This is a genomic window from Bacillus atrophaeus (genome assembly GCF_001584335.1).
Classification (GTDB): Bacteria; Bacillota; Bacilli; order Bacillales; family Bacillaceae; genus Bacillus; species Bacillus atrophaeus.
In genome coordinates, this window is the sequence record NZ_LSBB01000018.1 from 568409 (window position 1) to 683751 (window position 115343).

Annotated in this window: 88 protein-coding genes, 1 other RNA gene, 8 pseudogenes and 1 riboswitch (2 of these 98 running past the window's edge); of the genes and pseudogenes, 69 read left to right on the plus strand and 28 right to left on the minus strand. The window is 42.2% G+C overall.

Translation table 11 applies throughout. From position 1 onward, the window contains the following. On the plus strand, nucleotides 1–138 hold the 3' portion of the coding sequence (locus AXI57_RS11805) for a YozE family protein (RefSeq protein ID WP_003325751.1). 87 nt of this gene lie to the left of the window's left edge; 138 of the gene's 225 nt are visible here — the last part of the coding sequence; its start codon lies off the left edge, out of view; it ends in the stop codon at nucleotides 136–138. 163 nt (nucleotides 139–301) lie between these two features. Beyond that, complete coding sequence (locus AXI57_RS11810) at nucleotides 302–982, plus strand: hypothetical protein (RefSeq protein ID WP_003325753.1); 681 nt, start codon at nucleotides 302–304, stop codon at nucleotides 980–982. Here AXI57_RS11810 and AXI57_RS21740 read toward each other — a convergent pair. Then, a complete protein-coding gene (locus AXI57_RS21740) occupies nucleotides 979–1122 on the minus strand; it encodes a hypothetical protein (protein ID WP_169800243.1) in 144 nt (47 codons plus the stop codon). The genes AXI57_RS11810 and AXI57_RS21740 overlap by 4 nt on opposite strands. A gap of 119 nt (nucleotides 1123–1241) precedes the next feature. On the opposite strand from AXI57_RS21740, the gene AXI57_RS20900 reads away from it, so the two are divergent. From AXI57_RS20900 to AXI57_RS11820, 3 genes are all read left to right on the plus strand, one after another. Beyond that, nucleotides 1242–1418 carry a YozD family protein gene (locus tag AXI57_RS20900; protein ID WP_003325755.1) on the plus strand — a complete coding sequence of 59 codons (177 nt, stop codon included), beginning with the start codon at nucleotides 1242–1244 and terminating at the stop codon, nucleotides 1416–1418. Nucleotides 1419–1484: 66 nt separating this feature from the next. Then, the gene (locus tag AXI57_RS11815; protein ID WP_061670159.1) at nucleotides 1485–2123 is read left to right on the plus strand and encodes a phosphatase PAP2 family protein; all 639 of its coding nucleotides are present in this window, start codon (nucleotides 1485–1487) and stop codon (nucleotides 2121–2123) included. A gap of 31 nt (nucleotides 2124–2154) precedes the next feature. Then, nucleotides 2155–2475 (plus strand): YodL domain-containing protein, encoded by a 321-nt coding sequence (locus AXI57_RS11820; RefSeq protein ID WP_003325757.1) that lies wholly within the window; start codon nucleotides 2155–2157, stop codon nucleotides 2473–2475. 38 nt (nucleotides 2476–2513) lie between these two features. Here AXI57_RS11820 and AXI57_RS21380 read toward each other — a convergent pair whose 3' ends face one another. Further along, nucleotides 2514–2639: a hypothetical protein gene (locus tag AXI57_RS21380; RefSeq protein ID WP_003325758.1), complete on the minus strand. Its 126-nt coding sequence runs from the start codon at nucleotides 2637–2639 to the stop codon at nucleotides 2514–2516. A gap of 190 nt (nucleotides 2640–2829) precedes the next feature. Here AXI57_RS21380 and deoD point away from each other — a divergent pair, with 190 nt between their 5' ends. Together deoD and AXI57_RS11830 are read left to right on the plus strand one after the other, a co-directional pair. Further along, nucleotides 2830–3528: a purine-nucleoside phosphorylase gene (gene deoD, locus AXI57_RS11825; RefSeq protein ID WP_003325759.1), complete on the plus strand. Its 699-nt coding sequence runs from the start codon at nucleotides 2830–2832 to the stop codon at nucleotides 3526–3528. Nucleotides 3529–3611: 83 nt separating this feature from the next. Next, nucleotides 3612–4436, plus strand: coding sequence for a M15 family metallopeptidase (locus tag AXI57_RS11830; RefSeq protein ID WP_061670160.1), 825 nt, complete (start codon nucleotides 3612–3614; stop codon nucleotides 4434–4436). A gap of 43 nt (nucleotides 4437–4479) precedes the next feature. On the opposite strand, the gene AXI57_RS11835 is transcribed toward AXI57_RS11830, so the two are convergent. Further along, nucleotides 4480–4746, minus strand: coding sequence for a hypothetical protein (locus AXI57_RS11835; RefSeq protein ID WP_061670161.1), 267 nt, complete (start codon nucleotides 4744–4746; stop codon nucleotides 4480–4482). 86 nt (nucleotides 4747–4832) lie between these two features. Continuing rightward, entirely contained in the window at nucleotides 4833–5534 is a 702-nt protein-coding gene (locus AXI57_RS11840) for a class I SAM-dependent methyltransferase (protein ID WP_061670162.1), read from the minus strand. 156 nt (nucleotides 5535–5690) lie between these two features. Here AXI57_RS11840 and ctpA point away from each other — a divergent pair, with 156 nt between their 5' ends. Next, nucleotides 5691–7091: a carboxy-terminal processing protease CtpA gene (gene ctpA, locus AXI57_RS11845; RefSeq protein ID WP_061670163.1), complete on the plus strand. Its 1401-nt coding sequence runs from the start codon at nucleotides 5691–5693 to the stop codon at nucleotides 7089–7091. Nucleotides 7092–7127: 36 nt separating this feature from the next. Here the strand turns inward: ctpA and AXI57_RS11850 are convergent, their stop codons facing one another. Together AXI57_RS11850 and AXI57_RS11855 are read right to left on the minus strand one after the other, a co-directional pair. Next, complete coding sequence (locus tag AXI57_RS11850; RefSeq protein ID WP_010788951.1) at nucleotides 7128–8618, minus strand: sodium:solute symporter family protein; 1491 nt, start codon at nucleotides 8616–8618, stop codon at nucleotides 7128–7130. Then, nucleotides 8618–8818, minus strand: a complete 201-nt coding sequence (locus tag AXI57_RS11855) for a DUF3311 domain-containing protein (RefSeq protein WP_061670164.1) — start codon at nucleotides 8816–8818, stop codon at nucleotides 8618–8620. Before AXI57_RS11855 ends, AXI57_RS11850 begins: the two co-directional genes overlap by 1 nt. 183 nt (nucleotides 8819–9001) lie before the next feature. On the opposite strand from AXI57_RS11855, the gene AXI57_RS11860 reads away from it, so the two are divergent. Both AXI57_RS11860 and AXI57_RS11865 read left to right on the plus strand, forming a co-directional pair. Beyond that, nucleotides 9002–9925, plus strand: a complete 924-nt coding sequence (locus tag AXI57_RS11860; protein ID WP_061670165.1) for a ring-cleaving dioxygenase — start codon at nucleotides 9002–9004, stop codon at nucleotides 9923–9925. Beyond that, nucleotides 9926–10528 (plus strand): alpha/beta hydrolase, encoded by a 603-nt coding sequence (locus tag AXI57_RS11865; RefSeq protein ID WP_061670166.1) that lies wholly within the window; start codon nucleotides 9926–9928, stop codon nucleotides 10526–10528. Between the two features lie 47 nt (nucleotides 10529–10575). Here the strand turns inward: AXI57_RS11865 and AXI57_RS11870 are convergent, their stop codons facing one another. Next, a complete protein-coding gene (locus tag AXI57_RS11870; RefSeq protein ID WP_003325768.1) occupies nucleotides 10576–11184 on the minus strand; it encodes a nitroreductase family protein in 609 nt (202 codons plus the stop codon). A 125-nt stretch (nucleotides 11185–11309) separates the two neighbouring features. Here AXI57_RS11870 and yodB point away from each other — a divergent pair, with 125 nt between their 5' ends. The 3 genes and pseudogenes from yodB (at nucleotide 11310) to AXI57_RS11885 (ending at nucleotide 12593) form a co-directional block, all read left to right on the plus strand. Beyond that, entirely contained in the window at nucleotides 11310–11645 is a 336-nt protein-coding gene (gene yodB, locus AXI57_RS11875; RefSeq protein ID WP_061670167.1) for a transcriptional regulator YodB, read from the plus strand. 310 nt (nucleotides 11646–11955) lie between these two features. Next, a pseudogene (locus tag AXI57_RS20905) lies at nucleotides 11956–12192 on the plus strand (GntT/GntP/DsdX family permease); the annotation flags it as partial. A gap of 155 nt (nucleotides 12193–12347) precedes the next feature. Beyond that, nucleotides 12348–12593 (plus strand): hypothetical protein, encoded by a 246-nt coding sequence (locus tag AXI57_RS11885; protein WP_061573081.1) that lies wholly within the window; start codon nucleotides 12348–12350, stop codon nucleotides 12591–12593. A 33-nt stretch (nucleotides 12594–12626) separates the two neighbouring features. Here the strand turns inward: AXI57_RS11885 and AXI57_RS11890 are convergent, their stop codons facing one another. Then, the gene (locus AXI57_RS11890; protein ID WP_061670169.1) at nucleotides 12627–13082 is read right to left on the minus strand and encodes an Hsp20/alpha crystallin family protein; all 456 of its coding nucleotides are present in this window, start codon (nucleotides 13080–13082) and stop codon (nucleotides 12627–12629) included. Between the two features lie 98 nt (nucleotides 13083–13180). Between AXI57_RS11890 and rarD the strand changes: the two genes are divergently transcribed. The 7 genes and pseudogenes from rarD to AXI57_RS20920 all read left to right on the plus strand — a co-directional run bounded on the left by rarD (nucleotide 13181) and on the right by AXI57_RS20920 (nucleotide 18394). Next, complete coding sequence (gene rarD / locus AXI57_RS11895) at nucleotides 13181–14077, plus strand: EamA family transporter RarD (RefSeq protein ID WP_061670170.1); 897 nt, start codon at nucleotides 13181–13183, stop codon at nucleotides 14075–14077. A 74-nt stretch (nucleotides 14078–14151) separates the two neighbouring features. Then, on the plus strand, nucleotides 14152–14430 hold the full coding sequence (locus AXI57_RS11900) for a hypothetical protein (RefSeq protein ID WP_061670171.1): 279 nt from the start codon (nucleotides 14152–14154) through the stop codon (nucleotides 14428–14430). Continuing rightward, nucleotides 14427–14777 carry a YojF family protein gene (locus AXI57_RS11905; protein WP_003325780.1) on the plus strand — a complete coding sequence of 117 codons (351 nt, stop codon included), beginning with the start codon at nucleotides 14427–14429 and terminating at the stop codon, nucleotides 14775–14777. The genes AXI57_RS11900 and AXI57_RS11905 overlap by 4 nt, the downstream gene beginning before the upstream one ends. 19 nt (nucleotides 14778–14796) lie before the next feature. Continuing rightward, entirely contained in the window at nucleotides 14797–15462 is a 666-nt protein-coding gene (gene bshB2 / locus AXI57_RS11910) for a bacillithiol biosynthesis deacetylase BshB2 (RefSeq protein WP_003325781.1), read from the plus strand. A 697-nt stretch (nucleotides 15463–16159) separates the two neighbouring features. Next, the gene (gene xynA / locus AXI57_RS11920; protein ID WP_061670172.1) at nucleotides 16160–16801 is read left to right on the plus strand and encodes an endo-1,4-beta-xylanase XynA; all 642 of its coding nucleotides are present in this window, start codon (nucleotides 16160–16162) and stop codon (nucleotides 16799–16801) included. Nucleotides 16802–17252: 451 nt separating this feature from the next. Continuing rightward, nucleotides 17253–17429, plus strand: a pseudogene (locus AXI57_RS20910) (DinB family protein); the annotation flags it as partial. 611 nt (nucleotides 17430–18040) lie between these two features. Further along, nucleotides 18041–18394, plus strand: coding sequence for a UPF0715 family protein (locus AXI57_RS20920; RefSeq protein WP_169800244.1), 354 nt, complete (start codon nucleotides 18041–18043; stop codon nucleotides 18392–18394). A gap of 12 nt (nucleotides 18395–18406) precedes the next feature. Here AXI57_RS20920 and AXI57_RS22055 read toward each other — a convergent pair. Next, nucleotides 18407–18637, minus strand: a pseudogene (locus AXI57_RS22055) (hypothetical protein). A gap of 572 nt (nucleotides 18638–19209) precedes the next feature. Between AXI57_RS22055 and AXI57_RS11925 the strand changes: the two are divergent. The 3 genes from AXI57_RS11925 (at nucleotide 19210) to xynB (ending at nucleotide 23134) form a co-directional block, all read left to right on the plus strand. Beyond that, entirely contained in the window at nucleotides 19210–19476 is a 267-nt protein-coding gene (locus AXI57_RS11925) for a hypothetical protein (protein WP_061670173.1), read from the plus strand. Between the two features lie 623 nt (nucleotides 19477–20099). After that, nucleotides 20100–21491, plus strand: coding sequence for an MFS transporter (locus AXI57_RS11930; RefSeq protein WP_061670174.1), 1392 nt, complete (start codon nucleotides 20100–20102; stop codon nucleotides 21489–21491). A 41-nt stretch (nucleotides 21492–21532) separates the two neighbouring features. Next, complete coding sequence (gene xynB / locus AXI57_RS11935; RefSeq protein WP_061670175.1) at nucleotides 21533–23134, plus strand: xylan 1,4-beta-xylosidase; 1602 nt, start codon at nucleotides 21533–21535, stop codon at nucleotides 23132–23134. A 176-nt stretch (nucleotides 23135–23310) separates the two neighbouring features. Here the strand turns inward: xynB and xylR are convergent, their stop codons facing one another. Beyond that, nucleotides 23311–24465 (minus strand): transcriptional repressor XylR, encoded by a 1155-nt coding sequence (xylR, locus tag AXI57_RS11940; protein ID WP_061670176.1) that lies wholly within the window; start codon nucleotides 24463–24465, stop codon nucleotides 23311–23313. A 271-nt stretch (nucleotides 24466–24736) separates the two neighbouring features. Between xylR and xylA the strand changes: the two genes are divergently transcribed. The 3 genes and pseudogenes from xylA to AXI57_RS11955 all read left to right on the plus strand — a co-directional run. After that, nucleotides 24737–26074 carry a xylose isomerase gene (gene xylA / locus AXI57_RS11945; protein WP_061670177.1) on the plus strand — a complete coding sequence of 446 codons (1338 nt, stop codon included), beginning with the start codon at nucleotides 24737–24739 and terminating at the stop codon, nucleotides 26072–26074. Nucleotides 26075–26232: 158 nt separating this feature from the next. Next, entirely contained in the window at nucleotides 26233–27732 is a 1500-nt protein-coding gene (gene xylB / locus AXI57_RS11950) for a xylulokinase (protein WP_061670178.1), read from the plus strand. 252 nt (nucleotides 27733–27984) lie between these two features. After that, nucleotides 27985–28599, plus strand: a pseudogene (locus tag AXI57_RS11955) (transposase); the annotation flags it as partial. Between the two features lie 63 nt (nucleotides 28600–28662). Here the strand turns inward: AXI57_RS11955 and AXI57_RS11960 are convergent. Both AXI57_RS11960 and AXI57_RS11965 read right to left on the minus strand, forming a co-directional pair. Further along, nucleotides 28663–29505, minus strand: a complete 843-nt coding sequence (locus AXI57_RS11960) for an STAS domain-containing protein (protein ID WP_061670179.1) — start codon at nucleotides 29503–29505, stop codon at nucleotides 28663–28665. A gap of 25 nt (nucleotides 29506–29530) precedes the next feature. After that, nucleotides 29531–30889 carry an MATE family efflux transporter gene (locus tag AXI57_RS11965; RefSeq protein ID WP_061670180.1) on the minus strand — a complete coding sequence of 453 codons (1359 nt, stop codon included), beginning with the start codon at nucleotides 30887–30889 and terminating at the stop codon, nucleotides 29531–29533. A 279-nt stretch (nucleotides 30890–31168) separates the two neighbouring features. Between AXI57_RS11965 and cdaS the strand changes: the two genes are divergently transcribed. The 8 genes from cdaS to odhB all read left to right on the plus strand — a co-directional run bounded on the left by cdaS (nucleotide 31169) and on the right by odhB (nucleotide 42833). After that, a complete protein-coding gene (cdaS, locus tag AXI57_RS11970; protein WP_003325787.1) occupies nucleotides 31169–31780 on the plus strand; it encodes a sporulation-specific diadenylate cyclase CdaS in 612 nt (203 codons plus the stop codon). Nucleotides 31781–32025: 245 nt separating this feature from the next. Then, nucleotides 32026–33243 (plus strand): macrolide family glycosyltransferase, encoded by a 1218-nt coding sequence (locus AXI57_RS11975; protein WP_061670181.1) that lies wholly within the window; start codon nucleotides 32026–32028, stop codon nucleotides 33241–33243. 427 nt (nucleotides 33244–33670) lie between these two features. Further along, nucleotides 33671–34927: a C40 family peptidase gene (locus tag AXI57_RS11980; RefSeq protein WP_061670182.1), complete on the plus strand. Its 1257-nt coding sequence runs from the start codon at nucleotides 33671–33673 to the stop codon at nucleotides 34925–34927. An 81-nt stretch (nucleotides 34928–35008) separates the two neighbouring features. Further along, nucleotides 35009–35599: a superoxide dismutase family protein gene (locus AXI57_RS11985; protein WP_003325790.1), complete on the plus strand. Its 591-nt coding sequence runs from the start codon at nucleotides 35009–35011 to the stop codon at nucleotides 35597–35599. 61 nt (nucleotides 35600–35660) lie between these two features. Next, nucleotides 35661–36575, plus strand: coding sequence for an AAA family ATPase (locus AXI57_RS11990; RefSeq protein WP_087941828.1), 915 nt, complete (start codon nucleotides 35661–35663; stop codon nucleotides 36573–36575). Nucleotides 36576–36585: 10 nt separating this feature from the next. Next, nucleotides 36586–38502, plus strand: a complete 1917-nt coding sequence (locus AXI57_RS11995; protein WP_061670183.1) for a vWA domain-containing protein — start codon at nucleotides 36586–36588, stop codon at nucleotides 38500–38502. 227 nt (nucleotides 38503–38729) lie between these two features. After that, nucleotides 38730–41564: a 2-oxoglutarate dehydrogenase E1 component gene (gene sucA, locus AXI57_RS12000; RefSeq protein WP_061670184.1), complete on the plus strand. Its 2835-nt coding sequence runs from the start codon at nucleotides 38730–38732 to the stop codon at nucleotides 41562–41564. 15 nt (nucleotides 41565–41579) lie between these two features. After that, complete coding sequence (gene odhB / locus AXI57_RS12005; RefSeq protein WP_003325794.1) at nucleotides 41580–42833, plus strand: 2-oxoglutarate dehydrogenase complex dihydrolipoyllysine-residue succinyltransferase; 1254 nt, start codon at nucleotides 41580–41582, stop codon at nucleotides 42831–42833. Between the two features lie 42 nt (nucleotides 42834–42875). Here the strand turns inward: odhB and AXI57_RS12010 are convergent, their stop codons facing one another. Next, nucleotides 42876–43841: a bile acid:sodium symporter family transporter gene (locus AXI57_RS12010; protein WP_061670185.1), complete on the minus strand. Its 966-nt coding sequence runs from the start codon at nucleotides 43839–43841 to the stop codon at nucleotides 42876–42878. A gap of 260 nt (nucleotides 43842–44101) precedes the next feature. Here AXI57_RS12010 and AXI57_RS12015 point away from each other — a divergent pair, with 260 nt between their 5' ends. Continuing rightward, complete coding sequence (locus AXI57_RS12015; RefSeq protein WP_061670186.1) at nucleotides 44102–45439, plus strand: sodium-dependent transporter; 1338 nt, start codon at nucleotides 44102–44104, stop codon at nucleotides 45437–45439. Between the two features lie 34 nt (nucleotides 45440–45473). Here the strand turns inward: AXI57_RS12015 and AXI57_RS12020 are convergent, their stop codons facing one another. The 3 genes from AXI57_RS12020 to AXI57_RS12030 all read right to left on the minus strand — a co-directional run bounded on the left by AXI57_RS12020 (nucleotide 45474) and on the right by AXI57_RS12030 (nucleotide 49802). After that, the gene (locus AXI57_RS12020) at nucleotides 45474–46319 is read right to left on the minus strand and encodes a superoxide dismutase (protein ID WP_061670187.1); all 846 of its coding nucleotides are present in this window, start codon (nucleotides 46317–46319) and stop codon (nucleotides 45474–45476) included. Next, nucleotides 46316–48205, minus strand: coding sequence for a terpene cyclase/mutase family protein (locus tag AXI57_RS12025; protein WP_061670188.1), 1890 nt, complete (start codon nucleotides 48203–48205; stop codon nucleotides 46316–46318). Before AXI57_RS12025 ends, AXI57_RS12020 begins: the two co-directional genes overlap by 4 nt. A 109-nt stretch (nucleotides 48206–48314) precedes the next feature. After that, the gene (locus AXI57_RS12030) at nucleotides 48315–49802 is read right to left on the minus strand and encodes an aldehyde dehydrogenase family protein (protein WP_003325800.1); all 1488 of its coding nucleotides are present in this window, start codon (nucleotides 49800–49802) and stop codon (nucleotides 48315–48317) included. A gap of 231 nt (nucleotides 49803–50033) precedes the next feature. On the opposite strand from AXI57_RS12030, the gene AXI57_RS12035 reads away from it, so the two are divergent. The 9 genes from AXI57_RS12035 (at nucleotide 50034) to AXI57_RS12070 (ending at nucleotide 57742) form a co-directional block, all read left to right on the plus strand. Continuing rightward, nucleotides 50034–50237, plus strand: coding sequence for a DUF6501 family protein (locus AXI57_RS12035; RefSeq protein WP_003325801.1), 204 nt, complete (start codon nucleotides 50034–50036; stop codon nucleotides 50235–50237). A 69-nt stretch (nucleotides 50238–50306) separates the two neighbouring features. Beyond that, on the plus strand, nucleotides 50307–50450 hold the full coding sequence (locus tag AXI57_RS21385; RefSeq protein WP_010788920.1) for a DUF4025 domain-containing protein: 144 nt from the start codon (nucleotides 50307–50309) through the stop codon (nucleotides 50448–50450). Between the two features lie 333 nt (nucleotides 50451–50783). After that, nucleotides 50784–51128 carry a PH domain-containing protein gene (locus tag AXI57_RS12040; protein ID WP_003325803.1) on the plus strand — a complete coding sequence of 115 codons (345 nt, stop codon included), beginning with the start codon at nucleotides 50784–50786 and terminating at the stop codon, nucleotides 51126–51128. Nucleotides 51129–51271: 143 nt separating this feature from the next. Then, nucleotides 51272–51763 carry a TraR/DksA family transcriptional regulator gene (locus tag AXI57_RS12045; protein ID WP_061670189.1) on the plus strand — a complete coding sequence of 164 codons (492 nt, stop codon included), beginning with the start codon at nucleotides 51272–51274 and terminating at the stop codon, nucleotides 51761–51763. Nucleotides 51764–51917: 154 nt separating this feature from the next. Next, entirely contained in the window at nucleotides 51918–52544 is a 627-nt protein-coding gene (locus AXI57_RS12050; RefSeq protein ID WP_061670190.1) for an FMN-dependent NADH-azoreductase, read from the plus strand. Between the two features lie 204 nt (nucleotides 52545–52748). Continuing rightward, a non-coding RNA gene (ssrS, locus tag AXI57_RS12055) (6S RNA) lies at nucleotides 52749–52935 on the plus strand. A 132-nt stretch (nucleotides 52936–53067) separates the two neighbouring features. Then, nucleotides 53068–54846: a DNA helicase RecQ gene (gene recQ, locus AXI57_RS12060; RefSeq protein ID WP_061670191.1), complete on the plus strand. Its 1779-nt coding sequence runs from the start codon at nucleotides 53068–53070 to the stop codon at nucleotides 54844–54846. A gap of 247 nt (nucleotides 54847–55093) precedes the next feature. After that, nucleotides 55094–55972, plus strand: a complete 879-nt coding sequence (locus AXI57_RS12065; protein WP_061670192.1) for a 3D domain-containing protein — start codon at nucleotides 55094–55096, stop codon at nucleotides 55970–55972. A gap of 180 nt (nucleotides 55973–56152) precedes the next feature. Continuing rightward, complete coding sequence (locus AXI57_RS12070) at nucleotides 56153–57742, plus strand: solute:sodium symporter family transporter (protein WP_061670193.1); 1590 nt, start codon at nucleotides 56153–56155, stop codon at nucleotides 57740–57742. Nucleotides 57743–58084: 342 nt separating this feature from the next. Here the strand turns inward: AXI57_RS12070 and desR are convergent, their stop codons facing one another. The 4 genes from desR to AXI57_RS12090 all read right to left on the minus strand — a co-directional run bounded on the left by desR (nucleotide 58085) and on the right by AXI57_RS12090 (nucleotide 61849). Further along, on the minus strand, nucleotides 58085–58684 hold the full coding sequence (gene desR / locus AXI57_RS12075) for a two-component system response regulator DesR (RefSeq protein ID WP_061670194.1): 600 nt from the start codon (nucleotides 58682–58684) through the stop codon (nucleotides 58085–58087). After that, nucleotides 58681–59817, minus strand: coding sequence for a sensor histidine kinase (locus tag AXI57_RS12080; RefSeq protein ID WP_061670195.1), 1137 nt, complete (start codon nucleotides 59815–59817; stop codon nucleotides 58681–58683). Before AXI57_RS12080 ends, desR begins: the two co-directional genes overlap by 4 nt. Before the next feature lie 126 nt (nucleotides 59818–59943). Continuing rightward, nucleotides 59944–61002, minus strand: coding sequence for a Delta(5) desaturase DesA (gene desA / locus AXI57_RS12085; RefSeq protein ID WP_061670196.1), 1059 nt, complete (start codon nucleotides 61000–61002; stop codon nucleotides 59944–59946). Nucleotides 61003–61348: 346 nt separating this feature from the next. Further along, on the minus strand, nucleotides 61349–61849 hold the full coding sequence (locus tag AXI57_RS12090) for a macro domain-containing protein (protein WP_003325814.1): 501 nt from the start codon (nucleotides 61847–61849) through the stop codon (nucleotides 61349–61351). 211 nt (nucleotides 61850–62060) lie between these two features. On the opposite strand from AXI57_RS12090, the gene AXI57_RS12095 reads away from it, so the two are divergent. Next, the gene (locus tag AXI57_RS12095; protein WP_061670197.1) at nucleotides 62061–62849 is read left to right on the plus strand and encodes a VLRF1 family aeRF1-type release factor; all 789 of its coding nucleotides are present in this window, start codon (nucleotides 62061–62063) and stop codon (nucleotides 62847–62849) included. A 135-nt stretch (nucleotides 62850–62984) separates the two neighbouring features. After that, nucleotides 62985–63521 carry a DUF420 domain-containing protein gene (locus AXI57_RS12100; protein ID WP_061670198.1) on the plus strand — a complete coding sequence of 179 codons (537 nt, stop codon included), beginning with the start codon at nucleotides 62985–62987 and terminating at the stop codon, nucleotides 63519–63521. Between the two features lie 66 nt (nucleotides 63522–63587). On the opposite strand, the gene AXI57_RS12105 is transcribed toward AXI57_RS12100, so the two are convergent. Continuing rightward, nucleotides 63588–64250 (minus strand): lysozyme family protein, encoded by a 663-nt coding sequence (locus AXI57_RS12105; RefSeq protein WP_003325818.1) that lies wholly within the window; start codon nucleotides 64248–64250, stop codon nucleotides 63588–63590. 192 nt (nucleotides 64251–64442) lie between these two features. On the opposite strand from AXI57_RS12105, the gene czrA reads away from it, so the two are divergent. Then, nucleotides 64443–64775, plus strand: a complete 333-nt coding sequence (czrA, locus tag AXI57_RS12110) for a Zn(II)-responsive metalloregulatory transcriptional repressor CzrA (RefSeq protein ID WP_061670199.1) — start codon at nucleotides 64443–64445, stop codon at nucleotides 64773–64775. Nucleotides 64776–64820: 45 nt separating this feature from the next. Here the strand turns inward: czrA and AXI57_RS12115 are convergent, their stop codons facing one another. After that, complete coding sequence (locus AXI57_RS12115; protein ID WP_003325820.1) at nucleotides 64821–65351, minus strand: CcdC protein domain-containing protein; 531 nt, start codon at nucleotides 65349–65351, stop codon at nucleotides 64821–64823. A 171-nt stretch (nucleotides 65352–65522) separates the two neighbouring features. On the opposite strand from AXI57_RS12115, the gene AXI57_RS12120 reads away from it, so the two are divergent. The 10 genes and pseudogenes from AXI57_RS12120 (at nucleotide 65523) to AXI57_RS12155 (ending at nucleotide 73079) form a co-directional block, all read left to right on the plus strand. Next, complete coding sequence (locus tag AXI57_RS12120; protein WP_061670200.1) at nucleotides 65523–66461, plus strand: helix-turn-helix transcriptional regulator; 939 nt, start codon at nucleotides 65523–65525, stop codon at nucleotides 66459–66461. Between the two features lie 62 nt (nucleotides 66462–66523). Next, nucleotides 66524–67009 carry a GyrI-like domain-containing protein gene (locus AXI57_RS12125; RefSeq protein ID WP_061670201.1) on the plus strand — a complete coding sequence of 162 codons (486 nt, stop codon included), beginning with the start codon at nucleotides 66524–66526 and terminating at the stop codon, nucleotides 67007–67009. 72 nt (nucleotides 67010–67081) lie between these two features. Continuing rightward, nucleotides 67082–67798 (plus strand): MBL fold metallo-hydrolase, encoded by a 717-nt coding sequence (locus tag AXI57_RS12130; RefSeq protein WP_061670202.1) that lies wholly within the window; start codon nucleotides 67082–67084, stop codon nucleotides 67796–67798. A 3-nt stretch (nucleotides 67799–67801) separates the two neighbouring features. Continuing rightward, nucleotides 67802–68362: a TetR/AcrR family transcriptional regulator gene (locus tag AXI57_RS12135; RefSeq protein ID WP_061670203.1), complete on the plus strand. Its 561-nt coding sequence runs from the start codon at nucleotides 67802–67804 to the stop codon at nucleotides 68360–68362. A 120-nt stretch (nucleotides 68363–68482) separates the two neighbouring features. Continuing rightward, the gene (locus AXI57_RS21745; RefSeq protein ID WP_169800242.1) at nucleotides 68483–68650 is read left to right on the plus strand and encodes a hypothetical protein; all 168 of its coding nucleotides are present in this window, start codon (nucleotides 68483–68485) and stop codon (nucleotides 68648–68650) included. Nucleotides 68651–68790: 140 nt separating this feature from the next. Beyond that, nucleotides 68791–69513: an AraC family transcriptional regulator gene (locus AXI57_RS12140; RefSeq protein WP_010788901.1), complete on the plus strand. Its 723-nt coding sequence runs from the start codon at nucleotides 68791–68793 to the stop codon at nucleotides 69511–69513. A 62-nt stretch (nucleotides 69514–69575) separates the two neighbouring features. Continuing rightward, nucleotides 69576–69908 carry a chaperone CsaA gene (csaA, locus tag AXI57_RS12145; protein ID WP_010788900.1) on the plus strand — a complete coding sequence of 111 codons (333 nt, stop codon included), beginning with the start codon at nucleotides 69576–69578 and terminating at the stop codon, nucleotides 69906–69908. 804 nt (nucleotides 69909–70712) lie between these two features. Next, nucleotides 70713–70816 (plus strand): annotated as a pseudogene (locus AXI57_RS22490) (RNA-guided endonuclease TnpB family protein); the annotation flags it as partial. Nucleotides 70817–70959: 143 nt separating this feature from the next. Then, nucleotides 70960–71889 (plus strand): ArsR/SmtB family transcription factor, encoded by a 930-nt coding sequence (locus AXI57_RS12150; RefSeq protein WP_061670204.1) that lies wholly within the window; start codon nucleotides 70960–70962, stop codon nucleotides 71887–71889. Next, nucleotides 71886–73079, plus strand: coding sequence for an MDR family MFS transporter (locus AXI57_RS12155; RefSeq protein ID WP_061670205.1), 1194 nt, complete (start codon nucleotides 71886–71888; stop codon nucleotides 73077–73079). Before AXI57_RS12150 ends, AXI57_RS12155 begins: the two co-directional genes overlap by 4 nt. A gap of 235 nt (nucleotides 73080–73314) precedes the next feature. Here AXI57_RS12155 and AXI57_RS21390 read toward each other — a convergent pair whose 3' ends face one another. Then, nucleotides 73315–73404 carry a putative holin-like toxin gene (locus tag AXI57_RS21390; protein WP_081250971.1) on the minus strand — a complete coding sequence of 30 codons (90 nt, stop codon included), beginning with the start codon at nucleotides 73402–73404 and terminating at the stop codon, nucleotides 73315–73317. A gap of 7 nt (nucleotides 73405–73411) precedes the next feature. Here AXI57_RS21390 and AXI57_RS20930 point away from each other — a divergent pair. Continuing rightward, nucleotides 73412–73827, plus strand: a pseudogene (locus AXI57_RS20930) (DinB/UmuC family translesion DNA polymerase); the annotation flags it as partial. 551 nt (nucleotides 73828–74378) lie between these two features. Here AXI57_RS20930 and AXI57_RS12165 read toward each other — a convergent pair. Together AXI57_RS12165 and AXI57_RS12170 are read right to left on the minus strand one after the other, a co-directional pair. Further along, complete coding sequence (locus tag AXI57_RS12165) at nucleotides 74379–74975, minus strand: TetR/AcrR family transcriptional regulator (protein ID WP_061670207.1); 597 nt, start codon at nucleotides 74973–74975, stop codon at nucleotides 74379–74381. A gap of 8 nt (nucleotides 74976–74983) precedes the next feature. Then, nucleotides 74984–75733 carry an alpha/beta fold hydrolase gene (locus AXI57_RS12170; protein ID WP_061670208.1) on the minus strand — a complete coding sequence of 250 codons (750 nt, stop codon included), beginning with the start codon at nucleotides 75731–75733 and terminating at the stop codon, nucleotides 74984–74986. A 558-nt stretch (nucleotides 75734–76291) separates the two neighbouring features. Here AXI57_RS12170 and AXI57_RS12175 point away from each other — a divergent pair. Together AXI57_RS12175 and AXI57_RS22560 are read left to right on the plus strand one after the other, a co-directional pair. Beyond that, nucleotides 76292–76495, plus strand: coding sequence for a bacteriocin-like WGxF protein (locus tag AXI57_RS12175; RefSeq protein WP_061670209.1), 204 nt, complete (start codon nucleotides 76292–76294; stop codon nucleotides 76493–76495). A gap of 13 nt (nucleotides 76496–76508) precedes the next feature. After that, nucleotides 76509–76643: pseudogene (locus AXI57_RS22560) on the plus strand (YolC/YozM family protein); the annotation flags it as partial. A 341-nt stretch (nucleotides 76644–76984) separates the two neighbouring features. Here AXI57_RS22560 and AXI57_RS12180 read toward each other — a convergent pair. Further along, nucleotides 76985–79042 carry a molybdopterin oxidoreductase family protein gene (locus AXI57_RS12180; protein ID WP_061670210.1) on the minus strand — a complete coding sequence of 686 codons (2058 nt, stop codon included), beginning with the start codon at nucleotides 79040–79042 and terminating at the stop codon, nucleotides 76985–76987. 149 nt (nucleotides 79043–79191) lie between these two features. Next, nucleotides 79192–79283, plus strand: a riboswitch (SAM riboswitch). A gap of 47 nt (nucleotides 79284–79330) precedes the next feature. Between AXI57_RS12180 and AXI57_RS12185 the strand changes: the two genes are divergently transcribed. From AXI57_RS12185 to AXI57_RS12195, 3 genes are all read left to right on the plus strand, one after another. After that, entirely contained in the window at nucleotides 79331–80407 is a 1077-nt protein-coding gene (locus tag AXI57_RS12185) for a 2-hydroxyacid dehydrogenase (RefSeq protein ID WP_174522091.1), read from the plus strand. Between the two features lie 16 nt (nucleotides 80408–80423). Further along, nucleotides 80424–81902, plus strand: a complete 1479-nt coding sequence (locus AXI57_RS12190) for an FGGY-family carbohydrate kinase (RefSeq protein WP_061670212.1) — start codon at nucleotides 80424–80426, stop codon at nucleotides 81900–81902. 101 nt (nucleotides 81903–82003) lie between these two features. Continuing rightward, entirely contained in the window at nucleotides 82004–83242 is a 1239-nt protein-coding gene (locus tag AXI57_RS12195) for an RbtT/DalT/CsbX family MFS transporter (protein WP_061670213.1), read from the plus strand. 290 nt (nucleotides 83243–83532) lie between these two features. On the opposite strand, the gene AXI57_RS12200 is transcribed toward AXI57_RS12195, so the two are convergent. After that, the gene (locus tag AXI57_RS12200; RefSeq protein WP_061670214.1) at nucleotides 83533–84039 is read right to left on the minus strand and encodes a DinB family protein; all 507 of its coding nucleotides are present in this window, start codon (nucleotides 84037–84039) and stop codon (nucleotides 83533–83535) included. 253 nt (nucleotides 84040–84292) lie between these two features. Further along, on the minus strand, nucleotides 84293–84598 hold the full coding sequence (locus AXI57_RS12205) for a DUF948 domain-containing protein (protein WP_003325839.1): 306 nt from the start codon (nucleotides 84596–84598) through the stop codon (nucleotides 84293–84295). 157 nt (nucleotides 84599–84755) lie between these two features. Between AXI57_RS12205 and AXI57_RS12210 the strand changes: the two genes are divergently transcribed. The 6 genes and pseudogenes from AXI57_RS12210 to AXI57_RS12230 all read left to right on the plus strand — a co-directional run. Then, nucleotides 84756–85472: a 3-ketoacyl-ACP reductase gene (locus tag AXI57_RS12210; RefSeq protein WP_061670252.1), complete on the plus strand. Its 717-nt coding sequence runs from the start codon at nucleotides 84756–84758 to the stop codon at nucleotides 85470–85472. A 243-nt stretch (nucleotides 85473–85715) separates the two neighbouring features. Next, a pseudogene (locus AXI57_RS20935) lies at nucleotides 85716–86269 on the plus strand (helix-turn-helix transcriptional regulator); the annotation flags it as partial. A 96-nt stretch (nucleotides 86270–86365) separates the two neighbouring features. Continuing rightward, complete coding sequence (locus AXI57_RS12215; protein WP_061670215.1) at nucleotides 86366–86998, plus strand: type 1 glutamine amidotransferase family protein; 633 nt, start codon at nucleotides 86366–86368, stop codon at nucleotides 86996–86998. 520 nt (nucleotides 86999–87518) lie between these two features. After that, entirely contained in the window at nucleotides 87519–88721 is a 1203-nt protein-coding gene (gene fabD / locus AXI57_RS12220; protein ID WP_061670216.1) for an ACP S-malonyltransferase, read from the plus strand. Nucleotides 88722–88741: 20 nt separating this feature from the next. Next, nucleotides 88742–100681, plus strand: coding sequence for a non-ribosomal peptide synthetase (locus tag AXI57_RS12225; RefSeq protein WP_061670217.1), 11940 nt, complete (start codon nucleotides 88742–88744; stop codon nucleotides 100679–100681). 45 nt (nucleotides 100682–100726) lie between these two features. Further along, nucleotides 100727–115343 carry the 5' portion of a non-ribosomal peptide synthase/polyketide synthase gene (locus tag AXI57_RS12230; RefSeq protein ID WP_061670218.1) on the plus strand. 1484 nt of this gene lie beyond the right edge of the window, so the window shows 14617 of its 16101 coding nt (coding positions 1–14617); the start codon lies at nucleotides 100727–100729; its stop codon lies off the right edge, out of view.

Here is a 115343-nt window from a genome sequence, read left to right on the forward strand (position 1 = left end):
GACCACAGCTTCCCAAAGATGTCCAGCGATTATCATGAGATCAGCTCTTATTTGGAACTGAATGCTGACTACTTGGAAACGATGGCCACTTTTGATGAAGCTTGGGAAAAATACGAGACTGAGGTGCCTCAAATATAAACATGTTTTAAAACCGCATCCCCATGCGGTTTTTTTTGTAAGCGGATTTGATGTCCAGCTTTTGAATATAATTGGATATTTCCTTTGGTTTTCATGCCCATGCGAATTTGTGTCAGCCGGCATACGATAGCGTATGAGAAAGTCGCGGCAAGGGGGAGACAGCATGAAGCAAAACAAACCGAAATTCCAAGTAGGAGATATCGTGGTTGTCGTGATGTACGGAACAGTCGGAACGATTACGAAGGTACATCAGATTGAAAAACATTTTCTTTATGAAGTCAACCATAATGAAGTATTATATTTCGAAACGTCCATTCAGCTTTATAAAGATTATGAAGGCGTCATTGTAGATATGGAGAAACTGGATATTGAATATGAATTTCTCATTGGTGATGTCGTCTATGTAAAGGACTATGGAAAGGAACTGTTTCGAATTATCGGCCATAGAACGGAGATATGGAGATACTTGGAAGACGGGTGGGAAGATATTATTTATGAGCTGACTCGCTTAAAGGATGGAGAGTGGCTTGAAACGGAGGAAGAGGATCTCACGCTGGTTCTGAGAAAATATGAAATGGACCAGTTTGTGCATCAGCTTTTGTTTGTCCATTATGTCGGAGAAACAGCTCATGAGATCGGCGAAGATGTCATATCGACCGCTCTTCTTCAGTTTGAAGGCGATGCTGAAGTCCAAGATAACCTTCACGTTCTAGCTGTATCTATTGTGGATGAGCTTTTAGACATTTATAACGACTATAAAATCCTGTATGAAATATTTCAGGATGAAGAATATAAAGATATGATGAATTTTGTGCTGGATAGTTTAAAGGAGCATTTCGGCTAGCTTGCTAAAAAACGGACGGCGACATATAAGAAGTAAGGAAAGCAGCCTATAAACATGATATAAGACATTGTTTTCAGCACCTTTTCCATCATCAGATCAAATCCATCTCCGTCCAGTGCAGCCATCATTTTTGTGATCATTACTCATGCCCCCATGCTTGTTTTTTTATTCATGTATATGAGAAAAAGAATTGTTTAGAACAACCCGGTATAATTTGGCCGTCCATTTCATAAAACATAAAAAAGGAGGCGGTACTGTCATGAAAGAAATAGATCTTGTGATTGATACAGAAGAAATCGCTGAATTTTTTTACAAAGAACTCGCAAAACGGGGCTACATACCATGTGAAGAGGAGATATTTGAAATAGCCGATATCACCTTTGATTATTTATTAGAAAAATGTATGATAGATGAAGAGCTGGATGATGAATGTTAAACGTCTAACCGGAGTGAGGCAGCTCCGGTTTTTTTATACGGCCTATGAAACAGGAGGGGAAGAAAATTGTACAAGCCGGTCAGTCTGTTTGTTTTGTTTATCTTTTTTACTGCAGTGATCCATATCAATGCTGTCCAATTCTTTGATGATACCGTGATGCAGGCAGCAACTCATATGAGGCAGCCCTGGCTGAACCATGTCATGTTATGGTGTACCCAGCTTGGTTCGTCAGCTTTTTTATTGCCTCTGATTATCATAGTCGGAGCAGTGCTGCTGGCGTACACCAAAACGTGGGACGGCATTTTGTTACTCGTCATGTTTCTTTGTGAACGTCTCTTGAACCGCGGTTTAAAAGATTGGATAGAAAGGGCGAGGCCCGCCTTTGAACCGCTCGTCCGCGAAACGTCCTATAGCTTTCCGAGCGGACACTCCATGAATGCGGCGTGCGTGTATCCCATTATCGCGTATCTGTTAGTGAAGCATATCCCTTTTTTGACTGCCCGCAAAAAGACGGTTTACACTCTTATTTGTGTTCTTGTCGCCCTTGTCGGCGCAAGCAGAATCTATCTTGGCGCGCATTTCTTTACAGATGTTCTCGGGGGCTTCAGCGTAGGATTGATGCTGTTTTTCCTCTTGAAACTTTTTGACGAAAAGTATAGGCCATTCGACAAAAATAGAGAGAGGAAAACCGGGGAAAAACGCTAATACTATAAAGAAATAAGAGGGAGGGATCTTGATGCCATTACCGTTGTCTGTATTTAAAAAGAAACCTTGTGCTTATGATGTGACAATTTTTCAAACACCCCGCTATGGTGAGAAAAAAGGTTATAAAGTCGTCTATCGGACGGAACTTGACGGCAGCAATCATCAAGAAGTGCTGAAAAGGGCATTTTCAACATTTAATGTTTTTGATACAGTCCCAAATGATTATCAGGCAAGGTTTATGGCGACAGGAGATGTGATCCTGATTGATGAAGGTAAAAGAGGCAAAACCTATTATAAACTGCTTTCCACAGGCTGGAGCAAGATTAACCGCCTGATCGTACAAGCCACATAACGAAAAAAACTGCGGACGCCCGCAGTTTTTCTTTATCTTTAAGGCTTTCGCTTAGCAGCGGAATGCTCTTTTCCATGCGCTTCTTCAGCCGCAATGACATCTTCAGCTGGCACATGGTTATTCTTTTTTTGTCCGGTTACGCGGTTTCGCTGTTTTTTGCCCATGTTCTACACCCCTCCTTTTGCTGTTAGGTTTTCATGTAACCGTTTGAATTATCCGTAACCGCCGACTTTTAAGCTTGAATCATTTTCTTTTTTTACCCATTCATTTATAATCAATGCTGAAGTTTGTCTCATCGTGCCATTCATTGTAAAATGAAAGGGATGACATAATGGGAGTGCAGGAGGAATAAACATGAGTGTACATATAGGTGCGGAAAAAGGGCAGATTGCCGATACAGTGCTGCTGCCGGGAGATCCGCTCAGAGCCAAATTTATCGCTGAAACGTATCTTGAAAATGTGGAATGCTACAATGAAGTAAGAGGCATGTACGGCTTTACGGGCACGTATAAAGGTAAAAAAATATCCGTTCAAGGAACGGGAATGGGTGTGCCGTCTATTTCAATTTATGTGAATGAATTGATTCAAAGCTATGATGTGCAGAATTTAATCAGAGTAGGGTCTTGCGGCGCCATCCGTGAAGATGTTAAAGTTCGCGACGTGATTTTGGCGATGACCTCCTCAACGGATTCACAAATGAACCGGGTCGCTTTCGGCAGCATTGATTTTGCTCCGTGCGCAGATTTTGATCTTCTCAATCATGCATATGAAGCGGCTAAACAAAACGGCGTCCCTGTAAGAGTGGGCAGCGTATTTACAGCCGATCAATTTTACAATGAAGATTCACAAATCGCAAAGCTTGCAAAATACGGCGTGCTCGGTGTAGAAATGGAAACGACAGCTTTGTACACATTAGCGGCAAAGCATAACAGAAAAGCACTTTCTATCCTGACTGTGAGCGATCATGTATTGACAGGTGAAGAGACAACGGCAGAAGAGCGCCAAACAACTTTTCATGATATGATAGAAGTGGCTTTACATTCTGTATCTTAATTGGATAAAAAGAGGCATGCTGGAAGCAGCGGCCTTTTCTTTATGGGTAAAGCATGATTTGAAAAAAGGAAGGTAATGGTGTAATGAAAAAATCCAGTAAATGGTTCTCGCTGGCCGCCGCGCTCAGTGTAACGGCAATTGTTGGGACGGGCTGCAGTATCTCAAACGGAGACGATAAAAAGGATACGCAATCTTCTGCCGAAACCAAACAGTCAGATGAGAATTCATCAAACAGCAAAACAGCAACAAACACAACGGACAAGGAGTTTTTGCTCGAAAGCAAATACTTTAATAATATCAAGGAAGTCAACGGACTGGAAACGATCCAAAATCCGGACAACATCCTGGCGCTTGTGAATAAGGAATACGCACTGCCGGGAACCTATGAACCTAGTGATCTCGTCATCCCGAATGTGAAATTTTCTTTTGATGAAAAAATCCAAAAAAGATATATCAGAAAAGAAGCGGCTAAAGCATTAGAAGAATTGTTTAAAGCGGGAAAAGAGAAAGGCTATGAGCTTGCTGCTGTATCAGGATACCGGGCTTATGACAGACAAGAAGTGATTTATAACAATGAAGTCAGTCAAAAAGGCGAAAAGAAAGCGAAGGAAGCGGTTGCCTATCCTGGGCAAAGCGAGCATCAGACAGGGCTTGCGATGGATATTTCCAGCAGAAGCAACGGTTTTGAACTCAATGAAGCGTTTGGAGGTACAGACGATGGCAAATGGGTACAGGATCACGCATATGAATACGGTTTTATCATCCGCTATCCTAAAGGTAAAGAAGATGTCACAAAATATGAATATGAACCATGGCATTTACGTTATGTAGGCAAAAAAGCAGCCAAAGTCATCCATGAACACGGTTTAACGCTGGAAGAATATTTTAATGAAGTGAAGAAAGTATAGGAGAAAGCCCGCTTGCAACAGTTCAAGCGGGCTTTTTTCTGCATTAAAAAAAGAACAATCCTGCCAGTGCCACACCGGCAATAAATCCGAGACCGATGCCGTACGCTCCGTATCCATACCCATAGCCGCCGTAATAGCCGCCATAAAATCCGAGTCCGAAGCCTCCTGGGCCGGATTGATGAACAGGTGTGATGAAGACTTTGCTGTTTGTGACACGGGTAATTCTGCCAACGTGAACCCTGCCGTTTTTTTCTGTAATTCTAGCAACTTTTCCTTGGTGCTGGCGGCAGAGATGATAATACTTTTCCAATATGATTCCCTCCTATCCTGCCTTTCTATCAGCTTATGATAGATTTTCTAAAAAGGTTGGACGAAAGCAGGAGGTTAAACGCCGATTTACTTATATGCGAAAAAGACACAGTGCCCCATATACTCGCTGTATGTCTGCATGAGCTCATAATGGGCTTGCAGCGTGTCATAGTAAATCGGCGGAATTGAAAGAGACAAATCCATTTCAGTTGTCGGTTCATGATCGGTATTCTCTTGATGAAGTTCAATTGTTTCTGTTTTGCGAAAGCCATGCTGCATCATCGTTTGCTTCCATTCAGCATCATCCAACAACTCGGTAAATCCATAGAAATCCGTCATTTTTTTCTTTTCTGCTCCGGACAGAGGCTTTTTCAGCGCTGCTTCTATTCCAATCAGCATTCCGCCGGGCTTCAGCACCCGGTAAATGTCCGGCAGCGAGGATGGAATATGAGAGAAGCTGAGAACGGATTCCGACAGAACGGCAGAAAAGGTTTCAGAGGAAAAGGGAAGCTCTTCAAGATTAGCGAGATAAGCGGGAATTGACAGTCCTTCACTTGCGAATCTTTTTTTGGCCTTTTCCAGCATGACGGGGTCTTTGTCGATTACAGTGACAGGGTACAATAAATGTCCCAAATATGCGGCGGTCTGCCCGGTTCCGCACCCGGCATCAAGGATCGGCAGGTTAGAGGGCAGAGCGGCCTTCCGTAATAAGGTTTTCGTGAAAGCAAGCCCGCCCGGATGTGCTCCCGCAACACCGAATAAGGAAAGCATTTCTAAATAGCGGCTCAAAGTTCGAATCCTCCCTTCTGCGTCAGCATATGTTGAGAGAAAAACATAGGTTTACCTATAAGGGAAAGAAAGGCGCGAATCTTCATTTTAGGGTTCGAGTTGACGAATAGAGGTTCGTCTATGATAATAATGTAAGAATAAAAAGGTGGTGTTTAATTGAAACGGCAACTTAAACTGTTTTTTGTCGTGCTGATCACAGCGGTCGTGGCTTCGGCGCTTACTTTGTTTATTACCGGCAATTCATCCATTCTCGGCGAGAAATCAGCCGGTACCGGAGATAGCAAATTCGATAAGCTGAATAAAGCATATGAGCAGATCAAAAGTGACTATTACAAAAAAACAGATGACGACAAATTAGTAGACGGAGCAATTAAAGGAATGATTGAATCCCTGGACGATCCATATTCAACCTATATGAATCAAGAGGAAGGAAAATCATTTGAAGAAAGCATTTCCTCTTCCTTTGAGGGCATTGGCGCTCAAGTAGAGGAAAAAGACGGTGAGATCTTAATCGTATCACCGATAAAAGGATCGCCTGCCGAAAAAGCGGGAGTAAAACCGAAGGATCAAATCGTAAAAGTGAACGGCAAAAGCGTCAAAGGCATGAATGTGAATGAGGCTGTCGCTTTAATCCGCGGCAAAAAAGGCTCAAAAGTCAAGCTTGTGCTGAACAGAGCCGGTGTGGGAGAAATTGATCTATCTATTAAAAGAGATACCATTCCGGTAGAAACGGTATACTCCGAGATGAAAGAAAACAACATCGGAGAAATTCAAATTACATCATTCTCAGAATCAACTTCAAAAGAACTGACAGAAGCGATCAACAGCTTGGAGAAAAAAGGCGCCAAAGGCTATATCTTGGACCTAAGAGGAAATCCGGGCGGCTTGATGGATGAGGCCCTTACAATGAGCAACCTGTTTATTGATAAGGGTAAAAATATCATGCAGGTTGAATATAAAGATGGAACAAAAGAAGTCATGAAAGCAAAAAAAGACCGTCAAGTCACAAAACCGACTGTTGTCCTCGTGAATGACGGCACAGCAAGCGCCGCAGAAATTATGGCAGCGGCCCTTCACGAATCGTCAGGGATTCCGCTGATCGGAGAGACAACTTTCGGAAAAGGAACCGTGCAAACGGCTAAAGAATATGACGACGGTTCAACAGTCAAACTGACGATGGCCAAATGGCTGACAGCGGACGGAGAATGGATTCACAAAAAAGGCATTACGCCTCAGGTGAAAGCGGCACTCCCTGATTATGCGAAGCTGCCGTATTTGGACGCTGATAAAACATATAAATCGGGTGATTCCGGCAATAACGTAAAAGTTGCCCAGCAAATGCTGAAGGCGCTTGGTTATAAAGTGAATGTCAACAGCACATATGACAAAGCGTTCGAAACGGTTGTGAAACAATTCCAAGCAAAAGAAAAGCTGAAAGAAACGGGCGTTCTTACTGGAGATACAACGACAAAATTAATGACGGAACTGCAAGGAAAACTGTCCGACAATGATACTCAAATGAAACAAGCAATCGAAACCTTGAAGAAAAAGATGTAAAGAAAAAACCATACGCAGAGACCCGCGTATGGTTTTTTATGCGCCTTTTTGATTTGGATTTGAAGGTCGCTGCTTATTAAATAAGCCTTCAATTACAGGGTTAGTCCCTGCTTTTTTCACAAATAACGGGTTGAGGATCACAACAGCGGCAACGTTTGCTGCCAAGCCCCAGAATCCCTCGTAAATACCGTGTGAAGACTGTGTGATATACACAGTAAAAGTAACAGCGAGTCCGGCTAATAAACCGATAATCGTCGCTTCTCTCGTTTGCTTTTTCCAAAACAGGCTCACGGCGATGGCCGGGAAAATCTGAACCATGCCGGAAACACCTAAAAGCTGCAGCGTCACTAGCGCAGTCGGGAAGAGCATTCCGAAAAGCAAAGCAAGCCCGATTACGACAAACACCATTGATCGGGTGATCATTGTCAATTTCTTTTGAGAAACATTCGGATGAAGCAAGTCGCGATATAAGTTGTTCGCGAATAAATTAGACGCCCCGATTGCCATAATGGAACACGGAATAAGTGAAGCAAGGGCAATGGTAGAGTAAGCAAACCCTTGTGCGACGCCGCCATACGACATTTGAATTAAATGAAGAAGCGCCAGTCTCGGATTTGTATCCTCAGGCAAAACAAGAAACGCAATAAAGCCAAGAAAAATGACAAGAATCAGCACGATATTATAAAGCGGCAAAAACATGCTGTTCTTCCTGACGGCATCAGCGCTTTTGGCCGTAAAAACGCCAGTGGCGGCATGGGCCCACATAAACAGGGCCAAAGCGGACACAATAGAGGCTGTGATAAACCACGGGATGCCTTTAGGGCCTTCTGTCGGAATCGTCAGCATTTGCGGCGCTTCTTTCACCAGCGTATCTATCATCGGCGTCCAGCCGTTAAAGTGAATGATCGGAAGAGACACAACCATAAACAGCATAATCACCCATACTAAAATATCTTTAATAATAGCAGTGTATGTAGGTCCTTTAATTCCGCTGAAAAATGTGTAAAGAGCTACAAGAATAAATGAAATAATCACAACGAACTTTACGTTAATATAACCTGTTCCTGCAACCTGAAGCGTGTCTTGTATTCCGCTTAGCTGAAGACAAATATACGGAATCAGCATGAACACGCCGACAATGGCGACAAGGCTTGCCAAAAGTTTGCTGTCGAAGCGTTCTCGCGCATAATCGGCAAGTGTCGTTAATTTGTGGATTTTTGCGACCTTCCAAAGCTTCGGCAAAAAGAAATAAGCGATAAAGTACGCTAAGACAGAGTAAGGGATGGCGAAAAAGGCGACACTGCCTCCTGTATAAGCGGTACTAGTAAGCCCTAAGAATGTATAGGCGGTGTATAGATCTGCCCCAACTAAAAACCAGACGAGAAGCCCGCCAAAGCGCCTGCCTCCGACAGACCACTCTTCAACAGATGTTCTGGAGGATTTGTCTCTTCCAGCGACAAAACCGATACAGACAACAGTTAAAACAATAACGGCTGTGATAAGAAGTGCGGTTAAATTACCTTGCATTATTCAATTCCTCCATCTTTTTTCTGCAACCTATAAATACACAATGAGCATAATGGTGTGATGACAATCCACAGCAGCAGCCAAAGGTGGAAAAAAGGAAGCCCGAACATAATCGGTTCAATCCGGTTAACCAGCGGAAGCAGCGCGAGCTGACCGAAGGGTAAGAGAATAAAAAGGATAATCAGTGCTTTTTTTACCATTTACTTTCCCCCTGAAACGTGATAATGCTCATTATCATAGCAGTTGTAAGATAAGATCACAAGATAATTATTAGAAAAAAGCGATTTTTTAAATTACTTTATTCAAACACATTGTTTGCATTCCGAAAAAAATAAAATTACAATATTAAATATCTCGAAATCAAGATAAATAGGAGTGGGAAAATGAAAACAGCAGGGTTGCATCATGTCACTGCATTTGCAAAAGATCCTCAAGAGAATCTGCGTTTTTATACAGAGGTGCTGGGGCTTCGCCTCGTTAAAAAAACAGTCAATTTTGATGATCCCGGAACATATCATTTTTATTTCGGCAACCAAAACGGTGAGCCTGGCACGATTATCACGTTCTTTCCTTTCCAAGGGAGCGGCCGGGGGACTGTAGGCAAAGGCCAGGCGGGAAGAATCTATTTTTCAGTGCCGAAAGGGTCGCTCTTTTTCTGGAAAACAAGACTTGAAAAAAATGGACTGCAAGTAACGGAACAGACATTGTTGTCTGAACAAATTCTTTTGTTTCATGATACGGAGGACCTCCCGCTCGCCATTATGGAAGATGCCCAAAGTAAAAAAAGCGAATGGACGGCGGAAGGTATAACAAAAAACGAGGCAATCCTAGGGATAAAAGGGGCTTTGCTTTATTCTTACGCCCCAGAAGCGACCATTCAATTTTTGATTGAAAAGTTTGGATACAACAAAATCCAGGAAGAGGATCAAATTGTAAGACTCAAATCCTCCGCGGATATAGGCGATATCATCGACGTCCATCTGCGTCCTGAAAAAAGAGGATCAGGCGGTTATGGCACCGTTCATCACGTGGCATTTCGAACAACAAGTGAGGAACAGGCGAAGTGGAAGGACGTGCTTCTGGCTGAACGCCTTTCATCCTCAGAAATCCTTGACAGAGAATATTTCACATCTATTTATTTTCGGGAACGAGGAGGCATTTTATTTGAAATGGCGACAGATGATCCGGGATTTATGACAGATGAGACATTTGAAGAACTTGGCACCTCGCTGAAGCTTCCGGAATGGCTGGAAAAGCACCGAAAACAAATTACTGACATACTGCCGGGCATTAAGGGGGATATATAAATGAAATATATTTATGAAAAAGGAACATCTGACAATGTACTGCTGCTGCTGCACGGAACCGGAGGAAATGAGCATGATCTTCTCTCGCTCGGACGTTTCATAGACCCGGACGCTCATCTGCTCGGTGTCAGGGGATCAGTGCTTGAACATGGTATGCCTCGCTTTTTCAAACGGCTGAGTGAAGGTGTGTTTGATGAGGAAGATTTGGTTGAACGGACAAAAGAATTAAAGGATTTTATCGACGAAGCGGCCGAGACGCTTGAATTCAATCGGAATAACGTCATTGCGGCTGGATATTCAAATGGTGCAAATATCGCCGCAAGCCTGCTCTTTCACTTTGGCGGAGCAGTAAAGGGAGCCATTCTTCACCATCCGATGGTTCCGATTCGCGGATTGGAACTTCCAGATATGAAAGGATTGCCTGTATTTATCGGAGCGGGTAAGCATGACCCTTTATGCACGAGAGCAGAAACAGAGGAACTTCAGCAATATTTGAATGAAGCAGGAGCCTCTACTGCCGTTTATTGGCAAGAAGGAGGACATCAGCTTACACAGCAGGAAGCGGAACAGGCGCGGATGTGGTACCAAGACGCTTTTCTATAAAAAAAACCTTAGTCCGGTATGACCGGACTAAGGTTTTTTTCAAATGCTTACAGCCACGTCGAAACCTCTGATACAGGCAGACGGTTGCTTTGATGAGCAGGCTTTACTGCTTTGCCGATTGAAATCAGCATGACCGGAACAAAGCGGTCGCTTACGTCAAATTGCTCTTGAAATTGCTCTTTGTTAAATCCGCCGATTGCGCAAGTATCATAACCTTTCGCTTTTGCGGCAATCATAAGCTGCATAGCAGCCAATGAAGCATTTAAGAAAGCAGAATCACGGGCGAATTGTTCATTTTGATAAGCGCCGTTAATCTGGCCGAGCAGCGTTTGTTTAATGTCATCTGTGATGAGGCCTTGCTTTGCCAATTCTCCGTATACGTCTTCACCATTTTCATTTGCTTTTAAATCGCCTAAAACAGCAACGACGGCAGATGATTCGATGATTTGCTTTTGGTTATAGGCTACCGGCAATAGGGCTGCTTTTGCTTCATCGCTGTGGAACACAGTGAAATGCCAATGCTGAAGGTTCCAAGCGGATGGCGCTTTCGTTGTAAGCTCCAATAGCTCAGTCATTTCTTCTTTCGAAATTGTTGCATTCTTATCGTATTCTTTTACTGATGCACGCTGTTGTAAAATATCCAGTGTATTCGTCATAGTATTTCCTCCTCCAATTAAACGTGGTATGATAGTAGAAAAGTTAGAAACTTACTAAATGTAACTCGAGAACTCATTTTAATTGATCATTTAATTCTTGTCAATAAATGAAAGGATGAAGACATGTGGGATTTACAATGTGCCCTAAAATGGAATCTGCTTTTTCTTTATTAGGAAAACGATGGAATGGCCTTATCATCCATGTATTAATGGACGGCCCAAAACGATTTAAAGAGATAACTGAAACAATTCCGATGATCAGCCAAAAAATGCTGGCTGAACGGCTGAAAGAGCTTGAACAAATGAAGATCGTTGAGCGGCAGGTGCTGCCGGAAACCCCTGTGAAAGTGATCTATAATCTAACCGAAAAGGGAACAGCTCTGCAAGCTGTTTTTCAAGAAATGCAAACATGGGCGGATAAGTTTTGTGAGCCGGAAGAGGCTGATCACCATGAGAAATAAAAATACAGCAGGAATAAACCGGGGGAGCTAAAAAGGGGATTACACGTTGTAACGTGCTGAACAGAGGGACACCGTTCTAATGAAAGAACGTAACCTGAAAGGCGAGTCGGCAAAGCGGTTTTTGAAACCTTCAGAATGACGGGCATTAGACAATCCAAAATTGATTCATGACGTTTCCATCGCTTTGTTGGAAACGTTTTTTATTTGCCCATAAACACGATGATTAAGAGGAGGCAAAGCATTTCTTCTTAATCATCGTGCGGGCGATTTTTAAAATTGACTTCTAGTCTTCAATAACTGGCCATGAATAATTACGACTGCCGGGATGGTAGCGCCATTGATGGCGGCGAATACAGTCAACCCGGGATTGATGGTGCTTGCAACCGGAGCTGGAAGTGTGATTGCCTGCGATGTAAACGATGCTGGCTTTTGGATGGTCAAAGAGTTTTTCGGCCTGACTGTGAAGGAAACATTTCAAACGTGGACTTTGCTGTCAACAATTCTTTCAGTAACCGGACTCGGCTGTGTTTTATTATTGGCGAGGGTTTCTTTAATATCTGTAGCGGGTCCGGGTTGTTTTGAACCATTGGCGAGTAAGCTCACAATCATAAACGAAAAAAATGATTTATCAAGATTCGCCCAATCGTTTTTTCTCCTGTATGAATACCTTTAATATAGGCAGACATAAAGGAGGAAAAGAAGATGTACCCTCATCATGCATATTATCGCGGGAATCCAGGACCTGCAGGTTATCCGGCGCGAAATCCTTTTTTGTTTGGCGCTCCTTTAGTCGGCGGTTTGTTAGGCGGTTTTCTCGGGAGTGCTCTGTTTAACTATCCAAGGCCATATCCTTATCCGCCTCCGTCTCCATACGGATACGGGGGCGTCCCCTACGGCCAGGGGCCAGGCGTGCCATACGGCGGCGGAGGCTATCCCTCTTATTATTAGTAAAAACGGTCTGCATAAGATGCAGACCGTTTTTCACCTCATGATTTCAACCTCGGACAGATTGTAATCATCGTACTTTAAAAACATGACTTCCAGCAGGCCGTCTTTATATACCGCTTTTGTGCCTTTGCGCTTCACCAAGCTTGGGAGGACCACCTTTTTTTGCTGATCCTTTTGGGGGAAATTCTCTAAGAACAGCGCCTGTGAAGTATGCTTGATTTTGATGTTATCAATCTGCTCTTTGGCGGCGGGGATTTTTACAAAAACATGATCCGCTGTTTCGAATATATCGATCTCTGGAGCGGCGTCCATTGATTTTTCTTTTTTGGGAAGCGGATCGCGAAATGGAAATTGAGCCGCATGATTAGAACCGAACACGCTTTCCATGACGCGATTTACATAGTCCTCTACATCTTTTGGATCTGCATTTTTTAAAGCTTCCTTTGAAAATTGATTTTGGAAAGGGAAATACTTGTTCCATTCAAACATCTCATCACAGCCTTTCTTAACGGACAAAATAGTATATGCCCACTCGATCTTTCACGTGATATAATATAAGCTGCTCTAAAGAAAGGCAGGGGGTTGATTTGTACAATTCTTCAACTAAAAAAGGGATCATTTATACAGCGGTTTCATTTGTGCTGTGGGGATTATTTCCGCTCTATTGGAAGCTGTTGGAGCATCTTCCCGCACTTGATATTTTGGCCCACCGCATCATATGGTCGTTTGTGTTTATGTGCATAGTGCTGGCTGTTTTGCGCCAGTGGAAAACGGGCTGGAAGGAACTTCTTTCTTTAAAAAAGAAAGGCGGTTTTTTGTCGCTTCTGCTTGCCTCTGTTTTAATTTCCATCAATTGGTTTGTGTACATATGGGCTGTGAATCACGGCTTTTTGCTTGAGGCAAGTCTGGGTTACTATATTAATCCGCTTGTATCTGTATTGCTTGGCATTTTATTTCTAAAAGAAAGACTGAACCGGCTGCAGATTGTGGCCGTGTCTATTGCAGCGGCGGCTGTCATTATTTCTGCGTTCCAATACGGTTCAATTCCTTATATTGCGCTTCTCTTAGCATTCAGTTTTGGCTTGTACGGACTATGTAAAAAAAGAACAAGTCTTCCGAGCGCAATCGGTTTGACTCTGGAAACATTACTGATCACCCCGGCGGCTCTTTGTTATTTGTTGCTGGGCGCCCATCAATCTGCATCGGCGGCGGTCAGCGGGGGAACCTGGCTTCTTCTCTTTTTTGCCGGCATATTTACCGCATTGCCGCTTCTGTTGTTCGCTGAAGGGGCGAAACGCCTGCCGCTTTATCAAGTGGGAATTCTGCAATATATAGCACCGACGATTACCTTGCTGCTTGGGGTGTTTGTTTACCATGAAGCATTTACGGGATCAAAAGCCTTTACGTTTGCCTGTATATGGGCTGCACTGCTTTTGTTTACTTTTTCACAAGTGAAATGGAAGCGGATATCAAAAAGCCATTAAGCCCTTTGGCTTTTCAGCGGCAGCTTAGATGAGTATAATCATTTCATGTATGTATGACATAAAGGAGCTGTACGATGGACAATGATAAAGAGATAGCGGCAGCTTACACCGCACTCTGGAACAACCGTTCACTCGCCGGTACCGGCATAGATGCGGTGCGGCAGGCCATTGATCTTGAGCTTTTGGATAAAATGACGCATCCGAGGCTTCGTAAACCTTTACTGGAAAAATATTTTTCCGCCATGCAGCGCATTGTGAATTCTCAGCTAAATCCGGTTGATAAATACCGCTTGGTTGAGCTGCATACAGAACGCTTGCAGCACTTGAGAGAAGAAAGAGGGGAGCAGTTATGAAAGAAATCATAAAAGAAGATGTGCAATCTTCTTTAGAACAATATGCGGATCGCCCTGTATATATCCATTTGGAGACGACAACAGGTTCCTATTCAGCTCATTTAAACGAAAAAAACATGACGGTTGTGGCTTATATCCGCAATGCGAAAGTCACGTATCACGAGGCGAAAATAAAAGGAAGCGGCCCATTTCGAGTCGGCTTGAAAACAGAAGAAGGCTGGATTTATGCTGAAGGCCTGACAGAATATACGATAGATGATGAGAACCGCTTGTTAATGGCGGGACACTTGCCGGGCGGAAAGCTGGCGATTTCGCTTCAAATCAGTGAAAAGCCGTTCACAGTCTAAAGAAAAGGGTGGAAGAATGATGAAAGAACATGTACTTGTGATCCTGCCGCACCCTGACGATGAATCATACGGAGTGGCGGGGCTGATTGCTTTAAACAGGAAAAAAGGAGTACCCGTCACCTATGCCTGCGCGACACTAGGTGAAATGGGACGGAACATGGGAGATCCTTTCTTTGCAAATCGGGAAACACTGCCTTTGCTAAGAAAGCAGGAGCTGATTGATGCTTGTAAAGCGATGGATGTTAATGATCTGAGAATGCTCGGACTGCGTGATAAAACGCTTGAGTTTGAAAATGATGAGTATTTGGCTGATATGATGGAAGCCATTATTGATGATGTCAAACCGAGCCTGATTGTTACATTTTATCCGGAGTACGGGGTTCACCCTGATCATGACGCATGCGGGGAAGCGGTGATCCGCGCGCTTTACCGGAAAAAGAAAGAAGATCGCCCTCGCACTCTTTGCATGGCCATTACCCGGGATAGAGAAGAAAGCCTCGGCGAGCCTGATGTCGTTCTTGATATTAAAGAAGTTGCAGATATCAAAATGAATGCATTAAAAGCCCACCGCACCCAAACGGAAGGTATGTTGAGAGAGCTTGAAGCGAAATTGAAAAATAACGAACCGGTTTTGGCAACATGGTTCGAAGAAGAAGTATACTGGACGTATCAGTGGAATGACTAATCAGAGAAAAAAGGTATAAGGCGCAGGCCTTATACCTTCAGGCTGTCGAGAAACTCACGACAGCCTTTTTTGAACTTCATCCACACAATATACTGGATAAATTTCACCGTTTTCTATACGCTGTACGTTCTTTATTTCTCCATTTAACTCTTTTCTCCGAGGGAATCTTTTTCCAAAAAACATGTGATAGTGCCAATAGATTTAATCCTGATTGTTTGTCAGTATAGACAGGGAAGAACATACCTTTTTTGTTTGTTAGGTATAGACCTTCTGTCCAAGTTAATGTTCTAATAGTTGGTTTTTCCCCGCCCATGTAGCAATGGCACTTCCTGAGTATTTCCAAAAGTGATTTCCACGTAAACGCTGTGATTGCTATACAAAGAGTTAGAAATTCTCTCTACCCGATATTGCTCATTATTGCGGGCCTAGATAAGCCAACAACTCCATCAGATTTAGAAACAAGAATTGCGATCCTACGGAAAAAAGGATTAGGTTATGGTGGAACAAGTTTACTTATAATGTAATTTTCGGGCCCTTGTAATCAAACTACGAATATTCGTAATATTCACTCGTGGATTCATGATATTATATTGAAGGGGACGATCAAAAGCTTTGGCGGTAGTAATTAAGAATGTTTTAAATATATACGAGTGCTACCTCATGTCAAAGTCAGAAAAAATATTATAGGAGGTAATATATGTTTAAGTTTAAAAAGAATTTCTTAGTTGGATTAACGGCAGCTTTAATGAGTATTAGCTTGTTTTCGGCAACCGCCTCTGCAGCTAGCACAGACTACTGGCAAAATTGGACTGATGGGGGAGGAATGGTTAATTCTGTAAATGGCTCTGGCGGGAATTACAGTGTGAATTGGTCTAATACCGGAAATTTCGTTGTTGGTAAAGGTTGGACTACAGGTTCGCCATTTAGGACAATAAACTATAATGCCGGAGTTTGGGCGCCGAATGGCAATGCATATTTGACTTTATATGGTTGGACGAGATCACCGCTTATAGAATATTATGTAGTGGATTCATGGGGTACTTATAGACCTACTGGAACGTATAAAGGTACTGTAAACAGTGATGGGGGTACATATGACATATATACAACTACACGTTATAATGCACCTTCCATTGATGGCGATAAAACTACTTTTACGCAGTACTGGAGTGTTCGCCAGTCGAAGAGACCAACTGGAAGCAACGCTACAATCACTTTCAGCAATCATGTTAACGCATGGAAGAGATATGGAATGAATCTGGGTAGTAATTGGGCTTACCAAGTCTTAGCGACAGAGGGATATCAAAGTAGTGGAAGTTCTAACGTAACAGTGTGGTAACAGATCATCTTTAACCAGGGGTAGCTAACGGGCTGCTGATCGTTCCTTGAGAAATTTTATAAACATTGTGATTGTGAGTTACTAAGAGGCGACTTTTAGGTGGAATCCTAATATATGCCTCGGGTATCGTAAAAGATTATTAAAATCGTTAGTTATGGTTAACGGTCGTTTTCTATTAGGCGAACGGCCTTGGCATTGCTAGAGGTAGGGTATAACCCATCAGGTTTCATAACTTTCCCTATAATTTTAATGTAATAGTATAAAAATGAGAGCGCTATCAATTCTTTGTTTAACAGCGATATTTTTTAGTCAGCGTGATCTACTGTTCCAATGAGTTCAAACTCATCTTGTTAACAGTTTGTTTTGATCATGAGAGTTCGAAGCTGATGATACACAGAAACTTCTAAATAGTCTAATTGATGAATCACTTAAACAAATATCACAAAATTGTGCCCCTGCTGAAGGTTATCCTGTCCCTACTTCGGCTCAGTTTATAGCAGACAGCTATCATCAAGCCAGTAATGCGTTTGTACAGGCATTGAAAACCCAGCGGACTGATCATACACCTCAAGAACGTATCTACTTTATTGGTCAACCATTGCCAGATGGTTCTTTGATGTTTTTGATTTAACATCAAAATCACCACCGGCGACAAATGACTGTTCTTATGAGACTAGCAGGCAATGGACAACATTTGGTTTAGAACCCCCGCAAATGTATGCAAACTTTTTTATAAAGAAGTTAACTCATGAAGCTGTGTTGATCAATTTTTCCAAAACACGCTCTTTTTTTTATTCACAGCAGAAATAATGTCTGGTAATTTTCTAATTTCTTTTTTAATTGTTTTGATACACACATTAAAATGCTAAAAATTCGTACGGTGATTTCTTTGAATAATGATCAAAAGTTACTCATTACTCTTCATATATCAATGCCGTGGCATGGAATGCTGGTATTGCTCCCTTTATTACTCTCACCTATAAAGATAATTGTTGGCATTAGCTTCAATAAAGACAAGTAAACGGTGGGCAATATGGGGAATCATCTTAAATTCAGTTTTGTTTCTATTCCCTTTCTTTTGGTTAATAGGTGGAACTTTGTTATCCGGAGTCTAATTTTTAAAATGATGTGAAAATCGATGAAGATTTTGAACAATTCAATAACGGTTAAAAAGGATACATGGTAGGGGGTGCTGATTTGAGCCTCAATTAAAAGACGTTAAACAGTTATGTTTATACTCTGGTATTCTCAAGTTTGTCATATGGTCTAGTCTTTGGCTTGTATATGTTTGTTTATTCAGATTTTATGGCGATCGCGTTAATCACAATAGGTATCATTGCATTCTACTCTTTTATCACTTACTTAATATTTGCTTTTCCTTTACAATTATTACTAAGAAGAAATTCCAGAAAGTTCAGTTTGATCTATTTTTTAATTTATACTGCAGCAGCTTTTTTAGCTGTGTTCGTGGTCTGGTTTGTTGATTATCCGCCTAGTGCTCTTACAGTGTTCAGGAGCTTAAATTATTACATAATGAGCATTGTTGCTGCGTTAATTTATTGGTTCTGGGATTCCATATGTTTGCGGAATTAGTTTATCTTTTATTTAAAACATGTATTTCACAACGTTCACAACAAGTATAAAAGCCGCTGATCCGAACAACAAATACGCAGACCTTGTTTGTTTCTTTGAAAGTGTCTACACTCCCATTAAAACAAAGAGAAGTGCAACTAATACTTGGAGAGAAAACAAGAGGAATGCACTTTGATGATATAAAAAATACACGCATAGGATTAATGCTACACATGAGATCAAAATTTTTGAAGCTTTAAGCAAAGAACCACTCCTTGGAAGTTTTATTAAACCATAACACGGATATGAGCTTTTAGTGGGAGAGACAAAGGGGTCATGATAAAAGAAGTGTTTTATTTAAAATTGGGGGATTTAACTTGAACCTTTTTATTCGGATTGCCATGTTTATAGCTATTTTTGGCGGCTCTTATGCAGGTTGCAAAAGGAATAAAAAGAAAGAACTTAAACAATAAAAGTAAATTATATAAGTTTATGGAAATGGACTGTGAGATTCTTAAAGAGTATTAAGTTAAATGCTCTTTTCTTTTCTATTCCACATCTCATCATTCATGTAAGAATACACCGCTCTTTACAGAGTTTTAGAATAAAGCTAATCGTCATTATCACAGGGGAAGGAGTGTTTATTTGTATTGGAATAGAGCGGAAAGAGAATGGTGAGTCAAAAAGCATGGCAGCTGAGAGGGTTTGTAGAGTGGGCTGCTATACTTGTAGACCTGTATCAAAAGCGGTTTAATAATGGAAACGGATTTAAAAAGGGGTGAAAAGCTATCAAAACATTAGTTGTGTTATCCAGTTTTATGGGGATTGTGTTATCAATGATTGGACAAATGTTTGGAATCCTAACCGATTTCTTTATTCCAGGCATTGCTCGGTTTATAGGGGTTTTAGCGGGCATTCTAGTGTTACTTAGTTTGAAATCAAGAAATACAGAAATACAGGCTTTTATAGTAGGTACAAGCACTGCGTTAGGAATAATGGGATCAGGAATTTTATATGTCCCAGCTGCGATTATCAATGTCTTCATTAGTTTCAAGCTAAACAAAAAGTTAAAAGAAGAGAACGTAAGGAGCAGGCCTGAATAGACTGCTTTTTTTTAGGGCTACCATGGAAAATTGCAGGGATAAAATAATCATTTTATTCAAAGTATGGTTTAGATTCAAAATTTTACAGGCTTCTTAGATATTAAACAAAATAGTATGCGGGATGATCATTACTTTGTCAGTTTTTTTGAAGAGAATCATCAGGATATTTGAGAAACTGAGTGTATAAAAAGAAGGCAATCATCAACATTTGCTGCAGAGATTTTCTGAAAAAGCATTGAAAAAGTGAATAGGATTATATAATATGAAGTCAAGTTAGTTTGTCCAATCAACAAACTAATGAAGGGTACTTTATTAGTTCCATAAGAAAACTAAATATAAAGGGGGAATAAGAGGCTCGATCCAATTGGAGCTAAACAATATATAACACGAAAGAGTGAATCTTTAAATTCTTTCCCAATTATACGAGATATTACGAAAAAGAATGAATTTACTGCTTGCTGATACAGACCATTTTGGACGATGAAAAATGCTTTGTGAAATTAAACCACTTTGTGATTTTTTGAAAGCGCTTTAATAAAACACTTTCCGGCCGATGTGATTGAGAAATTTTTAAACCATTTCATACGGTTCCTTATTTAATGATCAAAAAAGGAGGAAAAATCATGGTCAGTGAAAATTTAAAGAAGATTAGCATAACTGAAAAAGTTGGCTATGCTTCTGGAGATTTTGCATGTAATTTAATTTATGCAACGGTGTCTACTTATCTTTTGTTCTTCTATACAGATGTATTTGGTTTATCGGCAGCAGCAGCCGGTACCATGTTCTTAGTGGTTAGAATCATCGACGCTCTAGCTGATCCTTTTATTGGAACAATAGTAGACAGAACAAATAGCAGGTTTGGACGCTTTAGACCGTATCTTTTATTCGGAGCTTTCCCATTTGTAGTACTTGCATTACTCTGTTTTACAACTCCAGATTTTTCAGATATGGGGAAATTAATATATGCATATATGACCTATGTTGGCTTGTCGCTTACATACACAACCATAAACGTTCCATATGGCGCGTTAACCTCTGCAATGACTAGAAATAATCAAGAAGTTGTTAGTATAACATCTGTTCGTATGTTATTTGCGAATCTTGGGGGACTTGTCGTTGCATTTTTTGTTCCCTTATTGGCTGCCTATTTAAGCGATACTTCCGGCAACGAATCTCTTGGCTGGCAGCTAACCATGGGTATTTTGGGAATGATAGGTGGGTGCCTTTTAATATTTTGTTTTAAAAGCACAAAAGAGCGTGTCACTCTTCAAAAGTCTGAGGAGAAAATTAAATTATCGGATATATTTGAGCAATTTCATGTGAATCGTCCGCTTGTTGTATTAAGCATTTTCTTTATTATTATTTTTGGAGTGAATTCAATAAGTAATTCAGTTGGCATCTATTATGTGACATATAACTTAGGAAGAGAGGATTTAGTGAAGTGGTACGGTTTGATTGGAAGTTTGCCTGCTTTGGTCATTTTACCGTTTATTCCCAGGCTTCATCAATTATTGGGGAAGAAAAAACTACTAAACTATGCATTATTACTGAATATTATCGGCCTCTTAGCTTTACTATTTGTTCCGCCAAGTAATATATACCTCATACTCTTCTTTCGATTAATTGCTGCTGCTGGAAGTCTTACTGCCGGAGGATACATGTGGGCGCTCATTCCTGAAACAATAGAATATGGAGAGTATAGGACTGGGAAAAGAATGGGTGGGCTCATTTATGCTATTATCGGGTTTTTCTTTAAATTCGGTATGGCATTGGGAGGGATTATACCTGGGCTGGTTCTGGATAAGTTTGGATACGTGGCAAATCAGGCACAAACTCCGGAGGCATTAACGGGAATTTTAATTACAACTACCATTATTCCCGTGTTCTTACTGGTACTAGCCATGATTGATATTAATTTTTATAATTTAGATGAGAAAAAATATAAAAACATGGTACGAGAATTAGAGAATAGAGATAAAGTGTATTTGGATCATATTGATGATTTCAAGGCTTAAAAAATAATGAGTCAAAAGAAAATAGCTGAGGAGGAGTTCAAATGAAGATTATCAATCCAGTACTTAAAGGATTCAATCCCGATCCAAGTATTTGTAGGGCAGGGGAGGATTATTATATCGCTGTATCTACATTTGAATGGTTTCCAGGAGTACAGATACACCACTCAAAAGATTTAGTGAATTGGCGTTTAGTCGCACATCCGTTACAGAGAGTTTCACAATTAGACATGAAAGGAAACCCTAATTCAGGCGGGGTTTGGGCGCCATGTTTAAGTTATAGTGACGGAAAGTTTTGGCTGATCTATACGGATGTTAAGGTAGTAGATGGCGCTTGGAAAGATTGTCACAATTATTTAGTTACTTGTGAAACGATTGATGGTGATTGGGGGGAGCCGATTAAATTAAATAGTTCGGGGTTTGATCCTTCTTTGTTCCATGATACGGATGGAAAAAAATATTTATTAAATATGTTATGGGATCAGCGTATTGATCGGCATTCATTTGGAGGAATTGTCATACAGGAGTATTCTGATAAGGAGCGAAAATTAATTGGTAAACCGAAAGTTATATTTAAAGGAACTGATAGAAAACTAACAGAAGCTCCGCACCTTTATCATATTGGGAATTATTATTATTTATTAACTGCAGAAGGAGGAACACGGTTCGAACATGCTGCTACAATTGCCCGTTCTACAAATATTGATGGCCCATATGAAGTTCATCCCGATAATCCAATCTTAACGTCATGGCATGATCCTAGAAATCCACTGCAAAAATGCGGACATGCATCGATTGTTCAAACACATACAGGTGAGTGGTATTTAGCTCATTTAACGGGACGTCCTATTCATCCTGATGATGATTCCATTTTTCAGCAGAGAGGATATTGTCCTTTAGGCAGAGAAACTGCTATTCAAAAACTCTATTGGAGAGATGAATGGCCTTATGTAGCAGGTGGAAAAGAAGGAAGCTTGGAGGTAGAAGCACCTTCTATACCCGAAACAATGTTTGAAGCAACGTACCCGGAAGTTGATGAATTTGAGGATTCAACATTAAATATAAATTTTCAAACTTTAAGGATTCCTTTTACGAATCAATTAGGTTCTTTGACTCAGGTGCCAAATCATTTACGATTATACGGTCATGAATCATTATCCTCGACATTTACTCAGGCATTTGTAGCCAGACGTTGGCAAAGTCTCCATTTTGAAGCGGAAACTGCTGTAGAGTTTTATCCGGAGAATTTTCAACAAGCCGCTGGATTGGTGAACTATTACAATACAGAGAACTGGACGGCTCTTCAAGTCACGCATGATGAAGAACTTGGCCGTATTCTTGAATTAACAATATGTGATAACTTTTCTTTTTCACAACCATTAAAAAATAAAATTGCTATTCCTCGTGAAGTAAAGTATGTATATTTAAGAGTAAATATTGAAAAGGAAAAGTATTATTATTTCTATTCTTTTAACAAAGAAGATTGGCACAAAATTGACATTGCATTGGAATCGAAAAAATTATCTGATGACTACATTCGTGGGGGAGGATTTTTCACGGGAGCCTTTGTAGGGATGCAATGCCAAGATACCAGTGGTAATCATATTCCGGCCGACTTTAGATATTTTCGCTATAAAGAAAAATAATTTGTTTCATGAAAAAAGGAGACTTCTATTTTAGAACTCCTTTTTTCATATTAGAAGGTGTCATATGTAAATATGCCTTCAGAAATACTCCAATTCAGCATTAAAATAACAAAACAAAAAAGCTCATCTTTAAAGATGAGCGAAGAACACAGGGATTTGTACATTTTAATCACAGATTACATTGTAATCATATCTAGAAAATGATCAATAACAATGGAGGACATTCCTAATGCTGGTGCATTTTTTCCTAAGAAAGAAGGTAATAATTCATAGCTATTGCCTAATTGGGAATAAACCCTGGACGACACTTCGCTTCTAATTGAATTTAGTACCATAGGATGCGATTCAATTATGCTGTTTCTTAAAATGATGGCTTGTGGATTGAATGTATTTAGAATATTGGTAAGGCCTATTCCTAAATAAAATCCAAAAGTCTGTAATGCATTTAAAGTGCCGATATCATTCAGATGGGCGAGGTCTATGATCTCTTGATAGGACAATTTTTTCTCTTTAGTCTGAAGAGATTTTAATAAAGCCTTCTCTGAAGCATACAATTCCCAGCAACCCCGGTTTCCGCAACTGCATTTAGGACCATTAAAGTCTATTGTCATATGTCCCATTTCTCCGGAGAATCCGCTTATCCCTCTATATAAATCATTATTGATAATAACACCAATCCCTATCCCTGTACTGATACTTGCATATATAATGTTATCGTGATTTTTTGCAGCACCAAATACTTTTTCTCCATATGCGCCAGCATTTGCCTCATTTTCAATAAAAACGGGCACATTGAACTTCTCTTGTATGAAAGATTTTAAGTCAATATCTCTCCAGTTGGAGTTCGGAGTGAAAACAATTTTTTGATTTTTATCAATTAGTCCAGGCACGCATATGCCTATACCAATAAGCCTGTACGGAGATTGTGGCATATGCGTAATAAAGTGATGAATCATTTCAATTAAAATATCTTTGGTTATTTCTGGAGAATTCGATTCCAAATGGTGGTGTTGATCAAGAACGATCGTTCCTTCAAGGTCTGTTAAAATGCCATTAATATAATCCACACCAACATCTATTCCTATGGAGTATCCCGCCTTTTTATTAAAAACAAGCATGACAGGTCTTCTTCCGCCACTTGATTGTCCTTGACCGATTTCAAATACAAGACTTTCTTTCATCAGCGTGTTTACCTGTGATGAAACAGTTGATTTATTTAAACCAGTCATTTCAGATAATTTTGCTCTTGAAATAGGTGAATTTTTAAGAATTTCTTTTAATAATAACTTTTGATTTACTTTTTTGACAAAGGTTTGATCAGCGATATCCACTTCATCCACTCCAATTGTATAAACTTTATATTAAGTTAAATTTTTTCGTTTTCAGTATGAGACATAGTACATAGCTAATCTTACCTTTATTATATCTAATGTGTTCATGAAAAACTTAAAAAAATATTGAAAATACTGATGAGGTTATATAAAATTAAAATAAGTTAGTTTGTTTAAGCAACAAACTAATATGCAACTTACTTACATTATGAAATAAAAATGCTGTATTTGTATGATCATGTTTTGAATTTATTTTTAAGGGGGAAATAAGATGGCTCAAACTCATTCTAGTTCAGTCAACTATTTTGGAAGCGTAAACAAAGTGGTTTACGAAGGGAAAGATTCCACTAATCCTTTAGCATTTAAATATTATAATTCTGAAGAAGTAATCGGCGGAAAAACGATGAAAGAGCATTTGCGATTTTCTATTGCCTATTGGCATACATTTACCGCTGACGGCACAGACGTTTTTGGGGCAGCTACGATGCAAAGACCATGGGATCACTATAAAGGAATGGATCTGGCGAAGGCGAGAGTAGAAGCAGCATTTGAGATGTTTGAAAAACTGGATGCACCATTTTTTGCTTTTCATGACCGAGATGTTGCACCAGAAGGAAATACGTTAAAAGAAACGAATCAAAATTTAGATATCATCGTGGGCATGATTAAAGAATACATGAGCAATAGCAACGTTAAGCTATTATGGAATACTGCAAACATGTTTAAGAATCCCCGTTTCGTCCATGGTGCCGCAACTTCCTGCAATGCAGATGTGTTTGCGTATGCTGCAGCACAAGTAAAAAAAGGGTTAGAAACAGCAAAAGAGCTTGGCGCCGAGAACTATGTATTTTGGGGCGGCCGTGAAGGATATGACACATTGTTAAATACCGATTTGAAATTGGAGCTTGATAATTTGGCGAGATTCATGCATATGGCAGTGGATTATGCGAAGGAAATCGGATATACAGGGCAGTTTTTGATTGAGCCAAAACCAAAAGAGCCGACCACTCATCAATATGATACAGATGCAGCAACAACCATTGCCTTTTTAAAGCAATATGGCTTAGACAATCATTTTAAATTAAATCTTGAAGCCAATCATGCCACCTTAGCAGGGCATACATTTGAACATGAATTACGGATGGCAAGAGTACATGGTCTTCTTGGCTCTGTTGACGCGAATCAGGGTGATCCTCTTTTAGGCTGGGATACAGATGAATTTCCGACGGATTTATATTCTGCGACATTAGCAATGTACGAAATCCTGCAAAATGGCGGCCTTGGAAGCGGTGGATTAAACTTCGATGCGAAGGTCAGAAGATCTTCTTTTGAGCCTGATGATCTAATATATTCCCATGTTGCGGGGATGGATGCATTTGCAAGAGGATTGAGAGTAGCCCATAAATTGATCGAAGATCGTGTGTTTGATGATGTGATTCAACATCGTTATCGCAGCTTTACTGAAGGAATTGGTCTTGAAATTACAGAAGGAAGAGCTAATTTCCATACTCTTGAGCAATATGCGCTTAATAATAAATCAATTCAAAACGAATCAGGAAGACAAGAGCGATTAAAAGCTATATTGAACCAATACATTTTAGAAGTATAACAGATAAAGAGAATCACGATAAAAAGGTATGATACCCAAGTTACCTGAGGCTGCCCGTCATGATTCCTTACCTTTTGCTTATTGTTATGACGGGTACTTTCTATAATTGGGCTTTATTTTAAGTGAGTAGTTTTTTTATAAGGGTAAGGGGTGAAAAAATGAAGTATGTCATTGGAGTAGATCTTGGAACGAGTGCTGTTAAAACGATTTTAGTCAATCAAAACGGCAAGGTTTGTGCAGAAACGTCGAAGAGTTATCCGCTCATTCAAGAGAAGGCAGGGTATAGTGAGCAAAATCCCGAAGACTGGGTGCAGCAAACAATTGATGCATTGGCTGAATTGGTTTCCATATCCAACGTTCAAGCCAAGGATATTGACGGGATAAGCTATTCAGGACAAATGCATGGGTTAGTCCTGCTTGACCAAGACTTAAAGGTGTTGCGTCATGCAATTCTTTGGAATGACACCAGAACGACGCCTCAATGTATTTGGATGACTGAAAATTTCGGCGATCATCTGCTTGATATCACAAAAAACCGAGTTTTAGAAGGGTTTACATTACCTAAAATTTTATGGGTGAAGGAACATGAGCCTGAACTTTTTAAAAGAACAGCTGTTTTTTTGCTTCCGAAAGACTATGTGAGATTTCGTATGACTGGTGCCATTCACACCGAATACTCCGATGCAGCAGGAACGTTGCTTTTACATATTACTCGCAAGGAGTGGAGCGATGATATTTGCAATCGATTTGGTATTTCTGCAGATATTTGTCCTCCGCTTGTTGAATCTCATGATTGTGTAGGATCGCTGCTTCCGCACGTTGCGGCGGAGACAGGGCTATTGGAAAAAACAAAAGTATACGCCGGGGGAGCTGATAATGCTTGCGGTGCTATTGGAGCGGGTATTCTTTCTTCCGAAAAAACACTATGCAGTATTGGGACGTCAGGGGTCATACTTTCCCACGAAGAAGACAAAGAAAGAGACTTTAAAGGGAAAGTGCACTTTTTTAATCATGGAAAAAAGGATTCTTTTTATACAATGGGAGTCACACTCGCTGCAGGGTACAGCTTGGACTGGTTTAAAAGAACGTTTGCCCCAAACGAATCGTTTGAGCAATTATTGCAGGGGGTGGAATCTATTCCAATAGGAGCAAATGGACTGCTATACACTCCTTATTTGGTAGGTGAAAGAACGCCACATGCTGATTCTTCTATTCGGGGAAGCTTAATTGGAATGGATGGAGCACATAAAAGAGAGCATTTTTTGAGGGCAATAATGGAAGGCATCACATTCTCTTTACAGGAATCAATTGAGCTATTCCGCGAAGCGGGAAAATCAGTAAATACTGTTGTTTCTATTGGTGGGGGAGCTAAAAATGAAACGTGGCTGCAAATGCAAGCTGATATTTTCAATGCGAGCGTGATTAAGTTAGAAAATGAACAAGGCCCAGCCTTGGGAGCTGCTATGCTAGCTGCCTTTGGAAGTGGGTGGTTTGAATCCCTTGAAGAATGTGCAGAGCAGTTTATTCACAGGGCTTCTACATTTTATCCCAAGGAACAAAATGTTCAAAAATATAAAACGCTATTCGATTTATATAAGAAAATTTACACTCACACTAAGGGTCTCAATACAGCTTTGAAGAGCTTTCGAACAAACTAATGATTAGTGAGGGTCGTTAAGCGTTTATTTTTGCCAGGAGATTAATGAAAGAACATTTAACGACTCATCATGATCATAAGCCCCCTTTAATCATATAACTACAGTTGCCTCATAGAAGTTTAGGTTTATATATCTGTAAATTGAAAGCGGTATCAAAAAATCATTTAATGCAATTCTATTTATAATCAAAACACAAAGCTATTACATTACCAAGCTAAATTTTTTTAGGGGGATAGCATAGCAGGAAGAATACAAATCGCACGATTTGGTTTTCAAGTAGAAGCTGTTGCCCTTGATTCTGGTTATTTAACAACGCCAATCTGTAAAGGTTTATCTGATCGCCGTATTTTTGGTGTTATCGCACACAGACGTTTTCATCCAACAAGAGGATTATTTGAGAGATGGAAATTTCAGTATGATTCTGAACATGATCATTACATATGTCCAAGTGGTGAGAAGCTTTTATATACGACAACTGATCGAAAAGGTTATAGGTTCTACAAATCAGATCCTAAAAAATGTGCATCGTGTCCTTTCCTTGAAAGCTGCACAAGGTCGAAAAATCATCAAAAAGTGATCTCAAGACACGTGTGGGAAGAACATAAAGAAAAGATCAGACAAAATCGTCTGTCTGCCTCTGGAAAAGAGCTATATAAAAAAAGAAAAGAAAAAATAGAGCGAAGCTTTGCAGATTCAAAACAACTGCACGGGCTTCGCTACTGCCGGTTGAGGGGAAAACAGAATGTGAGTGAGCAAGTTCTTCTCACAGCTGCGTGTCAGAACATGAAGAAGATTGCCACACACCTAGCTAAGCTAGGTGTGTGGGAGGCCTTTTTCAATAAATTTCATCCATCATCCATACGCTAAAAATAAAAAAGATTGTAGAAAAACATGAGTTTCTCTACAATCTGAAGGTATAAGGCGCAGGCCTTATACCTTTTTTAGTTTCAAATCGGAAGCGATGGCGGAAGCAAGCGTCGATCTCACCGAGATGTCTTCAAAAGACAACCCGAGATGAACGGCAGTTTGGGCAATTTCAGGCCTGATCCCTGATAATGTAGATTTAACGCCCAGCAATTTCAGCGCATCTATCAGATGAAAGAGCTGCTGGGCGACCATCGTATCAATAATGGCCACGCCTGACAGGTCTATATACAGATGAGTCACCTTTTTTGCGGCACACTGAGCAAGCGTATTTTCTATAATCATTTTGGCACGAGCTGTGTCAATGGTCCCGATTAAAGGAAGCAAGGCGACATTGTGAAACAAAACGATGACAGGTGAACTCAATTCATTGATCATTTCTTTTTGCGCCTGCAGCTGATTATTTGTGTTTTTATACATTTCTTCGATGAAAATATGAATAACAAGGTCAAATGCCTTCATAAGCGTATGACTTATATCTTCCGCACTCTCACAATTCGCTTCTTCTAGACGGATAAATGCTTTTACATACGTTAAATACAAGTCTCTGACTCTGACAAACTCCCGAATAATATAATGGATGGGTGTTTTCAAATGCTCCTGATCCTGTGTCACTTGAAATGCCCAATTTTTCAGAGCAGGTAAATAAATATGTTCCTCATCTATAAAAATACGATTGATATGATGGTTAAAAGCTAGATTTTGTCTTTTAAGATTCTCAATAATAACAGGATCTGTCGATGCGTAGATGGAGTTTGGATCATTTTCTTCGATGTTTTGATACCAGGTTGAACTGATTTCTTCGGCATGCTGAGACAGGTAATCATATAATCGCTTATTTGCAGGCATTCTTATTCCCCCTGTTCTTCATCTCTTATATTGTTTGTTTCAATGAATTGCGCTTTTGAAGCCGCTGTAATCTGAAAAATAAGCCGACGGCCCCAGCAGCAAGCCCCGTGATCAAACCGATCCAATACCCGTAAGCGCCGGCGTTTGTATACGTGCCGATGACGTAACCGACTGGGAGGCCGATAATCCAATAAGAAATAAAAGCAGCCGCCAGCGTATAATTTACATCCTTATACCCTCTGAGCGCTCCTTGAATAGGCGCGGCCACTGCATCAGAAAGCTGGAAAAACAGCGCATATATTAAAAAGTGCTGAGTTAAACGCAGGACTTCCGGATCTCCGGTATACATTCCGGCAATCTGCTGTCTGAACAGCAGGATGCAAGCGGCCGTAAATAAAGAAAATCCAACAGCGATCGTAATGCCAAGGTGGCTGTACGTCCGTGCGTCGGCATAGCGTTTTGCTCCCGCTTCAAAGCCGACAACAATCGTTAAAGCCATGGACACACTGAGCGGCAGCATATATAAAAGGGAAGCGAAATTCATCGCCGCTTGATGCGAAGCGATGGTGACAGTGCTGAAATGACCCATCAGCAAAGTGACAGCCGCAAAAATGCTGGTTTCAAAAAAAATCGCAAAGCCGATAGGCAAACCAATGGTAAGAAGTTTTTTGCATTCTGATAATGAGAACATATACGCCTTGCGAAAAATTGAGAATTCGGCAAACGGTGAAGATGTATGAATAATAAAAAAGCTGATCACACAAATGCACCAATATGTCAGGGCAGAAGCAAGCCCCGCACCGACTCCGCCTAATGCCGGCATCCCGAATTTCCCGAAAATAAACACATAATTCAGTATGAAATTAATCGGCAGCGAACAAAGCGTTATCGCCATTGTAACCTTTGTTTTTCCGAGAGAATCAATAAACGATCTCAACACCGTATAAACGAACAAAGGAAAAATCCCAAGCGATAAAAACCCTAAAAAGTGTTTTGCAATCTCCTGGACATGCTGCTCAAGGTTTAAGCTGCCAAGAATAGGATCAATTACGATATAACCGATCATAATAAGGGAAATGCTCAGAATCGCCGCAACATAAATGGCCTGTATCACGGTAAACGGAACCTCTTTGCGTTTACCGGCGCCAAAAAGCTGTGCCACAATCGGGGTGACGGCCATCAGGATTCCGGCAAGCCCCGTATAGACAGGCGTCCAAAGGCTTGAGCCGATCGCAACACCTGCTAAATCAGCGGCGCTGACCTTTCCTGACATGACGGTGTCTAAAAAGGTAATAAGAGAAAGGCCGACTTGAGTAATTAAAATCGGAATTAAAATGTGAATCAGCTGCTTGACTTTCTGATTGATAGTTGTTGTTTCTCTCATGATTCGTTCCCCGTTTCTTTAACATAACGAGAGAAATTATAACATTTTATGTATAAAAAGCAATGAGCCTCTGACCTAATCTTTCTTTGGCGGCTTCGTTTTTTTAAACATTTGGGCATAAATAAAAGAAAGAGCTATGATCCCGAGGAAGGTGCAAGTATATTGAATAATTCTTTCGATTTCCATGCTTAAGAAAGCCTCCTTTCACAAATAGGATGCGCACCATATTGATAAGCATGCGTGAAAGAGAAAATTTGACAAGGAGAGATGGTTTTGGCAATGCGAAACGAACAGATGACTGAACATATGTTTAAAACTCAAATACAAACCTATTTGGAACAGATTCTGGAGGATACGTCTTTTATTTTGCGGACACTCAACGAAAAGGATCAATGCCTTTTATGTGAACTGGATGATCTCGGACATACATTTCAAGACATGCAAGCGATTGCTTCGTCCTTTTATTTACAGGCTTATATGGAACACTTTACACCTTCTTTTACAGAGCTTGCGAAAGCCATTCAGCATCTTGCTGACGAAAAGCATGGTGCATTAATTGTGATCGAAAGAGGGGATGCCCTTGACGGCTTTATCCAAAAAGGGACATCACTTCATGCAGAAATCAGTGCATCCTTAATTGAAAGCATTTTTTACCCCGGCAATCCGCTTCATGACGGAGCACTGCTCGTGAAAGAAAACAAGCTTATTTCGGCGGCGAATGTTCTTCCTTTAACAACTAAAACAGTAGATATCCACCTCGGAACACGTCACAGGGCTGCTATTGGGCTTTCAGGTTTTACCGACGCGCTTGTTCTCGTTGTGTCTGAAGAAACAGGAAAAATGTCTTTCGCCAAGGACGGCGTACTGTACCCGCTTATCTCACCGAGATGACTAAGCACATAAAAATAATGAAATATTCCCGGACGTGTCATTCACATGAAACAAAGGACCTGATTTTCACCCTTTTTACAGCATTCTTTTTGTATTGAATGCTGTTTTTCATGAAAACAGCTATCTAAGCTTAGTAAAAAAGTTGTATATGTTTATTATTAATAAAGTTAAATACTTTACCTATATAAGTAATTGTAGTACTGTCTAAAATATTACATACATTTAAAAGGAAGGGAGCAGATGACATGGCAAAGGTATTAATGATCAATTTTCCGGGTGAAGGCCATATCAATCCGTCATTGGGCATTATAAAAGAGCTGAAATCCAGAGGAGAAACGATTACCTATTACGCAGTAAAGGAATATGAAGAAAAAATCACCGGGCTTGGTGTAGAATACCGTGAATATAACGATTTTCGCGACGATACCTTTGGAAAGAATAAAACCGGAGATGAAGGGGGCGATGTCACTGAACTATTCTACCATCTTCTAAAAGAATGCCGGGATATAGCGTCTCGTATTTATGAAGAAGTAAAGCATGAATCATATGATTATGTGTTGTATGACCATCATTTCATAGTGGGAAAAATAGTGGCTAATTTGCTGAAGGTGCCAAAATTTTCATTATGCTCAACTTTCGCAATGAACGAGGAATTTGTGAAGCAAATCGGTCAGTTTAACCACAACTCGCCAATGGAGGAATCTCCTTATTATTCATCCTATCAAGAGATTGTCCGAACATTAAATGCCGATTTTGCAGCGGGAATCAACAAGCCGTTTGATATCTTTTTTTGCGAAGGGGACTTGACCATTGTCTTTACTTCAAAAGAATTTCAGCCAAATGCTGATGAATTTGGAGAGAACTATCTATTTGTAGGTCCATCAATTGCCGACCGTCCAGGAAACTTTGATTTCCCATTTGAAGAGATAGAAAATAAAAATGTTCTGTTTATTTCTATGGGAACCATTTTCAACAATCAAAAAGAGTTTTTTAATCAATGTTTAGAGGCATGTAAAGGCTTTGAGGGCAAGGTAGTGTTAGCAATCGGCAAGCAGCTCAAACAAAGCGATCTGAACGAAATTCCCGAAAATTTTATTGTGAAGCCTTATGTTCCTCAGCTTGAAATATTAAAAAGGGCGAATCTGTTTATTACTCACGGGGGGATGAACAGTACAAGCGAGGGTTTGTATTACAAAACGCCGCTGATTGTGATCCCTATGGGAGCAGACCAGTTTATGGTGGCCAGTCAAGTTGAAAAAATAGGCGCGGGAAAGGTTTTGAAAAAAGAAAACGTTTCTGTTGCAGTGTTACAAGAAACCATTAAACAAGTTACAGCAAACACCCATTATTCAGAAAAAGCAAACGAAATCGGAGAATCGCTGATAGCAGCCGGAGGCTCTAAGCGTGCTGCAGATTGCATTCTAGAGCAAGTCAAAACAAGCACGCAAACAGCAGATATGTAATGAACCAGCCTGTTTCATGAAAATGAAGCAGGCTTTTTTTATTGCTCCGAATGATATATTTCGTCATAAAAACTGTTTTAAGGAGGATTTTGCAATCTGTTGGAGAATTGTATGTGAAACAGTCAGCAGAGGGGGAAAACTGTTTCTCTCATTAAAAGCATTACCTTGATTAGATAGAAAGTAACAAATTGCAGCATGAATATCCAAATGGTTCCAAAGTCTTTTGAGCATGAAGTTCCTTTTCTGTAAAATAATCGGTGTTGTTGTGAGAGTGATACGGTCACCTGAGACTGAAACGTCGCCAATCTATTGAGAAGTTGTTGATAAAACTGAATAAGTGCCGATAAAAAAGAAGATGGCCTTTTTTAGCAGTTCTTATTTTTGAATCCAGCGTTATAACAGAAAAAGTAGGAGGTTGATCGGAAATATGAAAAAAACAATAGTAGCCGGAATGGCCGCTACTGCTGTCGTCGGCTCATCTATGGTCGTGGCTCCTGTGGAAGCAAAAACCATCAAGGTGAAAAGCGGTGACTCTTTATGGAAGCTTTCGCGCCAGTATAATACGAGTATTGCAGCTCTTCAATCCGAAAACCAGTTGAAAACGAGCATGCTGTATGCCGGGCAGAGCTTAAAAATACCTGAGAGCGGAAAGAAAAGCACGTCATCACCTAAAAGCACAAACAAAACATCAAGCTACACAGTTACATACGGAGATTCGTTGTGGATGATTGCCAAAAACCACAATATGAGTATCTCTGAGCTAAAAAGTTTAAACAGCCTGAGCAGTGATTTAATCCGTCCCGGACAAAAGCTGAAAATAAAGGGGACAAGCTCAAAGGAATCTTCACGCGATTCGAGTGAAAAAACAAATAACAGTTCAAATTCCTCAAGTTCCAAAAACGGAACTTATACAGTAAAGCTCGGCGATTCGTTGTGGAAGATCGCTAATCAGTTACATATGACGATTGCCGAATTAAAAACATTAAACAGCTTAAAGTCGGATACCCTTTATCCGAAGCAAGTGTTAAAAGTTAAAGGGACAAGCTCATCAAACAGCGGGAGCAGCGGGTCGAAAAAGCCCCCAACCTCAGGTAATGATACTGTAAAAACATCTACTTACAAGGTCAAATCAGGCGATTCTCTTTGGAAGATTGCCAATCAGCTGGGAATAACTGTTCAAAGCATCAGGGAAAAAAACAATTTGTCCTCAGATGTACTGCGAATCGGACAGGTTCTGACCGTTTCAGGGACATCAAAATCAAACGGTTCTGATAAAACTACAGATCATACAACAATAGATAAACCGGACTCAAATGTGCAAATAGGTTCAAAGATTGACAGAATGATAACTGAAGCAAAAAAATATGTCGGAGTTCCGTACCGCTGGGGCGGCAACACGCCAGCGGGTTTTGACTGCAGCGGTTATATTTATTACCTCATTAATAAAGTATCCTCTGTTTCCAGGTTAAGCACTGCGGGATATTGGAATACGATGCAGAAAGTCAGCCAGCCATCTGTCGGAGACTTTGTTTTCTTTACAACATATAAATCGGGTCCTTCTCATATGGGGGTTTACCTGGGCAGCGGTAATTTTATTCATGCAAGCTCATCAGGCGTAGAGATTTCAAATTTGAGCAACTCATATTGGAAGCCGCGCTACTTGGGAGCCAGAAGTTATTTTTAAAAAAAGCCTTCAAGGCTTTTTTTCTTGTTTATTCCGGGAATCCTTTGACCAGACTGTATGAAAAAACAAGGGGGAGACAGCATGCATCGTCTTTTACTGCTTATCATGCTGGGGGCACTGGGGCTTGGCGGATGCAGACAAGGGGGAGCCTCAGATCACCCAAACCCTAAGCCTGATAGTAAAGCGATTGAAACGTCGGCATTTCTTTACGACGTACAGCTGGTCAATTCGAAAGGCAAGAAAATCGGCTTTATTGAAATAAAAGAGTCGGACGAAGAAGGTTTAGATTTTCATATTTCAGCGACCCAGCTTCCCCCGGGCGCTTCCCTTGGATTTCACATTCATGAAAAGGGAACTTGCGTGAAGCCGGACTTTGAATCGGCGGGAGGACCGTTTAATCCGCTTAATAAAGAACACGGCTTTAACAACCCAATGGGGCATCATGCCGGTGATCTGCCCAACCTTGAAGTGGGTGCCAACGGAAAAGTGGATGTGATTATGAATGCGCCGGAAACTTCTTTAAAGGAAGGAAGTAAGCTTAATATCCTTGATAAGGACGGAAGCGCATTTGTGATTCATGAACAGGCGGATGATTATTTAACCAATCCGAGCGGAAATTCAGGGGACCGGATCGTCTGCGGAGCACTCTCCGGCAACACTAAAAAACAATAATTGGCACAGCCCTTTTGTATTGAGAATACAAGGGCTTTTTTAGTATACTCGTTAATGGAATATGAATTGGAAAGGAAACCTATCTATGACATCACAATTGCAGCATCTATCATTTCCGGAAGACATTCAAAACAAGCTTTCATCATATAAAAAACAGACGATTCCGCAAGAATTTCAGACACTTATCGGGTCATCAGGCTATGCAGCAGAGGATGAAGCGATTTTGTTTGATGCGATAATCTCTTTAGCTCTGGGAAAAAACATCTTATTAAAAGGCCCTACCGGTTCAGGTAAAACAAAGCTTGCTGAAACGCTGTCCAGCTATTTTAACAAACCGATGCACAGTGTAAACTGCTCGGTTGATCTTGACGCTGAAGCTCTTGTCGGCTACAAAACCATCGAAAACGAATCAGGACAGGCAACGATTGAGTTTGTTTCAGGACCTGTGACAACCGCGATGAACGAAGGGCATTTTCTCTATATAGATGAGATTAATATGGCAAAGCCGGAAACGCTTCCGATTTTAAACGGCGTGTTGGATTACAGAAAAATGATGACCAATCCGTTCACGGGAGAAGTGGTTCGGGCAAAAGAAGGTTTCGGCGTAATTGCCGCAATCAATGAAGGCTATGTCGGTACAGTGCCCCTGAACGAAGCATTGAAAAACCGTTTTGTCATCATCGACGTTCCTTATATTAAAGGTGATTTGCTGAAGCAAGTGCTGACATCGCAGTCAGCTTTAAAAGATGAACTACTGATCAACAGGTTTATTACGCTTTCTTCTGATTTAATCGTTCAAGCCCATAACGGCCAGGTATCCGAGGAAGCGGCATCTATCAGAGCTTTGATTGATACATGTGACTTAGCGGCTTATATTCCGCCTCTTCGGGCTATCGAAAGAGGAATTGTGGAAAAGCTTGACGATGACCGTGAAAAAGCAGCGGTTCGGAATATCGCAGAAACTCTGTTTGAATGAGGGTAAAGAGATGAAGTTTATTAAGTTTAATGACAGCACAATAGATTCGTTCTTGTTTATGATGCTGACCGACCTGGCCAAAACACTTACCAAAAGCGAAGAAGTCGAAGTCGAATACGGAGTCCAGTCTTATTACAATCCATTCGAAAAGAAAATCTATATGAGCCATTTTTGGAAAGACAGAGCAGCTGAGGATATGGAAGCGGGGCTGAAAAGCGACGTCTACCTGCGCTCAATCGGAACGAATTACAGTTCGTACCATGAGTTTGCGAGCCTTTTGGAGTTTGCGCATCATCATATTTCTCATAAGAGCTTTGCAAAACAGCTGTTTATGCTGCTTGAGGATATGAGAATTGAAGAGCTCATTAAACATGAGCGTCCCGGAACTAAGCGGATCTTTTCGAAAAGAAGAAACATGTACAGAAAATACTTCACGACACAGCTGACATTAAATTTAGAACGAAGCATTTTTACCGATGCATTATTTTGCGCCTTATATGTCAAGCTGACAGCAGAGTCACCGCTGGAAGGCATTCCTGCCATGCGTGAAGATATTGATCTGATGATGCCTTTTATAGAAAGCCGGCTGATCCGTGTATACGAAGCAGAATCCACAAGCCAGGTATTAAACGTTGTCAAAGAAATTATGGACGGATTAGAAGAAGTGCTGGATAAGGACATGCTGAACACCTATTTCTTTCTTCCTGAGCTTGATTATGAGCAAGCCGCGGAGCAGCCGTTATTTGAAGATATAAAAACAGCGCCGAAATTGAGCGATGATCTCAAGCTTCCGAAAAAGTCGGATGGCGATGAGGACATTCATGAAGAGGAAATGCCGACGTGGCATCGTGAAACGGAGGCTCCCTCTAAAAGTTTTCTGCAATTTGATATTGAACACGGGGCGAAATCAGACTTGGGGAAAGACGCCGCCAGAGAAGGGGATGACGGGGATCAGGCCCTTGGTTCTGTTCAAGGTTCAGCCCAAGAGACAAAAAGAAAAGACTACTCCAAGCTGGAGGCGCTGGAATCAAGAAAAGACGAACCGAACGGAGGCAGCCTGACGGACGGAAAAGAAAACAGATTCGCCTTTCCGATTTATAAAGAGCCGAAGCCTGTTTCCCGGGAAGAGGAGCTTGATTATAAGCAGCAAACGAAGTCGATTGAATCGTATCAAAAGCGGCTGAAGCAAATGATTCAAAAAACGCTTGAGCATAAAAAGACGCTTCCCCGGACAGATTTACATGCGGGCCGTCTGAATAATAAGCTGCTTCGATATTTTACAGAGCGCAATCCACGTCTTTTCTATAAAAAGCAGGAGCCGTCTTCCGAAATTGATGCCGTATTTACATTGCTTGTCGATTGTTCTGCAAGTATGTTTGATAAAATGGAGGAAACGAAACGGGGAATCGTGTTGTTTCATGAAGCATTGAAATCTGTGTCCGTTCCGCATCAGATTGTCGGTTTTTGGGAGGACACGAACGATGCGACCGAAACCAGCCAGCCGAACTATTTTAATACGGTAATTCCTTTTCAGGATTCCCTGCAAAAAGGAGCGGGACCTGCCATTATGCAGCTCGAACCGGAGGAAGACAACAGGGACGGCTACGCCATCAGGCAAATGACCAAACAGGTTTTACAGCGCCGCGAAGCGCAAAAATTTTTACTTGTCTTTTCTGACGGAGAACCGGCTGCGTTCGGTTATGAACAAAACGGAATTGTGGATACGAGTGAAGCTGTCATTGAAGCAAGAAAAAGAGGGATAGAAGTGATTAATGTGTTTCTGTCCAACACTGAAATTGAAGAGTCCCAAATGAAAACCATTCAGGATATGTACGGAAAATACAGTATTTTCGTTCCGGATGTAGACCAGCTTCCGGATGTGCTCTATCCGCTCTTGAAAAAATTGCTCCATAAAAGCATAGGATAGCCGTTATTCTATGCTTTTTTGCTTTTATTTTATGAATGATTTAAATTTTTTGTTTTTACGATGATTTTTTTACTGTTTTGTGAACAATCAAGGTAGAATCAAATTGCAAAGAGTGGTAAAATATCGTTGGAAGCGTTTTTATTACATAAATTTGGGCACAGCGTTCGAAAGTTATTTCAAGATAGTGAATCAATCACTTGATTATCTAGGTTGGGGGTAATGTTCAAATGTTTCAAAATAGTATGAAACAAAGAATGAATTGGGAAGAATTTTACGGTCCGAACCTCGGCTACGCGCTGGAGCTTTACGATCAATATGTTAAAGATCCGAAGAGTATCGACCCGGATCTTAAGGACATGTTTGATGAACTGGGAGCTCCGCCGAGCCAAATAAAAGAGGCATCGGGAACTAAAGAACCGGGACGCATCACAGCCGATCTGATACAAAAGATCGCATCAGCAGTTAAACTTGCAGAAGATATACGAACCTATGGCCATTTAAACGCTTCCGTTAATCCGCTCAGAAAGGACCGGGAGAAACGAGAGTTGTTTCCGTTATCTGAATACGGGCTGACAGAACAGGAAATAAAAGAAATACCGGCGTCCGTGATTTGCAAAGACGCTCCTAAAAACATTACGAACGGCATAGAAGCCATCGAACATTTAAGAAACACCTATAAAAAAACAATCTCATTTGAATTTGACCATGTGCATCATTTCGAAGAGCGGGAATGGCTCATGAATATGGTTGAGTCAGGCGAATTGTTTCAAAAGAATTCACCGGAAAAGCTGGCAGCCGTTTTAGAAAGGCTTACGGAAGTGGAAGGCTTTGAGCAGTTTTTACACCGCACCTTCGTCGGCCAAAAGCGTTTTTCGATCGAAGGACTGGATGCTCTCGTGCCGGTGCTTGATGATATTATTGCGAAGTCCGTCAAAGCGGGCACAACAAGCGTTAATATCGGAATGGCGCACAGGGGCCGCCTGAATGTGCTGGCACATGTGCTCGGCAAACCGTATGAAATCATTTTCTCGGAATTCCAGCATGCGCCAAACAAAGAACTAGTTCCGTCTGAGGGATCTGTCGGAATCAGCTACGGATGGACAGGGGACGTCAAATACCATCTGGGCGCGAAAAGGCATCTTCAAGACGCTGAAACAAAGTCTGCACGGATCACGCTGGCGAACAATCCGAGCCACTTGGAATTCATTGATCCGATAGTGGAAGGGAGCACGCGAGCCGCTCAAGAAACGAGAACACAAAGCGGGTATCCTGAGCAGGATGAAACGAAATCACTTGCCATTCTTATCCATGGTGACGCAGCGTTCCCTGGAGAAGGAATTGTGGCAGAAACGTTGAATTTGAGTTCGCTTAACGGCTATCAAGTCGGCGGAGCGATTCATATCATTGCCAATAATATGATCGGATTTACGACAGAAAGCGATGAATCAAGATCAACGAAGTATGCCAGTGACTTGGCAAAAGGATATGAAATCCCGATTGTTCACGTGAACGCAGACGATCCTGAAGCTTGTCTTTCAGCAGTGAAGTTTGCAGTTGAATACCGCAAAAAATTCAATAAAGATTTCTTGATTGATCTAATCGGGTACAGACGTTACGGCCACAACGAAATGGATGAGCCGTCAACGACTCAGCCGATGTTATATGACGCCGTCAGAAAGCACCCTACCGTGAAACAGATCTTCGCAGAAAAGCTGATAAAAGAAGGGCAGATCAGCGAAGAAACGGTTCAAAACATTGAGCAATCTGTGGCGAAAAGAATAGAGGACGCCTATCAAAAGGTTCCTGCAAAAAAAGAAGATGTTGTCCGTGAAATTGAACTTCCGGAACCTGTTTCAAACGGCTTCCCGGATGTTGACACATCCATTCATTTTGATGTGCTGCGCAAGCTGAACGGAGAGCTGGTCAATTGGCCGGAATCATTTAACGTATTCGGCAAATTGAAACGCATTCTTGAAAGACGGGCCAAAGCATTTGATGATGATCGCAAAGTTGAATGGTCATTGGCGGAATCACTCGCATTTGCGTCGATTTTAAAAGACGGAACACCGATCCGCTTGACGGGGCAGGATTCTGAACGCGGAACGTTCGCACAAAGAAACCTTGTGCTTCATGACAGTGAGACAGGCAAAGAGTTTGTGCCGCTGCATCATTTATCCGATTGCGAAGCATCCTTCGCCGTACACAACAGTCCGCTTTCAGAAGGGTCCGTTATCGGTTTTGAATATGGGTATAACGTGTATTCACCAGAAACTTTAGTGATTTGGGAAGCCCAATACGGCGATTTCGCCAACGCGGCTCAAGTGTATTTTGACCAGTTCATTTCTGCGGGACGGGCGAAATGGGGCCAGAAATCCGGCTTAGTTATGCTTCTTCCGCATGGTTATGAAGGACAAGGGCCTGAACACTCAAGCGGTAGAATTGAGCGTTTCCTTCAGCTTGCGGCTGAAAATAACTGGACGGTTGCCAACTTGACAAGCGCTGCCCAATACTTCCATATTTTAAGAAGACAGGCGAAAATGCTTCTCCGCGAGGAAATTCGTCCATTGGTGATCATGACGCCAAAAAGTCTTCTTCGTAATCCGAATACAGTGTCAGAAGTACAGGAACTAAGCGAAAGCCAATTCCAGCCAGTCTATGAACAGTCAGGACTCTCTCATGCTTATGAAAAAGTAACGCGTCTCGTTTTATCGAGCGGTAAAGTGTCCATTGACATCAGTGATCATTTTAATAAGTTGGAAGACGGGAAAGATTGGCTTCACATTGCGAGAGTCGAAGAGCTGTATCCATTCCCTGCGAAAGAAATAAAAGAGCTCTTCGCTAAATTGCCGAATCTTGAAGAAATTGTCTGGGTTCAGGAAGAGCCGCAAAACATGGGAGCATGGAGTTACATCAGTCCTTATTTATCAGAAGTTGCACCAGAGGGAGTAAGTGTTCAATATATTGGTCGGAGAAGACGGTCAAGTCCGGCAGAGGGCGATCCGACAGTTCATAAAAAAGAACAAGAACGCATTGTATCTGATAGCTTGACTCGCAAAAACTAAGGGGGAAATTGAAAAATGGCGGAAATTAAGGTACCTGAATTAGCAGAATCAATCTCAGAAGGAACAATAGCCCAATGGTTAAAGCAGCCCGGGGATTATGTAGAACAGGGTGAATATCTGCTTGAACTGGAAACGGATAAAGTGAATGTGGAACTGACAGCTGAAGAATCGGGTGTACTTCAAGAGGTATTGAAAGATTCGGGTGATACCGTCCAAGTCGGAGAAATTATCGGCACGATTACAGAAGGTGCGGGAGAAAGTTCTGCCCCCGCGTCTGAAGACAAAGCTCCAAAAAGTGAAAATACAAAAGAAGAGAAGCAAGCTGAACCGGCTGCACAGCAAGTCAGCCAGGAAGCGCAAGAAGAATCAAAGTCGAGAACAGTGGCATCTCCATCAGCACGCAAGCTAGCCAGAGAAAAAGGAATTGACTTGTCACAAATTCCAACAGGGGATCCTCTCGGCAGAGTTCGCAAACAAGATGTAGAAGCTTATGAAAAACCATCAGCAAAACCTGCGCCTCAGCCAAAACAGCAGCCGCAGGCACAAAAATCACAGCAAGACTTTGAAAAGCCGGTTGAAGTGCAAAAAATGTCACGCCGCAGACAGACCATCGCCAAACGTCTGGTAGAGGTGCAGCAGACATCTGCTATGCTGACAACATTTAATGAAGTAGACATGACAGCGGTTATGAATGTAAGAAAACGCCGCAAAGATCAATTTTTGGAGCAAAATGAAGTAAAGCTTGGCTTTATGTCATTCTTTACAAAAGCCGTTGTGGCGGCCCTGAAGAAGTTCCCGCTATTGAATGCTGAAATTCAAGGTGACGAACTGATCATTAAGAAATTCTATGATGTGGGTATTGCAGTAGCGGCGAACGAAGGTCTTGTTGTACCTGTTGTCCGTGATGCTGACCGTCTTTCATTCGCCGGAATTGAGAGAGAAATCGGTGAACTTGCGAAAAAAGCGAGAAGCAACAAATTAACGCTTGGTGAGCTGCAAGGCGGTTCTTTCACGATTACAAACGGAGGAACATTCGGTTCATTGCTATCTACGCCAATCTTAAACAGCCCTCAAGTTGGAATTTTAGGAATGCATAAAATCCAGCTGCGTCCTGTTGCGATTGACGAAGAACGCTTTGAAAACCGTCCGATGATGTATATTGCATTATCTTATGACCACCGGATTGTAGACGGAAAAGAAGCGGTCGGATTCTTAGTGACTGTGAAAAACTTGCTCGAAGATCCTGAACAGCTTTTATTAGAGGGATAAGAATGTAAAACACCGCTTTGTGAAATTCAAAGCGGTGTTTTTTTATGCAGGCAGTTTGGAATTGTCCGATTCAGCAGCGGAAGCCTTTGCTTTCTTTGACCAGTAAGAAGCGAGCACTGATCCGGAAAGATTGTGCCAAACACTGAATATCGCGCTGGGAATCGCTGATAAAGGTGAAAAATGGGCAGTTGCAAGCGCTGCGCCGAGCCCTGAATTTTGCATTCCGACCTCAATGGCAATCGCTTTTTGCGATGGATAATCCATCTTTAGCACTTTTGCAGCAAGGAATCCGAGCAAATAGCCGATTCCGTTATGAAGGATGACGACTGAGAAAATCAATAAGCCGGACTGGAGCAGGTTGTCCCGATTGGCACTGACGACTGCTGAAACGATGGCCACGATTCCGATGACAGATACAAGCGGAAGAGCATGGACTGCTTGTGTAACCTGTTTTTTGAAAAACATTTTTACAATCAGGCCTGCTATAATCGGAAACAGGACAGCTTGCAGAATGGAAATAAATAAGGAGCTTGGGGAAACAGGCAGCCACTCCTTGGCGAACAGCATGATCAGAAGCGGTGTCATGATAGGTGCCAGTAAGGTTGAAATGGTCGTGACAGCCACCGACAGTGCTGTATTCCCTTTAGCCAAAAATGTCATCACATTTGATGATGTCCCGCCCGGACAGCAGCCGACCAGAATGACTCCGACCGCAATTTCTGCAGGAAGGCGCAAACCATATGCCAGACCGACTGCAACAAGCGGCATAATGGTATATTGCGCGATTACACCTATGAGTACATTCAATGGTTTTCTGATCAGCTCCTTAAAGTCATCCGCTTGAAGCGTAAGTCCCATGCCGAACATAATGATACCCAGAAAAACCGTAATATAAGAGCTGATCCACATAAACAAAGGCGGAAAAGCAAAACCTAACACAGCAAAGACAATAACCCAAATCCCAAAGGTCTGCCCCGCAAATTGACTGATCTTTTTGATGCTCTCCATAAGCACTCTCCTCACAAATAAAATCAATAATGATAGCAGAAAACCTTACAGTTTTTTTGACATTCTCTTATTATAGTGACTTTTCTGAATAATTCAATATTGAAACTTATTTACCATTATGATAAGAAAACTTTCTTATATACAATAATTATATTATGTAAACTGATAGATTATTCGTAAATTCTTTCTTGACTATACAGTACGATATTCTTACAATGAACCTTTATACGTTTAGTAGGAATGAATAAAGGAGTGTTGGAGTGAAAGACGCTAATCAATGGTCATCAAAGCTGGGATTTATTTTAGCTGCCGCCGGTTCAGCAATTGGACTTGGCGCTATATGGAAGTTTCCATATGTAGCGGGTACCAGCGGAGGGGGCGCATTTTTATTAATCTTCATCTTATTTACTATCTTAATCGGACTGCCTTTACTGCTGGCGGAATTTATCATCGGCAGGAAAACTCAAAAAGATGCCGTTGAATCCTATAAAGCGCTTGCACCGGGAAGCAAGTGGCATTGGATCGGTTATCTTGGGATTGTCACATGTTTTATTCTATTATCCTTTTATAGCGTGGTGGGCGGCTGGATATTAATCTACATCATAAAAGGCTTTTCAGGCGGTTTGTCGCTTACTTCAGGGTTTGATACTTTATTTGCAGATACCATATCAAATCCGTATGCCGCTGTAGGAGGACAATTCCTGTTTATCGTGCTAACCATTTTAGTAGTGGCCAAAGGCGTGAGCAGCGGAATTGAAAAAGCAAGCCAAGTGTTAATGCCCGCTCTTTTTCTGTTATTTATTATTTTAATGATACGGTCTGTGACGCTTGACGGAGCAATGGAGGGGATCAAGTTTTTCTTGACGCCTGACTTTCATTCCATTGACGCGAATACAATTCTCTATGCCATGGGCCAGTCCTTTTTCTCTTTAAGCGTTGGGGTCTCCGTTATGGTTACGTACAGTGCTTATTTAGCAAAAGAAGAAAATATTATTCAATCCGCTGTATCCGTAACGGTGCTGAATGTACTTGTGGCAATTATGGCGGGGATCGCCATTTTTCCGGCAGTATTCTCATTCGGACTGAAACCGGATCAGGGGCCGCAGCTTTTGTTTAACGTGCTGCCGACTGTTTTTAACCAAATGCCGTTTGGTATTGTCTTTTTATTATCCTTTTTAATTCTCTTTTTGTTTGCAACCCTTACCTCTGCTTTTTCAATGCTTGAAATTTTGGTGGCGGTGCTTTCAAAAGGAGATACGAAAAAAAGAAAACGGTACGCATGGGCAGGCGGGATCGCCATTTTTGCTGTCGGGGTGCCGTCCGCACTATCATACGGTGTGCTGAGTGACGTTTCTATTTTTCACTTATCTATTTTTGACGCTGCCGATTTTCTGGTCAGCAATGTCTTGATGCCCTTTGGCGCACTGATGATTTCGATATTTGTACCTTTGAAAATTCCGAAACAGGCGCTTTTTGAGGAGCTGAAGAGCGGATCAAGCATAAAGAAAAAATGGTTTGCCGTCTGGCTTTTACTGATTCGCTATCTTTCTCCTGTAGCTATTATTATTGTGTTTTTACATGTGATCGGCCTGTTTTAAATAGTAAAAAAGCCCCCAATCATCGGGGGCTTTTTTAATAAAGCTGCCATACTACGTTTCGCGCTTTTTCGAAACGTTTTTCCGCCTCGCGCCAATCAACGACATTCCACCAGTTATCAACATATTTTGCCCGCTCATTTTTATATTGTAAATAATAGGCGTGTTCCCATACATCAAGGGGCAGTAAGGGGATGACGTCCCATTGGCTGAAAAGCTGATGCTTTTCAGCAGCTAGGATCTCAAGCCGTCCGGAGCGCGGCGACCAAACGAGTATGGCCCAGCCGACACCTTCCACTTTTTTAGCCGCTTGTGTGAAGTGCTCTTTGAAGGCAGAATAGCTGCCGAACGACAAATCTATCATTTGAAACAATGCTCCGGTAGGGCGCCTTTTTCCGTTCGGATGCATCGAGAACCAAAAAATGCTGTGCAAATAATGTCCCGCTCCATGAAAAGCAAGCTCTCGTTCCCAGTGGGCGACTAACTCATAGTTTTTCGTTTGTCTTGCTTTCTTTAGCTCCAGTTCTGCTTTATTTAAACCGTCCACATAGCTTTGATGGTGCTTTGTATGATGAAGTGTCATAATCTCACGAGAAATATAGGGTTCAAGTGCCGAATACTTGTAAGGAAGCTTTGGCAGAACATGCTTTCCAATCGGCACGTAGGTCTTTCTTTCGCTTGTTCCGTCTGCCTCTGTTATATCTCTGTATAATGCGGCGGCCTCCCGGTACCATTCTTCTTCTGTCGCTTGTTCATCCTCAAGCTTATCAAAAACTTTTTTAAATTGAGTCTCAAAATGATTATATTGCCCTCGTTTTTGAACCTGTTCTTTCAAATCCTCACACCAATTGATCATCTCGGTTTGGTACGTATGGCGTTTCATTTCATCTCCCTCTTTTCAATAGATTTCATATAGCTTGAATAAGCCAGTAAAGAAAAGGCAAAAGGATAGCTGTGATACCGATTATAAAACTGTTTTGGCAGTGCGATTCCTGTTGGATAGGCAAGACTCTGCTTATTGTGATTTTCGCTGTTAATAAGAAACTCGAGTCCTTTTGTAATAGACGGGTGATCAGGTTCTTCATATTGCAATAAAGCATCTAACGCCCAGGCTGTTTGGGTTACCGTTCCATATCGTAAAGGTACGTACGTTTTGACTTCGGCGCTTCTGCAGGATTCACCCCAGCCGCCATCATCATGCTGAATTGTTTTCAGCCAATGCACCGCTTTTTTGACAGCAGGGTGAAACGCTTCTGTACCGCAGGCACGCATTCCTGTTATAGCGGCCCATGTTCCGTAAATATAGCAAACGCCCCATCTGCCGTACCATGATCCGTTATCCTCCTGGTTATCGATGAGCCAGTTGACGGCTTTTTTTATTTGCCTGTTATCCTGTGTCATACCTGCTTTTTCACCTAAGAAGCGGAGCACGCGTCCGGTTAAGTCGGGTGTCGAAGGATCAACCGCTGCGTCCTCAGCCGACTCAAGCGGAAGCAGACGGATAAGAGGGTGGTTCACATTTCTTTCGAAGGCAGAGAATCCTCCGTCTTTGTTTTGCATAGACAATAGCCAGTTCAGCCCCCGATCCCAAGACATAGGAGACAGGGAGCGCGGAATCGCTTGCAATGCGGCTGCGGTATCATCACAATCAGGATTATTGGTGTTGATTTTTGAAAAGCCCCAGCCGCCGGGTGCAGCGTGCGGATTTTTGACAGACCAATCTGCTTTCTTTTTATGCTGTCTTTCCAACAGAAAGTTTGCGGCTCCGGTTATCATCAAATCTTTCTCAGGCACATCGCTTTGCTGAAGGGAATAGCTGATTAAAGCGGTGTCCCAAACAGCAGATGTGGAATTCTCTAAATAAGGGATGCCGTCACATTCCGTAACCAACGTTTTAACCCCGTTCAAAGCCTGCTGAATGATGGAAGAATGGCGTGACATGCCAAGGGACAGAAGGCTGTAGATCATAAAAATGGTCGCGCTGGCATAGCTGTACAGGGTCCCGTCTTTTTCTATACGATCAAGCATATAGGTTTTGGCTGTACGAAAGCCAAGCTGATGTAAAGAAAACGGCACGTTCAGCAGCTGTTTCCAATAGGCCAGAATAGAAGAGAGGTCCCTCTGATCATACGCATCTGTTCTGAGCCATGTGAAAGGATTTTTAGACATATGCGAATCGAGATATTTGAGAGAGGGGATATTTGGATTTTTCAGAAAGAATCTTTGATTAAGAGTCACGGCCATGGGCACAAAATGAATTCGCGCGTACGTGCTGAACTGGTAAAAATGAAGCGGAAACGTTGGGGGAATAGCCAAGAGACACAGCGGAAGGTAAAGCGCCGGCCAAGGATAAAGCCCGTTGGCTGCAAGCATCCATTTTGTCATAAAATGAACATCCTTGAGACCGCCCTGAGAAATAATAAAACGTTCTGCCTGTATCATATGAGGGTCAGACCTCAGATAACATCCGGACGCAAGCATTCCGACGTATCCTTGGACAGTGGCTGTCACATTCCCTTTTTCTTCACCGGGATAATTGGTAAACGTTCCATCCGGCCGCTGTTTTTCCCGTATGCCTTTTGCCAATTTTACAATCAGTTCTTCATTACCCTTTTCTTCAAATGAGGTGAGAAGGAGGATGAAAAATGAATTCGTCATTATTGGGCCTTCAAAGCAAAAAGACCATGAACCATCAGCATTTTGCATGTTTTTCAGCTGTGTTATGGTTTTCTTTTGGCAGCGTGCTACCTGCTCCTGAAGTGTGCTCATCGCGTTCAACTCCTTCAGAAGCATATATATTCATGCTCTTTCGACGGCATTACAGAAAGAAAAAACAAAAAAACTGCTGTCAGGGCAGCAGTTTTTCAAAATCTTCTTTTTAATCCTCTAAGTTAATCCACACGCTTTTTACTTCCGTGTAATTATTTAAGGCGTATGATCCCATTTCTCTTCCAAGTCCTGATTGCTTGTAACCGCCGAATGGGGATGCGGCATCAAACACGTTATAGCAATTCACCCAGACTGTTCCGGCTTGCAGGCGGTCAGCGATATAGTGAGCATGTTTCAGATTTTCGGTCCACAATCCGGCTGCAAGGCCATATTCGGTATTGTTTGCCCGTTCGATCACTTCATCGACCGTATCGTATGGAATGGCAGTTAAGACCGGGCCGAAAATTTCTTCTTTTGCAATTGTCATGCCGTCTTCTACGTCGGTAAATACAGTTGGTGATACAAAATATCCTTCCTCATACGGACAGCTTCCGCCTGTCACGGCTTTCGCTCCTTCATCCTTGCCTTTTTGAATATAGGAAAGGACACGTTCGTGCTGTTCTTTGCTTACAAGCGGTCCGATTTGTGTATCTTTGTGCAGGCCTGCACCTTGACGAAGGGATTCCGCATAAGTAACCATCTCACTGACCACTTCATCGTATCGGTCTTTTTGAATAAAGACCCGTGAACCAGCGCAGCACACTTGGCCTTGGTTAAACATAACACCGTTTAAGGCTCCCGGAATGGCTTTTTTCAAGTTCGCGTCAGGCAAGATGATATTAGGAGACTTTCCGCCAAGCTCTAATGTTACGCGCTTAATTGACTTTGCGGCTGTTTCCATAATTTTTTTGCCGATTTCAGTGGAACCTGTAAAGGCGATCTTATCCACTTCTTCATGGTTGGACAGCGCTTCTCCCGCAGTTTCTCCAAATCCGGGAATAATATTAATAACGCCGTCAGGAAAACCGGCTTCATCAATTAATTCAGCCAAGTATAGCGCCGTAAGCGGCGTTTGCTCAGCGGGCTTTAAGATAATGGTGCATCCTGTCGCAAGCGCAGCGCCCATTTTCCACATGGCCATAAGAAGAGGGAAGTTCCACGGGATGATTTGACCAACGACTCCGACAGGGTCATGCTTGGTATAATTAAAATAAGAACCCGCAACAGGTATCGTCTGTCCGGTTATTTTAGTAGACCAGCCGGCATAGTAGCGCATATGCTCTATGGCCAGCGGAATATCTCCGTTTGTTGTTTCGCTTATCGGTTTTCCATTGTCGAGTGTTTCAAGCTGAGCGAGTTCTGTTTGATGCTCCTCCATCAGGTCAGCCAATTTATACATCAATCTGCTTCTGGAAGCTGCCGGCATCGTGCGCCACTCACCTTGATCAAAGGCCTTTCTTGCGGCTTTTACAGCTTTATCAACATCCTCGGCTTGTGCTTCGAAGAGTGTCATCAACGTCTCACCGGTTGCCGGATTTGGGGTGACAAAGGTTGCTCCTGAAGCACTCGGAACAAATTTGCCGTCAATGTACAGTTTTTTGGTCCCTTGTAAAAATGTCTCCAGCCTCTTACTGATTTGCATCGTTAAAGAACTCATTTGTAACAAACCTCCTGTAATTTGTAATGGTCTGCACTGAGATTCTTGGTGATAGTCGATTCGTTGGTGCGTTGGTTTGGAATGGTTAGACTGCGAAGTTTGTGATATTAGTAAGCGTATACAATGATTTTATAATAGAGGGTATAGCAAAATCAATGAATAACCATTATTGCATTTGATAAGAGAAAAAAGCTACAATGAACATATCGATAAGAAAAAGGAGCTTTTAGAATGATTCATAAAACATGGCTGAAAAAAGAAACAGTGAGAAAAGTAAAATGTGTTCAAACAAATGCAAAAAAATACATCGTAAACCGCGTTTTAACGCCGGGGAAAGAATATGAAGTGAAAAACGAAACAGAAGAATTCCTGTTTGTCGTAGACAATTCCAATAAAGTTGGCGGATTCTATAAAGAGTACTTTGAAGAGGTCTGATTGACTGAATGAATATGCCATGCATCATCCATAATAAAGAATGATCAAAGAAAAAAGGGTGAATGCATAATGAAAAGACAAGTCAATAACGGAAAAGAAGAAGCAGAGAACTTCCCAGAACAAAAGCATCCTACAGAAGGCGAGGATGTCACAAGGGAACAAATTTCAGATACGTATTATGAAGGAACGATTGAAGATACGGATCGGGATTAGATGATCTTAAAACCGCAGGCAAAGAACTGCGGTTTTTTTTCGTTCAGATAAATGGAAAATAAAACCGAATTATCTGAAATAAACGAAATTTTTTAAAAAATAATCTGGAAATGACCCTGAAAAATGAAACTTTCATCTATATCTGCACGTACTATGTTATGACAGCAAATAAGCGCGCGGTTTTTAAAATGATCGGATCGGATTTTTAGAAAATGTAATCTATTCGTAATGGTTTAAATGACGTTCATGTCGTATTCTTATATAGGGATATAGAACTTATTTTACGTACTGATAATAAAAATAATAGATAAATGCAGGAAGAGGGGTTCTTAATTGGGTATTTTTTCTGTTAGCAGACCAACTGACGCAAAGAAACTTGAAGCTTTGCTCGTTGAAGGGGAAAGAATAGAATCTATCTACAAGCTCCGGGTTGACCAAATTTGCTTTACAAATAAACGAATCATATTTTTTGATAATAAAATGTTCTCCAAAAAGAAAGTGCGTGTATTTCTTCCTTATAAAACGATTGAAAGCTTTGCTATTCAGGAAGCGGGAATGTTTGACCCCGATACTGGACTTTTGCTGATGACAAGAAGCAAGACCTTCGATTTAGAATTTGCGAAAGACACCGACCTGAGTGAAGTTCAGGCGATTTTGACAAAATATTTATGCAGCTAAAGTGTTTCACAGCTTAGCGGACACACCGGACGTCTTTATGATGGCCGGTTTTTTTGTGAAAAAGCAGAGGAAACGAAGGTGTTTTTGTTTTAAGGTTTGTTCTTTTTAAAAACGGGAAAGCAAAAAGAAAGGAGTGGTTACACATGGCATTAACTAAAGAACAAACTCAGCATCTCTATCATAAATTGCTAGATCTGCAAAAAGAATTGTCCGGCCCGAAAAAAGCAACGGAATCTATGACAGAAGAAGCGGGTGAGCTGTCTAACGGAGTGGATAACCATATGGCAGACCACGGCAGCCTGTATACGGACAGAATGACAGACCAAACAGTAAAGGAAGTAGACAGGGAACTATTAGATGAAGTAAACAGTGCTTTACAAAAAATAAAAGACGGAACTTATGGAATATGTGAAGCGACTGGAGAAGAAATCCCTTATGAGAGGCTCGATGCTGTGCCGTACGCAAGGATGACTGTTGAAGCTCAGACTGACAGGGAAGAGGCTCTAGAGCCTGATGCACCTGCGGTTGAAAAGGAATTTCATGCACAGGTGAAAGACCTTTCGAATAAAGAAACGATTGATCAAAAAAGCTCCGCTACGTACGAAGTTTTAGATTGGGAGCAGGACTCAAAATAAAAGTTTCAAGAAGGCGAGTACAGGCTTTTGCGGTACTTGCCTTTTTTTTCGTAAAAAAACCTCGAATTCGAAATAAATGGATTGACATTATTTAAAAAAGAAAGTAACATACTATTTGTAAGTAAATATAAAAAGATTACCGGGAGGAATAAAAATGTCTCAAGTCTTATTTGTTAAAGCAAGCGATCGTACAGCTGAAGAAGGTGTTTCAGTAAAATTATATGAAGCTTTCTTGGCTGCTTATAAAGAAATTAACCCAAATGATGAAGTGATCGAACTGGACCTTCATAAAGAAAACCTTCCTTACCTTGGAAGAGATATGATTAATGGAACATTCAAAGCCGCTAAAGGCATTGAAATGTCAGAAGAAGAGAAAAAACAAGCGTCAACGGCAGACGTTTATCTGAACCAATTTGTAAAAGCTGATAAAGTTGTTTTTGCATTCCCGCTCTGGAACTTCACAGTGCCTGCTGTGCTTCATACTTATGTTGATTACCTATCTCGCGCGGGTGTTACTTTCACATATACGCCAGAAGGTCCAAAAGGCTTAATGGGAGACAAAAAAGTAGCACTTCTTAACGCACGCGGAGGCGTATATTCTGAAGGACCGATGGCTGCTCTTGAAATGTCTCTGAACTTCATGAAAACAGTTCTTGGCTTCTGGGGCGTACAAGATTTGCATACCGTGGTGATTGAAGGCCATAATGCAGCTCCGGATAACGCACAAACAATCGTTGAAAAAGGCTTACAAGAAGCAAAAGACCTTGCTGCTAAATTCTAATATTGATGGAAACTCCCGTGCTTTTTATAGCCGGGGGTTTTTATTTTATGGAAATTTATCTCTATTTTATTATATTTATATAATGAAGAAACTGAATGTGATAAAGCTGTCTCAGTAAAGTGTCTTTTCTGAGCTCTGAAAAAAGTTTTTTTATTGTAATATCATAACCGCTTGAAAAAATGTCAGTAATCGTGTATTCTTTAATAGAAGCTACATTGTTCGTATTGATAATTAAGTTTTAACCTTTAAGCTGTAATAGGGAGTTTTACATCGAAGCCGGAATGTCATGCCTCCAAGATAGAGGACGACAGGAACGCTTCTGCAAACACCCACTTTGAGGAGTGGTGGTTTAAAACTTTCTTACATGCATACGGCAATACGTAGCGAAAGCCATTTCCTTTTGGAGATGGCTTTTTATTTTGCGTTTTTCTTTTGAAAATTCAATTTCAGCCGACCAGTAATAGCAAGGCTTCTTTTTATGATAAGATGGGAGAAACGAAGAAAAAGCGAGGTCTTAGACGTTATGTTAGAGAAAGCCCGATCGCTATTAGCGCATTATTTTGGGTATGAGAAGCTGCGCCCCGGTCAGGAGCAGGCGATACGGTCAGTGACAGAAGCCAAACGGAACACGGCCTGTATTATGCCGACGGGCGGCGGAAAATCTATTTGTTATCAAATTCCGGCTTTGTTATTTGAAGGAACGACGATTGTGATTTCGCCTTTGATTTCCTTAATGAAAGATCAGGTCGATGCCCTTGAGGAAGCCGGAATCGCAGCGGCGTATATTAACAGCACACAATCCAATCAAGACATTCAGAGCCGCTTAACTGCTTTGAAAAACGGTTCTTATCATCTCTTTTATATTACGCCGGAGCGTTTAACCTCACCGGAATTCATTCGGATTTTACAAAGCATCACCGTCCCGCTCGTGGCTATTGATGAAGCCCACTGCATTTCGCAATGGGGGCACGATTTTAGACCAAGCTACAGAAATATTGAAATTCTATTTCGTGAGTTAAAAGAGAAGCCTGTCATTATGGCATTAACCGCGACAGCTACTCCTGAGGTGCATGAGGACATTTGCAAACAGCTTCATATTGAAAAGGAAAATACGGTTTATACCGGGTTTTCCCGTGACAACTTAACCTTTAAAGTAGCAAAAGGCGAAAATAAAGATCGCTTTATAGAAGAGTACCTGAACAGAAATAAGCTTGAAGCAGGCATCATTTATACTGCGACAAGAAAAGAAGCAGACCGGATCTGTGAAAAACTAAAACGGCAGCATATAAACGCAGGCCGTTATCATGGCGGATTGCCGGATGAAGTCAGGAAAGAGCAGCAGGAGCAGTTTCTTAATGACCAAATCCAAGTGATGGTCGCAACGTCTGCTTTTGGTATGGGCATTGACAAATCCAATATCAGATTTGTTTTGCATTATCAAATTCCAAAAGATATGGAAAGCTACTATCAAGAGGCGGGAAGGGCAGGCCGTGACGGGCTTGACAGTGAATGTATCCTTCTGTTTTCACCGCAGGATATTATGGTGCAGCGCTTTTTAATCGAACAATCGGCATCAGATGAAGGAAAGCAAAAGCAGGATCTGAAGAAACTGAGGCAAATGGTTGATTATTGCCACACAGAAGATTGCTTGCAGCGATTTATTCTTAAATATTTCGGTGAGGTTGATCCGGCAGCCTGCGGACAATGCGGCAACTGTACAGATACAAGGCAAGCGCATGACGTCACCAAAGAAGCGCAAATGGTATTATCGTGTATGATACGTATGAATGAACGATTCGGCAAAACCATGATCGCTCAGGTGCTGGCGGGCTCAAAAAACAAAAAAGTGCTGGATAACGGGTTCAGCCGGCTATCGACGTACGGGATTTTAAAGCATCAATCTGTATCTGAAATCAGCGATTTTATCGAGTTTCTGATTTCTGATGACTTTATTCAAATGTCAGACGGTACGTTTCCGACTCTTTTTGTAACCAATAAAGGAAGAAACGTGCTGCTTGGAAAAGAGGACGTTGTCAGAAAAGAAGCGCTCAAAGCGGCTGCGATTACTGAAAATGACGCCTTGTTTGAGCGGCTTCGCATGCTTCGAAAGCAAATTGCTGCAGAACAAGGCGTCCCGCCATTTGTCGTTTTTTCTGATCAAACGCTAAAAGAAATGTCAGGCAAGCAGCCTGCGAATGAAGAGGATCTTCTTTCAATTAAAGGAGTGGGAGAACAAAAAAGGGTGAAATACGGCAAGCTTTTTTTAGAAGAAATTCAAGCTTACGTAAGTGAAACAGTATAAAAAAGCAAAAAAAATAAGTTTTTTTTGGAGAAAACACATTTTGTCCGGAGCGGAAAAAGCCATGCAAATAAGACTTGCAAAACCGCTTTATACCAAGGGTTCAGCAAGTCTTTCCAACCAAGAGAAATCTTTCATGTAAAGGAACTGTAATCTAATTCAAATCGTTTTGTTATTGAAATGACATTTACATATGTTACGATATCCCCTGTTAGCCGCCAATAAAAAGCTAACAAGGGAGGATTTACTTATGAAGAAGACGATTATGTCCTTTGTCGCAGTTGCAGCAATCTCATCAACTGCATTCGGAGCTCACGCTTCTGCGAAAGAAATCACGGTGCAAAAGGGTGACACGCTCTGGGGAATCTCTCAGAAAAACGGAGTGAACCTAAAGGACTTAAAAGAATGGAATCAGCTATCTACTGATATAATCATTGCAGGAGAGAAACTGACCATTTCTTCAGAAGAAGAAACAACCGCTGGGCAATACACAGTTAAAGAGGGGGACAGCCTCTGGAAGATTGCTCAAAAATACGGCATTTCAATCAACAGCCTTAAAAGCTGGAACAATCTAGACTCTGACATGATCTATGCAGGAACAACACTTGCGGTTAAAGGTCAGGTATCAGCTTCAAACACAGCTCAAGAGAGCCAGCCTCAAGCTGAGCCAAAACAAGAAGCGGTGCAAACAGAGCAGCCAAAACAAGAAACTGTTCAACAACAACCTAAACAAGAAACTGTCCAACAACAACCTAAACAAGAATCGAAGGCTGCAGCAGAAACTTCTGAGAAAACAGAGGAACAGCCTGTTCAATCAAATACAAGCAATCAAAATGCTAAAAAAGAACTAACAGTTACTGCAACTGCTTATTCAGCTAACGACGGCGGCATTTCCGGCGTTACGGCCACAGGTGTAGACTTGAATAAAAACCCTAACGCAAAAGTAATTGCGGTGGATCCTAAAGTGATTCCGCTTGGTTCAAAAGTCTACGTTGAAGGTTACGGAGAAGCAACTGCAGCAGATACTGGCGGCGCAATAAAAGGAAATAAAATAGATGTATTTGTACCTAAAACAAGTGACGCACATAACTGGGGCGTCAGAACTGTAAAGGTAAAAGTTCTTAACTAGTCATATATCGGTATTTAAATCAAGGACACTGAGCGTAAGCTCGTGTCCTTTTTTTTCTTCCCTTTTTTTCTCTTTCCTAACCATTATATTCTGAAAAGTTCGAATGTGCTTCTCAAGTTTTTTCTGTTCGTAAACAGGGAATAAGGGTCTTATGTTTTGAAAAAAAGGGGATGCAGAAACTTGATATGGATTATCGTATCTTTTTTACTCATTAATATCGGCATATTTTTGTTCTCGTGGCTAAGAACGAAGGATGTGAACTTACATACGTCTGACGGCTATTTTCTCGGAGGGAGAAGCCTTACTGCGTTGTATATAGGGAGTTCCTTATTGCTTACCAATCTATCGACAGAACAAATGGTTGGATTAAACGGTCAAAGCTACGCCGGTTCGATGACTGCAATGTCTTGGGAGGCGAGTGCGCCGATTGCTTTGATATTTTTCGCGTTACTTTTTCTTCCGAGATATTTAAAAACAGGCATAACGACAATACCCGATTTTCTTGAAAAGCGCTTTGATCAAAAAACAAGACAAATTGTCTCTTTGTTGCTGATCATCGGCTATGCGGTTTCATTCCTTCCGACTGTTTTATACTCCGGGGCACTTGTATTAGATCAGGTTTTCGGTTTTACGGATAATTTTGGAATCAGCACTTTTACAGCCGTATTGATCATTTCATTTATCATTGGCATAACGAGCTGCTGTTATATCTTCTTCGGCGGTTTGAAAGCTGCGGCCTCAGCAGATGCCATCTATGGAATCGGTTTGATCTGCGGCGGCTTGCTGATTGTTGTGCTCGGTATATTAGCTATCGGTGAAGGAAACTTTGGAGGCGGTGTTGCCAAATTAACGGCCGTACATACAGAGAAGCTTAATTCAATCGATATCAGCAACTCCGCAGAAGTGCCATGGCCAACCATTTTAACGGGCCTCTTAGTAAATAATTTGTTTTACTGGGCTGTCAACCAGGCGATCGTTCAGCGCGCATTAGGCGCTAAAAATTTGGCTGAGGGGCAAAAAGGGGCGCTCTTAGCAGGATTTTTTAAATTAGTCGGGGTTTTTTATTTAGTCCTGCCGGGTATTATTGCTTTTCATCTTTATGGAGGCGGAATCAATAACGCCGACAGTGTCTATCCCCGCCTGATCGTAGATTTACTGCCGACAGCGCTTACCGGTATTTTTGCAGCTATTTTATTCGGCGCTATTTTAAGCTCGTTTAACGGTTCATTGAATAGTACGATTACATTATTTACACTTGATATTTATAAGCCGATTTTTAAACCGAATGCAAATGATGCTGATCTTGTAAAGACAGGCAGAATATTTGTAGCAATTCTTGGCGTTGTCTCCATTATCATTGCGCCATTTATTTTGTATGCGCCATCAGGCTTGTATAATTATCTTCAAGAAATGTTTGGCTTTTTTAATGTGCCGATCTTAGCTGCAGTTGTGGTGGGGTTCTTTTCTAAGAGAGTACCCGCCTTAGCCGTTAAAATTGCGATACCGGCTCATATTGTCCTGTATGGCTTATCTAAAATCTTTTTGGGGCACATTCATTTTCTGTATATCCTAGCTGTCCTCTTTCCGTTCTCGGTGGCGGTGATGCTGTTTGTCGGAAGGCTTCGGCCCAGAGAAAAAGAGTATCGTCTTAACCATGATCCTCAAGTGGACTTGAAACCTTGGAAGCATGTAAAACTTGCGTCATGTATTATTCTCGTGATGGTGTCTGTCATTTATATTGTCTTTTCTCCGTGGGGGATTGCCGGTTAAAACAAAATTCTAAATAGAATGGGGAGAGATGGAGCTGAACCGCGAAGTAAATAGAAAAGGGGTTAACCCTCTAAGACGGAATGCTTTTGCTTATAATTTTAAAGGGCTGAAAAACAAGCCGTTTTGTTTGCAAAAAGAGCAGGGGAAGCAGTCATTTGATCGGAGCATGCGCCTGTGATATATGTTTACTTGCGGACAACTTCTGCCAGACTTACCTTATTGAATCAGAATACAGCCCTTATTTTGATGTGCAGGTGACACTTGAAGCAGGGGCCTAAATAAAAAAAAAAAGGCTGATTCAATAAAAAAGAGTATCTCGGACATGACCAAGATGCTCTTTTTTTATTTAAACCAGCCTTTTTCCTTTGACCGGGTAATGGCTTCAATCCGGTTTTTCACTTCAAGCTTATCGAGTATCATAGAAATATAGTTGCGGACGGTGCCGCTTTTAATGCTAAGCTCGTTGGCAATTTCCTTTGTGTTTTTGCCGTCAGCCACAAGCTCGAGCACCTCTTTTTCTCTTTCTGTAAGCGGGTTGGCTTCGCTGTAGATATCCTCCATTAATTCAGGAGCGTAGATGCGCTTTCCGTCCATCACGCTGCGAATGGCGCTTGCGAGTTCTTCACTTGGGCTGTCCTTTAACAAATAACCGCTGACGCCGGCTTTAATTGCCCGCTGAAAATATCCGGAACGGGCAAACGTTGTTAAGATGATAATTTTACAGCCGAGATCTTTTAGTTCTTCAGCAGCTTCAAGGCCGTTTTTTCCGGGCATTTCAATATCCATGATACAAACATCAGGCTGATTTTTTTGGGCGAAATCCACAGCATCCTGTCCGCTTGTTCCTTTTCCTACAACTTCCATATCATCTTCTAAATTAAGCAGCGACCCTAAAGCGCCTAGCAGCATTTGCTGATCTTCCGCTATAAATATTGTAATCATTTTGATCCTTCCTTTTCTTTGATTTTTGATTCATTTGGCATTTTCATCGTTAATTGTGTGCCGTTTTCTGTGTCAATTTGCAGACTCCCGTTTGCGAATTCAAGGCGTTCTTTCATGCCGAGCAGTCCATGTCCTTTTGAAAAATATTGTTCTGTGCCTTTGAAGCACCCATCATCTGTAATGGTAATGATGACTTCCTTCAATTGCTGGTGAACATCAATACGGCAAGTCGTGGCGCCGCTGTGTTTAACGACATTTGTGACGGCTTCTTTTAAACACATGCTCAGAATGTTTTCATTTAGTAACGATATGCTGGCAGGTGTTTGCTTTTCTTCATAGATGAGCTTAATGCCGGCTGCTTCGAGAATTTGTTTGATATTGACCAATTCATCCTTCAGCCGAATTCCTTTCATGGAGGAGACGATTTTTCTTACCTCATTTAAAGAGGTTCTTGCGGTTTGCTGGACGCTTTTTAGTTCAGCGCGCGCCTGTTCCGGATCTTTATAAATTAATTTTCTCGCCAAATCGCTTTTTAAACCGATTAAAGAAAGCTTTTGGCCGAGAGTGTCATGAAGATCACGGGCAATACGCTGACGCTCCTCCATTTTCACCAGCTCAGAAATCCGTTCGTTAGCAAATTCAAGCTTTTCTTCAAGCCGTTCACGATCTTTTCGGATGCGGATACTGAACGGCAGCAAAATCGCGCTGATCAGAGTGATGACGACGAAGGGAATTTGCGTGAGAAACAATTCTCTTTTTAAGACAAAGCTGAAGTTTGCGGCAACCGCAGCGCTTGTTAAATGTACATAATATAGAATATGAAAGGGAACGCGTTCTCGTATATTTCCGATAAAATACGCAATAAAAAAAGCAAAGTAAATATAGCTGAACAGCGTAATAGAGGCAGTGGAGATGCCGATTAAAATAAATGCCCACATGTAAATGGCCCAGCCCTTTGAGACAAACGCAAATCTGTACACGGAAAAAAATAAAAGCGTCAGGACAATGCCGATAATGATAACGAGTGTCGAAGACGATTTGAATATAAAGTAAAAAGGCAATATGAAAAATATTGTCCAAATATAAGGTGAAATTCCGCTTAGCTTCTGGAATTTTAAATACTTTTTGACCATGATATAACCTCATTTTCAGCATTTCATCTTAAAAGTAACTTTACCACTGTAACGGTCTGATTGCATCCCTTGAACAATAGAAAAAGGAAGCTCTTTCTGGATTTCAGGAAAGAGCCTCCTTGCGGGTCAGGCGTTTTTCCGCAGCGACTGTTTCTCTACTGGAGAAGGCGGATTATGTGATGACGTTTTTTTAATATCCCGAAACGTAACAAATTGTTTCTTTTCTTCATCCCAAAGACGGAATTTAAGAGATTGCAGGCTTGTTTTCAACGTAATTGTAGGTACGTTTTGTAAAGGTTCATGATTCTCATGCGCCTCTTCAAGCTTGTAATTCGGCACTTTAGGGCTTAAATGGTGGACATGATGGTATCCGATATTTCCTGTCAGCCATTGAAGCAGTTTCGGAAGTTTATAAAAAGAGCTTCCTTCAACAGCGGCCTGAACATAGTTCCAGTCTTCATCCGCTTCAAAATATGAATCTTCAAATGTATGCTGAACATAAAACAGCCATACGCCGATCGAGCCTGAGATAAGAAAAATCGGTCCTTGCACAAGCAAAAACGATTGCCATCCGAAGATCAGGCAGGATATAACAGCCAAAGCAATGATTGCGATATTTGTGAGGTGCGTGTTGATGCGTTCTTTACGTTTTGCGCCTTTTTTATTAAAACGGTTTGTGAACAAGAAAACATAAATAGGTCCGAGAATAAACATGACAAACGGGTTTCTGTAAAGTCTGTAAGCGATTTTTGTCCATTTGGAGGCGGCTTTATATTCGTTTACCGTTAACACCCAAATGTCACCTGTACCTCGTTTATCCAAGTTGCTGCTTGTCGCGTGATGGATTGAATGGCTGTGCTGCCATTGAAGAAAGGGAAATAAGGTCAGAACGCCGGTGATAAAACCGAGAACATTGTTATAACGCTTTTTTTTGAAAAAGGATTGGTGACAGCAGTCGTGAAAGATAATGAATATCCGTGTCAAAAATCCGGCAGCCGCGACTGTAAAACCTAAAGTAAGAATATAGGAGATGTTGAGGCTGAAATAAGCAAGAAACCATAGGCCGAAGAAAGGAATAAATGTATTAAGGAGCTGCAACATACTGTTTTTAGTATCGGCTTGAGCAAATGCAGCCACTTGCTTCGTAAGCTTTTTTTGTTTATGAGCAATAGTTTGATCATTCATATTTTAAAGTATCCTCTCATTGTGTGTCTATACCAAGTATAAGAGCAGAGAGGAGTCCTTTGTAGTAGCACACATCATAGTGCATACATGACACTTGTCATGTATGAAGTTAGATCAGCTCATTTTCACCCAGCAACAGTGCGGAGCTTGAAGGTTACGGATGTAATGTATGTGTGAAAAAATAAAAGGCCGGCATTCAAAAGCCAGCCGCTTAATATTGATCTATCCATATACGCCCACGATTCGGCTAAAGCCTTAATGCGGCAGGGCCGCTGCAATCGATGTGGTTTGGCAGAAGTCCATATTTGCGATAAAAGGAATAAGGATAGTTCAATCAACTTGATTTTTACAAATCAACCCATTTGATCCCGCCAGATTGTGAATCGTAATCAACGCTGACTTCGAAGTGGTGCTTTTCATAAAAATGGATCAGGCGCTCAACATGATCCCAATCGCGCTTCGCTATGTCGCCGGTTACCTTCGGAATATTATGGTCCCTGGCGATTTCCTTTAAAAATTTGATGCAAATGGAACCGTATCCAAGATTCGGAGGTCCTTTAATGTCCCCAATATGAATGGCATCGTTCTGATATGAAGCCACAAGGGAAAATCGGCTTCTTCCTCTGTATGCCGTTTCACAATCCGTGAGCATAATTTTACATGTTTGGCCATCATCAATCGAGGAAACAATCAGCCAATCTTCATCTTTCGATTGATCAATACCAAGCACTCGGGAATCTTTTGAAATATCCTTGATATTTTCCTGCATGCGGTACATTTGAATTTCTAATTGATTGAGCTCTTCCTTCAGCTCTTCCCGGTTTTTTTCTATCGTTTCAGTAAACAAAACCAAACTCCTTTCCAGAATGAAAAACAGTCTATGTGAATTGGAACACAATAACCAATTGTAGTAGATATGCAGGGTATTTGTAAATGATAAAATCAGTATTTTTGATAAAAAAGGTGTATCAATATCTTCCTCGGTTTGTTAAATGAGGTTTTGCGGGTGAACAGAGAGGATAAGGAACAGTAATTCGAATGATAAAGGAGGAACATGAATGCCGTTTAACACATTGATAAAGAAGCTGAAATATGTCCAATTGGAATCGCCTGATAAAATGCTTTCATTATATGTGAATACGGATGTAAGGGATCCTGAACAACAGGGGGGAGAGTGGAAAATCGCTCTGAAAACCGGGTTTAGCCGATTAAAAGAATATCTGGCTGCCAGTGATCCGGAGGAGGAAAAATGTCTGGATGCCCTTATAAAAAAAATCTATCAATATATTGATGGAAAGGGAAAAGACATGCCGCGCAGTTTGGTATTCTTCGCTTCTCACCACAGCCGCATATGGGAAGTGATTGAACTGAAAATGCCTGTTGAAACTAGATTTTACTGGGAAGAATCAGCGGTTCTCGATCAGTTGGAAGCCCTTCACGAGGAATATCCAAGCACCGCTTTTGTATTAACGCAGCAAAATGAAGTGAAGATTATTGAAACGGTTCTGGGTGAAATTGAAGCGATTGAGCATTATGAATATGATCTGGTGAATGAGACGTGGGAGCCGCATAAAGCAAAACATGAAAGTCCGTCTTCCTCTATGGATCAGGAGGATGTAAAAGATCACATAAAAGAAAATCAAAAAAGGCTGTATAAGCGTCTTGCCTCAAGACTTGACGAAAAGGCAGCCGCGAAAAAGTGGGAACGGCTCATTATAGCCGGGGATAAAGAAACCGCAGATATTCTTGATCGTCATATGAACAAACCGATTCACACGAAAATTCAGAAGAATCTGCTGAATGAAAACGAACATAAAGTGATTGAGGATTTACTACAAGAGGCATGATCCATGGGCCGGGCTTATCAAAACGTCCGGCCTTCAAAGTGTGTCTAAATTCTGACGAAGCACGCGAAAACGTTGACATCTCCTTTAAATTTGCATACGATTTGTGTAGCCAGTACAAATAAGAGAGGTCATCATATGAATCAGACAGAAAATAAACCGAAAAATTATACCGGAATTGTCCTGACATTGACAGTTGTCATCAACGGATTAATTGCTTTGCTGTTTTTTATGCCGAAACAGGATCAGTTCAGCCATGCGAATATTCACATTTTGCCGATGTTAAATGCGATATTCAACAGCTTTACCTTCATCTTCTTGTTGGCGGCGCTTATTATGATTAAACAGAAAAATATTAAAGCCCATAAACGATTCATATTAGCCGCATTTACGACGACATTATTGTTCTTAATTTGCTATGTGGTGTACCATGCTGTCGCAGAGAGCACATTGTATGGCGGAGAAGGGATTATGCGCTCGATTTATTTCTTTGTATTAATTTCGCATATCATTCTTTCAGCAATTATTGTACCTCTTGCGCTGTTTACGCTCATCAGAGGATTCAGCATGCAGGTGGAGCGACATAAAAAAATCGCCAGATGGACAATGCCGCTTTGGCTCTATGTCAGTCTGACGGGTGTCATCGTGTACTTAATGATATCGCCGTATTATTAAAAGCCATATTTTTATGGCTTTTTTTGTTGTTTCAGCAAATAATAAAAGGCCCCTTTTAGGAGCCCTTTATTCTAACGTTTCAAGAGTTGTCACATTTAAAGATTCTTCTACAGTTTTTGTTTTTTCTTTTACTTTTTCTGCATACGTGTAATCGCCGTAGCAGTATGGGTAACGGAAATTATTTTTATTTCCTCCGCAAGTGTAAAGCTCAGGATTTTTTTCGACCTGCTGCTCGGAGTATTGTTTTGCCAATTCCTCGGTATGCGTTCCTCCATGTTCAGCTACAAAATCAATATAACCCGCTCCCATGTTGTAGCTTTGAATAATGGTTTCCAAATCTACACCTTTATCTTTTCCGGTTTTGTACATGAGAGTAAATTGCTTGATGCCTTGTTTAATACTGAGTTGAGGGTCTTGTATCTCATTTCTCTTTAAACCAAGAGATTCAGAGGACTGCATGGGATCATTTCCCTTTCCTTTTGACTCCTGATACATCATACCAAGTATAAGTGATGTATAGTTGGAGAGGCCCTGCTCGTCCAGCTCATCTTCAACGAGAGGTTTGTAATCTGTTAATCTTTCCAGAACAATTGACTTCGTATCAAACGGCAGTTTTTTGAGCAGATCATGATTCGAAAAAAGCAAGACCATTAAAAAGGAAGCAATGACAAAGACAAAAATCATCATAAAACCCGCAGCAGCGAAACAGCCTTTTTTCTTTTTCTTCACTGTGTTTCACCCTCAATTTTTGGAGCATTATGACTTTTTTATTATGACATAGAACGCTCATGAGACCAAGTGATATCCTGTGTTTGAAACATAAATTTAAAATAAGAAATGAAAGGTCAAAAACTCTCCGCAGTTTGCATGAATCCGCTTTTGTTATATGATTGAAATAATGAAAAAAGAAAGGTGAGGCACATGACTGGATTTCAAGACATGGACAGAATGGAAGACCCTGCAATTGATTTGGATGAGGAGACGTTATTTCTTGTTGCTCAAACTTTTAAAGCGCTCTCTGATCCAACAAGAATCAGGATTCTTCACCTGCTTTCTCAAGGCGAGCATGCTGTAAACGGTATTGCGGAGCATTTGAATTTGCTGCAATCAACCGTTTCTCACCAGTTGAGATTTTTAAAGAACCTGCGTCTCGTCAAATCGCGCAGAGAAGGCACATCAATTTATTATTCTCCCGAGGATGAGCATGTATTAGATGTACTTCAGCAAATGATTCATCATACCCGCCATGACTAAAAAAACTTCTTGCTTAAGTGACAAACTTTAAGCAAGAAGCCGTGATCAGCCATATTGGCTGGTCTGATTTTCATCGTCATCATGTCGGGTCATTTTTAAAACAAATGAGGAAAATCCGATATAATACACCGCAATCAGAAAAAAAATACAGATTGTCAGAGGGTCCGTTCCGATTGTCTGGCTGTATGAATCAGGGTTTTTTAAATCTGGATGGGCAAGGTACAGTTCTGAGACGCGATACAGAAATCTCGACAGAAATAAGGATAAGAGTATGAGTTCAACCCAAATATGGGTGCGAAAATAAATCTTTCCCCTGCGTTTTTCAAACGAGATATTTCGTTTAGCGAAGAATACGAGCAGGAAGCCGCCAAGGATACCGAGAGTGAGATACGCGTACAAAAATGGATGAGTCAAGCTGAAAACGGCGAGGCCGCCCGCAAATAATGAAAAAAGAATGACTCTTATAAAAAGCCAGCGAGGTCTTAGCGGCTGATATCCGATGGACCGCTTAATTTTTTTATACAGAAAAAAGACAATAATCATGACAGGGCAGACGCTTTGAAGTGTAAGATGCATGATGAGAAATCCCCTCCGTTGAGTAGTGTATGCTTATCCGTCTGCAAATAGTAGTCTTCATAAAAGACCTATTGAAGCAAAAAAGAGGCAGGACCCGGCTTTATCACAATATGCGCGCCTTTCTTCATTTGCATAAGAGATGTGCCCGGGCTGTCGAAAAAGGGGCACGATATGAAACTTGAACGTATTTTAGCTATTGTTGTGCTGTTAGTCAGTAAAAAACAAGTTCAGGCTGCTGAGCTTGCTGACTTGTTTGAAGTATCTGTCAGAACCATTTACCGTGATGTTGAGACGATAAGCCGAGCGGGCATTCCGATTGTAACGGCTCAAGGAAACGGCGGGGGAATCAGCATAATGGAAACATATCGGCTGGAGCGTCAATGGCTTAAGGAGGAGGAGCTAGCCGCGATTGCTTCTGCTCTTCAAAGTGTTTCTTCTATGTATGAACCGGCTTCTAACAATGACGCCTTTGAAAAAATACAGCACCTTGTTCCAGAGCAGGATTTAGAAACATTTAAGCGGCAAACCGAAAAGTGGTTTATTGACATGACCGCCTGGGGTGATACGAAGCACCAAAAAAAGCTCGTAGAGGAACTTAGCGCAGCAATTGACCGTACATCTACAGTGTCTTTTACATATACAAACGCAAAGGGAGAGACAAGAACAAGAGAAACGGAACCTTACACAATGGTATTTAAAAGCGGGCATTGGTATCTGTATGCTTACTGTTTAGCAAAAAAGGATTTTCGTTTTTTTAAGCTCCAGCGAATGAAAGAACTGGCTATTCTTCAGAAATCATTTGATAGGAAAAATATTCAGCTGAAAACACTGCCTTGGGATGCCAATTGGTATCAAAAAGATCGTTTAACTGACCTCCTGCTTTTCGTATTGCCCCCCGCTCAGCAGCGTTTTAGCGAATGGTTTGGCGAAGATTCCCTTCAATTTGATGAAAGCGGAAACTGCAAAGCCGTTATTTCACTGCCCGAAGATCAATGGCTGATCGGTTTTTTACTGCAATTCGGGAAGGAAATTGAAGTGCTGAAACCGCTCCATATCCGAGAAAAAGTGAAGGATACGATCAATCACATGCAAATAATATATGAAACCTGACACGGTGCTGTCAGGTTTCTTTTTTTATACTGTAGATACTTTGGAAAAAGAGGAGAATGCACATGAGTTTTTCACATTATGTACAAATGGAGCAACAGCACTTTATCGGAATGTCAGTAAGGACAAGCAATGCATTGGAAATGACTTCGGAGGGGAAAATTCCGCGACTGTGGAACTCATTTTGGCAGGAAAATCCGCAAGGCATCTTGGCTGAACCCCCTGAGGATAAAAAAATCATCACCTTATATTCAGACTATGAACAAAAAGAGCATGGTATGTACACGTTCTCAATCGGAACGTTTACAAATCAGGCAAGAAAAGTGTATGAACCATTTAAAGAAAACACTTTACCGTCTTCAGCGTACGCCGTGTTTTCGTCAAGAACTGGACCGATTGATGAGGTTGTGCTTGAAACGTGGAAAGAGATTTGGTCATGGGAGAAGCGTCATTTGCGCACATTCTCAGGCGATTTTGAAGTGTATGATCAAGGTGCTGTTGCATTTGGGCAAGCGAAGGTAAAAATATATATAGCAGTGAATTTATCATAAAAGGCTTGTAAAACTAATGGCATTAGTTATAATAAAACTAACGACATTAGTTTTCGAGGGGGATAAAAAAATATGAGAATCATACAACATCAATCGGTTTGGCAGCTGACCTTTTTTCCAAAGCTTTTTCCCGTCAATTGTTATTTGGTCGAAGAAGCGGATGGATTAACACTGATCGATACAGGGATGCCGAACAGCTTTAAAGGCATTTCAGAAGCGGTCAGCCGCATTGGAAAACCGCTGAACAAAATTTTGCTGACTCATGCCCATAGTGACCATGTCGGGTCACTTGATACATTGGCCGCAGCATACCCACACGCACAAAAAATTATATCAGAACGGGATTCGTTCTTATTACAGGGGGACGTAACATTGCGGGATGATGAACTGCAAACGCCTATAAAAGGAGGCGTGCCGAAAAACATAAAAACAACACCTGATCTTTTGGTAAAAGGCGGTGAGCGGATCGGTTCTCTGCTTGTCATTCCAACACCAGGGCATACCCCAGGAAGCATATCTTTTTTTGACGAAAGAAATGGTATTCTGATAGCGGGAGACGCGTTTCAATTGCGAGGAGGAATTGCTGTTTCCGGGGATTTGAAATGGTCATTTCCTTTTCCGGCGTTCGCGACTTGGAACAAGGAAAAAGCCATTAAAAGCGCACAAATTCTAATTGACACAGCTCCTAGCTGTCTCGCAGTAGGACACGGAGAGCTTTTGCATAGTCCAATAACATTTATGAAGCACGCGCTTCAAAATGCGAAGCGCCGTCTTACGAAAGGAGAATGAGTGATGTCACCGAGAATGGGGATGAACCTTGAAATTATCATAGACGCAGCAGCTGAGCTTGCAAATCAAAAAGGCATGAAGGGAGTCACACTGTCTACGCTTTCAAAGAAATTAAATGTGCGTCCTCCGTCTCTTTATAACCATGTCAGCGGACTGCAAGGCATTCAAGTTGAGCTTTGTGTGAGCGGATTAGAACAGCTTTATGAACAAATGTCTTCCTCCGTCCGTGGACTGACAGGGGAAAAAGCGCTTCTTGCCTTAGCAAACGCCTATATTGACTTTGCACATTCAAGCCCCGGACTTTATGAGGCCTCCTTGCTGAAAGTTTCCGATGACAGGACAGAAGAGCTGTCAGAGCGAATTGTGCAGCTTGTCGTTCAACTGCTCACTCAATTTGGCTATGCCAATGAACAGACGGCCATTCATGCGGCGAGGGGGCTAAGGAGCATGCTGCATGGATTTGCCGTCCTAATGAGACAGCAGGCGTTTGAGCTTTCACAAGATATTTCGGAGAGCTTCTTATTTTCAATTCGGACATTTGCAGAAGGCCTGCAGAAATATTAGTATGTCGTAATAATATTATGTAAACTGAGTCTTATTTTGAATAAGGCTCTTTTTGTTTAAGACATATATTTCTGAATATTGTATAATGACAATATTCAATTGCAGGGGAGACACTCAGAGTTGCAGCCCAATAAACATAAAGTACAACAATTAGCGGCAGCTTTATGGTCTGCGCATATTCAAGAAAAGCTCGGTGAATGGGTGCTCACAGCGAATTTCGGTGCAACAAATTGTGGTGCAAAGCGCCATCGGGGAAAGAGAGCGGGAAGCCAGCTTGTCAGAGTCTAAACAGATTGGTCAAAGGCCAATGGCGCTCCACATAATACTTTCATGTAACGAAGAAAATCAACCTGCCATTTCTCTGTATCATAGACTGTTTTCAGTTATATCCAAACATCATTACCGCATAAAAAAGGATGGAGAATGAAATGGACACACTGCAAAATATTACTTGTGAAAAAAGGACCTATTCACGCCTCTATCATTCACATAAACACGAATTCAGCCAATTTTTATTCCCGCTTGAGGGCCATATTGATCTTGAAACAGAAGAACAGCGGGTGAAGTTAACGCCAGAGCATTTTTTGTACATTCCGCCTGAGTGTGAACATCGCTTTCGCTCCATCGGCAGAAACGAATGCTTGGTTCTGGATATTCCATTACACGTCATGAACATAGAGCATCATGATATGGCTTCTGGGCTAGAAGCCAAAGTGGACCCCTTTTGGTCCTCAATCCGCTATTTGCTGAAGGAGGAAGCGAATAGTAAGTCATCACATACCCTGCACCTGCTTGTTCAATACATAACGGAAAAAATACAAACGTATTCCCACTCGTCTATCGCATACATACACAGTCATTTATCGGAAACTTTGTCTATTAAAAAACTGGCGGAACTCGAACATTATCATCCGGCGTACTATTCAAGCTGGTTTAAAAACCGTACAGGAAAAACACCGCAAAAATACATTGCCGACCTTCGGCTTGCGGAAGCGAAAAGAATGCTGGCAGAGAAAAATGAACCGCTTACTGCCGTGAGTCAGAAGCTCGGTTTTCAAAACCCTTCTTCATTTACAAGGTGGTTTGCAAAATCGGCGGGAATGGCTCCGCGAGACTACAGAAACATCTTTCATTCGGATAAAATGTTCTGATATATGGTAAAGCGCAGGATGTGTTTTTCTTTTTATAATAAGAAGAAAAAGGAGTGATTCAGATGGCATCAATTGAAGATTTTTTAGCCCTCGATGTCAGGACAGGCACGATTGTGAGAGCAGAGGAGTTTCCGGAAGCGCGAGTGCCGGCCATTAAGCTTGTGATTGATTTCGGCGAAGAAATTGGTCTAAAACAATCAAGCGCGCAAATTACGAAACGCTATCAGCCGGAAAACTTGATCGACAAGCAAGTCACAGCTATTATCAATTTTCCGCCCAGGAGGATCGCAGGATTCAAATCAGAAGTGCTCGTCCTCGGCGGCATTCCGGAACAAGGCGACGTCGTCCTGCTTGCGCCCGAACATCCCGTTCCCAACGGAACAAAAATAGGATAACATAAAAAAAGACGTTTGCCCGAAAGCAAACGTCTTTTGCGTATTGAGGCGATGTACCACACGCCACATTCGTGTGCGCCCGCAAAGGGCATGTCCATCGGCTTACACAATTCAGCTCATCGCTATATGAATATAGCATGGAAGAAGATATTTAGCAAGTTTTTATTGATTTCCATGTTTGAAATGGTCTAGTAGGACCGAATATCATCGAAGAAGATAAGCAGAAATTTCAGTTTGATCGTTTATTTGTATGACAGTATTTAGTTGATATATGTAATTGAAATCAAACAGTGACCTAGAGTGCAATAAAGAAAACGGTAAAAATGTTGATCAACAAAAATACTAAAAGTAAAAGCGGACACAAGGAATTCCTGGTGTAGGGGTTTATGATGTCGGTAAAGATACTGTGACAGGGTTATGAAATCTCGTTACTAAGCCTGATGAGGTCTTTGAAGGGATTGTAGGAGCAGTTGCTTATCCAGTTGACATGTAAAAATGGGAACTCAGGAAAATGATGGAAGAAAGGCTGTAGTCCTTCACTTGGTGTCTATTATCATGTTGATTTAATAATGTCTGACTTCAATAACTGGATAGATGGTGGAAGGAAGTCTTAATATACAAATAGCATTTTTTAACCTTGCAAAGAGCCAAAGACGGCTCTTTTTTTGTATTAAGCAACAAAGATTACGAAAAGAGCCTTTTCATTTTAATTGAAATAACATTTTTAACATAGCCAAATTGCGGGTTTTGATTGAGACTGGTGCTAATCAAATTTTAGATTATTAACAAGGGTTTATGAACTTATTCATTTGGTTGAAAGAAGACAGTATCGCAATGAAATTTTCAATGAAAAACCTTGCCGATTCGTATTCATGTTTTTCAAGAAACAAAATGAGGCCCCTTCGTTTTTATTTTTTCGTTTACATCGATACAAAATGTACTGCTAAATGGCCTAATTAAGAATGACAGTTTCTATTTATTTTTTGATTGACTAAACCAAAAAGTAGCATTAGAATTTAATCATAAATGAAAAGAGTTCGAAGGTGATCGAATGGAAAGAAATTATTCTGTATTAATCGAATATTCCCCAGCCTACGAGTTGATTATTAGTTTGTATACATATATATATAATAAGAATTTAAAATCTATAAAACTGGGAAAAGACTGGGTTGAAGAAACAAAGCTCAAGCTTCCTACCCGATTTGCTCTTGAACTTGAAGATGAACGTTGGGAGATATTGCACCGAACCGTGTTACTGATTTCTCAATGTCCAGAGAAAAAAACCGTTGAAGAGTTTCTAGATTGGTTAGAAGAGCTTCCGGCTGGGGAGCTATATGAAAGACTTTCCCCTTGGGTTAGCTCTATTCCTTTAAATTTAGGAGAAGTCCGTGATCGAATTTTATATCTCTTAACAGAATGGAATACACATTACTTTAAAAGCCTAGATACCGGGATTCTTGATTACCTTCAAGAAGAAGTAAGGTTTAGACAAGAAGAGGCCCAAACCTGTAGTCCTATAGATCTCATTGAGCAGGTAACGAATGGGATGAGAGTAGAACCTACCGATCAGTTAAAACAAGTTATACTTATTCCCCAGTATCATTGTTATCCAACAACGGTGATGGATTATTTCCGTGGAATGGCTACTTGTTTATATCCCATTAAGGAAACAATAACGTCAAAAGAGGAATCATCATTAGTTATACTTCAGCTTACTCAATGTTTAGCTGATGAAAAGCGTCTGGGTATTTTAAGCTATATTGCTGAAAAGCCTCGAACTCTAATCGAGATTCATCAACATATAAAACTAGCCAAAAGTACTGTACACCACCATATCACCATTTTGCGAAAAGCGGGGATCATCCGTAGTCATTTTATCGATCATTCAACTCCCGCCTATTACAGCTTAAGAGAGAGCTTTATCGACAGATTAAATACAGAGTTAAGGAGTTTTTTATTTAAAAAGGGAGACCTCTTATGAATAAATTGAGGAAGTATTTTCAAGCATATCATCCCATTGTTCATATTATGATGTTGGGAACAGTTTTTATTTCTTTAACAAGTTCGATGAGTATCCCGTTTTTAGCTATCTACCTTAGTGAAACTTCGCAGCTTGATTTTGCCACAATCGGACTCATTATTGGAGCTGGACCTCTGGCAGGTACCTTTTGTGGTTTTATAGGTGGCTTTCTTTCGGATTTTTTCGGAAGAAGGAGATTGATGATTATTTCATTACTGGTTTTAGCTATCGTTTTTATTGGATTTGTTTATATAGAAAGTCCATTGTTCCTCCTCTTTTTAAGCATTTTAAGAGGGGTGTCTACCTCCTTCTTCAACACAATATCTAAGGCTCTTATAGGGGATTTAACACCTGAAGACCAAAGGTTCAGGGTGTTTTCTACTCGGTATTCGGCTATGAACCTGGGTTTTTCAATCGGTCCTATGGTGGGTGCTTTTCTTGGAATAGGAGGGAGTTCTATTACCTTCTTACTAACTTCATCTGTTTACTTGGTTTATTCCATTATCCTTGTTTTCTTATTTCAATCTTTTAGCGTTCAACAGAACACGGAGTTAAATGCAGAAAGAATTAGCTTAGCCCAGGCATGGAATGTTGTAAGAAGTGATAAAGTCTTGTTCTTTTTCATTTTAGGAGGAATCATGCTGACGACTGTGCATGGACAGATTTCCGTTCCCCTTTCCCAGTATTTAAAGGAGAATATCGTTGACGGTGTAAAATTGTTTGGTTTATTAATGAGTATAAACGGGGTTACCGTGATTATCTTACAAGTTCCATTGACTAGATGGTCTGAAAAGTTTAGTATATTTCATCGAATTATATTAGGGAGTAGTCTGCTTACCCTAGGCGCAGTAGGATTTGCCTTTTCTGCGGGATGGGCAGGATTTATTCTTTCTATGATTATCTTTACATTAGCAGAAATTTTGCTTGTTCCTGCTGAATATACCCAAATTGATCAAATAACTCCCCATGGAATGAGAGGTACCTATTATGGTGCACAAAGCTTTAGTGAATTCGGAAACTTTCTTGGTCCTTGGATTGGAGGAATTTTGCTATCGGCATATGGAGGTACAACGATGTTTCTTACATTAGGGGCTATCTCCATCGCAAGCCTCTTTTTCTTTTCGAAGGGAAGAAAACTGGTAAGAAGATGAGGACTGGGACGAAATTTCAATCGTTTCTTTTAGTGTATTATAATATCACTTCACCACATTGTAGTTATGTGGTACAGTCACCATTTATTTCTTCTAAGAGAAATGCATAATATAAAAAAGACCAGGGTGCTACCAACACCCCGGCATGTACAAAAAGCTGCCCTCAAGGGGCTTGCTAAATAGGTATTCTTGGAATAGACCATTCTCTTAAACTTGTTCAGGGCTCAAGGGAGGTCTATTTTTTATTTATATACGTCAACAGGGCGATTATAAACGACCCAAAAGCAAGCATCAGCATTAATTCTTGAAATGTTGACATAAGCATCATCCCCTTTGGCGCACCTTTAATGCAAGGTGATATCAGTTTTGGTAAGAGTCAGATACTGCTCAGGGGCTACACAAAAAGAGAAGAATCTGTGCTTTTGGAGTTATGCGAAGAAGTGGGAAGAAGAACTCGTACTCAAAATAAAGTGGGAAGAACAATTAGTTTGGGATAGGCTACAGCAAAGACGAGTTTGGCGGAGGATTTCACCGATCAAAAACAATTGATGGCTCTACAAATATCACCATGGATATTTATAAATATTGTTTAATACTCTTCGATAAGTTTTATGAAGGGAAAACAGTGAGGAGTACTTCAGTTACTTTATCTAATATTAAAAATGATGTGAATCAGCAGTTGAGCTTATTTGAAACGGATAACGAGAAGAGAAGGAAATTAGGTTTTGTGATGGTTGGAATAAGAAGCATGTAATGCTTGATAGTTTTAATAAGAAGACAAAAAAGTCTTATTAAAACTATCATTTTATTTATAATTCGAAAAGAATTTTTAAGCTTTTCCCTTCATATGCATAGGAGCCAGCAGAAGAGGTTAGCATTAAATAAGACCCGAAAAACAATGTGTATGGATAAATTCAGTTTGTGCTGTTATTGCATTAATTAGAAGGCCTATGCTGCTATCAGATTTTAAAAAGTTTATTCTAAGAAAGAAGAGAATCTTGTTTCTAATATGGCTTCTCTAGGAGCAACTTTAGGGGACAGAGTTACTGAAGTTCAAACAACCTGGCATGATGTTATCTTATATGTCCATGTATTAAGTTTGAAGTTGCAATAAAGTCATTTAATTTTATTCTCCAAACACACATAACACCGTTCGAAATTAGAACGGTATAATAAAAACAGATGTTTAATTTTCTTTATCCGATATTATTTTTATCAAAATAATCAACAATAAAGTTGTTTAGAAGCAAAGAGTTATTCCGCAATATCACAACTGCTGATATCCCTTATTGATTACTTTTATTCCGAAGACAAGAAGCAAAATTCACGAATCATCTGTATTTTTACTTCTTCAATGGGAAACTGTTGCGGATAAGTAGATATCATTAACATGATCCCTTGAAGCGTGGATGAAAAGTATAACGACCGTTTCCGCGGCTCCTTTACACCCAGCTTTTCGAACATCTCACACTGTAACTCGAACTGTCTGGCACTTTCTTCAATCAGCATATTACTGTATTTGATCAGCTTTTGATCTGCTTCTGGCTGTGTTTGCAGGTGCAGGTAGAAACGGAATAGTTCCGGCTTTTGATAGACGTTATCGATCGCACCTTCTATAATAAACCTAAGTTGTTCAGAAGGTGTCTCAAAAGCGGTCGCACCTTCCATTACCTCAATCAATTCCCCGATTCTGGCTTCGGCCATTGTAGCAAGAAGTTCCTCTTTGCCTTTATAATAATTGTATAGCAGCCCTTTAGATATGCCTGCTTCTTTAGCTACATCGCTAATAGAAGTAGCATGATATCCCTGTTTGATGAATAACCTCATAGCAGCACTACGAATATTCTCTTTGGCTAACTGACGAATTCTTTCATTTTCTTTCTGAGATCTTGGCATGGTAAACTTCAGTCCTCCATAAAGCAAGTAATATGGTGATATAGATTTTCAGGATGGGTGAGCGTTACCATATGATCTGCATCGGCGATTTCAACGAAACGAGCTTTTGGGACTATTCGAAAACAATCTGCAACACGATGGTTATCTTGGAAGTCCTCCTTGCCGATAATGAATAGTGTATCGGCATTCAATTCCTCTAACCTATCAATAGCTGGAGGCTGCGGCCAAATCATTTCAAAAGCTGGCCATTTTAAAATCCGTTTGAAATAATGCCGCTGCATTTGAACCATCAGATTCCGGTGGGGACCGGCCATTACAACATGATATAATGAGGCACTAAGCGAAAGCTCAAGCATCTTTTCTATATCCGGGGCAGCCTCATTAATTTTATTCAAATACGCAGTAAACTCTTGTGAATAGCTAAACCCTGACAAAGCAGGAGCAACCAAAACAAGTTTCGATACTCTTTCAGGATAATTCAGAGCAAATTCAGTGGCAATCTGGCCGCCGAAGGAGTGTCCTATGAGTGCTGCCTTATCGAGTTCTAGATGGTCAAGCAGCGACAGCAAATCTTCAACATAGTTGGTATGCTCTAAAGGGGATGGTGATTTCCCGGTGCCACGTCCATCAAAAGTAACGACCTTATAGTGCTTGGCTAGAAGAGGTGTTAAAAATTTCCAATCTCGCAAATCAGCACCCCCACTGTGAAGAAGAACGACAGGATGCCCGTTTCCATTAACCTCATAATACAAATCCATTGCAAACCCTCCATTCAATTACAATATTTAACACTACTTTATTATTGAATGAACGTTTAGTCAATGGAAAAATGAAGTTCTCATAAAGAACACCACTCATTACACTTCTTACCCACAATACGCTTATAAACTAAAACAAGCGTGCGGATACTGATATTCCATATTCAAACAATTTTATAAACGGCTTTTTTGCAAATTAAACAACTTTATTGGCACTTTACATTAAGAGAGAAAGCGTGCCGGAAGCTGAAAGACAGATACGTTTTTTTATGTCCAAGAGATTCAGGAGTCTTATGAGAGATGAAGAATCTAACTAAAACAGCAGTTTTAAAGAGAAAAGGAGAGTGAAAAACCATTGAAATAGATGGATCTGACGCAACATTGTGTCTTAATAATATTGGAGATGTATTAGTACAACTTATTTTTATATAAACTAAGACTTGCCAAGCTGAAAAAATTTCACCACCAATATTAACATAAAGGAGATTCTTTAAAAGTGTTGAATAAATACAAAAAAAGGAAGTTTGAATTTTTCATTATGAAAGGAGTTTGTGGTGAATGAAACATATTAGATTTTCATTATTAACTAGTGTCCTGCTTATTATTGCGGGGATTGTTCACAGAATCATTATTAGAATGTTTAATATTCCGTTTGAAGGACTTACATTCTGGAGTGGATTTGTGGGGGTTTTCTTTGTAATTGCTTTAATATCTTCTCTGCTATTCAATATCTTTAAAGTCGCTGACAGAGTAGAAACATAAACCAGCCAAAAGTGAGGAAAAACTCTGGCATTATTTAGATGAGAATTTGTCTAAGGAAGCAAAAGAAAAATATGAAATTGAGATATTTAAAAAGGATATTATAGTTTTAGAAAAAGAACATAACAAGTATCTGGAGAGTATGAAATAAAAGCCTCTTATATTGAGAAGGGGCTTTTCATATTCCCTTTTCTTCGGTCATCGGTCGATCGAACCATGGGAAACCAAATACATCAATTATAGTCGACATTATCTCGATTTTTACTTATTTCTTTTGTATTTCTTCAAAGGAAAGAGTAATGCCAGATCGAAAAACTTTGAAATCTTGATCAGCTTCAGAAGCCTTATGGTTTTACAGTAAGCGCTTTTTCTATAAATATCGCTGATGCCAGCGCAGGATGGAACCGGGTCGTCACCATTTTTGTTGACAGTGAATAAATCAATAACAAATAACCGCGAGGACAAGATGTCTGACGGTTAATTTGTATACGATCAAATTGATGTGTTTGTGATTTTTTCCACTTGGACTTTTCCTGAGAAAAAGGTTGCGCCGCCGCCCATATCTGACAAGCGGTCCGGTGTAAGTGAGTTGACAAGTTGTTTTTTGTTTGGCTCATCAGCCCATAACCCTTGGCTCACTGTCACTCCCGGAAGGACCTGTTCTCCGACTGAGACGGTTAATTCGCATTCGCCCCGGCTGTTCCAAATGAGGACTCGCTCTCCATCTTCAATTCCCCGTTCTTTTGCATCCTGCGTGTTCATAAAAAGCTTAGGTTCTTTTTCCAGCTTGATATGCTTAGCATTGTTGGAGAACGTCGAATTTAAGAAATTATGATTAGGACCCGGCACGTACATAAGAGGGTAATCTTCATCCTCGGCAAGCGGTATATGAGTCGGCACAGGCGGAAAGCCGTCTTTCTTCATTATGTCAGAATATAATTCTATCTTACCGCTCGGTGTCGGCAGTTTGCCCGGAAACAGCGGTTTATCCCTTTTAGCTTTTATAAATGAATGTAGAATAAGATCTTCGTAATTCAATCCTTCCAAATAAGGATTGTCCGGATGATCAAGCGCTTGGCGAATTAATTCATCGTCCGAATCTTTCAGCTCTTGATCTTCAAAACCCATGGCTTCCGCCAATAATCTGAATACTTCAGTGTTCGGCTTGCTTTCTCCATATCTCTCAATAACCGGCTGCTGAAGCTGAATGTAGTGATGCCAGTAAGAGGTGTAAAAATCAAGATTTTCAAAAGCAGAGGTGGCGGGCAGTATAATATCCGCGTATTTGGCGGTTTCCGTTAAAAATAAATCATGCACCACAACGAATAAATCCTCCCGCATCAGCCCTTCTCTTACTTTGTTGGCTTCCGGCGTTACAATGGCGGGATTTGTCCCATATATATATAGTGAACGGACGGGCGGATCGGTTTCTAAAAGCGTTCTGCCCAGCTGGTTCATATTGAATGACCTTGGCGTGCGGCTTTTCAGCAGGTCTGGACGCTGGAGGGCACGGCTGTTGTATTCCAGAATGCCGCTATTATGCTTGATCGCACCGCCGCCAAGTTGCAGCCATTGGCCGGTAACAGCGGGCAGACAGGCTATCGTCCGAACAATCATGCCGCCATTATCATGATGCTGCAGCCCGTTTCCGATTCTGATAAAAGAAGGAGAAGTCTCACCGTACATTCTGGCAAGTTGATAAATATCTTCCGCGCTGATGCCTGTAATGAAAGAGACATTTTCAGGCGTATACTGTTTGACATGGTCTCGAAGCTCTTCAGAACCCACGGTATATTCAGACAGAAATGCTTCATCATGCATATTTTCTTTAAATAAAATATGCATGATGCCAAGGGCGAGTGCGGCGTCTGTTCCGGGCCGAATCGGAATAAACCAGTCGGCAAGCCGGCCTGTCTGATTTTTATGAACATCAATGACAACGATTTTCGCACCATTTTTACGGGCTTTTTGCGCGAGTGTAATTTGATGCATATTTGTGCTGACAGCGTTTATCCCCCAAAAAATAAACAGCTTTGTATGAATGGTTTCTTCGGGATCTGTTCCTGCACTCACACCCATTGTATATTTATAACCCTCTGAGCCGGCTTTGCTGCAAATGGTGCGCTCCAGCTGGCTTGCGCCGAGACGATGGAAGAAGCGGCGGTCCATGCCTTCCGCGGTTAATTTCCCCATATTGCCATAAAAGCTGTAGGGGAGAATGCTTTCCGCGCCTTCTTCAGCAATGAGGCGTTTCCAGCGTGCGCTGATGGTGCTGATGGCTTCTTCCCATGAAATCGGTTCAAATGCCGCCTCGCCCTTTTTGCCGATGCGTTTCAGCGGAACAGATAATCGTTTTTCATCATAAATGCGCTCAGCCATATTTCGAACTTTATTGCATATATTTCCTTGTGTCACAGGGTGATCCGGATCACCCTGGACTTTTACAATTTTGCCGTCTTTTTTATGGACAAGTAATCCGCACTGGTCCGGACAGTCGAGTGAACATACAGATTTAAAGACTCCATCTTGTTTAGTGGCGAAAGAATTCATGGCCCAGTTCCCCTTATCTTTAGATATATTGTTAGAATTATAAACATTTCACATTATAGCGTCAATTCAGAAAAAAAGATTGACAGCAATGCGTGACTTCTTTATGATGAATTTATTCTTTTAATATGCTGAAAATTTCATATTTTAATTTTCTATCAAGAGAGGTGGAGGGACTGGCCCCATGAAACCTCGGCAACATTATTGTGCCAATTCCAGCAAGCGTAAGCTTGAAAGATAGGAAAGTAAGGTTTATACATGTTTTTTTGCTTTAGCAGAAAATACATATACATGAATCTCTTTCCGTCTGCGGAAAGAGATTTTTTTTATTCAAAAATACTACAACATGAAAAGGAGTTTTGCAGCATGACGGTATTAATTACAGCGCCATACAACGAACATGGCCGAAAGGAACTCGAAGGACTCTTCGGCGCCGTTGTATATCAATCTTGGAAAGGCCGGGGAAGGGCTTTCCGGGAAGACGAATTAATTCAGCTGATCAAGGACACGAATGCGACTGGGTTGATTGCTGAGCTCGATCAAGTAACAGAACATGTATTACAGTCCTCACCGGAGCTTGCGTTTGTGGGCGTGTGCAGAGGAATGCCGTCAAATGTTGATATCAAAGCAGCCACCAAAAGAGGCATCCCGGTCTTTTATACCCCGGCCCGCAATGCCCAAGCAGTGGCGGAAATGTTTATTGGCAATATCATTACATTTCTCCGCCACACAATGCCGTCTAATCAGTGGTTAAAAGATGGAAAATGGAACCGTGATTATTTACAGGCCTATGTTCAATTTAAAGGCAATGAAATCACCGGAAAAACGGTCGGCATGGTCGGTTTCGGGGCAGTAGGACAGAGAATCGCCAAGCTTTTAACTGCATTTGATTGCAAGGTGAAATATTATGACCCGTTTGTGACCCACGACAATCCGCAATATGAAAAAGTCGCGCTTGAGAACATCTTTTCAGATAGCGATATTGTGTCTGTGCATTTGCCGCGTACAGAGGAAACCGCCGGACTCATCAGCCAAACCTATTTTGATCTTATGAAAAAGGACGCGGTATTTGTGAATACATCAAGAGCCGTAGTGGTAAACAGAGAAGACCTCTTGGCTGTATTAAAACAAAATAAAATCAGGGGAGCCATTTTAGACGTTTTCTACAATGAACCGCCGGAATCTTCTGATTATGAGCTGATTTCTTTGCCTAATGTATTGGCGACACCACATTTAGCGGGCGCTACCTACGAAGTGGAAGATCATCACGTCGCTATCATGAACGGGGCACTTAAAAAGTGGAAAACGGAGCAGACGCTCGCGATTCCGACGTTATATAACAAAAAAGAGCTGGAAACAGGCGTATAAAGGAGGAGCTTGCGACATGACATACGAAAAAGGCTATCTCGTATTTGATATCGGAACAGGAAATGCAAGAGTTGCGATTGTCGGGGTCTCAGGTAAGGTTCATCGAATTGAGCGTGAGGATATTGAATATATAACAGAGCCTCTTTACCCGGACAGCCGTTATTTTTCTCCGCAGGTATTATGGGAACAAGTGTCAGGCTTAGCGAAGCGGGCTCTTGCTCATAGCAAAGCTATAGACATTATTGGCATCACTTCAACCAGCCAAAGGCAGGGAATTGTTCTGATTGATAAAAAAGGAACATTATTCCTCGGGCTTCCTAATATTGACAATCGAGGACAGGAGTGGGAAGAAGAGATTGAGCTGAAAGAAGAGGTTTACCGCCGCACCGGACGGCTTCCGACAGCGCTCTTTTCAGCACTGAAGCTTTATGGGTTAAAACAAAGGCAGCCTTCTTTGTGGAAACAAGTCAGTCAATTTACGAGCATCAGCGATTGGATAACGTATAAGTTGACCGGGATCTTGACATACGAGCCGTCGCAAGCAACGGAAACGCTTCTCTTTGATGTAAATCAAAATATATGGTCAGAAGAGCTGTGCGGCATATTCGGCTTTTCACCATCCATCTTGCCGAGGCTGGTGAGAGCAGGCACAGCAATTGGAGAGGTTGATGCACAGCTTGCAAATGAATGGGGGCTTTCGGGAAGTGTGCCTGTCATTACTGGGGGCGGTGATACACAACTGGCTGTTAAGAGCACGGACGCCGTGCCGGAAGATATCGTCATTGTATCAGGCACAACGACTCCTATTATCAAAATCATCCAAGACATTCAAGAAGACGGGCAAAAGCAGGCCTGGCTGAATTGTCATACGGATAAGGGGCAGTGGCTTGTTGAAACGAATCCCGGAATCACCGGACTGAATTATCAAAAATTAAAAACCATTTTCTATCCTAATGAAGGATATGACGTCATTGAAAAAGAAATCTCTTTGCTTACTCAGGAAGACAGAGTTTGTGTATCAGCTCTCGGATCATATTTGTCGACAGAGAAAAACGCGCTTACTAAAGGCGGTTTTATATTTGATGCACCGCTTTCATCTCAATTAAGCAGAGCGCATTTTGTTCGGGCGGCTTTAAAAGAAATTGCGTATTCGATTAAGTGGAATTACGACATTTTAACAGAGGTAGGCGCCACAAGCCGAGATTATGTATGGGCGTGCGGCGGAGGATTTCAAAGCGGTGCCCTGACCCAATATATTGCTAATCTGCTTCAGAAAAAAGTATATGTCAAAGAAGGTTTCAGTCAGGCCTCCGTTGTTGGAGCCGCGGTCATTTGCAATCAAGTTCTCGGCATAAAAGATTCATTCTCAAATATGGTCAAGGTGATTGAGCCGACTGACTTTCAAGAAGAAACTGATCTATATGAAGAATGGAAGAAAACTCAGCGATTTTTTTCTGATTTTTCCGTCTCTTCTGAAAAAAGAGTGCTGGTATAAAGCCCAAAGACAGGTTCAGCCGTCCTTAAGGTTATATACATTCCTTTACTTTAATGAGTTAATTCGATCCATTACTTAAGCATCTATGGGAGGAAACAGATATGTTGCAAAAAATGGGAATACCAAAGCAGCTTGGCTGGGGATTTTTAGGTGTGCTTATCTTTATGATGGGAGACGGTCTTGAACAGGGCTGGCTCAGTCCTTTTTTGATTGAAAACGGGCTCACTGTGCAGCAGTCTGCATCTATTTTTACGGTGTACGGCATTTCGCTCGCCATCGCTTCATGGTTTTCAGGTGTATGCCTTGAAGCCTTTGGCGCGAAACGTACAATGTTTATGGGCTTATTATTTTATATCATCGGAACTGCCGGGTTTATCGCCTTTGGATTCGAGAAATTAAACCTGCCTGTCATGTATATCACATACGTTATTAAAGGGTTAGGATACCCGCTGTTTGCTTATTCTTTCCTGACATGGGTCATCTACCGCACGCCTCAAAAGAAACTCAGCACGGCGGTCGGCTGGTTCTGGATTGCCTATTGTTGCGGGATGTTTGTCTTTGGAGCTTGGTATTCAAGCTATGCCATTAAGGCGTTTGGCTACATTAACACGCTTTGGAGCTCTATTTTCTGGGTATGCCTTGGTGCGTTTTTCGCCTTAGTCATGAACCGTGACCGCTTTGAAAAGAAAAAAGCAAGCAAAGAAGATACAGCAAACGAGCTGTTAAAAGGTGTTACGATTTTAGTGAAAAACCCTCGTGTTTTGACAGGGGGAGTCATCCGCATCATTAACAGCATAGGCACTTACGGATTTCCGGTTTTTCTACCTATGCATATGGCCCAGCATGGCATATCAACAAATGTTTGGCTGCAAATTTGGGGAACAATTTTTCTTGGCAATATTTTATTCAATCTTATTTTTGGAATAATCGGTGATAAATTCGGCTGGAAAAATACCGTCATTTGGTTCGGCGGAGTCGGCTGCGGAATTTTCACTGTGCTTTTGTACTATACACCTGTTCTCTTCAGCGGAAACTTGCTTATCGTCAGCATTGTAGGATTTACCTGGGGCGGACTGCTCGCCGGCTATGTGCCGATTGGCGCTATTGTTCCGACGGTGGCTGGAAAAGACAAGGGAGCTGCCATGTCTGTTTTGAATTTGGCTGCAGGCTTATCAGCGTTTGTCGGCCCGGCACTGGCTTGGATGTTTATCGGACTTGTCGGCGCGGAGGGAGTTGTATGGATCTTCGCTGCGCTCTATTTCGCTAGCGCCGTTATGACAAAATTCATTCAAGTGCCTGAGGAAAAAGCTATAAAAGCGGCTCCGGAGTACGCGTCTTAGTTTTAGTTAAGGTGCCCCTTTTAACGGGGGCATCTTTTTATTTGGACGTAAAGATTTATTCTCCCTTAAAAGATGTCTGATTTGCGGTGAAATCCCGCTGGCAGTTTGCCCAGCAGGATGAGAAGAACACGCTTTGAGAGGTTCTCACCCTTTCTGAAACAAAGGACTGAAGGATAGTGAAACTGCTGATAGGCGTACAGCAGCCCGTATCATTTTGCTGTAGTCATAAAAATAAGTTATTTTATGACTGAGATGGTATGTAAGTTTTGTTACGGGGTCCTCAGTTACTCTCACTTTGTTTTTAAATATAAATAAACACCATAATCTGTCGGGGCAGAAGCGTAGCCAATTTGTCTTAACATAGCTGCAATATTACCGCGGTGATATGTTCCGTGATTCACAACATGGGGCACTAGTTCGGACACACTAATTTTTAAGTCGCCAGAAGGATTCTCAATAACAAGAGGTTTATCTATATGTTCGTCTTGATGAAGGAACGATTTGTATCGTTCTGATAATTCAAAAAACATTGTTTCCATTTCTTCTATTTCTTTTGACTCAGTTTGTTCTTTTAGCTGTTCAGCTAACATCAGTGATTGGTTCAGACTTTTACCAGAAAATACTTCTATCCAGCCAAGATCAGAAAGATAAACATGAGCCAATACATGAGCTATTGACGGAAACACGCTTTGAATTTTTTGACGATAAACATCCTTTGGAAGCTCTTTTAGCCGGTTGAAAATTTGTTGATTTGCCCATCTGTTGTATTCGTACAACTGTAATTCGAGATGTGCCATTTAAAATTCCTCCTTTTCATGTTTGATATCACTTAATACATAAGTATATACGAACTTATGTTCCTTGGGAAGGGTTTTAATAAAAACGGCAGGTTGCCCTTGATTTGAAAAAACCGTGTCACTTCCCGAAGGTAAATGGTTCATGTGTCAAGAAAAGTCGTATAGCGATCACAGTCTTTGAGCAGTTCTGATCTGCCAAAAAAAGCTATCTCATTGTCAAATTGTGTACCTAACAATGGGATAGCTTTTTGTATTACAGTGTGTTTGATTTTTGTGCATTTTTTAGTTCATTTACAGAACGAGGAACTTCTTTTATTTCAGCTGCCGTTTTTTGAAATGTCGTTTTTTTGTACTGAAAATCATTCTGAATCAAAGCTTGGTGATGAGAAAGCTTTTGCGTTTCGGTTTTCAATTCTTCTACATCTTTTTGCATAGAGCCGATCATCACGGTGATATTCTCCAATATCGGATCCATTTTCTTCTTGCTATTCATAACAGAAATTCCTAAAAAAATAACAGAAATCAGTAAAAGTGCAATACTTGCATATACGATAAACATCACATCACTCCTTTCTTCATTATATTATTTTTATTTTTACCCTTGAATGAAAGGTAATAATCCATATGAAGAGCCGCGGGCACATTATTTGCGAATTGCTGAGGATCTGCTTATAATGTGGTATCGTACATATGTAAACAAAGAAAGGGTGCTTCAATTGCAAAGTTTACAAAACAAAACGGCTCTCATCACAGGCGGAGGCAGAGGAATCGGACGCGCAACAGCGCTTGCCCTTGCCAAAGAAGGAGTTAACATCGGGTTGATCGGACGGACTGCCGGCAATGTGGAAAAGGTTGCTGAAGAGGTAAAAGCCCTTGGAGTGAAGGCTTTTTATGCGACTGCTGATGTAAAAGAGGCAGCAGAGGCTGAGCAAGCGGTGGCATCTATTAAAAAAGAACTCGGTTCTATTGATATCCTCATTAATAATGCCGGAATCAGTAAATTCGGAGGCTTTTTAGAGCTGACGCCTGATGAATGGGAAAACATCATTCAAGTGAACCTGATGGGAGTATATCATGTGACACGTGCTGTTCTTCCTGAAATGATTGAACGGAAAACAGGGGATATTATTAATATTTCCTCTACTGCCGGCCAAAAAGGAGCGCCTGCCACAAGTGCGTACAGCGCTTCTAAGTTTGCAGTTCTCGGACTGACAGAATCTCTCATGCAAGAAATGAGAAAACATAATATCAGAGTAAGTGCTTTAACGCCAAGCACAGTTGCGAGTGACATGTCCATTGATTTGAATTTAACGGACGGCAATCCCGAAAAGGTTATGCAGCCTGAAGACTTGGCAGAATATATGGTGGCTCAGTTGAAATTGAATCCCCGTATTTTTATTAAAACTGCAGGTTTATGGTCGACAAATCCGTAAATACATGAAGGCCCGTCTATTGACGGGCTTTTTTATTTGAATTGAATCCGAACCGGAAGATGTTTTACGCCAAACATAAACGGACTTGGAATCGCTTCTAGCGGCTGGCTGTCATCAGAAGCCATTTCGATAGAATCTGGCAATGACAGTAAAGCAGAGAGCGCCGTTTACTATCATGGGAAAATGAATGCAAATATTGACACAACGCTTTTTGGACCGTATGGATAAGTTACTAGAAACCGATTTTATGAGAATGAAAACAGTGATTCTCAATACTTATTTCACGCTGCTGTTTTTGCAGAAGAAGCCGGATATTATGGAGATGAAGCACTAAATAGGCTATTTCAAGGCTAAGCAAATACTAATTGGTGAAGAGCGATCAAAGTATAGATTGGTGTATCCGTACAGAATTATTTATCGGAATAATAAGTGGTAGTTTTGTCATCTTAGGAATGATATCCGTATTTTTAGAGCAGACCGAATTGAAAGTCTAATGCTAACCGAAAATAATTTTTACCGGCCAGAACATTTTTCAGCACGTGACTTTTTTATGAAAAACCTCCTTCCAACTATAGAAGGGTATTAATGGAAACACAAGGGTGTTGGGGGATATTTGACAACAGTGGTTTTTAGGACATTAATTACAAGAACGGACTTCAAATCATGCAGTATTTCTTCTTGAAAAAAATATGATACATACTTATGTACCTTATTTACATTTATCGTACTGTAAAAGTATTCAAGTTATTGAGCCAATAAGCCTTAAGAAGAGACTTATTGAAGTTCTGTCGGAATGAATAAAATGTCATCAAGTATGATAACTTCCCTGACATTAGCTGTCAGGAAAGTTATATTATAATAGGCTATATCAATTGTGATTGGAGTGTGATTGGATGCAAACAAAAAAAGTTTATCTTTATGTATTTCATACAATGTCAGACTGGGAATATGGATATTTAATTGCTGAACTAAATTCGGGAAGATATTTCAAAAAAGATGCAGCACCTTTAAAAGTAGTTACAGTAGGGGCTAATAAAGAAATGATTACTACAATGGGAGGGTTGAGCATAAAACCAGACATTCCCCTTGGTGAGTGTAATCTTGAGAGTAAAGATCTTTTAATTTTACCTGGAGGGAATACTTGGGGAGAAGATATTCATCAGCCTATCTTGAAAAAAGTTGGCGAAGCTTTAGAGCTTGGCACTATTGTAGCTGCAATTTGCGGTGCAACAGAGGGACTGGCGAATATGGGGTACCTAGATTCTAGAAAGCATACAAGCAATAACTTAGAGTATATTAAAATGGTCTGTCCTCATTATAAAGGAGAAACATTTTATGAGACGGGACCTGCGGTAACTGGTGAGAATTTGGTTACTGCCTCAGGAGTAGCTCCTCTGGAATTTGCGATGGAAGTACTGAAAAAATTAGATGTATTTGCACCAGATACATTGCATTCATGGTATAACCTAAATAAGACTCATCAACCTGAATACTTCTTCCAGTTAATGAATTCAATAAATAGCTGAGCTAAAAAAATCAACTTAGCAGTTTTATATTAGTTTAAATAATTACCATGCTATAGACGGTGTTCAAAGTATGTTTTTTGTATATAACTTAAAAATGTTTATGCAAGAAAAAAACTTACAAAGCAATCCTGAAGTTGTTATAAATAGAACTGGTAACTAAATCTCTTTTTAATCTTATTGAACAACGGAGCCTAATTTTTCAGCATCAAATTGAGAAATTAGGCTTTTTAATGTTGAAAATTTTCTTAACGTTGTAAATTCGCATTTGCCTGATGCTACCCCCATCAGGCCTATCGTTTTTAGCGGAAAGTGAAATACGATTAACATGGCAGAAGACTGATTTTTCGGTTTTGGTACTATATTTTATTTTATGGATAGATGGTATCTAGTCGCTTGCAAAAACGAATATAACTCCTCCAAAAGTCTTCTATACAGGGCTGCTATAATTATGATATGGTGTTATATAAAGTAATATTTTGTATTATTATGGATATTTTTGCGATGAGATTGGAGGGAGCTAATGAACAGTCTTGCCTTTTTATTTCCTGGACAAGGTTCTCAATTTGTAGGGATGGGTAAAAGTTTTTGGAATGATTTTGTGCTCGCGAAGAGATTATTTGAAGAGGCGAGCGATGCCATCTCCATGGATGTAAAAAAGCTGTGTTTTGACGGAGATATAAAAGAATTGACTAAGACGATGAATGCGCAGCCCGCCATTTTAACGGTCAGTGTCATTGCTTATCAAGTGTATATGCAAGAAATAGGAGTTAAACCGCACTTTCTGGCAGGTCATAGCTTAGGAGAATATTCAGCTCTTGTCTGTGCCGGCGCTCTTTCTTTTCAAGATGCCATTAAGCTTGTAAGGCAGCGGGGAGTTCTCATGCAAAATGCAGATCCTCAGCAGCTGGGGACGATGGCCGCAGTAACTCAGATCGATCTCCAAACATTGCAAGACATATGTTCAGAAATGTCGACGGAAGACTTTCCGGCAGGCGTAGCTTGCATGAATTCAGATCAGCAGCATGTGATCTCCGGACATCGGCAAGCTGTTGAACGTGTCATCAAGATAGCGGAGGAACGGGGGGCTAAGTATACTTATTTGAACGTCAGCGCTCCTTTTCATAGTGCGATGATGCAATCAGCATCCGAACAATTCCAGGCTGCATTACATCAGTATACCTTCCAGGATGCTGCATGGCCTATCATTTCGAATGTCACAGCGAGGCCGTACCGCAATGGAAATTCGGTCGGGGAACATTTGCAACAGCACATGACGAGCCCGGTAAGATGGGCAGAATCAATTCATTACTTGCTTTTACATGGGGTCACGGAAGTCATCGAAATGGGTCCCAATAACGTCTTGGTCAGTCTGTTGAAAAAAATAACGAATCATATTGCAGCTTATTCTTTAGGTCAAACATCTGACGTTCATTACCTTTCCAATTCGGCGGAAAGACATAAAAATGTTGTCCATTTACGCAAGAAGCAGCTGCGTAAAATGATGATTCAATCCATCATTGCACGAAATTATAACAAAGATGCATTGGCCTATTCTAATCTGGTGACGCCATTATTTGCGCAGTTACAACTGCTCAAAGAGAGAATGGAAAGAAACGAACATGAACTTTCAGAAGAAGAACTCGATCATTCGATCCATTTATGTCAATTCATTTTTGAGGCTAAACAAATTCCGGCTTTGGAACAATTGCGGATTTTAAAATAAAGCTGCTTTGGAGGAAACCTATGTTTACCAATCAATTTCAAACTTTAGTCGATGTCATTCGGGAAAGAAGCAATATAACGGATCACGGAATCCGTTTTATCGAATCCGATAAAAACGAGACGTTTATATCTTATCGCCAGTTGTTTGACGAAGCACAAGGATTTCTCGGTTACTTACAACATATCGGCATTCAGCCAAAGCAAGAAATTGTGTTTCAAATCCAAGAAAACAAATCATTTGTCGTCGCTTTTTGGGCTTGTTTATTAGGAGGAATGGTCCCGGTACCAGTCAGTATCGGAGAAGATGATGACCATAAGCTAAAGGTATGGCGCATTTGGAATATATTAAACAATCCGTTTCTGATTGCCTCTGAAAAGATATTGGACAAAATAAAAAAATACGCTGCAGAACATGATTTGCAAGATTTCCATCAGCAATTAAACGAGAAATCTGACATAATTCAAGATCGAATCTACGATCAACCCGCTTCTTTATATGAACCTAGTGCGGATGAACTGGCCTTCATTCAATTTTCTTCCGGATCGACAGGGGACCCGAAAGGAGTCATGTTAACCCATCATAACTTAATACATAACACGTGTGCCATTCGGAATGCCCTTTCGATTGACTTGAAAGATTCTTTTTTATCTTGGATGCCTTTAACCCATGATATGGGGCTCATTGCCTGCCACCTAGTTCCCATCTTGTCCGGAATCAATCAATATCTCATGCCGACAGAATTATTTATCCGCAGACCTATTCTTTGGATGAAAAAAGCTCACGAACATAAAGCCAGCATCCTATCCTCTCCTAATTTCGGATACAACTATTTCCTTAAATTTCTGAAAAATGAACAACGTTTAGACTGGGATTTATCCCATATCAGGGTCATCGCAAACGGTGCGGAACCTATATTGCCAGAACTGTGCGACGAATTTTTGAAAAGATGTGCAATGTTCAATATGAAAAGATCCGCCATTTTGAATGTATACGGTTTAGCGGAAGCTTCGGTTGGCGCATCGTTCTCTAAAACGGGTGAAGAATTTGTTCCTGTTTATTTGCATCGCGATCATTTAAATCTCGGTGAAAGAGCCGTGGAAGTCAGCAAAGATGATCAAAACTGCGCTTCTTTCGTCGAAGTGGGACAGCCCATTGACTACTGTCAGCTTCGAATCAGCGATGAAGCAAACGAAAGATTAGAAGACGGAATCATCGGTCATATCCAGATCAAGGGGGAAAATGTGACCCGAGGGTATTATAACAACCCAGAGAGTACGGACAGAGCGCTGACTCCTGACGGCTGGGTAAAAACGGGAGACCTTGGTTTCATCAGAGAAGGTAACTTAGTCGTAACCGGAAGAGAAAAAGACATTATTTTTGTGAACGGAAAAAATGTGTATCCCCATGATATTGAACGGGTCGCGATTGAAATGGAAGAAATTGATTTAGGAAGAGTTGCAGCCTGCGGTGTATATGATCAAGAGACGCGAAGCGGAGAAATCGTGCTCTTTGTTGTTTTCAAAAAATCCCCTGAAAAATTTGCACCGCTTGTCAAAGACATTAAAAAGCATTTGTACCAACGAGGCGGCTGGAGCATAAAAGAAGTCCTTCCGATCCGAAAGCTGCCAAAAACGACAAGCGGAAAGGTTAAGCGATATGAACTGGCTAAGCAGTATGAGACAGGGGAATTTTCGATAGAGTCTGCCACAATCATGAAGTTTCTGGAGAACCATCCAAAGGAACCGGGTCAGACTCCCATTCATGAGATAGAAACGGAATTGCTGTCTATCTTTTCCGAAGAGCTTGCTGGGAAAAAGATTCACCTAAACGATAGTTATTTTGATATGGGTGCAACTTCATTACAGTTATCTCAAATTGCAGAACGCATAGAACAAAGGTTTGGGCGCGAGCTTGCGGTTGCTGATTTATTTACATATCCTTCTATTGTAGATTTAGCGGTATTTCTGGCTGAAAGCCATGCTGAAATTAAGCAAGCCGATACAGCGAAGCCAAGCCGTGTTTCGTCGAAAGACATCGCCATTATCGGAATGTCGCTCAATGTTCCGGGAGCCTCGGATAAGAGTGATTTTTGGCACCTGCTGGAAAGAGGAGAGCACGGCATTCGACAATTCCCTGAACCAAGAGTCAAAGATGCGACGGATTATTTACGATCCATTCAAAGCGAATTCAATGAAAGTCAGTTTGTTAAGGGCGGTTATTTAGATGAAATCGACCGATTTGATTATTCGTTCTTTGGTTTAGCTCCTAAAACAGCACAGTTCATGGACCCCAATCAAAGGCTGTTTTTGCAATCCGCATGGCATGCGATTGAAGATGCAGGCTATGCCGGCGACACCATTAGCGGGAGTCAGGTCGGAGTATATGCAGGGTACTCGAAGGTGGGCTATGATTACGAACGCCTTCTCTCTGCGAATTATCCGGAGGAACTTCATCAATATATTGTAGGAAATCTTCCCTCCGTGTTAGCGAGTCGAATCGCTTACTTTTTAAATTTAAAAGGGCCGGCGGTCACCGTGGATACGGCTTGCTCTTCATCGCTTGTTGCCGTTCATATGGCATGTAAATCTTTGCTTACAGGCGATTGTGAAATGGCGATCGCCGGGGGTGTTCGAACATCGCTGTTGCCGGTGCGTATCGGGCTCGATATGGAGTCTTCAGATGGGTTTACCAAAACGTTCAGCGAAGAGTCGGACGGCACAGGCTCTGGCGAAGGCGTGGCGGCAATCCTGCTGAAACCTTTGCAGGATGCGGTACGCGACGGAGATCATATTTATGGCGTAATAAAGGGGAGCGCGATGAATCAAGACGGGGCAACCGCTGGAATCACCGCACCGAATCCGGCAGCTCAGGCCGAGGTCATTGAGATGGCCTGGAAAGACGCGGGCATTGCTCCTGAAACACTGTCTTTCATCGAAGCGCATGGCACCGGAACCAAGCTTGGCGATCCGGTTGAATTTAACGGTCTTTGTAAAGCGTTTGAGAAGTATACGGCAAAGAAACAATTTTGTGCGATTGGCTCCGTTAAATCGAACATCGGACATTTGTTTGAAGCGGCAGGCATCGCTGGATTGATAAAATCTGTCCTCATGCTGAATCACAAAAAAATCCCGCCATTAGCGCACTTTAATAAACCGAATCCGTTAATTCGTTTTCAATCTTCACCATTTTACGTAAATCAAGAAGTTATGGATTTTACACCTGGTGACCGACCGCTGCGATGCGGAATCAGCTCGTTCGGTTTTAGCGGAACGAATGCGCATGTGGTAATGGAAGAATATACTCGTGAAGGTGAGTTTATACCGGAGGCTGAAAATGAGCCGCATCTATTTGTTTTATCCGCCCATACTGAAACTTCACTCTATGAACTTGCCCAGCGGTATCGGCAATATATTTCGGATGACAGCCAAACTTCATTGAAGTCAATTTGCTATACAGCAAGTACAGGCAGGGCTCATTTGGATCATTGTATAGCCATGATTGTAACCAGTAAGCAAGAATTAATAGATAAGCTGACCTGCTTGATTCAAGGTGATAGAAATCTTCCCCAGGTATACTTTGGTTACAAGAACATAAAGGAAATGCTGCCTGCCGATAAAGAAAAGCTGAATAAACAAGCTGCTCGTCTGGCCGAGGAGCGTACCCGTACGAAGGATGAACGAATCACATGGCTGAATCGTGCTGCCGAATTATTTGTGCAAAGAGCCGTGATTGATTGGCACGCGGTATATTCCAATGAAGTTGTACAAAAAACTCCATTGCCCTTGTATCCGTTTGAACGGAATCGATGCTGGGCTGAAGCTGACCATTTGCGCTCTAAGGAAGGCAAAGAGAGAGGAGAAGCAACATTGGATATCAATCAGACGAAGACGCATATTGAATCCTTCTTGAAGACTGTGATCAGTAATGCTTCGGGAATCAGAGCGGATGAAATCGATCTGGATGCCCATTTTATCGGCTTCGGAATGGATTCCATCATGCTGACCCAGGTCAAAAAAGCCATTGCAGATGAATTTGATGTGGACATCCCGATGGAACGCTTTTTTGATACGATGAACAACATTCAAAGTGTCGTAGATTACTTGGCAGAGGCCGCTCCATCGTCTGCGTCCGCTCCGGCCCAAGAGAGTGTTACGGCGCAAGAAAAGCTTGTCATTTCAGAAGCACAGCCCGAATCGGATCATAGAGAAGATCATCAAGGGCATATGCTGGAAAAAATTATTGCTTCTCAGAATCAATTAATCCAGGACACCTTACAAGCTCAATTGAATAGCTTTAATTTGTTGAGAAACAGCAGCCATCATTTCGCAGCGGAAGAATACGTGAAAGCGCAAGAAAAATCGATCCCTTCTTCCAAGCAGGGGACTCCATCTGTCACTGCAGAAAAAAAATTGACTCAAGTAGCGAAGCCTTATGTTCCTTTTCAGCCGCAGCACTTGCATGAACAGGGACACTATACTGCACAGCAAAGACAATATTTAGAAACTTTTATCGAGCAATACGTAGACAAAACGAAAGGTTCCAAGCAATATACGGACGAAACCCGATTTGCTCATGCAAATAACCGCAACTTGTCCAGTTTTCGTTCATATTGGAAGGAAATGGTATACCCGATTATTGCCGAACATTCGGACGGTTCCAAGATGTGGGATATTGATGGAAACGAATATATCGATATCACCATGGGCTTCGGGGTAAACCTTTTTGGACATCATCCGTCCTTTATTACGCAAATCATCCTTGATTCAACCCAATCGGCATTGCCGCCGCTTGGTCCGATGTCGAATGTCGCCGGAGAAGTTGCAGATCGAATCCGCGCATGCACTGGGGTAGAAAGGGTCGCTTTCTATAATTCCGGAACAGAGGCAGTCATGGTTGCCCTTCGTTTGGCGAGGGCGGCAACAGGAAGAAAGAAAGTTGTGGTGTTCTCGGGCTCTTATCACGGTACGTTTGACGGTGTATTAGGGGTAGCCAATACGAAGGGCGGGGCTGCGCCTGCAAATCCGCTGGCTCCGGGCATACCGCAAAACTTTATGAATGATTTGATTATTTTGCATTACAACAATCCGGATTCGCTGGACGTGATTCGCAGTCTGGGAAATGAATTGGCAGCCGTACTGGTGGAACCGGTGCAAAGCCGAAGACCGGACTTGCAGCCGAAATTATTTTTGAAAGAACTGCGGGCGATCACGCAACAATCCGGGACAGCCCTCATTATGGATGAAATTATTACGGGATTTCGGATCGGTCTCGGCGGCGCGCAGGAATGGTTCGACATCCAAGCCGATCTGGTGACCTACGGGAAAATCATCGGCGGCGGGCAGCCGTTAGGTATTGTTGCCGGAAAAGCTGAGTTCATGAATACGATCGACGGCGGAGTCTGGCAGTATGGAGACGACTCCTATCCAACGAACGAGGAGAAACGCACGTTTGTGGCCGGCACCTTCAATACTCACCCGCTTACCATGAGAATGTCATTAGCCGTGCTTCGTCATCTACAATCCGAGGGAGAAAATCTGTATGAGCGATTAAATCAAAAGACGACCTACTTGGTCGATCAATTGAATCACTATTTTGAACAATCGAAAGTGCCTATTCGTATGGTTCAATTCGGTTCCTTATTCCGGTTTGTCTCATCGGTTGATAATGATTTGTTCTTTTACCATCTCAATTATAAAGGTGTCTATGTTTGGGAAGGCCGCAACTGCTTCTTGTCTACGGCTCATACCTCGGGTGATATTGCTTATATCATTCAAGCCGTTCAAGAAACGGTGAAAGATCTTCGCCGGGGCGGATTTATTCCGGAAGGGCCGAATTCCCCTGATGACGGAGGCCATAAAGAACACGAGACGTACGAGCTTTCTCCTGAACAACAACAATTGGTCATGGTATCCCATTATGGGAATGAAGCTTCTGCGGCTCTGAACCAATCCATTATGCTAAAAGTGAAAGGGGCAGTGCAGCATACGCTGTTAGAACAAGCGGTGCAGCATATTGTCAACCGCCATGACGCTTTACGTACGGTCATTCATGCCGATGACGAAGTACAGCAAGTGCAACCACGGATGAATGTAGAAATTCCTGTCATTGATTTTACCGGTCACCAGGATCATGAGGCGGAAATTCAAAAATGGCTGACGAAAGATGCCAAGCGTCCGTTTCATTTTCACGAACAGAAGCCCTTGTTTAGGGTTCATGTGCTTAAATCGAACCAAGACGAACATCTGATTGTTCTAACATTCCATCATATTATTGCCGATGGTTGGTCGATCGCTGTTTTTGTACAAGAGCTGGAGAGCACTTACGCCGCCATTGTACAAGGAAAACCGCTTCCCTCGGATGAGGTTACTCCGTTTCACCAATATTTAGATTGGCAGCAAGCGCAGATCGACAGCGGCCATTATGAAGAAGGAGTCCGTTATTGGCGGGAGCACTTCTCTGAACCAATACCGCAGGCATTCTTGCCCAGCGCGGCCTCTTCCCGTTATCCGCACGGGTATGAGGGTGATAGGTGTACGGTTAGACTGGGGCGGCCTTTAAGCGAGGCTTTAAAGTCATTAAGCATTCGCATGAAAAATAGCGTATTTGTGACCATGCTGGGTGCATTTCATCTTTTTCTGCACCAGCTTACCAAGCAGTCCGGCCTTGTGATCGGGATTCCAACAGCAGGTCAAGCACATATGAAACACCATGTGCTGATTGGAAATTGTGTCAATATGGTTCCGGTGAAGAATACGGCTTCTGCAGAAAGCACCTTATCCGGTTACCTCGACTGTATGAAGGAAACCGTGAATCAAGTCATGCGGCATCAAGCTGTTCCGATGACACTGGTGGCCAGACAGCTTCCGCACGATCAAATGCCGGATATGCGTATTATTTTTAATTTGGACAGACCTTTTCGAAAGCTGCATTTCGGAAAGGCGGAGGCTGAGCCCATTGCGTATCCTATGAAATGCATCTCATACGATTTATTTCTTAACGTAACGGACGTGGATCAAGAATATGTTCTTGATTTCGATTTTAATACGAACGTCATCAGTCCGGAGATCATGGAAAAGTGGGGAGCAGGCTTTGCGAAATTGCTGCGAAAAATGGTTGAAGGGGATTCAGTCCCTCTTGACGCCTTGAGGTTGTTTTCCGATGAAGAACAGCAAGCTTTACAAGAGTTGTATGCCGGTCACCAGCAGCGAGTCTCTTCAACATTAAGCAATACGGCAAATCTTGCTGCCGTCTACGAAGAGCCGGAAAATGAAACGGAGCGGCAGCTGGCACAGATCTGGGAGGACCTTTTCAGCCTTGAGCGGGTGGGCAGATCAGACCACTTCCTGGCTCTGGGGGGAAACTCGCTGCAAGCGACGCTTATGCTTTCCAAAGTTCAGAAAACATTTCATCAAAAAGTTTCCATAGGGCAATTTTTCAATCATCAGACCGTTAAGGAGCTGGCGAGTTTGATCCGGAGTGAAAAGAAAGTCGTGCACCTCCCGATGAAGGCTGTTGAGAAGAAAGCCTATTACCGGACATCGCCAGCACAGCAAAGAGTATATTTCCTGCATCAAATGGAACCGAATCAACTGTCGCAAAATATGTTTGGCCAAATATCGATTATAGGGCAATACGATGAGCAAGCCTTGATCGCATCCCTTCAACAAGTCATGCAGCGGCATGAAGCCTTTCGCACTTCTTTTGACATTATAGATGGCGAAATTGTACAGAAAATTGCAAGTGAGCTTGATTTTAACGTTCATGTCCGTGCGATGGACCGGAATGAATTTGATGCCTATGCAAATCAGTTTGTAAAACCTTTCTGTTTGGAACAAGCTCCTTTGGTTCGCGCGGAGCTGATCAAGATCGACAACGAGCAGGCGGAACTGCTCATCGATATGCATCATATTATTTCGGACGGTTATTCCATCAGCATACTTACGAATGAGCTGATTGCTCTATATCATCATGAGCCATTGCCGGAAATGGAATTTGAATATAAAGATTTCGCAGAATGGCAAAACCAGTGGTTAATTGGAGAGACCATGGAGCAGCAGGAGAAATACTGGCTGGAGCAATTCAAAGAAGAAATCCCCATCCTTCAACTGCCGGCAGACGGTTCAAGAGCGATGGAATGGTCTTCTGAGGGACAGCGCGTGACGTGCTCCTTGCAGCCAAATGTAACCCGTTCGCTTCAAGATATGGCGCAAAAGGCGGGAACGACTCTGTATACAGTGCTTCTGGCTGCTTACAAAGTGCTGCTTCACAAATATACGGGCCAAGAAGATATCGTCGTAGGCACGCCTGCTTCCGGAAGAAATCATCCGGATATCGAAAGCATGATCGGAATTTTCATTCAAACCATCGGGATTCGGACCAAGCCGCACGCCAATAAAAGATTTGCGGATTACTTGGAAGAAGTCAAGCGGCAAACGCTTGATGCATTTGAGAATCAGGATTATCCGTTTGACCGGCTGGTGGAAAAATTAAATGTACAACGGGAAACAACAGGAAAGTCGCTGTTTAACACGATGTTTGTGTTTCAAAATATTGAATTTCATGAGATTCAGCAAAATGGATGTACATTTAGGGTGAAAGAACGAAATCCCGGAGTCTCTTTATATGATTTGATGCTAACGATCGAAGATGACGGACAGCAGTTAGAGATGCATTTCGATTTTAATCCAGGGCAGTTTGAACAGGAAACTATTGAACAAATAACAAGACACTATACCCACATTTTGGACAGCCTTGTCAAAGATCCGGAGATGTCTTTGTCCGCCGTTCCTATGCTATCAGACATCGAACGGCATCATTTGCTGATGGAGTTTAATGATACTGAGGCGCCGTATCCGAACGATGAAACGGTATGCCAATGGTTTGAAAAGCAAGCAGAACAGCGGCCTGATCATGAAGCCGTTATATTTGGCAATGAGCGGTACACGTACAGGCAGCTCAATGAACGGGCAAATCAGTTGGCGCGAACGTTAAGAACGAAGGGCGTACAAGCGGATCGGTTCGTTGCCATTATCTGCCCGCATCGTATTGAGCTGATTGTTGGAATTCTGGCTGTTCTAAAATCCGGCGGCGCATACGTGCCCATTGATCCGGAGTATCCGGAGGATCGGATACAATATATGCTGAAAGATTCAGAGGCGGAAATTGTTTTGACACAGCACCAACTGTATAAACAATTAACGTATGATGGTGACGTTGTGCTGTTGGATGAGGAAAGCTCTTATCATGGGGACCGTTCAAATCTTGAATTGATCAGCGATGCGCATGATTTGGCTTACATGATCTATACGTCGGGCTCCACGGGGAATCCGAAAGGCGTACTCATTGAGCACCGAGGGTTAGCCAATTATATTTGGTGGGCAAAAGAGGTATATGTGAAGGGCGAGAAAACCAATTTCCCATTGTACTCGTCCGTCTCTTTCGATTTAACAGTGACGTCGATTTTTACACCGTTGGTCACGGGAAATACCGTCATTGTCTACGATGGAGAAGATAAAAGCGCGGTGCTTTCAACGATTATGCAGGACCCAAGAATAGATATGATCAAATTGACCCCGGCGCATTTGCATGTACTCAAAGAAATGAATATAGCCGATAAAACGACAATTCGAAAAATGATTGTAGGCGGAGAAAATTTAAGCACCCGCCTGGCCCACAGTATCAGCGAGCAGTTTAAAGGCCGGCTGGACATATTCAATGAATACGGACCGACGGAAACAGTCGTCGGATGTATGATTTATCGTTACGACGCTAAACAGGATAGGCGAGAATTTGTACCAATAGGCACTGCGGCCGCCAATACGAACATTTATGTGGCGGATGCCAGCAGGAACCTGGTGCCGATCGGGGTACCCGGTGAAATTTATATCAGCGGAGCAGGTGTGGCCAGGGGTTATTGGAATCGCCCGGATTTAACGGCAGAGAAGTTCGTTGATAACCCGTATACCCCGGGAACGAAGATGTACAAATCAGGGGACTTGGCTAAGCGATTGCGGGATGGAAATCTTGTCTATTTGGGCCGAATCGATGAACAAGTCAAAATCAGAGGACATCGAATCGAACTTGGTGAGATCGAAGCAGCGATGCATAATGTGGAAGCGGTTCAAGAGGCCGCAGTTTTAGCCAGAGAAGAAGAGGACGGCTTAAAACAATTGTGTGCGTACTATGTGAGCGGCAAACCTGTAACAGTTTCGCAGCTTAGAGAACAATTGTCACTGGAGCTGCCGGATTACATGGTTCCGTCCTATTTTGTCCAGCTGGAGCATATGCCGTTAACGTCCAACGGGAAAATAAATCGTAAAGCACTGCCCGCGCCAGAGGCAAGTTTGCAGCAGACAGCCGAATATGTCCCGGCGGGCAATGAGATTGAATCCAAGCTGACAGCCTTATGGCAAGAGGTGCTCGGGATCAGCCATGCAGGGATCAAGCATAATTTCTTTGATCTTGGAGGAAATTCCATTCGAGCGGCGGCCTTAGCCGCCAGAATTCACAAAGAGCTGGATGTGAATCTGTCTCTAAAAGACATATTTAAGTTTCCTACCATTGAACAGTTGGCTGCCATGGCGTTACGCACGGAAAAAAATCGATATGCATCGATTCCTGCTGCAAAGGAAATGCCCTATTATCCAGTTTCTTCAGCTCAGAAACGGATGTATCTGTTAAGCCATGCTGAGGGCGGCGAGCTGACTTACAATATGACGGGTGCCATGAGTGTAGAAGGGGACATCGATCTGGTCCGATTAAACGCCGCTTTCCAAAAATTAATCGAACGTCATGAAGCTTTGCGGACCAGCTTTGACCTATATGAAGGCGAACCGGCACAGCGTATTCATCCGAGCGTCGAATTTACAATAGAACGGATTCAAGCGAGAGAAGAAGAAGTGGAAGATCGTGTGCTTGATTTCATCAAAGCGTTTGATTTAACCAAGCCCCCGTTGATGCGAGTCGGACTGATTGAACTTGAACCTCTAAAGCATGTGCTGCTGGTTGATATGCATCATATCATTTCCGATGGCGTGTCCATGAATATTCTGATGAAAGATTTAAGTCAACTCTATGAGGGGAACGAACCGGATCCGCTTTCCATTCAATATAAGGATTATGCGGTTTGGCAGCAAACAGAAGTTCAAAGGCGAAACATCAAGAACCAGGAAGCGTATTGGCTGAATCGATTTCATGATGACATTCCTGCACTTGATATGCCTGCGGATTACGAGAGACCTTCCATACGCAATTACGAAGGCGAATCATTTGAATTTCTTATACCGGAACAATTGAAACAGCGCTTAAGCCAAATGGAAGAAACCACAGGAGCAACTCTTTATATGATTTTATTGGCGGCCTATACGATTCTTTTATCCAAATACAGCGGACAAGAGGATATTGTCATAGGAACGCCAATCACCGGGCGAACTCATATAGATGTAGAGCCTGTTGTAGGAATGTTCGTCAATACGTTAGTCATTCGCAATCATCCGGCAGGCGGTAAAACATTCGATGCTTACTTAAACGAAGTAAAGGAAAACATGCTTGATGCCTATCAAAATCAAGACTATCCATTGGAAGAATTGATCCAGCGCTTACATCTTCCAAAAGATCCAAGCCGTAATCCTTTGTTCGATACGATGTTTGTGCTGCAAAATCTCGATCAAGCTGAATTGAAACTCGATTCCCTTCGATTCACGCCGTATACGCTTCAGCATACGGTTGCCAAATTCGACCTGACCTTGTCGATCCAGGTGGACCAAGACAAATATCACGGTCTGTTCGAATACTCGAAGAAACTATTTAAGAAAAGCAGAATCGAAGCTTTATCAAACGACTATTTACGCATCTTATCCGCGATTATAGAACAACCAAGCGTTCAAATCGAACATATCGAATTGAGCGGCAGCGGCGTGGAAGAAGAGAACATGATCGATTCTATTCAATTGAACTTTTAGGGAAAAGCATACAGTTCTTTAAACTATACAAAATGAGGTGCTCCAATGTCGGTATTTAAAAAGCAAGAAACGTACTGGGATAACCTGTTTGATGAAGAGGATGGCCTAAGCGTATTCCCTTCCTTTAAAGCAGCGGAAAAAGCGTCATTGGCCCGTACCGGCTATCAGGAAAAATGCATCTATCGTTCCTTATCTCCAGAAGTATCTCAAAGAATAATGACAATGGCTAATCATTCCGAAATGGCAGCCTATTTGATATTAATGGCAGGCATTGAATGCTTGTTGTATAAATATACGGACCGAACGAACTTGATTCTGGGCATTCCAACGGTATCGAAACAAAAAAGCAGCTCGGCTGTCAATACCATTGTCCTATTGAAAAATACGCTTAGCTCCCAGAGTACGTTTAAAACCGTGTTCGAGCAACTAAAAGCAGCGGTTAATGATTCGCTGAAAAATCAAAACCTGCCGTTTCGAAAAATGGTCCAGCATTTAACCGTGCAATACGACGATGAGCGCATTCCGTTGATTCATACCGTCGTTTCGCTCAATGAAATTCATTCCTTGCAATTTAAGGAAGACGTTGCAACTGATACGTTGTTTCACTTTGATTTGGAGAACAACGGGATTCATTTGAAGCTTTTTTATAACGGCAAGCTTTATGATGAGCGCTATATGGACCAAATCGTGTCCCATCTTGATCACCTGTTTTCCGTAATCTTGTTCCAGCCTCAAGCAGCAATCCAAACGGCAGATGTCATACCCGAAGCGGAAAAGCATCAAATGTTGTTTGATTTTAATGACACCAACGCAGATTATTCTGGAAGCCGAACTGCATATCAATTATTTGAAGAGCAAGCTGAAAGAACGCCTGATCATCCAGCCGTCAAGTTCGAAAACAGCCATCTGACGTACAGGGAATTGAATGAAAAAGCTAATCGTTTGGCAAGAACGTTACGAAACCGCGGGGTTCAAGCCGACACATTGGTTGCCATTATGGCTGAGCGTTCGTTGGAAATGATTGTGTCCATGATTGCCATTTGGAAGGCGGGGGGCGCTTATGTGCCTCTGGATCCTGAATATCCAAAAGAGCGGCTTCAATATTTGCTGCATGATGCGAATGCAGACGTACTTGTTGTTCAGCGGCATTTCAAAAACAGCCTCGTCTTTGACGGCCCGACGATTGATCTGAATGATGAAACATCTTACCACGCTGATTGCTCATTGTTATCGCCAATAGCAGAACACAATCATTTGGCCTATGTCATCTATACCTCGGGCACAACGGGTAAGCCGAAAGGAGTATTGGCTGAACATGGCGGGATTGTGAACTCGCTCCAGTGGAAGAAGGCGTTTTTTAAGCATTCCGAAGAGGATCGCGTACTTGTTTTGTACCCCTATGTTTTCGATGCGTTCATTTTAAACTTCTTCGGCCCGCTTATCTCGGGTGCAACTTTGTATCTTTTGCCTAATGAAGACAACAAAGATCTTTTCGCGATTCAAAACGTCCTGAGGCAGGAAAGGATTACCCATTTCTCGACTTCTCCCCGTCTGTTAAAAGCTATGATCGAACAGATGAACGAAGAGGACTTTCTTCATGTTCAACATGTCGTAGTAGGCGGAGAACAACTCGAACCCGATACCGTAGAAAGGCTGTTTTCCCTGCAGCCTCAGATTCGGCTCAATAATGAATATGGTCCGACCGAAAATAGCGTGGTATCTACGTTTCAGCCTGTTCATTCTGCCGATGAACAGATCACGATTGGCAAGCCGGTGGCCAATCACCAAGCCTATATTTTAGGAGCGCACCATCAAATACAGCCGATCGGCGTACCGGGCGAGCTGTATGTCGGAGGAGCGGGAGTGGCCCGCGGCTACCTCAATCGGCCTGAATTGACGAAAGAAAAGTTTGTGCAACATTTGCTTCTCCCTGGTCAAAAGATGTATAAAACGGGCGATCTCGCCAGGTGGCTGCCAGATGGAAGGATCGGATATTTGGGACGAATCGACCACCAAGTGAAAATTCGCGGATACCGTATCGAGCTTGGCGAGGTGGAGTCGGCCATGTTCAATCTGGAAGAGGTTCGTGAGGCGGCAGTCGTTGCGCGGGAGGGCGCAGACGGAGCTAAACAATTGTATGCCTATTATGTCGGAGAGCCTTCTTTGACCGCCGCGCAGTTCAGAGCCATGTTGTCCCGTGAACTGCCGGATTATATGATTCCCGCTTACTTTATCCATTTGGAATGCATACCGCTCACTCCCAATGGAAAGATTGATCTGAAAGCTTTACCTGTTACCGAAGAAAAAACGCGGACGGAAAACGAATACATAGCCCCGCGAAACTCAATAGAAGAACTGCTGGTGTCCATTTGGCAAGAGGTATTAGGCGCTGAGCGTATAGGAATTCTGGATAATTTCTTTGATTTTGGCGGAGATTCGATTAAATCAATTCAGGTTTCTTCCAGATTGTATCAAGCCGGATACAAGGTTGACATGAAGCATTTGTTTAAATATCCCTCGATTGCTGAGCTAAGTATTTTTGTAGAGCCGGTAAGCAGAATGGCCGATCAAGGGGAAGTGAAGGGAAGTACAAGTCTGACCCCGATTCAACATTGGTTCTTTGAACAAAAGATGCCGCATGCGCACCATTATAATCAGGCTGTGATGTTATTTTCGGCGCAAGGATTTAAAGAGGCACCTCTTCGCCAGGCGATGGAACGCGTCGCTGTGCACCACGATGCGTTGCGGATGATTTTTGAAGAAACACCTAACGGATACGTTGCTCGAATTGCGGGAACAGAAGAAAGTGAATTGTACCATCTGGAAGTGATGAATTGTAAAGGGGATGCCGATCCGGCCCAAGCTCTTGCCAATAAAGCGAGCCGGATTCAAAGCAGCATGGAATTAAGCCAAGGGCCTTTGATGAAGCTTGGTTTGTTCCAATGTCCGGACGGAGATCATTTGCTTATTGCGATTCATCACTTGGTTATCGATGGAATATCTTGGCGAATTTTACTTGAGGATATTGCCAGCGGCTATGAGCAGGCGGTGCGTGGACAAACGGTCCGGCTTCCGCAAAAAACAGACTCATTTCCATTCTGGGCGGAGCAATTATCCAAGTATGCGCTGGAAACCGAGATGGAGCAGGAGCTTGCCTATTGGACCGAGCTTTCAAGCCTGGAGCTGCAACCATTGCCTAAGGATAACATCAGCGAAGGTTCGTTATTGAAAGACAGCGACGAAATGACGATTCAATGGACAAAAGAAGAAACGGAGCAATTATTAAAACAAGCGAATCGAGCCTATAACACGGACATCAACGACCTGCTGCTGACTTCGTTAGGACTGGCTGTTCACAGGTGGACAGGCATGGAAGAAGTTGTCGTGAACTTGGAGGGTCATGGAAGAGAACCGGTTATTCCGGATGCGGATATCACGCGCACGGTAGGATGGTTTACAAGCCAGTATCCTGTCGTACTAAAGATGGAAGCAGGAAAAGAGCTGTCGCAGTGCATCAAGACCGTAAAAGAAGGTCTGCGCCAGATCCCCGATAAAGGAATGAATTATAGTGTTATCAAATATTTATCCGGACGTCCGGAAGCTGACAGCCTGCAGCTGAATCCCGAAATTTCGTTTAATTACTTAGGCCAGTTCGACCAGGACCTGCAGCATCATGCTTTTCAGGTATCACCTTATTCCACAGGGTTATCGATGAATGAAAACCAAGTGAGAACGTCCGTGCTTGATTTGAATGGCATGATTGCAGAGGGGAAATTATCGCTGACACTCAGCTACAGCAATAAGCAATACGAAAGATCGACCATGGCGCAATTTGCCCAAAGTTTGAAAGAAAGTCTGCAAGAAGTCATTGCGCATTGCGTAAGCCAACAGCTGACATCATTGACGCCAAGCGACATCCTGTTAAAGGATATCACGATAGACGAACTAGAACAGCTTTTGGAGCAAACGCGTGAATTAGGCGAAGTGGAAAATATCTATCCGTTAACGCCAATGCAGAAAGGCATGCTGTTTCACAGCTTGTTTGATCCAAATTCAGGCGCTTATTTTCAGCAAACGACGTTTGATCTGCATGGAGATTTGGATATCGATTCATTTTCAAAAAGCTTAGATGGCTTATCGCAAAGACACGATATTTTCCGCACGAATTTTTACAGAGGATGGAAAGACCAGCCGCTGCAAATCATATTTAAAACCAAAAAGATCGGATTTCAATTCATCGATTTACGCGAGATGACTGAAACGCAAAAAGAAGAGATGATTCAGGCATATGCCAGGGAAGATAAGGCTCGGGGATTCGACTTAGCGAAAGACGCGTTAATGAGGTTATTTATTCTTCGTACGGATGAAACGACCTATCGTTTTATATGGAGTTTTCACCATATTTTGATGGACGGTTGGTGCCTGCCGCTTATTACGAAAGAAATATTCGACCATTACTTTGCTTTACTTCAGCAAAAGCAGCCTGAACAAGCGACGATTACTCCGTATAGCCAATATATTGAATGGCTTGATCGGCAAGATGCAAAAGAGGCCCAGCGTTATTGGGATCAATATTTGGACGGATATGAAGAACAAACCGTCCTCCCTAAGGACAATCACCTGGCGGAAGATGAACATTACATTCCGGAGAAAGTGACATGTGAAATAGGCGCCGATCTCACGTTGAAAATGAAGCAGACAGCCAGCAAGCGCCATGTCACGCTGAATACGCTGCTGCAAACGGCATGGGGGGTTTTGCTGCAGAAATACAATCGGAGCCGGGACGTTGTTTTTGGAAGTGTTGTATCCGGAAGACCGGCGGGGATTCCAAACGTGGAAACCATGATCGGCTTATTCATTAACACCATTCCTGTGCGAATTCAATGTGAAGCTGAAACGACTTTTGCCGAACTCATGAAACAGGCGCAGGAAAAGGCCGTAGGATCTCAAAAGTATGAGACGTATCCGTTGTACGATATTCAAGCGCGTACTATCCAAAGGCAGCATTTAATTACACATTTAATGATATTTGAAAATTACCCTGTTGGTCAGTATATGGAAAGCATAGGTCAGGATAACGGATCATCTATCGCAATCTCCAACGTGCAAATGGAGGAACAAACCAACTACGATTTTAATGTAACCGTTATACCGGGTGAAGCGATGAACATCTATTTTGAATACAACGCCAAGGTGTATGACCGGGCAAGCATGGAGCGGATTCGGGAGCATTTCGTACAAATCTTGCATCAAGTCGTTGCAGATGCGGATATCCAGGTGGAACAAGTGGAATTGTTAACGGAAGGCGAAAAAAGACACCTTCTTCAGACGCTTAACGACACGGCTGCGCCATATCCGCAGACGGCGGTTTATCAATTGTTTGAAGAGCAATCGCAGCGAACGCCCGATCAAGCAGCTGTTATCGATAAGGACGAGCAGCTCACGTACCGGCAGCTCAACGAGCGGGCAAACCAACTGGCGCGAACGATAAGAGCGAAGGGCGTGCAGGCGGATCACCCCGTAGCTATCATCAGCAGAAACAGTATCGAATCGGTGGTAGGGATACTTGCCATTTTAAAAGCCGGCGGAGCCTACGTCCCCATAGATCCGGAATATCCGCAAGACCGCATCCAGTACATGCTGGATGATTCCCAAGCCGGGATCGTCTTGATGCAGCGTGATGTCCGGGAGCAGCTCACCTATAAAGGCGTCACGGTTTTATTGGATGAGGAAAGCTCCTATCACGAAGATGCCTCTAACCTTGAACCGCTCAGTGATGCGAACCATTTGGCGTATGTGATTTATACGTCAGGTTCGACGGGCAAGCCCAAAGGCGTATTGATCGAGCACCGGGGCTTGACCAATTATATTTGGTGGGCGAGAGAGGTTTATGTAAAAGGCGAGAAAACCAATTTCCCGTTGTACTCGTCGATCTCTTTTGATCTAACGGTGACTTCCATTTTCACACCGTTGGTCACAGGTAATACGATCATCGTCTACGACGGAGAGGACAAAACAGCTTTACTTGCATCGATTGTGCAGGACCCGAGGGTAGATATCATTAAATTGACCCCGGCCCATTTGCAGGTTTTGAAGGCAATGAATATCGACAATAAAACAGCTCTCCGAAAAATGATTGTGGGCGGCGAGAATCTGAGCACCCGGTTAGCCCAAAGCATTCATGAGCAATTTGAAGGCCGAATTGAAATATGCAACGAATACGGGCCGACAGAAACCGTTGTAGGATGCATGATTTACCGTTACGACTCTGTGAGAGACAGACGAGAATCGGTACCAATTGGTACAGCAGCAGCAAACATGAGCATTTATGTGCTGGATGAGAACTTGAAACCGGTGCCGATCGGTGTTCCTGGAGAAATATATATTAGCGGCGCCGGTGTAGCAAGAGGATATTTGAACCGTCCGGAATTGACGGCAGAGAAATTTGTCGATGACCCGTTTGTGCTCGGGGCCAAAATGTATAAGACCGGGGATTTGGCAAAGTGGCTGCCTGACGGGAACATCGAATATGCAGGCAGAATGGATGAACAAGTCAAAATCAGAGGTTATCGCATTGAATTAGGCGAGATCGAGGCGGCGCTGCTCCAAGCAGAAGCGATCAAGGAAGCGGTCGTCATAGCCAGAGAAGATGCACATGGATTTAAGCAATTGTGTGCGTATTACGTAAGCGGCCAGCCATTAACGGTATCCCGGCTCCGGGAACAATTGTCTCATGCCCTGCCTGGCTATATGGTTCCGGCCTATTTTATTGAGCTGGAAAAAATGCCTTTAACCTCCAATGGGAAAATAAACCGAAAAGGGCTGCCGGCCCCGGATTTACGGCTGCAGAACAGAGCAGAGTATAAGGCCCCCCGAACAAAAGTGGAAGAAATATTAGTTTCTGCTTGGGAAGCGGTATTAGGCGCTGAAAACGTAGGTATTCTCGATAATTTCTTTGATCTTGGCGGAGATTCCATCAAATCAATTCAAGTGTCTTCCAGGTTAAATCAGCAAGGATACAAAATGGAAATCAAACACTTGTTTCAATATGCGACCATTGCCGAATTGAGTCCGCATATCGAGCAGAATCTGCGTATACCTGATCAAGATGAAGTCAAAGGAAAGGTCAGCCTGACTCCTATTCAGCATTGGTTCTTTGACCAAACAACGGTAGATCCGCATTATTATAATCAAGCTGTCATGCTGTATGCATCGCAAGGCTTTCAGGAATCACCGCTTCGCCAAACACTGCAGAAGCTTGGAGAGCACCACGATGCGCTTCGCATGATGTTCCGGACAGCGGATAACGGATACGAGGCTTGGAATGCAGAGATCGCCCAAAGCGAGCTGTACCATCTTGAAGTCATGAATCTGAAAGCCGAAGCCGACCCGGGTCCGGCAATTGAAGCCAAGGCTAACGAGATACAGGGCAGTATGCGTTTAAGCGGCGGCCCGTTAATGAAAGCCGGATTGTTTCAATGTACAGATGGGGATCATTTGCTCATTGCCATCCATCATTTAATTGTAGACGGGGTTTCATGGCGCATTTTACTGGAGGATATCGCTAGTGGTTACAGGCAAGCCGAGAATGGGCAAGTGATTCAATTGCCGCAAAAAACAGACTCTTTCCGGCTATGGGCCGAGAGACTGTCGGAGTATGCGCAAAGTGCGGCCATCAAGCAAGAACAGGAATATTGGACACAGATCGAGCAAACCGATGTGAAACCGCTGCCTAAAGATTTTCATGAAACGCGTACGTTCTCAAAAGACAGTGAAACGGTGACCGTGGAATGGACCAAAGAAGAGACGGAGCTGTTATTAAAACAAGCGAATCGCGCTTATAACACTGAAATAAACGACCTGCTGTTAATCTCACTGGGGCTTTCGATATCGCATTGGTCAGGACTTGAACAGATTGCGGTTCATTTAGAGGGACACGGAAGAGAACAGATTATCCCTGATATGGATATCTCTCGCACGGTGGGGTGGTTTACAAGTCTGTATCCGGTTGTGCTTCACACGCAGCAAGGCAAAGAAATATCTTATTATATCAAGACAACCAAAGAAGGGTTGCGCCAAATTCCGCATAAAGGGATCGGATATGGAATAGCAAGGTATTTAAGCAGTTCAATGCCAGCGAAAATGAGTCCGGAGATTAGTTTTAATTACCTGGGGCAGTTTGATCAAGATTTGCAGCATCATGAGATTCAATTATCGCCTTACTCCTGCGGTGCAGACTCGAGCGAAAATCAAGTCAGACCGTATGTATTGAATATAAACGGAATGATTTCCAAGGGCCGGTTAATGCTGACGATTAGCTATAGCAACAAACAGTACGTAAGAGAAACCATCAAGCGGTTATCGGCATTTATTCAAAGCGGCCTTCGGACAATCATTGAGCATTGTGTGCATAAAGAACAATCGGAACTGACGCCAAGCGATATTTTGTTAAAAGGCATGACCGTTGACGAATTGGACCAGCTCCTTATTCAACTGCCGCATGCAGGTGAGATCGAAAATGTGTATCCGCTCACTCCGATGCAGAAGGGGATGCTGTTTCACAGCATGCTGGATGAGGACTCAAGTTCTTATTTCGAACAAGCATCGTTTGATTTGCAGGGAGAGTTAGAGATTGATAGGTTTGCAGCAAGCTTGGAGCGTTTATTTGAAAAATATGCCGTGCTCAGAACCCGTTTTTATAGCGGCTGGAACGATGTCCCCTTACAAATTGTCTATAAAACGCAAAGACCGAAAGTTCATTTTGCAGATTTGCGTGACATGGATAAGAACCGGCGTGAGAATGAAATCCGATCCTATCAACGGGAGGATAAAGCGAACGGATTTGACCTGGCTCAAGATCGGTTGATGCGCATGGCGATTTTCCGTATGGAAGATTACAAATATCATATCATTTGGAGCTTCCATCATATTGTCATGGATGGCTGGTGCCTGCCTCTTATCACGAAGGAAGTGTTTGAACATTATATCGCCCTGCAAGAGGGCAGAGAAATAGAATCTGTTTATACAGCTCCTTATAGCGACTATATGGAATGGCTTGATCGTCAAGATCATAAGGCGGCCAAACAGTACTGGAGCGAGTATCTTGAAGGCTATAAAGGTGAAACCCGGATTCTTCAAAAAAGACCCCAGCATGAACGAAAAGCATATGCTTATGCCAATGTGATCTGCCAATTAGATCAAGAACAGACAAAACAATTACAGCAGATCGCAAACCAGCATCAAGTCACGTTAAATACGTTGATCCAAACGCTGTGGGGAATTTTATTACAGAAATATAGCGGGACCGGCGACGTTGTCTTTGGCAGTGTCGTGTCGGGAAGGCCGGTGGATATCCCCGGTGTGGAACAGATGATCGGTCTGTTCATAAATACCATTCCGGTTCGAATCCGTTGCGATGAGGATAGCTCTTTCGTCGAAGCAATGCAAATGGTTCAAGAGAAGGCATTGGCTTCCCAATCGTACGATACCTATCCTTTATACGAAATTCAGGCACAAACGGAACAGAAGCAAGACTTAATTGATCATATTATGATCTTTGAAAACTATCCGATAGGACAACAAGTCGAGCAAGCAGGCCATGATGCTGCGGAATTAAACATCGAGAATTTTCATATGGAAGAGCATTCCCATTACGATTTTAATGTGGCTGTCATCCCTGGCGAACAACTGGCCGTTCATTTTGGTTTTAACCAAAACGAATATGAACAATCAGAAGTGGAGCGGGTTCGAGGACATTTTGAACAGCTCATGCATCAAGTATTGCAGCATCCGCACATCAAAATAGAAGAATTGGAACTTTTGACCAAGCAAGAAAAAGAACACCTGCTTAACCGTTTTCAGTCTAGCGAAATGCATTTCTCTCGTGAACAAACGATTCATCAGCGGTTCGAGGAACAAGCGCACCGTACGCCGGACCGTGCAGCGGTTGTATTCGAGGGAGAACAGTTAACGTATGGGGAACTGAACCAGCGAGCCAATCAGCTTGCGCGAACCTTGCAAGCCGAAGGAGTGCAAGCGGGTCAACTTGTCGGCATTATGGTTGATCGTTCCTTGGAGATGATTACAGGGATCTTAGCAGTTTTAAAAGCGGGCGGAGCGTATTTGCCAATAGATCCGTATTCTCCTTTGGAACGCATCCATTATATCGTAAGGGATTCGGGCATTAACGTATTACTTATGCGCGGGAAAATTCCAGACAACGCCGTCTTTTCCGGAACATGTATCGATATGCAAGAGGAACATGCCTATCAGGAAACAGATGTCAACCTGGCGCTGCCATGTCAGTCCAATCAACTGGCCTATGCCATTTATACTTCTGGCACGACGGGCAGGCCAAAAGGCACGCTGATTGAACATCGCCAGGTGATTCACCTCATCGAAGGGCTGCGTCTTCAGGTTTACTCCGCCTATGATGCGGTTTTGCATGTGGCCATGCTCGCTCCATATTATTTCGATGCTTCGGTCCAGCAATTGTACGCTTCTTTGTTGTTAGGACATACCTTGTTTATCGTTCCCAAAGAGACGGTGTCTGATGGTGCAGCCTTATGGCATTACTATCGAGAGCATCGTATTGACGTAACCGACGGAACGCCTGCCCACTTAAAGCTGCTGGTAGCTGCAGATGATAGGCAAGGAGCACCGCTTCGTCATCTCTTAATCGGAGGAGAGGCGCTTCCTAAAACGACGGTAACCAAGTTCATGCAGTTATTTGCCGCTCATGGCGCAGTACCTGCCATTACCAATGTATATGGCCCTACCGAAACTTGCGTGGATGCGTCCCTGTTCAACATTGAAGTTTCTGCCGATGCTTGGACTCGCAGTCAAATTCACGTCCCAATAGGCAAGCCGCTAGGCAGCAATCGCATGTACATTCTCGATTCGCAGCAGCGATTACAGCCAGTGGGCGTCCAGGGCGAGTTATACATTGCAGGGGACGGCGTAGGGCGCGGATACTTGAACTTGCCGGAATTGACGAATGAAAAATTCGTGGACGATCCGTTTGTCCCATCGAGCCGAATGTATAGAACCGGCGATCTGGCTCGCCTTCTGCCGGATGGAAATATAGAATTTATTGGGCGAATCGATCATCAGGTGAAAATTCATGGTTTTAGGATTGAACTTGGTGAAATCGAATCGCAGATGTTGAACGTTCCGGAGATTCAAGAAGCCGTCGTTTCTGCCTTTGAAGATGCAGAGGGCGAGCAATATTTATGCGGGTACTATTTGGCGGACGAGCCATTCCCGATTAGCGAACTTCGGGATGTTCTGGCCCGACATTTACCAGGATATATGATACCGGCTTATTTTGTACAACTGGACCAGATGCCGTTAACGCCGAACGGAAAGTTGAATCGTCAATTATTACCGGCGCCGGACGGAAAGCGATACGGTGCCGCGGAATACGTGTCGCCGCGAACTTCGACAGAAATTCAGCTGGCGAAGATTTGGCAGGATGTTCTCGGATTAGAGCAGGTGGGGATTCGAGATAACTTTTTTGATGTCGGGGGACACTCCCTGCGTGCGACGACGCTAATTGCAAAGATTCAAAAGCAATTGCATGTTCAAATCCCTTTGCGAAACGTGTTCCAGTTCCCAACCATTGAACAGCTCGCGCAGGCGATTACGATGATGGAGCAAACCGGATATGCTTGTATTCCTGCAATCGAAAAAAGGCCCTATTATCCGGTATCCTCTGCACAAAAAAGATTGTACATTCTCAACCATTTGGAAGGCGGAGAGCTCAGTTACAACATGCTGGGCATGATGGCTGTCGAAGGGGAGCTGGATCGGGATAGGTTACAGGAGTCCTTTGCTCAACTGATTCAGCGCCATGAATCTTTGCGCACCGGCTTTAAAATGGTGGACGGAGAACCTGTTCAGTATGTCTTGGATCACGTTGAATTTGCAGTAGAATTGTATCAGGCCAGGGGAGATGAAGCGGACCTTTGTATCCGTCAATTTGTTCGTGCATTTCAACTGGAGGAGCCTCCGCTGCTTCGTGTCGGGCTGATTGAGCTTCAACCTAATCACGGAATCCTGCTGTTTGATATGCATCATATTATCTCGGACGGAACATCCATGAGCGTACTGATCAAAGAATTTGTCCGAATGTATGAAGGAGAGGCATTACCGCCCCTGCGGATCCAGTACAAAGACTACGCAGTGTGGCAAACCGGGGAAGCGCGATTAAAGCAAGTACAAAAGCAAGAAGCCTATTGGCTGGAGCTGTACAGCGGCGATATTCCCATCCTTCATCTGCCAACCGATTATATACGGCCTTCCGCAAGGGATTTTACGGGAGCTACGCTGCACTTTACGGTTGATGAGCAAAGAAGCGCGGGGTTAAAGCAACTGGCATTTAAAAACGAATCCACTTTATATATGGTGCTTCTTGCGTCCTATACCTTATTGCTGTCTAAATACATCGGCCAGGAAGACATTATTGTGGGCAGCCCCATAGCGGGGAGACCGCATGCGGATTTGGATTCGATCATCGGTATGTTCGTCAATACACTGGCGATGCGTAATTTCCCTGCCAAAGAGAAGACGTTCTCTCAGTATCTTGCCGAAGTGAAGGAGAATGCATTAAAAGCTTATGAGCATCAAGATTATCCGTTTGAAGCTCTGGTTGACCAATTGAACATCGCCAGAGATTTAAGCCGCAATCCGTTGTTCGACACCATGTTTGTGCTGCAGAACACGGAGCAAGAACAATTAGTGATGGATGGCTTGACATTTAACCCTTATCCGAGCGAACATACGATGGCTAAATTCGACTTAACCTTAACAGCTGTGGAGGAAGAGAAGCACATTCATTTCACAATGGAATACCTGACGACACTGTTCAAGCCGGAAACGATCGAACGCATGATGCGGCATTTTGTGCAGCTGATCGATGCGATCATCGAACATCCTGAGGCCAAGCTGGCTTCTTTAGATATGATGTCGCCGCAAGAGAAAAGTGAAATTTGGGAACTGTTTAACAATACTGCAGTAAACGATGAACATATCTCATCAACGATTCATCAACAATTCGAGCAGCAGGCTGAGCGCACTCCTGACCATGTCGCCGTTTTGTTTGAAAATCAAACCTGGACCTATCGTCAGTTGAATGAACGCTCCAACCAACTGGCACGCGCGCTTCGGAATCAAGGCGTAGGCGCCGATCAAGTGGCTGCCATTCTCACGGAACGCTCGGCAAATCTGATTATCGGGATTTTAGCAATATTAAAGGCCGGTGGAGCGTTTCTTCCAATAGATCCGGAGCTTCCTGAAGAACGACGTGCTTTTTTAATGAAAGACAGCGGCGCCAGTGTGCTTTTGACTTGTGCCGATCATAACGTTCCGCCTTCCTTTGAAGGTGTGGTGGTTCTGCTTGACGATCCGTTGGTATATCAAGGCGAGGAAAGCAATCTTAACCTTTCCTATGCGGAAAATCATTTATTGTACGTCATTTACACATCAGGTACAACAGGAAAGCCTAAAGGGGTTCAATTAGAGCATAAAACCATGTTGAATCTGCTCGCTTATGAGCGGGAACATACGCAGCTGCGTTTTGACAGGGTGCTGCAATTTGCCGCGATGAGCTTCGATGTCTGCTATCAAGAGATTTTCTCCACGATCTTAAGCGGCGGGACACTTTATATCATTGACAATGAGGCAAAACGCGAAATTCGTCATCTCAACGAATTTGTCAAGACATACAGGATACAAACGGCATTTCTTCCTACCGCGTTCCTTAAGCTCCTTGCATCGGAGAAACAATTTTTCGAACCGTTTGCCGAATGCGTGGATCATATGATCGCCGCGGGAGAACAGCTCATCGTGTCGAGTATGCTGCGAGAAATGCTGGCGCGTCACCATGTCATGCTGCATAATCATTACGGTCCATCGGAAACGCATGTCGTGACCATGTATACCGTTGATCCGGAAATTCATCAGGAGCTTCAGCCTATAGGCAAACCGATTTCGAATACGGAAATTTTAATTTTGAATGAAGCCGGGACGCTTCAGCCTGTCGGTATCGTCGGTGAACTTTGTATTTCCGGGGTCAGCTTAGCCAGAGGTTATCATAACCGGGAATCTTTGACGCTCGAAAAATTTGTTCCGAATCCCTATCATCCCTATGATACGAATCAACGGATGTATAAAACAGGTGATCTTGCCCGTTACCTGCCCGATGGAAACATTGAATATGCCGGAAGAATGGACCAGCAAGTCAAAATTCGCGGATACCGGATCGAACTTGGCGAGGTTGAAGCCGCTCTTCTCAACATCGAGCATGTACAAGAAGCGGTTGTCCTGGCCAGAGAAAATGCAGAGGGGCAAAGCGATTTGTATGCCTATTTTACAGCGGAGCAATCACTGCCGAGCAGTCAGCTTAAAGAAAAGCTTGCTAATCAAATACCAGGCTATATGATTCCCGCATATCTGATGCAGCTGGAGCAAATGCCGTTAACCTCCAATGGAAAAGTGAATCGCGAAGCATTGCCGCTGCCCGAAGCAGGCTTGCAAACCGGGATTGACTATGTTGCTCCAAGGACGAGAATGGAAGAGCAGTTAGTTCACGTCTGGAAAGAAGTATTGAAGTTAGAACAAGTAGGCGTGAAAGATAACTTTTTCGAGATCGGCGGGCATTCGT

Coding starts and splice junctions, on each gene's coding strand:
- AXI57_RS11810 (WP_003325753.1), top strand. CDS start 302: ATGAAGCAAAACAAACCGAAATTCCAAGTAGGAGATATCGTGGTTGTC.
- AXI57_RS21740 (WP_169800243.1), bottom strand. CDS start 1,122: ATGATCACAAAAATGATGGCTGCACTGGACGGAGATGGATTTGATCTG.
- AXI57_RS20900 (WP_003325755.1), top strand. CDS start 1,242: ATGAAAGAAATAGATCTTGTGATTGATACAGAAGAAATCGCTGAATTT.
- AXI57_RS11820 (WP_003325757.1), top strand. CDS start 2,155: ATGCCATTACCGTTGTCTGTATTTAAAAAGAAACCTTGTGCTTATGAT.
- AXI57_RS21380 (WP_003325758.1), bottom strand. CDS start 2,639: ATGGGCAAAAAACAGCGAAACCGCGTAACCGGACAAAAAAAGAATAAC.
- deoD (WP_003325759.1), top strand. CDS start 2,830: ATGAGTGTACATATAGGTGCGGAAAAAGGGCAGATTGCCGATACAGTG.
- AXI57_RS11830 (WP_061670160.1), top strand. CDS start 3,612: ATGAAAAAATCCAGTAAATGGTTCTCGCTGGCCGCCGCGCTCAGTGTA.
- AXI57_RS11850 (WP_010788951.1), bottom strand. CDS start 8,618: ATGCAAGGTAATTTAACCGCACTTCTTATCACAGCCGTTATTGTTTTA.
- AXI57_RS11855 (WP_061670164.1), bottom strand. CDS start 8,818: ATGGTAAAAAAAGCACTGATTATCCTTTTTATTCTCTTACCCTTCGGT.
- AXI57_RS11860 (WP_061670165.1), top strand. CDS start 9,002: ATGAAAACAGCAGGGTTGCATCATGTCACTGCATTTGCAAAAGATCCT.
- AXI57_RS11865 (WP_061670166.1), top strand. CDS start 9,926: ATGAAATATATTTATGAAAAAGGAACATCTGACAATGTACTGCTGCTG.
- AXI57_RS11870 (WP_003325768.1), bottom strand. CDS start 11,184: ATGACGAATACACTGGATATTTTACAACAGCGTGCATCAGTAAAAGAA.
- AXI57_RS11885 (WP_061573081.1), top strand. CDS start 12,348: ATGTACCCTCATCATGCATATTATCGCGGGAATCCAGGACCTGCAGGT.
- AXI57_RS11890 (WP_061670169.1), bottom strand. CDS start 13,082: ATGTTTGAATGGAACAAGTATTTCCCTTTCCAAAATCAATTTTCAAAG.
- AXI57_RS11900 (WP_061670171.1), top strand. CDS start 14,152: ATGGACAATGATAAAGAGATAGCGGCAGCTTACACCGCACTCTGGAAC.
- AXI57_RS11905 (WP_003325780.1), top strand. CDS start 14,427: ATGAAAGAAATCATAAAAGAAGATGTGCAATCTTCTTTAGAACAATAT.
- bshB2 (WP_003325781.1), top strand. CDS start 14,797: ATGAAAGAACATGTACTTGTGATCCTGCCGCACCCTGACGATGAATCA.
- xynA (WP_061670172.1), top strand. CDS start 16,160: ATGTTTAAGTTTAAAAAGAATTTCTTAGTTGGATTAACGGCAGCTTTA.
- AXI57_RS11925 (WP_061670173.1), top strand. CDS start 19,210: ATGATTGGACAAATGTTTGGAATCCTAACCGATTTCTTTATTCCAGGC.
- AXI57_RS11930 (WP_061670174.1), top strand. CDS start 20,100: ATGGTCAGTGAAAATTTAAAGAAGATTAGCATAACTGAAAAAGTTGGC.
- xynB (WP_061670175.1), top strand. CDS start 21,533: ATGAAGATTATCAATCCAGTACTTAAAGGATTCAATCCCGATCCAAGT.
- xylA (WP_061670177.1), top strand. CDS start 24,737: ATGGCTCAAACTCATTCTAGTTCAGTCAACTATTTTGGAAGCGTAAAC.
- xylB (WP_061670178.1), top strand. CDS start 26,233: ATGAAGTATGTCATTGGAGTAGATCTTGGAACGAGTGCTGTTAAAACG.
- AXI57_RS11960 (WP_061670179.1), bottom strand. CDS start 29,505: ATGCCTGCAAATAAGCGATTATATGATTACCTGTCTCAGCATGCCGAA.
- AXI57_RS11965 (WP_061670180.1), bottom strand. CDS start 30,889: ATGAGAGAAACAACAACTATCAATCAGAAAGTCAAGCAGCTGATTCAC.
- cdaS (WP_003325787.1), top strand. CDS start 31,169: ATGCGAAACGAACAGATGACTGAACATATGTTTAAAACTCAAATACAA.
- AXI57_RS11975 (WP_061670181.1), top strand. CDS start 32,026: ATGGCAAAGGTATTAATGATCAATTTTCCGGGTGAAGGCCATATCAAT.
- AXI57_RS11980 (WP_061670182.1), top strand. CDS start 33,671: ATGAAAAAAACAATAGTAGCCGGAATGGCCGCTACTGCTGTCGTCGGC.
- AXI57_RS11985 (WP_003325790.1), top strand. CDS start 35,009: ATGCATCGTCTTTTACTGCTTATCATGCTGGGGGCACTGGGGCTTGGC.
- AXI57_RS11990 (WP_087941828.1), top strand. CDS start 35,661: ATGAATTGGAAAGGAAACCTATCTATGACATCACAATTGCAGCATCTA.
- AXI57_RS11995 (WP_061670183.1), top strand. CDS start 36,586: ATGAAGTTTATTAAGTTTAATGACAGCACAATAGATTCGTTCTTGTTT.
- sucA (WP_061670184.1), top strand. CDS start 38,730: ATGTTTCAAAATAGTATGAAACAAAGAATGAATTGGGAAGAATTTTAC.
- odhB (WP_003325794.1), top strand. CDS start 41,580: ATGGCGGAAATTAAGGTACCTGAATTAGCAGAATCAATCTCAGAAGGA.
- AXI57_RS12010 (WP_061670185.1), bottom strand. CDS start 43,841: ATGGAGAGCATCAAAAAGATCAGTCAATTTGCGGGGCAGACCTTTGGG.
- AXI57_RS12020 (WP_061670187.1), bottom strand. CDS start 46,319: ATGAAACGCCATACGTACCAAACCGAGATGATCAATTGGTGTGAGGAT.
- AXI57_RS12025 (WP_061670188.1), bottom strand. CDS start 48,205: ATGAGCACACTTCAGGAGCAGGTAGCACGCTGCCAAAAGAAAACCATA.
- AXI57_RS12030 (WP_003325800.1), bottom strand. CDS start 49,802: ATGAGTTCTTTAACGATGCAAATCAGTAAGAGGCTGGAGACATTTTTA.
- AXI57_RS12035 (WP_003325801.1), top strand. CDS start 50,034: ATGATTCATAAAACATGGCTGAAAAAAGAAACAGTGAGAAAAGTAAAA.
- AXI57_RS21385 (WP_010788920.1), top strand. CDS start 50,307: ATGAAAAGACAAGTCAATAACGGAAAAGAAGAAGCAGAGAACTTCCCA.
- AXI57_RS12045 (WP_061670189.1), top strand. CDS start 51,272: ATGGCATTAACTAAAGAACAAACTCAGCATCTCTATCATAAATTGCTA.
- AXI57_RS12050 (WP_061670190.1), top strand. CDS start 51,918: ATGTCTCAAGTCTTATTTGTTAAAGCAAGCGATCGTACAGCTGAAGAA.
- recQ (WP_061670191.1), top strand. CDS start 53,068: ATGTTAGAGAAAGCCCGATCGCTATTAGCGCATTATTTTGGGTATGAG.
- AXI57_RS12065 (WP_061670192.1), top strand. CDS start 55,094: ATGAAGAAGACGATTATGTCCTTTGTCGCAGTTGCAGCAATCTCATCA.
- desR (WP_061670194.1), bottom strand. CDS start 58,684: ATGATTACAATATTTATAGCGGAAGATCAGCAAATGCTGCTAGGCGCT.
- AXI57_RS12080 (WP_061670195.1), bottom strand. CDS start 59,817: ATGGTCAAAAAGTATTTAAAATTCCAGAAGCTAAGCGGAATTTCACCT.
- desA (WP_061670196.1), bottom strand. CDS start 61,002: ATGAATGATCAAACTATTGCTCATAAACAAAAAAAGCTTACGAAGCAA.
- AXI57_RS12095 (WP_061670197.1), top strand. CDS start 62,061: ATGCCGTTTAACACATTGATAAAGAAGCTGAAATATGTCCAATTGGAA.
- AXI57_RS12100 (WP_061670198.1), top strand. CDS start 62,985: ATGAATCAGACAGAAAATAAACCGAAAAATTATACCGGAATTGTCCTG.
- czrA (WP_061670199.1), top strand. CDS start 64,443: ATGACTGGATTTCAAGACATGGACAGAATGGAAGACCCTGCAATTGAT.
- AXI57_RS12115 (WP_003325820.1), bottom strand. CDS start 65,351: ATGCATCTTACACTTCAAAGCGTCTGCCCTGTCATGATTATTGTCTTT.
- AXI57_RS12120 (WP_061670200.1), top strand. CDS start 65,523: ATGAAACTTGAACGTATTTTAGCTATTGTTGTGCTGTTAGTCAGTAAA.
- AXI57_RS12125 (WP_061670201.1), top strand. CDS start 66,524: ATGAGTTTTTCACATTATGTACAAATGGAGCAACAGCACTTTATCGGA.
- AXI57_RS12130 (WP_061670202.1), top strand. CDS start 67,082: ATGAGAATCATACAACATCAATCGGTTTGGCAGCTGACCTTTTTTCCA.
- AXI57_RS12135 (WP_061670203.1), top strand. CDS start 67,802: ATGTCACCGAGAATGGGGATGAACCTTGAAATTATCATAGACGCAGCA.
- AXI57_RS12140 (WP_010788901.1), top strand. CDS start 68,791: ATGGACACACTGCAAAATATTACTTGTGAAAAAAGGACCTATTCACGC.
- csaA (WP_010788900.1), top strand. CDS start 69,576: ATGGCATCAATTGAAGATTTTTTAGCCCTCGATGTCAGGACAGGCACG.
- AXI57_RS12150 (WP_061670204.1), top strand. CDS start 70,960: ATGGAAAGAAATTATTCTGTATTAATCGAATATTCCCCAGCCTACGAG.
- AXI57_RS12155 (WP_061670205.1), top strand. CDS start 71,886: ATGAATAAATTGAGGAAGTATTTTCAAGCATATCATCCCATTGTTCAT.
- AXI57_RS21390 (WP_081250971.1), bottom strand. CDS start 73,404: ATGCTTATGTCAACATTTCAAGAATTAATGCTGATGCTTGCTTTTGGG.
- AXI57_RS12165 (WP_061670207.1), bottom strand. CDS start 74,975: ATGCCAAGATCTCAGAAAGAAAATGAAAGAATTCGTCAGTTAGCCAAA.
- AXI57_RS12170 (WP_061670208.1), bottom strand. CDS start 75,733: ATGGATTTGTATTATGAGGTTAATGGAAACGGGCATCCTGTCGTTCTT.
- AXI57_RS12175 (WP_061670209.1), top strand. CDS start 76,292: ATGAAACATATTAGATTTTCATTATTAACTAGTGTCCTGCTTATTATT.
- AXI57_RS12180 (WP_061670210.1), bottom strand. CDS start 79,042: ATGAATTCTTTCGCCACTAAACAAGATGGAGTCTTTAAATCTGTATGT.
- AXI57_RS12185 (WP_174522091.1), top strand. CDS start 79,331: ATGAATCTCTTTCCGTCTGCGGAAAGAGATTTTTTTTATTCAAAAATA.
- AXI57_RS12190 (WP_061670212.1), top strand. CDS start 80,424: ATGACATACGAAAAAGGCTATCTCGTATTTGATATCGGAACAGGAAAT.
- AXI57_RS12195 (WP_061670213.1), top strand. CDS start 82,004: ATGTTGCAAAAAATGGGAATACCAAAGCAGCTTGGCTGGGGATTTTTA.
- AXI57_RS12200 (WP_061670214.1), bottom strand. CDS start 84,039: ATGGCACATCTCGAATTACAGTTGTACGAATACAACAGATGGGCAAAT.
- AXI57_RS12205 (WP_003325839.1), bottom strand. CDS start 84,598: ATGTTTATCGTATATGCAAGTATTGCACTTTTACTGATTTCTGTTATT.
- AXI57_RS12215 (WP_061670215.1), top strand. CDS start 86,366: ATGCAAACAAAAAAAGTTTATCTTTATGTATTTCATACAATGTCAGAC.
- fabD (WP_061670216.1), top strand. CDS start 87,519: ATGAACAGTCTTGCCTTTTTATTTCCTGGACAAGGTTCTCAATTTGTA.
- AXI57_RS12225 (WP_061670217.1), top strand. CDS start 88,742: ATGTTTACCAATCAATTTCAAACTTTAGTCGATGTCATTCGGGAAAGA.